This is a genomic window from Paenibacillus sp. FA6 (genome assembly GCF_051550225.1).
Taxonomy (GTDB): Bacteria; Bacillota; Bacilli; order Paenibacillales; family Paenibacillaceae; genus Paenibacillus_AQ.
Genome location: NZ_CP188820.1, coordinates 4786725 through 4902067, shown reverse-complemented (window position 1 = coordinate 4902067; position 115343 = coordinate 4786725). Strand labels below are relative to the sequence as shown.

Genomic DNA, 115343 nt, shown 5'->3' with positions numbered 1-115343 from the left:
ACCAATGGTAGGACATGTACTTGATACCGTTAAGCAGGTTAACAGTGAGCGAGTAATCGTGATCGTTGGCCATGGTGCAAAAGCCGTACAAGCTTTTCTTGGGGACGCTGCAGAATATGTGCTTCAAGAGCAACAGTTAGGAACAGGGCATGCCGTTAAGCAGGCTGCACCGTTATTAAGTCATGAGACAGGCTCTACGATAGTCATTTGCGGAGATACACCCTTAGTTACGCCAGAGACGCTAGAAGGCCTTATGCAGTTGCATGAGAGCAACCAAGCAGCGGCCACGGTATTAACTGCCCAAATGGATAATCCCAAGGGGTATGGACGTGTCATTCGTGGAGAAGATGGTAAAGTACTGCGGATTGTGGAGCAAAAGGATTGTTCGCCCCAAGAAGATGCGGTACATGAGATTAATACAGGTACGTATTGTTTTGACAATGGCAAATTGTTCGCAGCACTTGAGAAGGTGACGAATCAGAATACACAGCAGGAATACTATTTGACAGATGTGATTGGTATTCTGGTGAACGCTAACGAAACGGTTCTTGGCTATGTCACAGATGATGCTTCGGAATCTATTGGTGTAAATGATCGTCTAGCTCTTTCTGAAGCAGAACAATTCATGAGAGAAAGAATTGCGAAACGTCATATGTTGAATGGTGTAACTATTATTGATCCATCTTCGACGGTCATTGGTGCAGATGTAACCATTGGTTCGGACACAATTCTGTTTCCAGGAACCATCATTAAAGGATATACTGTTATAGGTGAAGATTGCGTCATTGGTCCTAACAGTGATATTGATTCTTCGATGATTGCTAATAGCGTAATCATTAAGCATTCCGTTCTTGATCATGCTGAAGTTGGCTCGCGAACAACGGTGGGTCCTTTTGCTTATTTGCGACCGGGATCTAAGCTTGGTGAGGATGTTAAGATTGGCGACTTCGTCGAGGTGAAGAACTCTGTTATTAGTAATGGCTCCAAAGTATCCCATTTAAGTTATATTGGAGATGCTATGATAGGGAAGAATGTCAATGTTGGCTGTGGTGCGATAACGGTTAATTACGATGGGTACAATAAGTTTGTGACAGAGATTGAAGACGATGCCTTTATTGGCAGCAATGTTAATCTCGTTGCACCGGTCAAAGTTGGTAAAGGTGCCTTTATTGTAGCAGGTTCAACGATAACAGATTCCGTTGGTGAGAATGAAATGGCGATTGCTAGACAACGGCAGGTGAATAAACCTGGATATGCAGAGAAGCTTCGTAATAAGGCTAAAGATAAGAAGAATAAAGATGAATAACAGACAAGAATTCAATGAATCCGCACGGAGGGTTTTTACTTTATGACTTATTGTGATTCCAAACTTAAAATATTTACTTGTAACTCTAATCCCAAGCTTGCTAATCAAATTGCTGATTATATCGGCATTCCTATGGGGGATTCCCATACGACAAGCTTCAGTGATGGCGAAATTCAAGTCAAATTGAATGAGAGTGTTCGAGGCTGTCACGTCTATATTGTGCAGTCTACTTGTGGTCCGGTGAACGACAATCTAATGGAATTATTGGTTATGGTTGATGCATTGAAGCGTGCTTCTGCGAAGAGCATCAATGTAGTCATACCTTATTATGGGTATGCCCGCCAAGATCGTAAGGCTCGTTCTCGTGATCCTATTACTGCTAAACTGGTAGCTAATCTGATTGAGAAGGCTGGAGCTCATCGTGTCATTACGATGGATTTACATGCTATGCAGATACAAGGATTCTTCGATATCCCTGTAGATCATATGTTGGGAGTTCCGATTATAGCCCAATATTTCCGATCATTACAGATTGAGAATCCTGTTGTGGTCTCTCCAGATCATGGCGGCGTAGTTCGTGCAAGAAAATTGGCTGACTTCCTCAATGCACCGCTTGCTATTATTGATAAGCGTCGTCCTGAGCCTAATGTCAGTGAAGTCATGAACATTATCGGGCACATTGAAGGTAAGACAGCGATATTGATCGATGATATTATTGATACGGCAGGCACGATTGTACTTGGTGCAAACGCACTGATGAAGGGTGGAGTCAAGGAAGTCTATGCATGCTGTACACATCCTGTATTATCAGGACCAGCTATGGAACGACTTGAGAACTCTCCACTGAAGGAAGTTATCGTAACAGATACGATTCCGATCAAACATCTGAACCCAAGTAATAAAATTAGAGTGCTGTCAGTAGCTCCTCTGATGGGTGAAGCAATCATTCGTGTTCATGAAGAATTGTCGATTAGTAAACTGTTTGAGATTGAGTAACAATGCAGAACATAAACACAGGGTTATATCTCCTCGGTAGAGGAAATATAACCCTTATCGTGCATTGTGTTGCAGTATCAATAAAGTCTGATGGAGGATATATACCCAATGAAATGGATTGTAGGACTTGGAAATCCAGGTTCCGCTTATGACAAGACACGACATAACGTAGGATTTATGGCGCTAGATGCTTTAGCTGCGCGACATGGCATCACTTTTGGACCCAGTAAGTGTAAAGCGCTAATAGGTGAGGGTCACATTGGTGGCACGAAAGTGGTCCTTATTAAACCGTTAACCTTTATGAATCTGTCAGGGGAATCTGTCCATGCATTTATGAGTTATTATAAAGCAACACTGGAAGATCTCGTGGTTGTCTATGATGATTTAGATACGACAGTAGGCAAAATTCGGTTACGATATCAAGGTAGTGCCGGTGGACATAATGGTATTAAGTCGATTATCCAGCATACAGGAACTCAAACATTTAACCGAATTCGAATGGGGATATCCCGTCCGGATCCAGGTTTTGCGGTCGTAGATTATGTACTGTCTTCCTTTGCTAAAAAAGAGAAGGAATACGTGCTTCAGATGATTGATCATAGCTGTGATGCCGTTGAGTACAGCCTCAATCATTCTTTTGAACAGACGATGGCTAAGTATAATGGTTTGAAGGATTAATGCTTGAGAGGCTAAATGGGATCAATTCAGGGCATAATGAAGGTATAAAAGACCTTCAGGAGGCATAAAATGTCTATAAAGTACATCTGTCGACACTGTCAAACAGTGATTGGAACCATTGATTCAGCTATTGTAACTGAGTCGCAGCTTGGGTTTCATTCCTTGACCCCCGCAGAACGCCAAGATATAATAGCGTATGATTTAAGCGGCGACGTGACGGTTACAATCACTTGTGACTATTGCAATGATGCGCTCACAAGTCATCCCGAATTAAGCCTATTAAGTAGTCCGCTTCAGTAAAGTTAAGTAAAGGAAATATAGCCTAAGACTTACGTTTACCGTCTTGACGGCGAATTGATCGTCGTTACAGGGCCTTAGCAGTTTGCTGAGGCTTCTTTTGACGGTAAGAAAAGGGATGTAACGCTACACAATCTAGAGATAAAAAGTAAGAATAAGAGAGGTGCCACTTTTGTTACAAGCACTTATAGAATCCTTTTCTAAGGACCCTGATTTAAAATCCATCGTTTCTGGAATTTCGGTAGGTATGAAGGAACAGCTTGTCTCTGGACTATCTGGATCCGCAAGGCAGGTTATGATGGCCTCACTGTATACAGAGGTTAAACGCCCCATGTTAATTGTGACTCATAATATGTTCTCTGCACAAAAAATGGCCGATGACTTACAGGAAGCGCTTTCACCTGATCAAGTGTTGCTCTATTCTGCACATGAGTTAGTTGCAGCTGAGACCGCAGTATCTAGTCCCGAAACGCTAGCGCAGCGTATCGATGTATTGATGAAATGCGCACAAGGGTTCACGGGAATTGTCGTAGCCCCTTTTGCAGGTGTAAGAAGGCTTCTACCTGCTCCAGAAGTGATGGCTAATGCTCAGATCACAATCCAATGCGGAGGTTCGGTGCAGCTGGACACGTTGTTAATGCGAATGGTAGAGATGGGATATGAACGGGTTGAGCGCGTAGAGAATAAAGGTGAGATGAGTATTCGTGGTGGTATTATGGATTTCTATCCGATGACCTTGCCACTCGCGTATCGTGTAGAATTATTCGATGATGAGGTTGATTCTATCCGCACGTTCGATCCAATGGATCAGCGTTCTATTGATAAGGTTCATAAGGTTGTGATTACACCATGCAAGGAAATCATTGCAGATCATAGACGGCTGGATCAGGCAGCAGAGGCATTGGATCTCCTACTGACAGAACAGCTTGATAAAATGACGGATCGTCAGGCCAAGCTTCGCCTCCAAGAGGAAATGAAGCGTGAGATTGATATGTTGCGTGAGCATGTGTACTTTCCAGAAATATATAAGTATATATCTTTACTGTATCCAGAAAAGTGTCACTTATTTGATTATCTTCCGGATGATACGATTCTAATTCTTGACGAGCCTACTAGATTACTAGAAACCGCCAAACAGCTAGAACGAGATGAGTCTGAATGGAATTTACACTTAATGCAGAATGGTAAAATGCTACCTCAATTAGCGTTATCTATTGATAATGACGAAGTTATTTATAAACGCCGATTCCAGACGTTATTTCTCTCTATTTTTTTACGACAAGTACCACACACACAGCCTCAGAACATACTGAATATTACTAGTCGTGGAATGCAGGACTTCCATGGTCAGATGAATGTGCTTAAATCTGAAATGGAGCGTTGGCAGAAGACTGGCGTTCGCGTCATGATGCTAGCTAGCAATGAAGAGCGTATGGAGCGTATGCGTCGAGTGCTACTTGATTACGATATCAATGAGCCAACGATGCTTCAGGGGAACTTGCAGACTGGGTTTGAGTTACCTTCGATTCAATTAGCTGTCATTACAGAGGGGGAAATGTTCTCCCAGAAGCAACGCAAAGTCCGAAAGTTAAGTAAAAGTATTGATAACGCTGAGCGCATCAAAAGCTATACTGAGCTCAAAGTTGGCGATTACGTTGTACATCAGAATCACGGAATAGGTAAATACATGGGGATTGGCACCTTGGATATCAACGGTATTCACAAAGATTACTTACATATCCTGTATGCCGGAGGGGATAAGCTGTCCGTTCCTATTGAACAGGTTGATCTTATTCAGAAATATGTAGGCTCAGAAGACAAAGAACCGAAGATTTATAAGCTGGGCGGTAATGATTGGATTCGTGTCAAGAATAAGGTCCGTTCTACGGTACAAGATATTGCGGATGATCTGATTAAATTATATGCAGAGCGTCAATCCACGCAGGGTTATGCTTTTGAAAAGGATACACAAGAACAGCAAGAATTTGAAGAAATGTTCCCGTACGATGAGACTCGAGATCAAATGAGAGCGATTGAAGAGATCAAGAAAGACATGGAGCAGGCTCGACCTATGGATCGATTGCTCTGTGGAGATGTGGGATACGGCAAGACAGAAGTGGCTATCCGAGCAGCTTTCAAATCTGCGATCGAGGGCAAACAGGTTGCTGTGCTAGTCCCAACGACGATTCTAGCTCAGCAGCATTTCGAGACATTTAAGGAACGATTCTCAGGATATCCTCTTAATATTCAGGTGTTGAGCCGTTTTCGTTCTCGCAAGGAACAGAATGACGCGATCAAGGGAATTCGGCAGGGAACTGTGGATATCATTATCGGTACACACCGGTTGTTGTCACAGGATCTTATCTTTAAGGACTTGGGACTTGTCATTGTAGACGAGGAGCAACGATTCGGCGTTACGCACAAGGAGAAGCTGAAGAAGCTAAAGACGAATGTGGATGTACTGACATTGACTGCTACGCCAATTCCTAGAACACTCCATATGTCCATGCTTGGTGTTCGAGATTTATCCGTTATTGAGACACCGCCTGAGAATCGCTTCCCCGTACAGACCTATGTTGTGGAGCACAGCCATACGCTTGTTCGCGAAGCTGTAGAGCGGGAGCTCGCTCGCGGTGGGCAAGTGTATTATCTATACAATCGAGTGCAAGGGATACAAGAGATGGCAAGTCAGATCACGGCGCTAGTACCTGAAGCTAGAGTGGCCGTAGGACACGGCCAAATGAATGAGTCTGAGCTTGAGAAGACGATTCTTGATTTCTTGGATGGAGAATATGACGTATTGGTGAGTACGAGTATCATTGAGACAGGTGTAGACATACCTAATGTGAACACGTTAATTGTACATGATGCGGATAAAATGGGTCTATCCCAGCTCTATCAGCTACGGGGACGTGTAGGTCGTTCTAATCGTATTGCCTATGCTTATTTCACGTACCAACGCGATAAGGTATTAACAGAAGTTGCCGAGAAGAGACTGCAGTCTATTAAAGAATTCACGGAGCTAGGATCAGGATTTAAGATCGCTATGCGGGACTTGTCTATCCGTGGTGCAGGTAATTTGCTTGGAGCGGAGCAACATGGATTCATTGCTTCGGTCGGTTTCGATCTGTATTCGCAAATGCTTGCTGAAGAAATACAGAAACGAAAAGTGACGATGTTAGGAGAGGAACCTGCACCAGAGAAGGTGTGGAATACACTTATTGACATCGGTATAGATGCTTATTTGCCAGCTGATTATATTTACGATAGCATTCAAAAGATTGAGATTTATAAAAAGGTAGCCGCCACAGCTTCATTTGATGAGGTCTCAGAGCTTGAAGATGAGCTGATGGATCGATTCGGTGAATTGCCGGAAGCTGTCTTAAATCTGCTTGCGGTTGCAAGAATGAAATTATACGGTAAAATGCTGGGGATCGAATCGATCGTGAAGCGTGGAGATGACGTCACACTTAAATTTTATGCCGGTCAAGAGAAGGCGGTAAATCGATCCGAGCTTGTACGAATTGGAAATTCGTTCGAAAGACGTGTACAATTTGAACAAGAGTCTGTTATGACCATTCGGGTCAAGGGTAAGGGGCTTGAAGAAAAGCAGCTGCTGGAACTTCTAGAACGATTTCTTGAAGCCATCCGAGAGCCGTTTAAATTAAAGGGGGAGCTTCAAAATGCTGTTAAATAAAAAAACATGGAAGTTAGTGTCCATTACGCTAGTAGCGGTATTGGCACTATCTTTATTGTCCGCATGCGGTAAGGATAATAAAGATGTTGTAGTTTCTTATAAGGGCGGGGAAGTTACCTTAGCAGAATATAATGTTGGGATGAACGTCCTTACCTTTTTGTCACCAGAGTATGCACAACTTGTAGAAATGGAAGATTTCAAGACGTATCTTGTGAATCAACAAGTGGCATTTAAATATCTGAGTGCGAAGGCGAGTGAAGAAGCGAAGACGAAGGGTGGACAAACCGCTACGGATCAGCTAGCTAAAATGAAAGAAAGCGTTGGGGATGAAATCTTTACACAGATGTTGGAAGAGAAGAAGTTGACGGAAGCCGATTTGAAGGGCTATCTTGAACAAGTGATGATCTCTATGGAGGATATGACACTCAAGGTAAAAGATGAAGAGGTAAAGGCACAATATGATGCAACGAAACAAGATTATACAGTGGCTTCAGTTCGACATGTACTGATCTCAACAACCGATGCTGAAGGCAAGGAACGGACGATGGAAGCCGCTCTGAAGATTGCTAAGGATGTAAAGTCCAAACTGGATAAGGGAGCCGATTTCGCAACAATTGTGAAGGAATATTCCGAGGATCCAGGCTCCGTGGATAATGGCGGTTTGTATGAGGATACTGCTGTAGGCAAATGGGTACCAGAATTCAAGGAGAGTGCGTTGACACTTCCGCTCGATACGATTAGTGAACCAGTCGAGACGAGTTATGGATATCATGTGATGAAAGTAGAATCACGTACCGAGACGACGTTCGAGGAGCTAACACAAGAGCAGAAGGATTCTATTAAGAACCTACTTGGATCCAATAAAATTGATGAGTTCATGACGAAGGATTTACCAGGTCTAATTAAGAAGGTAAATTTGCCGGAATCACCTAAGGCTACGGAAGAAGTACCAACAGTGCCTGAAAATGGACAAGACTCCACGGGAACGGAAGAACCAACAACCCCCGATGCTAGTACAGGCAAAGAGGATGCACCAGTAACGGAAACAGGTAAGTAATTAATAATGTATGAATAAGGAAATGGAAATGGTTGAATACTATGGTCAGATATCACATTGATTCATGGGATTCACCTATTCCCCTTTGGAACAGTAGTTGAACTATCATCTTATGAAAGTGGGGCAACATGTGAAATGAAAGCTACTGGAATTGTACGTCGTATTGATGACCTAGGCAGAGTTGTTATTCCAAAAGAAATTAGACGCACACTGCGAATCCGTGAAGGAGATCCGCTTGAAATTTTTGTTGACCGTGATGGTGAAGTAATATTAAAGAAATACTCTCCCATTAGTGAACTTGGCAATTTTGCAAAGGAGTATGCTGAGTCATTGTTTGAAGGGACAGGTCATATTACGATTATCTCTGATCGGGATACGTTTATTACTGTAGCTGGAGGCTCGAAGAAGGAGTATCTAGATAAACAAATTGGGATACTTATTGAGAATTGTATGGATAATCGCAAGACATTACTGGAAACCAATCAAGGTAACTATGAAATCGGTAAGGACTACCAGGAGACACTTTCATCCTATGTCGTTGCACCGATTATATCCGGTGGTGATCCAATCGGGTCCGTCATTCTTATGAATAAAGATGAATCCGTGAAGATGGCACAGATGGAAGTTAAGATGGCTGAGACAGCTGCGTCTTTCTTAGGCAAACAAATGGAACAATAGAATATCTGAACCATCCAATTCCCGTTATCCTTCGTTCCTTTTTACGGAACAGAGATACGGGAGTTTTTGCGTATCGCTACTTTCAGTTATAATAGAGTAAATCATCTCCAAATAACGACATAAAGTAGGGAAGAACCGATGCGGGAAAGCAATACAGCTTCTAGAATTTTACACGGAGCGTTTATTCTAACGATAGCCAGCATTCTCTCGAAGCTAATTGGCACGTTGCAGAAGATTCCTTTACAGAATATAGGCGGGGATGCGGTGTTTGGTATTTATAACACCATTTACCCGTTCTATTCTCTAGTGATTACCATCGCTATGGCTGGATTCCCGATCGCTATTTCTAAATTCGTAGCAGAGAATGAAGCCGCTGGGAACGTTGGGGAAAGCAGGAGAGTGCTTCGTCTATCCTCATTACTGATTGGTTCGCTCGGTATTACACTCGGAATCTGTACATATATGGGTGCTCCTATGATTGCGCGCCTCATTGACAATTCTCATGTGGTTCTTGCTATTAGGTATGTTTCATTAGCTTTTTTGTTTGTACCCATGATGTCATTGTTACGAGGATTCTTTCAAGGGCATCAGGATATGGTTCCTACGGCCGTTTCACAGATTGTGGAACAGAGTGTACGTGTGAGTGTAATGATTCTGCTCCTACTGTATATGACTGCAAGTCAAGCAGGGCCAGAGACCATTGCGGCAGGGGCGCTATTTGGTTCGGCTGCAGGCGGGGCTGCGGGGTTTCTAGTCATGCTGGTATACTGGCGAAGGTATGTTACAAAGGCAAGGAAGACATCGTCTCTGGAAGTAGCGACGGCAACAGGAACGGTAGCAACAACAGCGACAGCAGCAGTGGAGCTCGCAGCAACAACAAAGTCGAGATCACGCATTATAGTTAGGGGGACAGCGCCTTCCCTGACATCTTTGAGGGTAGAAAGCTCTTGGAGCCTCCTGAAGAGAATGATAGTGTACGCTATTCCTATTTGCTTAGCTTCCTTGGCTATCCCATTAATGAACTTAGTCGATACATTTACGCTTCCCCGCCTACTCAAATCAGATGGATTTAGTGAGGCAGGAGCGATGGTTCAGTTCGGAGTCTACAATCGCGGTATTCCACTGGTCCAACTGGTGACGATGCTTGCGACCTCACTCTCTGTATTATTCATCCCAGCGCTAGCCGAGGCAAGATTTCGAGGGGATAGCATGCTTGTGAAGAATCAGATTCGCCTATCCCTTCGTTGGTTCTGGCTTATCGGGCTTGCGGCGTCCGTTGGTCTATGTGTGCTGGCCACACCGATCAATATGATGTTGTATCAGGATGCCGCGGGCACGGAAACCATGCGCTGGATCGCCTTTACGGCGGTCTTCAGCACGGTGAGCTTGATCTCTGCGGCGCTCCTGCAAGGCATCGGCGTCGTGAAGGCGCCTGCCGTTCATCTGCTCGTCGGCGCTGTAGCGAAGACGCTGCTCAATCTGCTGCTGGTGCCAAGCCTTGGCATTACTGGCGCCGCGATCGCTGGCGTGGCAGCGCACGCCCTGGCTGCAGCGCTTAATGTTGCGCTGCTTGCCCGGAGCACCGATTTGCGCCTTGGCGCCGGTGCTGTACTGGTTAAGCCGGCGATTGTGCTTGCCGGCCTAGCCAGCGCCGCAGGCAGCGCTCAGTGGGCGGCTGGTGCAACGCTGGCAACACTTGGGCTCCATTCGGGGCGGCTTGTTGCCACGATCGAAGGACTTAGCGGAGTCGTGGCAGGTGCAATCGTGTTCGTCGTGCTCATCGCGCTTACGAAGTTGATCAGCGAAGAAGAGCTTCGTATGCTACCGAAGATTGGTCATAGGCTAGCAAAGCTACTCAAACAACTACACATCATGCGTTAGGCAATGGAAGTTACAATAAATAATAAAATGATGATAGAGCGGGGGACGAGTGATGAGCTCCATATTAACGGTTGTAGGTTTAGGATCAGGAAACTCCGATAGGCTCACAGTAGGGATTATGAAAATATTACAGAATGCTTCCAGTGTATATGTGAGAACGAAGGAACATCCTGTCATCTCAGCGCTTGAAGAATGGAATGTGTCGCTTCAATCTTTTGATGAAGTATATGAAACCCATGATTCTTTTCCCGAGGTGTATGATACCATTGCCAATCGATTGATCGGCATGGCTCTTGAAGGTGAAGCAGGGACAGAGATCGTTTATGCCGTTCCAGGTCACCCTATGGTAGCAGAGTCTACAGTACAACTGCTTCGTGAACGTTGCCCCGAGCATGGAATTACGATCCAAGTGCTAGGTGGGGAGAGTTTCTTGGATGAAGCTTTTACAAGACTGGGTTTCGATCCGATTGAAGGCTTTCAGTTATTGGATGCTGTAGGACTCAACAGTATACTTATACAGCCGCAGTTACATACTTTAATTGGACAAGTCTATGATAGCTTTACGGCTTCTGAGGTGAAGCTAAGTCTCATGGAGGTCTATCCGGATGATTATATGGTCATCGTGGGTCATGCTCTAGGCGTAGAGGGACAGGAGAGCATTCTACATGTGCCGTTATATGAATTGGATCGCGTAGAAGGATTCGGTAATCTTTCTCTCGTGTATGTGCCTAAAAGTGATGAGGATCAGCTTCGACAACGTACATTTGAACGACTGCATGAAATTGTTGGTATCCTTCGAGGTCCGGGGGGATGCCCTTGGGATCAGGAGCAAACCCATGACTCCATACGCAAGAACCTTATTGAAGAGACCTATGAAGTGCTAGAGACCATTGATGAGGATGATCCGGAGCATATGCAAGAGGAGCTAGGGGACCTGCTGTTGCAAATCCTGCTTCATTCTCAAATGGAGGAGGAGAACGGAACCTTTAACGTGTATGATGTTATTCAGGGTATTAATGATAAGTTAATCTTCAGACACCCACATGTATTTGGAGATGTTATCGCACAAGATGCCGAATCCGCCCTGAACAATTGGGAAAAGATGAAAGCGGAGGAGAAGCTAAGCAAAGGATTAGAACCGGGGAAGGTATCTGTACTGGATGGAATACCACGTGATTTACCCGCTTTGATGAAGGCGTACAAGCTACAGAAAAAGGCAGCAAAAGTAGGCTTCGATTGGGATCACATTGACGGTGTCTTTGCCAAGATTGAAGAAGAGTTAGCCGAGTTACGAGAAGCTATTGAGCAGGGAAAAAGTCAAGAAGAGCAAGTACTGGAACTTGGTGATTTGTTGTTTGCTGTTTCGAATGCAGCTCGGTTTATTCACACGGATCCAGAGGCGGCGCTATCGAAGACCAATCAGAAATTCACGCAACGATTTCATTTTATCGAGGCATATTTACAAGAACAGGGAAGATCTATTGAAGACAGCACACTTGCAGAAATGGAAGAAATATGGGTTATGGCTAAGACACAAAACGTCAATAAGTTGCAAAATCCGAACTGAAAATATAAAAAACTACAGCGTTAAAGCAGGAATATGAGACTTAATCAAGAATACCCATATAGTGCAATTCCGAATGTGAGTACGGTTTTGTAGATGAATGACCCCAAACGGGTGTTTAACAAATTCTTTATGATATCTTTAGGAGGTAATGAATAATGAACAAGACTGACCTTATTAACAACATTTCTGACAAAAGCGGTTTAACTAAAAAAGATGTTGAATCCGTACTAAACAGCTTTTTAAGTGAGGTTACAGATGCATTAGCAGGTGGAGATAAAGTACAATTGATCGGGTTCGGAACATTTGAAACTCGCAAACGTGCAGGACGTACGGGACGTAATCCACAAACAGGTGTTGCGATTGAAATAGCGGAATCCACTGTTCCAGCATTCAAAGCAGGTAATAAACTTAAAGAAGCCGTAAAATAAGTATGAGAATTGATAAATTCCTGAAAGTTTCAAGGTTAATCAAACGGCGTACGGTAGCAAAGGATATTTCGGAACAAGGTCGGGTCCTCATCAATGGTCGGGAGTCTAAACCTAGCAGCGCGGTAAAAGTGGGCGATGAGATTACTGTCCAATTTGGCCAGAAGCTGGTCACGGTTCGAGTTGAAAGGCTTGCCGAGAGTACTCGTAAAGAAGAGGCTGCAACCCTCTACACCTTGATTAAGGAAGAACCAATTGCTAGAGATAACACTCTAGATTGGTAATAGATTTAAAAGTGATAACGGAGCGTTCTCTTCTTAAGTGAAGAGGGCGCTCTTTCTTATGATCCGAAGTTCTAATGCGATAACGCTTGCCATAAGCTATCTGTATAAGGAGGGGTACATGCTATGATTGAACAAGGTAAAGCTAAGGGTCATGATCTCCAAATGCAGAACCGTAGGCAGATTCATATGACAGGCGTTCAGAATGTGGAGAGTTTTGACAGCGAGCAGTTTATATTGCAGACCGAGCTGGGTCACTTGACGATTAAGGGTCAGAATTTACATATCAAGAATCTAAGCCTAGAGAATGGTTTGCTCTCCATCGATGGGCTCGTGCATTCCCTTGTGTACTTGGAACCCGGATCCCACCATAGTAAAAATAAAGGAATGCTAGGCAAACTATTTAAATGAATCCCTATGCTCAGTGGATAACAATGTTCTGGATGTTATTCTCAGGGGCAATGATGGGACTGGCCTATGACAGCTACCGGGTGTTGTCCAACCAGTTCCGCTTTCCCAAATGGATAATCCATGTATTGGATATAATATATTGGTGTGGGATGGCTGTCTTCGTTTTTCGAATGCTCCATATTAGCAACCAGGGAGAGCTACGTTTTTATGCGTTTATTGGGTTATTTCTAGGGATTTGGAGCTATTTTTTAATCTTAAGTGTTACAACACAGCGTTTTGTGGTAATGTTAATAAAGGTAATTCAGTTTGTATTGTATACACTGCAACGATTAATCATAGTCCTCGTATGGATACCCATCAGAACGATATATCGTATAGTCGTAACAATCTTGCGTGTGATAGGGACATTATTGATGTTCATTCTGGGCATTCTATTACGATGTTTATATCCATTCTGGAGACTGCTAAAGTGGGTGGCTTTACCTGTAATATCAAGGCTGAATAATCAACCTTGGATGAAGAAGGTAAAGGGGATATGTGTTAAATTATGGAGTCGTTGGTCATAAGGAGGGTTCATTCATGAGCAAATATGCCTCGCAGACATCAAGAAGTCAACAGTCAACTAAATATGCAGGCGGGCGCAGACGTTTGGTCATATGGATGTGCTTTATGATTTTTTTTCTGGGTTGGGCAGGCTATACTCTTATGAATCAGAGATCACAGATAGCTGATATTAATATGGAGTTGGTGAAGAAAGAACGCACTCAGGCCGAATCAGACCAGTCTGTATTACAATTAGAATATGAAGTTAATCGATTACAAGACCCTGAATATATCGGGCAACTGGCGCGTAAGGATTATGGTCTATATAGACCTGAAGAAACCCCGATTCGTCCGGATGTATCAAGCCCGTAATATAAGCGATAATGTAGGTCATTACTATATTGACCTTACTTTGCGCATTATGTATAATCAAATCACCACAGCCAAGATTTATAAATTTTGCTGTATATTTTTAAGGGAGGATCATTTTATTCTATGGCAATCGAAGTAGGCACTAAGTTAGAGGGAAAAGTGACAGGCATAACGCATTTTGGAGCATTTGTGGATCTGTCAGGAGGTGTCACGGGTCTCGTTCATATTTCAGAAATCGCTGACAATTACGTTAAAGACGTCAACGATCATTTGAAGATACATGATGTTGTGACCGTAAAGGTAATCAATGTCGACAAGGACGGTAAGATCGGACTATCCATCAAACAAACTGTTGACAAGCCAGTTGAATCTAGACCAGCAAGAAGTCCAAGACCTGAACGTAGCGGTAGTACTGGCGGCAGAGAAGGCGGCGGCGGTGGAGAACGATTTGGCGGTGGCGGCGGCAGAGAAGGTGGCGGTGGTTTCAATCGCGGTGGCGATCGCGATCGTGGCGGGCGTTCATTTAAGCCTCCAGTTAACAAAGCTACATTCGAGGATAAAGTGTCACGCTTCCTAAAGGATAGTGAAGAACGGGCATCGTCTATTAAGAAGAACACGGAATCCAAGCGTGGTGGACGTGGCGCTAAGCGCGTGTAATTGTAAATAATATAAGATAACCGTAGTAGGCCAAAGCCTCTACGGTTTTTTTGTCGCCTAGAATAAATTAGCGACATCTTCCAACTGATTTCCAGTAATCTCATGTTCTATCGCTAGTCTAAAATGGGGGTTTGCTCACTATTCGTAACCAGTTGAGGATGACTATGGCAGATTTAAAGCGCTATGCGCTAGGCGATTGAGGCATATCCCCGACATTCCGCGGGCAAGGCTTTTTTGTCGGAAATTTCTTAAAGGCCTGTCCGCTGTTCTGACAAACTTTCTCGTGAAGACCACTTTATAATGATATCAACAAACTTTATAAGGGTGGTGTCACAATTTTGGAAAAGAGAAACATAGTAAACTTTCCTGGTGTTCACGCGGCTGAAAGATCGAAGTCAGCTTATCAAGCCGAACCTTGGATGACACGGATGACACAGGGGCGTGTTATTCGACGACTGGGTTATTTTATTGCAACGAAGAAGTGGATGCTATTGCTGACACTCATGGGGTTCCTATTGGGAAAGGCGATGATATTGGACGAGCTCTCCCCTTTTGCATTAGCATTCTTTGCTGTCATTGCATTCATAAGGAGAGATTATCTTCCGATCGTTACAGTCGCAATCATTGCAGGTAGTTTATTCGCGCCATTTCCCGTACCGTTGTTGATTGCAGCAGAAATGTTCATTTTTTATCTTATTCATAAGGGACTTGAATCTTTTGAACATGCCGAATTATCGTATGCGCCTCTGATGGTATTTGTATGTACTTTCTGCGTTAATGTATTCTACGTTCTGTTAGGGCCATCGCTAACATGGTATACGCTACTCATGATGACATTGGATGCTGTATTGAGCTTCGTGCTCACGATGGTATTTATTCAAGCCATTCCGGTATTTACTTATCGCAATAAAAACTACCAGCTGAAAAATGAGGAAGTTCTCTGCTTAATTATTTTATTAGCATCTGTTATGACGGGAGCGGTAGGTTGGAGCATCTATTCATTATCGATCGAGCATATTCTTTCTCGTTATCTGATTCTGTTGTTTGCTTTCGTAGGTGGGGCATCGTTAGGGGCTTCTGTTGGTGTCATTACAGGTCTTATTCTCAGTTTGGCCGATGTTTCAGCCATTTATCAGATGAGCCTGCTCGCATTCTCCGGTATGCTTGCTGGTATGTTACGTGAAGGACATCGAGCTATGGTGGCTATTGGAATGCTATTAGGTTCATCCATTCTTTCGATTTATTTCATAGGACCAGAGAGTGTGATGACTTCTACCTGGGAGACTTGTGCAGCTATTATCCTCTTTATGATGACGCCCAAAATCGTTATTGGCATGATTTCTAAATATATACCTGGAACGCAGGATCATACGAAGTCCCAACATGAATATGCAAAGCGAGTACGTGATTTGACGGCAGACCGGGTTACACAATTCTCACAGGTGTTTAGACAGTTATCTCAAAGCTTTGGTCAGATTTCAGGTGCATCGGAAGTCAGCAAGCGTACAGAAGAGATGGATCATTTCATGAATGCTGTCTCAGAGGGAACGTGTGCGGGATGCTTTAAGAACCAACACTGTTGGGATACAAAGTTTTATCAGACGTATAAATATATGACAGATATGATGAGTGCAATAGAGGATCAACCCAATCTTTCTCCTGACAAGTTGCCATCTGAATGGAATCGGGTATGTCACAAGACGGGTGATGTTCTTGAAGTCATGAAGAAACAGTACCAGCTCTATCAAAATGATATGCAGTGGAAACGCCAAATATACGATAGCAGGCATCTAGTAGCAGAACAATTATCTGGTGTATCTCAGGTCATGGATGATCTGGCCCGAGAAATCAAGCGTGAAGGGCAAGCTATGTATAAGCAGGAAGAAGAAATTAGGGAAGCGCTGGAGAAGATGGGGTTGTCTATTCATGGGATCGATATTATCAATCTTGACTCAGGGCATGTGGAGATTGAGATTGTTCATGCCTATATGAGAGGGTATGACGAGTGTCGCAAAATCATTGCTCCGCTTCTCTCCAATATTCTAGATGAACATATTGCTGTAGTGCAGGAGACAGCCTCTACTACTCGCGATGGACTAGCGACAGTTGTATTCGGCTCAGCCAAAGCATTTGAAATAACAACCGGGGTTGCGGGCGCAGCCAAAGGTGGGGATGTATTCTCAGGGGACAGCTTTAGCACAGTGGAAATGGGCAATGGCACTTTTGCAGTCGCTTTAAGTGATGGCATGGGCAACGGAGAACGTGCGCGCCAAGAGAGTAGTTCAGCCCTTAATATATTGGAGCAGCTTCTGCAATCGGGAATGGATGAGAAGTTAGCGATCAAATCTGTTAATTCTATCTTACTACTTCGATCACCTGATGAAATATATGCTACGGTGGACATGGCATTGATTGATCAATTCACAGCGGAGACGACATTTATGAAGATTGGTTCAACTCCAAGTTTTATTAAAAGAGGGCAGGAGGTTATTCTTGTCTCTGCAAGTAATCTTCCAATTGGTATTATTCAGGAAATTGAAGTGGATCTAGTTACGATACAACTTCAAGCTGGCGATATTCTCATTATGATGACAGACGGTCTATATGATGCTCCGGGCTATGCGGTGAATAAGGAAATCTGGATGAAGAGAATTATTCAAGAGATTGAGAGCAATGACCCTCAATATATTGCAGAATGTTTGTTAGAGAAAGTGATTCGTTATCAGCAGAATCAAATTATGGATGACATGACCGTCGTTGTAGGTAAAGTAGAGCGCTATCAACCAGAGTGGGCAACACTACATGTTCCAGGATTGGAACGGCTGGAACGACCACGCACAGTAAGCTAGTTATGACGTAGTAGCCCAGAATAGTATCGCATCGCTTTGAAACCTTGGTTTGAAATCTCTCATTGTTGGAAATGATAGAGAGAAGGATATAACCATTGGGAGGGTGATGGATTATGAAACAAATTTTGCTAATTACAGATGGATGTTCAAATATGGGGGTAAGCCCTATTCTAGCGGCGGCACATGCTCTAGAAGATGGGATTACTGTAAATGTTGTAGGAGTCATAGATTACGGAACCATCGGGGAACTTGGTAGTCTGGAAATTTCGGAGATTGCCAAAGCGGGCGGAGGAATTAGTCGTATTGTTGGGACTCAGAAATTAGCTCAGACGATGCAAATGATGACTCGTAAGACGGTGGTACAGACGATTCAACAAGCAGTTAATAGAGAATTGAAACATATTCTAGGGGATTCAACGATTGAAGACTTACCGCCACAGCGTCGTTCACAGGTGGTTGAGGTCGTGGATGAACTGACAGAGACTACGGCACTTCAAGTAGCCTTACTTATTGATGCTAGTGCAAGCATGAAGCCGAAGCTATCCGCTGTGGAAGAAGCGATTCGAGATTTGATGTTGAGTTTACAGGCTAGGGAAGGAATTAGTGAGTTAGCTGTATTTCATTATCCGGGAAGGCACAGTGAAGAGGATGCTATTATGAATGTGAATTGGACAACAGATCATGCTAACCTAAAGTCATTGTTCAACCGAATTCAAATGAAGGGTGCTACACCTACGGGGCCTGCGATCATGAAGGTGATTGATTTCTTTCGATATGGTACACTAGACAAACATCAAACATGGCGGGAAAATTCCGATGAGGGAGAAGGGATACTCGGTGGCAAAGTCGTCTAATGCCGAATACTCACCCGGTACGATCATCGCGGGGAAATGGCGGAGTAGCCGCTTTGTAATCCAGCGTGTACTCGGAAGTGGCGCGAATGGAACCGTTTATCTGGTTCAAAAGGTAGGTCATCGGGAGTATTATGCGCTAAAGATGGGTAATGATACACTGGAGCTACAATCAGAAGTGAATGTTCTGACTTCATTGCAGGCAGAGCGGAAAAAGAAGGATAAAAAAGAGGGTATTGCACATCGTCCCTATTTACTAGAAGTGGATGATTATCCAGTGCAGAAACGCGACATTCCTTTTTATGTGATGCGATATGTAGAGGGAAGCCCCTTACATTGGTTTATACGAAAGCGCGGGAAAGAGTGGGTAGGAATAGTTGGTCTGAGGCTCTTAGCGAAGCTTCATGATCTACACCAATTAGGATTTGTGTTCGGAGACCTGAAACCTGAGAATGTGATGGTATCGGAGTATGGAGAAGTCGAGCTCATTGATTATGGTGGTGTAAGTTCCATAGGTCGTAGCGTGAAGCAATTTACGGAATGGTATGATCGGGGATACTGGAATGCCGGTACTCGAATTAGCGATGAAGGCTATGATCTATTTTCCTTTGCAGTTCTTTGCATTCATTTACTTCATGAGGACTCACTGAAGGCAACATCGTCACAGCATCTTCCACAGACTCGTAGCATGTCTGATCTATTGTCACTTGTTCAGCGTAGTCATAGGCTTAAGCCTTACGCGGCATGGTTGACGAAGGCTATTCGCGGCGAATTTGAAGGGTCCGATCAAGCTTGGAAATGTTGGAGGCAACAGATATATAAACCCGTCTCCCTTAGTAGCCCCATAATCAAGACACCACGCTGGTTAAGGATTGCATTTACCTTGTCGATCTTGTTGTTATGTGGTGTCGTTTATTTGGCGGTTTGGTTATAAAGTTATTATGGCAGAAAAGGAGCAACTGGACATGAGTATGCACATATTAGTAGAACATGTGCTTCAGACTGCGAAAGAACAGAGTCTATGGATCCCTGATGATACGATCATAGTCGCAGTCTCCGGTGGTCCGGATTCTGTGGCTCTTTTGCATGTTATGCACGAAATATCACAGAAGCATACTCCCCTAAAACTTATATGCGCCCATGTTCACCATGGCTTCCGGGTGGAATCCGATGATGAAGCTGTGATGGTGCAGGAAACGGCAGAAGGGCTTGGTATTCCATTTGTGATGGGGGCAGTCGATGTTCCTGCCTATATGACAGAGAGTGGTAAGGGATCCCAAGAAGCAGCGAGGGAAAAGCGATATGAGTTTCTAATGAAAGTGGCAGTGAAATATGGTGCACGATCTATCGCTCTGGCACATCACGCGGACGATCAAGCAGAAACGGTGCTGCTTCACCTACTGCGGGGAAGCGGGCCATCTGGTCTTGTTGGCATGAAGTTTAAAAGAATCATAAAAAACATGGAACTTATTCGCCCGCTTTTACGTATATACAAAACAGACCTGGTAGATGTCTGTGAAAGTGAAAAACTTCAATATGCCGTTGATCACAGTAACCTGCAAACCAAGTATAGACGGAATGCAATCCGTCTGGATATACTACCTCATTTAGGGCAATATAATGGGCAGATTACACAGTCATTGAATCAATTAGCAAGTATGATGACTGCTGAGGATGAATACATGGAGCTTGCTGCCGAGAAAGTGTTCCGCGAATTAGTGCAGACAAGCGACGGAAGGTTCACCTTTGGGGTACCTTCCTTTTTGAGCATACATGTCGCTTTACAACGGAGGATGATTAAACTAATATTAAATTACATGTCAGTGGACTCTGAACTTATCGATTATAACAAGATAGAGTCCCTTCGCGAAGCGATCATGAGTAATCTTTCCACCACTTGGAGCCGAGATCTAGGCGGGGGATTTGTATGCATACGCGAATATGATATTATTACATTTCAGCCTAAGTCACATATGCAACGATTAAGCTATACATATCAACTAAGTACAGCTGTTCCAGAACATATGGTGAGTGAGATTGGAAAGGTCTTGAGAATGTCAGTAGAGCCGAGAAATGGAATGTCATGGTCAAGAACAGAACTAGGTGAGCATGAAGCCGTGTTTGATGCAGATCAAATCGTATTCCCCTTGACTTTGCGCTGCAGGCTAGATGGCGATACCATGAGAGTGATGGGGTTAAACGGTAGTAAAAAGGTGAAGGATATTTTCATCGATGATAAGATCCCCCCATCCATACGCTCTCAAATACCTATGATTCTTGATGGAAATAACGACATCATTTGGATACCAGGCATACGACGCTCCATCCATGCGCCTATTAATCAGCAGACCATTTCTGTTCTTCATTTGTCTTTGGAAGATACAAATGCATTGGAATTGGGTTAATAGTAAGGGCATGTAGTCTTATAGTTAAACTTAGGGGGTTCAGTCAGTTGCAGAATGATATACTAGAAGTACTCATTAGCGAAGAAGACATTAGGGAGAAAGTTGCAGAACTCGGAGCCAAGTTAAGTGCCGAATATGCAGGACGCAATCCTCTGGTGATTTGCGTTTTGAAGGGTGCCTTTATTTTTATGGCAGATCTGGTTAAACAAATAACCGTGCCTTTAGAAATTGATTTCATGGCGGTGTCGAGCTATGGTGCATCCACCCAATCTTCAGGAGTAGTCAAAATCATTAAGGACCTAGACGTTTCAGTAGAGGGTCGGGATGTGCTGATCGTAGAAGATATTATCGACAGCGGACTTACACTCAGTTACTTAATTGAGTTGTTAAATAATCGGAATGCAAAATCAACGTGTGTCGTTACACTATTTGACAAACCCGTTGGTCGTACGGTAAATTTACAAGCAGATTATACTGGATTTAGACTACCTGACGCCTTTGTCGTTGGATATGGTTTGGACTATGCAGAGAAATACCGGAACTTGCCCTATGTTGGGGTACTAAAACCGGAGATTTATAGTCAGTAATCCTAAGGCATAGTCCTTGTATAACTTTGCCTCTATTTGAGATAGACTGATTGGTTATGGTAAAATAATTTAAGTGTCTTGAGAGGAGGTTCGGGATGAATCGGTTCATCCGTAATTCTGGTTTTTATTTGATTCTATTTTTAGTCGTGGTGGGCATCGTTCAATTTCTCAGTAATAGCCAGGAGGCTGCTGACGCCCCTAAATATAACGAGTTACGTCAGCAGATTAAACAAGATAATATTTCTGAAATGAAGGCTCAATTTGATGGTTATGCCTATCTCGTGACTGGTAAATATAAGGAGCCTGCAGCCGGTAAGTCTGAATCTTTCACGACTTATATTCCGGACAGTGAGTTTGCATTGGAGGAAGTTGTTCAATCCAGTGAGAAGTATGGCTTTAGTCTTCAAATGGAACCGATGAAGGGTCAGAGTATTTGGCTGACACTACTATCCTCGTTTATTCCTTTGATTCTTATGTTCGTGCTCTTCTTCTTTATCTTCAATCAATCTCAGGGCGGCGGCGGCGGCAAAGTCATGAACTTTGGCAAGAGCAAAGCCCGGTTATATAACGAGGAGAAGAAGAAGGTCTCATTCGAAGATGTTGCAGGTGCTGATGAAGAGAAACAAGAGCTCATTGAAATTGTTGACTTCTTGAAGGATCCTCGTAAATTCGCAGCTGTTGGCGCGCGTATTCCCAAAGGGGTGCTGTTAGTAGGTCCTCCGGGTACAGGTAAGACATTGTTAGCCCGTGCAGTTGCAGGGGAAGCCGGAGTGCCGTTCTTTAGTATCTCAGGTTCTGACTTTGTTGAAATGTTCGTTGGGGTAGGTGCTTCCCGTGTTCGTGATTTGTTCGAGAATGCGAAGAAGAATGCACCATGTATCATTTTTATTGATGAAATTGATGCTGTAGGTCGTCAACGTGGCGCTGGGCTTGGTGGCGGACATGACGAGCGTGAACAGACACTCAACCAATTGCTCGTAGAAATGGACGGATTTGGTGGTAACGAAGGTATTATTATGATTGCTGCAACAAACCGTGCTGATATATTAGACCCTGCATTGTTACGTCCAGGACGCTTTGACCGTCAAATTACGGTTGATCGACCAGATGTGAAGGGGCGCGAGGCTGTATTGAAAGTACATGCACGCAATAAGCCATTTACTGACGATGTTAGATTAGATGTTATTGCTAAGCGTACGACCGGATTTAGCGGCGCAGACTTGGAGAATTTACTTAACGAGGCTGCATTGATTGCGGCGCGTCGTAATCGTCGAGATATTTCTATGAGTGAAGTAGACGAAGCGATTGATCGTGTTATGGTAGGTACGGAGAAACGCAGTCGTGTCATTAGTGATCGCGAGAAACGAATCGTTGCCTATCATGAAGCAGGACATACCATTGCAGGCTATTTCTTGGAGCATGCCGATATGGTGCATAAGGTTACAATTATCCCACGCGGACGTGCAGGTGGATATGTTATCATGCTTCCCAAAGAAGATCGGATGCTCATGACTAAGAATGAGTTACTGGATAGAGTTACAGGACTCCTTGCTGGGCGGGTAGCAGAAGAAGTATTTATCGGAGAAATTGGTACAGGTGCCTATAGTGACTTCCAACAAGCCACAGGTATTGTGCGTAGCATGATCATGGAATACGGTATGAGTGAAAAGCTAGGACCTATGCAGTTCGGTTCTTCCCAGGGGCAAGTGTTCCTTGGTCGAGATATTGGACATGAGCAGAATTATAGTGATTCGATTGCCTATGAAATTGATCAGGAAATGCAGAATTTCACCAACTATTGTTACGAACGTTGTAAAGATTTGCTGATCAAGCACACGAAAGAAATGCATCTCATTGCCAATACCCTATTGGAAAGAGAAACTTTGGAGATTGATCAGATTAAGCAACTGATTGATGATGGTTTCCTTCCAGAGGATAAGACTCCTGAGATCGTACCTGTACCGACGGAAGTTCCATCGGAGGAAGAAGGTACACCAACCGTTGAAACAGTCGGTGATGTTACGGTTCGTATTCTTCCTAAGCGTGATGAGGATGATGTTGCTCCATTAGGAGACATTCCAAACACAACATCGACACCTAATGCACCTGAGGGAGATCCTAGCGATTCAGGTAATGAGGGCGGAACACCTCCTGAGAACAAATAAGGAGTAGGTTACGCGTATCGTTCATTTTTATCAAGAAGCCCGTATTACACAGTCGTGTAATACGGGCTTTTTTTTCATTATTGAGGGAGTATAAGTTACGGTCGCATTATTATTCTACTTGTGTGGATTAGCGGGTTGATTGACAGAGCGATGAACGTTGTGTAAATTAGTTGATAAACAACCATGGCTTCTTGTGTTGATTGGGTATAACATCATAGACAAGAGAATATCGTTAATAAGCCAAACGACGGTGATCATATAGAATACAGTTACATATAGAGGGGGAAACGATGGTGGAGGCTCTCGCATTAGAGCGTAAGGCGGAACAGAATAAGGAATTACGCGAAAGACTTATGCAACTAAAGAAGGAACGTAATGCTATCATTTTAGCTCATTATTATCAACGTGATGAGATACAAGAGGTGGCTGATTTTAGAGGGGACTCATTTCTGCTTGCTCAAAAGGCAGCTCAAACGGATGCGGAAGTGATTGTGTTCTGTGGTGTTCATTTCATGGGGGAAAGCGCAAAAATCCTTGCACCGAATAAGACGGTATTAATACCTGATGAACGGGCAGGCTGCCCAATGGCGGACATGGTCAATGTAGATGGTCTTCGTAAGCTAAAGGCGCAGCATCCCAACGCAAAGGTAGTTACCTATATTAACTCTTCTGCTGAGATCAAAGCTGAGACGGATATTTGTTGTACATCAGCGAATGCGGTCAGAGTTATTCAATCTGTAGATTCGGATGAGATCATCTGGGTTCCTGATAAGAACTTGGGTCATTATGTGCAACAACACACAGACAAGAAGCTCATTATTTGGGAAGGTTATTGTAATACACATGATATGTTAACGGTCAAAGATGTGTATGAAATGAAGGCTAAGTATCCGGATGCTCCATTTGTCGTTCATCCAGAATGTCGCCCTGAAGTGGTTGAATTGGGAGATTTTATCGGAAGTACAACGGCTATTCTAGAATATTGTAAAAAATCAGACGTGAAACAATTTATCGTGGGTACCGAGGACGGCACTGGATACCAGCTTCGTATGGATAGTCCCGATAAGACTTTTCACTTTGCCACTAAGTTTCTAGTATGCCCTAATATGAAGGTCAATAATCTTAAAAAGCTTGTGAAATGTTTGGAGACGATGAAGCCACAAATATATGTACCTCCAGCGGTTGCTGATAAAGCTAGAATTTCCCTAGAGCGCATGTTACAAGTTAAGTAGCATGCGCTACTCTTTCTCTTAAGACAGGTGAGCAACGTAATGATTCCACGGTATTTGGTAGATTTTGACTTAGAAACTCTTCCTATAGTAAAAACGGATGTTATCGTGATTGGATCAGGCATTGCCGGATTATTCACGGCCATTAAGGTAGCTAAGGATCGACAAGTGTTAATGATTACGAAGAGTGCTTTACAGGAGAGTAACACACGCTATGCACAGGGTGGAATTGCCGCTGTTATTTCAGAGGATGATTCACCAGCCTACCATCGTCAGGATACTCTGCTCGCTGGGGCTGGTCTTTGTTCTTCTACCGCGGTGGATATTCTTGTAAATGAGGGGCCTAATGGAGTTAAGGAGCTTATCCGATTAGGAACGACTTTTGATGAGGATAATGGGGAATTAGCACTCACCCAAGAAGGTGCGCATAGTCATAGACGTATTTTGCATGCCAATGGAGACGCAACGGGGTTTGAGATTGTTAGAGCATTATCTGAACAAGTGATTAAGAAGGATAATATTGAAGTTTGGGACAATCACTTTGTTCTAGATCTCATTACGGATGAAGGCGTATGTGTTGGGGTGCTAGTACAAGGGCCAAGAGGGGAACGTATTTTTGTTCAAGGGGATGCAACGATTCTATGCTCTGGAGGATCCGGGCAATTGTATCGGTATACGACGAACCCCGAGGTAGCAACAGCAGATGGGATCGCTATGGCGTACCGGGCTGGAGCTAAAATTCGTGATATGGAGTTTCTTCAATTTCATCCAACGGCGCTTTGTTACCCTGGTGCTCCTCGGTTCCTCATATCGGAAGCCGTACGTGGGGAAGGTGCGGTTCTGCGCAATATTAAAGGTGAACGGTTTATGCAGAAATATCATGAGATGCTTGAGCTCGCCCCGCGTGACATCGTAGCTCGCGCGATTGTTAGCGAAATGGAAGAAACGAAATCAACCTTTATATATTTGGATATTACGCATGAGACACCAGAGTTGATTAAACACCGATTCCCAACTATCGTTGAGACTTGTATACAATATGGCCTGGATATGACGAGTGATTGGATACCAGTTGCTCCCGCAGCTCATTATATGATGGGTGGGGTTCAGACGGATTTGAATGGTGAAAGTAATATATCTCGGTTGTTTGCATGTGGTGAATCATCCTCTACGGGTGTACATGGAGCGAATCGTTTGGCAAGTAATTCATTGTCAGAGGCCCTTGTGTTTGGTCGTAGGATTGTGAATCGTATACGGGAACTGCCACCGCTGAATTGGTCTCCAGGTTCACTCGTGGTAGACTATAAAAGGGTAGACGTTCCTATGCAGGCGATCGTAGAGCGGCGATTGAAGCTGCAAAAGGTTATGCTCCGAAATGCAGGTCTTCGTCGGAATGAAGAACTGTTGACGAAGGGGATTGAAGAACTAAGCCGACAGATGCCTATTTTTCAATCAGCACTATTTAAGAAAGAAGAATTCGAATTTGCAAACATGCTGACATGTTCGTTGCTTATTACCAGGGCTGCCTTGGCACGTAAAGAGAGTCGTGGTGCGCATTATCGGTTAGATTATCCGGAACGAGATGATCGGCTATGGCGGAAGCATCTATTACAGCAGCGTGACCATGAGATAGTGGAGGAACTCAGCGATGATGTTTAACGGATATAATGAGGATTTAGTGGAATCGATACGTCAATGGTTGCGGGAAGATGTAGGTTCAGGCGATATTACCTCTCTCTCAACAATAGCTGTAGGAGATGAGTCTAAAGGCATTATTCATGCCAAAGCAGATGGTATTGTAGCAGGAATTCCGTTAGCTGAACTAGTATTCAAAATTGTGGATCCATCACTTTCCTTTGTGTCCAATGTGAAGGAAGGGGAGCGGATTAATAGAGGAACGATACTTGCAGAAGTAGAGGGAAGTACACATAGCATTCTGACAGGTGAACGTCTTGCTCTTAATTTACTGCAACGTTTATCTGGTGTAGCTACAAAGACGCAAGCTTTCGTTAATGCTCTTCAAGGATTGCCTACTCGACTAGTCGATACACGCAAGACGACTCCTGGGCATCGTATGTTAGAGAAGTATGCTGTACGGGTAGGTGGCGGAGCCAATCACCGATTTGGTCTCTATGATGCTGTTATGATTAAAGACAACCATATCAAGGGTGCGGGTGGTATTGCGCAAGCAGTAAGTCGTGCGCGTGCCCATATTCCGCATACGATGACCATCGAAGTGGAGACGGAGAATATAGAGCAAGTGAATGAGGCAATTTCGGCCGGCGCTGATATCATTATGCTTGATAATATGAGTCACAGTCTCATGAAGGAGGCTGTAAAAGTCATCCGATCTAAGTCACCTCATGTCAAAATAGAGGCGTCTGGCAACGTATCCTTAGATACCATTCAAGGAATTGCTGCGTGTGGCATAGATATTATTTCGGTGGGGCAACTGACATATTCTTTTGATAATTTAGATATTAGTCTTGACCTCAATGCTAAGAAGGAGGCTCAGGATTTATGATTCTTGTAGTAGACATAGGGAACACTAACATCGTACTAGGGATCTACAAGGATCGTGAACTGGCACACCATTTTCGCCTAAGCACAGCACGCCAATCTACAGTCGATGAGTTCGGTGTATTGATCTATAACTTATTTCGAATGTCCGATATATCTATAAATGATATTGAAGGCGTCATTATTTCGTCTGTAGTTCCACCACTGGTCAATGTCTTTGAAGATATGTGTCAGAAATTCATTCATATCACACCGCTGGTAGTTGGACCAGGCATCAAGACTGGCTTGAATTTGCGTTATGAGAACCCAAGAGAAGTGGGTGCGGATCGTATCGTTACTGCCGTTGCCGCTGTGAGTAAATATAAGGCACCTCTAGTTGTTGTTGATTTTGGGACAGCGACCACGTTTGACTGTATTGATCGTGAAGGCAATTATCTTGGAGGGGCCATCGTCCCTGGTATAGGGATCGCAACAGAAGCGCTCTATCAACGGGCATCCAAATTACCGCGAATTGAGTTGGAGAAGCCTAAAAAGGTCATTGGTCGTAACACAATACATGCTATGCAGTCAGGTATTATTTTTGGATATGCCGGGCAAGTGGATGGTATTATTGAACGGATAAAGATCGAGATGGGAGAACCAACACTGAAAGTCATTGCTACAGGCGGAATGGCAGAGTTGGTTGCAAGTGAGACGAAGACTATTGATGTAGTTGAATCGATGCTTACGCTTGAAGGATTACGTTTAATTTATGAGAGAAACCAATAAGAATAAGATAGGATCATGATAGAGACAAAGGAGGCTGTGAGGACATGGACAACAGAAAAGACCGCTTAATCCGAGGAACAGCCATGAATGGTCATGTGCGCGCCTTTGTGGTACGGACCACAAAGCTTGTGGAGGAGCTTCGTCAAAGACATGATACGTGGCCTACAGCTACGGCTGCTATGGGGAGAACATTGAGTGCTGCCGCCATGATGGGTGCGATGCTTAAAGGGAAAGAAAAGATCAACGTTCAAATTAAGGGCGATGGACCGATTGGTCAAATCCATGCGGAAGCAAATGCGGTAGGGGATATCCGCGGATATGTGACACATCCACATGTTCATCTGCCAAGTAATAGTCTGGGTAAGCTCGATGTGGCAGGCGCTGTTGGACGAACTGGTTTTGTTCATGTGATCAAGGATCAGGGTTTAAAAGACTTCTATACAGGTAGTTCGCCGATTGTTTCAGGTGAGATCGCTGAAGATATCACGTATTATTTCGCGATATCAGAACAGACGCCTTCGGCTGTAGGCTTAGGCGTATTGGTAGGAACGGATAATGCGGTTATGGAAGCGGGAGGATTCATCATTCAGCTCATGCCAGGTCTAAGTGATGATGAGATTACTGCTATTGAGCAGGCAGTTGGCGCGTTTCCACCGATCACTTCCCTAATGGATCAAGGTATGGAGTTGGAAGAAATGCTTCATCGGTTGTTGCCTGATGCAGAAGTATTGGAGGAAATGGATCTCCGCTTCCAGTGTCAATGCTCGAAAGAACGCGTGGAAGGCACGCTTGTTAGTCTAGGGCAAAGTGAACTTGAAGAACTTATCGAAGAAGATGGTAAGGCCGAAGTCGTATGTCATTACTGCAATGAGGCGTTCTCTTTTGATAAAGTAGAACTTCAGCAAATTATGGAACAATCCGCGAAGTAGAGATAACCATATGATGAAGATCAAAAGAAAAGAAAGGGTACTATTGGCAGTCAATGTGATTTTGGTGATAAGCGTCCTATTCATGGGATGCTTGATTTTGTTTCGCGGACTTAAGCCCTCTACCCCCTCAATGGAAGGGACAAGAAATACAGTAGCCTTTTTCAAACAAGAATCGATTTCTGAGAGTGAATGGGTGAAAGAACTTAAGCGAATGCATGGACAGGAAGTGCTACTTCATATGTTGAACCGCAAGGCGGTGTATGAGGAAGCTAAAGAACGGGGTATTCATATCTCCTCCGATGAAGTGGCAAGAAAATTGAAGAGGGATATGAAGGGTTATGACTCTGAGGAAGCTTATTATCACGAGATGGAGACACAATTGGGTCTTTTACCTCAAGATGTAGAGACAGAGATGAACTACAGATTAACATTAGAGCAAATCGCTATATCAGATATAATCATTACCGATGAGCAAATTGATCGCTATCTTGTAGAGAATGAGGATCAATTCGAGGCCCGTAAACAATTTCAACTTTCGGTTATTAAAGTAACCAGTCGAATGAAATCTGAAGATATATTGAATCAGCTTGATGCAGGAGCAGATTTCACACAGATGGTAAGCGAACATTCAATAGATTTAAGTAGTCGTGACAAAGGTGGAAGAATCGGTGCAGTGGAATGGAATGATCCATTCCTACCTCAGGAGATGCTGAGTGCAGCAGATTCGCTACAGATTGACGACATCGCAGGCCCGTTTAAATGGGATGATGAATATGTCATTATTCAATTAACGGATATTATTGTGGAAGAGCAGGAAGACATGCGTTTGATCCGTGAATCTATCCGCAAACAGCTTGCTCTAAATGATGCCATACCCCTAATCCAGCTAGAAGATAACCTTAGGGAGAAATATGAGGCTAGGATGCTGGTATATATTCCTTCAACTTAAAACACGTTTGGAAGATCGAAGGATACTTTAACGTACGGTTTATGATGACTGTCAGTAAAGTATCTTTTTTTTATATACTGTGTTGACAAGGGACTAAATTTTTTGATAATATGATGGTACGAAATACCTACTGATTTAGTCGGATTAAATAAGAAACGTGAACTAATAACGAATTGCATTCATTATCTATTATCCTAGGGAGGGCTTAATCATGGCAAAAGTCGTCAACAATGTAACTGAATTAATTGGAGGAACACCGCTTGTTCGTTTGAACCGTTTAGTATCTGAAGATAGTGCAGAGATTTATCTTAAACTGGAGTACCAGAACCCAGGTGCAAGTGTTAAAGACCGCATTGCAATAAGCATTGTGGAAGAAGCGGAGAAAGATGGTAGTCTTAAACCAGGTGGTACCATTGTTGAAGCAACGAGTGGTAACACGGGAATTGGACTGGCTATGGTTGCAGCTGCCAAAGGATATAAATCGGTTATCGTTATGCCTGAGACAATGAGCATAGAGCGTCGTAATTTATTGCGCGCCTACGGTGCAGAGCTTATTCTAACTCCAGGATCGGAAGGTATGAATGGAGCCGTTACGAAGGCTGAAGCTATCGTGAAGGAGAACCCAGGATATTTCATGGCAGAGCAATTTAAGAACCAAGCCAATGTGAAAATTCACCGTGAAACGACGGGTCCAGAAATTGTGGAGGCGATTGAGTCCATCGGGGGCACGCTAGATGCATTTATTGCTGGAATCGGAACGGGTGGCACAATTACAGGTGCCGGTGAAGTGCTGAAGAAACAATATCCAGATATCAAGATCTATGCTGTAGAACCTGCGGCTTCGCCGATCTTGGCGGGTGGTAAACCAGGACCACATAAGATTCAAGGACTTGGAGCTAACTTCATCCCTGAAATTCTGAACCAAGATATATATGATGAGATCATTCACGTTGAGAATGAAGAGGCCTTTGAAGTTGCACGTCGTGTAGCTACAGAAGAAGGCATTTTGTCTGGTATTTCATCAGGTGCTGCTGTTTCTGCTGCACTTAAAGTGGCTAAACAATTAGGCAAAGGCAAACGTATTGTCGTTATTATTCCTAGTAATGGTGAACGTTACCTCAGCACACCGCTTTACAATTTCGAAGCATAGTATAACTTAATTATTGTTTATGTGCGAGTTCAAAAAGATGACTTTTTGAACAACCTCTATGTGGTGGATTATCATACCGAGTGCGTCAGGGCTTGACCATTCGCCATATAGAATCAGCTATGCCCCTATTGCGCTAGTACTGGCAATAGGGGTTTTCTATTGTTAATATGGGGAGATAAGATATAATGCTATAAAATAACTAAGCTTATGCTTCCGATGCGAGTTATTTTAAAATATAAGAAAGTATAAGTTTCACTTGATACTCTACTCCTTATATTTCCGCTGAAACGGGTGCCGTCTTTGAAAAAGGACGCCATAGCCGTTTCTACTTGCGAAGTATATCAGGAAGTAACGCTATAAAATAACTTTTAGGAGTAGATAAGGTGATTGAGAATGTATTAACTCCACTTGTGCAGTGGGAGCGGTGGTCAACTGAAGGGTGGAGCATGCTGCCTTATCTTGTGCGGATGAAGTCTGAGAACTTACCCTCAGCATGGACAAGCGCATGGGAGTCTGCATCACCGTATAGTGTCGTGTTAGAGAGTGGAAAGGGTGGGCGCTATACATATCTAGGGCTTAATCCTGTATCTGTCATCTCGGGCAAGGGAGACGAAGCCAGCATCATCCATCCTTATTCTGGAGAGAAGGAGACTGTATTGGGGGATCCACTCGAGCTTATAGAGCGATGGATGGCGCCTTATCATTCTCCTATAATGACTCATGAGGGTTGCCCGCCCTTCATAGGGGGCTGTGTCGGCTTTCTGGGGTATGATGTTGCTCGTTCTTTAGAGAGGCTCCCTTCATGGGCAGAGGATGAGCCAGTAGTTCCTGATTATATGTGGATGAGGATGGAAGAGATATGGATTTATGATCATGAAGATCAGGTTGTCTACTGTGCAGTTCATATTCCGCTGAGTAAGTGTGAAGAGGAAGACCGATCTAGCTCAGAGCAGGGAATGTATAAGTTGAGCGGATCTAACGATAGGAAGAGCGTTGTATTGGAGGCGCTGTATAAGGAAGCAGAGGAAAGAGCTGCTCGAATGATGGATTGTTGGCTTTCTTTTAGTAGAGCAACCTCTGATGAAGCTTCCGATGGAGAGACAGAGCGGAATCGCCGCTTGCAACAATTGGAGAAGTTCGAGGAGCGGGAAGAGATACAATCTCTAAGCATGTCCGCTCAGAAGCTATGGCCAGATATGACAGCAGGGTTCTCGCAAGAGTCATTTGAGAGTGCGGTGCTGCGGATTCAGGAATATATTCGGCAAGGAGATGTCTTCCAAGTCAATCTCTCGCTTCGGCAGGAGATGGAATTACACTCTTCACCTGAGCAAATATATGAGTGGCTTCGCTTATTGAATCCCTCACCATATATGGGGTTGCTTCGATCACCAGGGTTTTCCCTTGTTAGTGGTTCTCCTGAATTGCTAGTGAAGCTAGATGGGGACAAGGTGAGCGCACGCCCCATTGCTGGAACAAGGCGAAGAGGAAATACAACGAGTGAAGATGCGGCTATGGCCTCGGAGCTATTCTCGAATGAGAAGGAACGTGCTGAACATATTATGTTAGTTGATTTAGAACGCAATGATATCGGGCGTATAGCATCATACGGTTCGGTGCATGTTCCTGAGCTTATGACGATCGAATACTATTCTCATGTGATGCATCTCGTTTCCCAAGTAGAGGGCAGACTGGCGTCCGGGAAAGGTGCATATGAGGTTATTGCGGCTCTTTTTCCGGGAGGTACCATTACAGGTGCGCCTAAAATTCGCACGATGGAGATTATCGAAGAGCTTGAGCCTGTCCGTCGCGGTCCATATACGGGATCTATGGGGTGGATTGACTATAGTGGTAATATGGAATTAAATATTATTATACGAACTTTGGTCGTACAAGACGGCAAAGGATACATTCAAGCTGGAGCAGGCATCGTGGTAGACTCGGATCCTTATCGTGAATATCGTGAGTGTCATAGCAAAGCGAAAGCGATGATTAAGGCCGTGTTATGTAGTGAAGAGGAAACAGCTGTAAGCAATGTACAAGGGGGAAACAATCATGATATTAGTACTCGATAACTATGACTCTTTCACGTATAACTTGGTTCAATATTTAGGTGAATTAGGTGAGGAAGTAAAGGTGTACCGCAATGATGAGATCGATATCGCAGGCATCAAAGAGCTCGCGCCAGACCATATCTTGATCTCTCCGGGGCCATGTACACCGAATGAGGCAGGAATTAGTCTGGAGACGATTGAACATTTCAAAGGAATAATTCCGATTTTTGGCGTGTGTTTAGGTCATCAAGCGATAGGTCAAGCCTTTGGAGGAAAAGTCGTACGTGCAGAACGTCTAATGCATGGCAAAACATCACCGATTCATCATCATGGCACCTCCGTATTTGCAGGATTACCATCACCTTTTATAGCTACAAGATATCATTCACTACTTGTGGAGCGTGAGAGCTTGCCCGATTGCTTGGAGATTACAGCGGAGACGGCAGAGGGCGAAATTATGGGCCTGCGCCATAAGGAATATCATATCGAAGGTGTGCAATTCCATCCGGAATCAATCATTACAGACCATGGGCTTCAGATGCTTCGTAATTTTCTGCAACAGTCAACAGTAAAGAAAGCATGAGCTTTATAGGAATGAATTTCGGTATTGTTGAGGGTAGGGATGCACGAGTATCTGTGATGGATCACGGATTTCTGTATGGAATGGGGCTTTTTGAGACGTTTCGTACTTACGGTCGAGAACCCTTTTTATTAGATCGGCATTTAAAAAGAATTTCCGAGGGATGTCGCTATCTTGGCATTCCTTATGAAATTGATCTAGAAGCAACCTCTACATGGATTGCTGATGTGATGAAAGCCAACGAATTACACGAGGCCTATATTCGGTATACCATCAGTGCGGGCGAGGATATACTGGGCTTGCCTGCGGAAGACTATCATAGCCCGAATCATATACTTACGGTGAAAGAGCTTCCCAAGACCCCAACAGAACTTTACGTTCGTGGAAAAGGATTGCAAAGGCTTCATACTCGTCGGAATACACCGGAGGGTCCAGTACGTCTTAAATCACTGCATTATATGAATAATATATTAGCGAAGCGGGAGCTTATGACCTATCCTACGGCAACACGCTATCAAGCGGAAGGGCTCATGCTGAATGGACAAGATGTTGTAGCTGAGGGGATCGTCAGTAACTTATTTTTTGTGCGAGAAGGGTCTCTCTGTACCCCTCATCTGGATACGGGTATACTGCCGGGGATTACTAGGGAACTTGTGTTAGAGCTAGCTTTGGAACAAGGATTATATTGTGAGGAAGGCTGGTATTCATGGGTAGATTTAACGAATGCTGATGAGATATGGATGACTAGCTCCATTCAAGAGCTGGTGCCTGTGACGACACTTCTGCTGGAGGATGGCTCCTGCATTACGATTGGTAACGGCACAGCTGGTCCGATCACCACGAAGCTTCTTAAATTATATCGAGAGAAAGCAGGAATCCATCTATGAAGACAACGATCTATGAACGAACCTATACCTGCGGAGAAACAGAACTAAAGCTGGGTCAATCTACACTTGTGATGGGTATATTAAATGTTACGCCAGATTCATTCTCTGACGGTGGACATTATACGGATACAGAGCTCGCTGTTCAACATGCGCTACAAATGATGGAGGATGGAGCCGATCTGATTGATATAGGTGGGGAGTCCACTCAGCCTGGTTCTACTCAAGTTGGGTTGCAAGAGGAACTAGCACGGGTTATCCCTGTCATAGAAGCGATTCATCGAGTAGCTCCACACATCCCCTTATCGGTGGATACTTATAAAGCCGAAGTTGCTTGCCAAGCGATTCAAGCAGGAGCCCATATCATCAATGATATTTGGAGAGGTATAGGGGATCCCCAGATGTTATCGACGGCAGCAGAACTTGCTGTTCCTATCATACTGATGCATAACCGTCATGATCGGAATTACACGAACCTGCTGGAGGATGTTATTCAAGATTTGAAGGAGAGTATCCTCTTAGCCCTTCAGGCAGGTGTACACAAGGACAATATTATGATCGACCCAGGCATTGGTTTTGCCAAAGATTATACTGAGAATATGCGTGTTATGATGGGACTCGACGCCTTAGCGGAGCTTGGATATCCAGTGCTACTTGCTACATCTCGAAAGAAATTCATCCGTACCGCTCTAGATTTACCTGTAGATGATATTATTGAGGGGACAGCGGCAACGGTCGCCTTCGGCATCGCGCAGGGTTGCCAGATCGTAAGGGTACATGATGTGGCATCTATAAAACGTACTGTCCAAATGTGCGACGCCATGCTATATGGATCACTACATACACAACAATAAAGGGGCGATAGAATAAATGGATAAAATGGTTATGCATCGCATGGAGTATTATGGATATCACGGTGTTTTCGCAGAAGAGAGAAAGCTTGGACAGCGTTATTACATCGATTTAGAGCTGGAGCTGGATCTCCGTGAAGCGGGAGAACAGGATGATTTAACGAAAACCGTTAATTATGCTGAAGTTCATGAAACCGTGAAAAACATCGTTGAGAATAAATCTTTTCAATTAATCGAAGCTTTAGGAGAAGTTATTGCATCCTCGTTATTAGACACTTATACTAGTATCTATGCATTGACGGTCAAAGTGACCAAACCGCATCCTCCGTTTGACATTCACTTTCAAGGTGTAACGGTGGAGCTGTTCAGAACAAGAAAGTGAGAATCCATCATGAAGTCACATTTCACCTCTGAGCCATCAGAGGCTTATATTGCTTTAGGGGCGAATCTGGGAGACCGAGAGGGGACCTTAATGGAAGCCGTAGAGCGTCTCCACTCGCATCATCAGATTAACGTCCTTCGTTGCTCGCATTTATATGAAACGGAGCCTGTAGGTTATGTAGATCAGCCGTATTTCCTTAATATGGCCGTGGCCGTAGAGACTGATCTAGATCCTCATGCGCTCCTAAAAGTTATGCAAGATATTGAACGTGAACTGGGTCGTGTGCGTCATATTCATTGGGGACCACGGACCGTAGATTTGGACCTGCTATGGATGGAGGGATTGGTTGAAGCTACACCAGACCTCATTCTGCCTCATCCTCGGATGGAAGAACGCGCATTCGTACTTGTCCCATTGAATGATATTGCACCTTCTAAGGAAACCACCGGTCTGCACACCGTAATTAAGGCAGCGCTTGAGAGACTGGATGGAAAGGAAGGGATACAGCTTTGGAGAAGTCACAATTGGCAACCCGGATCCGGGCCTTCAGAAAGTTAAAAGGATACACACAACAAGAACTAGCATCTAAGATGAGAATATCTCTGGTCATTTTGGGTGAAATTGAGCGTGGCCATCGTCATGTGGAAGATCAAATTTTAAATAAAATTGCAGACTCCTTGGAGATTACGACCGAGGAACTGACGAATATTGTTTCTTAAGAAGTATGACTATTAAAATTTGAGGTGTTCATCACATGCTAAAGATCGGCGATATTGAAATGAAGAACCAAGTCGTGCTTGCTCCTATGGCGGGTGTATGTAACCCTGCTTTTCGCTTGATCGCTAAGGAGTTTGGCGCGGGATTGGTATGCGCGGAGATGGTCAGTGGTAAGGCTATCGTCCATGGTAACAAACGGACGAAAGAAATGCTGTTCGTTGATGAACGGGAGAAGCCGCTAAGCTTACAAATATTTGGCGGAGATCGCGAATCGCTTGTTGAAGCTGCCAAAGTGGTAGACCGGGAAACGAATGCTGATATTATTGATATTAATATGGGCTGTCCAGCTCCTAAAGTAACCAAAGTTGACGCAGGAGCTCGTTGGCTTCTAGATTCAAATAAAATATACGAAATGGTAGCTGCTGTTGTCGATGCCGTAGGTAAACCTGTAACTGTAAAGATGCGTACGGGTTGGGACAGTGAACATATATTTGCTGTGGAGAACGCTCAAGCTGTAGAACGTGCAGGCGGTAAAGGAGTTAGTATCCATGGTAGAACTAGGGAGCAGCTTTACACAGGTCATGCCAACTGGGACATTATCAGAGATGTGAAACAAGCTGTCTCCATCCCTGTTATTGGTAATGGAGACATTGTTACGCCTGAAGACGCTCGTCGAATGTTGGAGTTGACGGGTTGTGATGGCGTTATGATTGGTCGAGGAGCGCTTGGTAACCCTTGGATGCTCTATCGTACGATTCAGTATTTGCAGACTGGGGAGCTTGTCGCAGATCCATCGGCTGACGAGAAAATCAAAATAGCTATTCTTCATATGGACCGACTAATAGCTATGAGAGGTGAACATATAGCCGTTCGGGAAATGCGCAAACATTTAGCTTGGTATTTAAAGGGATTAAAAGGATCGGCTCGAATTAAAGATGAGATTATGGAAGAAACCAGACGAGACGAAATGGTGAAAATACTGGAGGATTATGTCGCATCGCTAAATCAACAAGATGAGAATGATGCGGGTTTATCAGCGGTAGTAGCATCAATTCAATAATAATTACTCCTAAATCGATGAAACTGCATTGACTTTTTGAAATGGTTACCATATACTTTTGCAATATAAATTCGACTCAAGCTTTAATCATGGCAGCAGAGGATGTTCTGCGTCCTCAGATTATGCATATAGTAACACTTATAAGTATAAGGAACATTTTATATTATTTAATTGACAGGAGAATCGGTTTAATGAGCGATAAAGAAGTCATTCTTACACAGGAAGGTCTTAAGAAGCTAGAGGATGAGCTAGAACAACTAAAATCCGTGAAACGTCGAGAGATTGCTGAACGGATAAAAGTTGCAATTGGTTATGGTGATATCAGTGAGAACTCGGAATACGAGGATGCCAAGAATGAACAGGCTTTTATTGAGGGAAGAGTTATTACTCTCGAGAAGATGCTACGCAACGCACGCATCATTAACAGTGATGACATTACTACGGATGTTGTAGGTGTTGGGGCTAAGGTCATTGTGAAAGATCTGGAATACGGAGACACGTTAGAGTATTTAATCGTGGGTACCGCTGAGTCTGATCCACTTAACAATAAAATATCGAACGAAAGTCCAGTCGGTAAAGCCATTCTTGGTAAACAAAAGGGTGCCGTTGTTGATGTAACAGTTCCAGCAGGTGTTGTGCAATATGAGATCATCGATATCAGGAAATAAGGTATACGAAAAAAAGGATTGTTTGAGAAGGCTTCCTATCATGGGGAGCTTTTTTTTAGAAATATAGGAAGAATTAAAGTGAATGGTGAGCGAAGATGAGGGAGATGAAGTTGCATGTCGGAGGAAATAGTAAATCAGGAGAACGAACTTAGTGAAATGCTACAGATTCGTCGCAACAAATTGGACGAGCTACGTGGAATGGGATTAGATCCATTTGGTAAGAAGTACAACAGAACGCATCACGCTGGCGAATTAGTAGCGAAATATGATCCGTTCACGAATGATGAACTAGAAGAAAAGGCAGTAGCTGTTAGTGTAGCGGGACGGATTATGGCTAAACGTGGCATGGGTAAGGCTATTTTTGCTCAAATCCAAGATCTAAGTGGGAAAATTCAAATATATGTGCGTCAAGACTCGATCCCTGAAGTGAAGTTCAATGCTTTCCGATTGTTTGATCTTGGAGACATCATAGGTGTTACTGGTCAGATGTTTAAAACAAAGACCGGTGAGACGACGATCAAGGTGGATGATGTAGAAATACTCTCTAAGTCCTTATATCCATTGCCTGATAAATATCATGGTCTAAAAGATGTAGAGCTTCGTTATCGTCAACGCTATGTCGACTTGATGATGAACCCCGAGGTACAGCAAACGTTCATTGCGCGCTCTCGCATCATTCAATCCATGCGTCGTTATTTGGATTCGCTCGGATATTTGGAAGTGGAAACACCAACATTGCATACCATTGCAGGGGGTGCAGCTGCGAAGCCTTTTACAACTCATCACAATGCGCTTGATTTGGATATGTATATGCGTATTGCGATAGAGCTTCATTTGAAGCGTCTTATCGTTGGTGGATTTGAAAAGGTATATGAAATTGGACGTGTATACCGTAACGAGGGAGTCTCTACACGCCATAATCCAGAATTTACGATGATTGAGCTTTACGAGGCCTATGCTGATTATCAAGATATTATGAATCTAACTGAAAGTATGGTTGCCCATATATCGCAGGAAGTATTGGGAACAACGGTCATTGACTATCAAGGTCAAGAAGTGGATTTAACACCAGGTTGGCGTCGAGTTTCTATGGTAGATGCTGTTAAAGAAGTAAAGGGTGTAGATTTCAGTGTTCACATGACGGATGAAGAAGCGCGTAATTTGGCAAAAGAACATAAAGTACCTGTTGAGGCGCATAGCAAGTTCGGTCATATCTTAAATGCCTTCTTTGAAGAGTTCGTTGAAGAGACATTGATTCAGCCAACGTTCATCATGGGTCATCCAGTCGAGATATCACCACTGGCTAAACGTAATGAAGAAGATCCACGGTTTACGGATCGTTTTGAATTATTCATTGTCGGAAGAGAGCATGCGAATGCATTCACGGAATTGAATGATCCCATTGATCAGCGCCAGCGCTTCGAATCTCAATTGTTGGAACGTGAACAAGGAAACGATGAAGCGCATGAGATGGATGATGACTTCATTCGTGCACTAGAGTATGGTATGCCTCCAACAGGTGGTCTTGGAATTGGGATTGATCGTCTTGTGATGCTTCTGACAAACTCAGCTTCTATTCGTGACGTTCTCTTATTCCCTCATATGCGTCCTTTAAAAGATCAGTAATTATGTACGAATGGATCGATCGCACCAAACACTGACTTTGCTCTCCTTATGGAGGGCGGGTTGGTATTCTTTATTCATAAAAAGTTATTTCAAAAAGGACTTGCTTTCAGCTTATATACATGATATATTATTAATCCGGTCATTTAAGCAGTATTTAAATGAAGTGGCAAGCAAATAATCGAATGAAACAAAACGAAAATAAAGCTTGCATAAACAAATCGGACATGTTATGATAGTTAAGTTGTCGCCGAGAGAGACTAGCGATTAACGAAAGAGAAATTGATCTTTGAAAACTGAACAACGAGTGAGTGGTTTTCACGAAAGTGAGAACAAACAAATGAGAAATCATTTGGATTGAGAATGAATAATTCTCGTCAGTATGTTTCAAAATGAGCATAATCGCTCTTTTCATTAACTTGGAGAGTTTGATCCTGGCTCAGGACGAACGCTGGCGGCGTGCCTAATACATGCAAGTCGAGCGGAGATTTTAGAAGTGCTTGCACTTCTAAAGTTTCAGCGGCGGACGGGTGAGTAACACGTAGGTAACCTGCCTGTAAGACTGGGATAACTATCGGAAACGGTAGCTAATACCGGATAACTTATTTCTTCACATGAAGAGATACTGAAAGGCGGAGTAATCTGCCACTTATAGATGGACCTGCGGCGCATTAGCTAGTTGGTGAGGTAATGGCTCACCAAGGCGACGATGCGTAGCCGACCTGAGAGGGTGAACGGCCACACTGGGACTGAGACACGGCCCAGACTCCTACGGGAGGCAGCAGTAGGGAATCTTCCGCAATGGACGAAAGTCTGACGGAGCAACGCCGCGTGAGTGATGAAGGTTTTCGGATCGTAAAGCTCTGTTGCCAGGGAAGAACACTTGGGAGAGTAACTGCTCTCAAGGTGACGGTACCTGAGAAGAAAGCCCCGGCTAACTACGTGCCAGCAGCCGCGGTAATACGTAGGGGGCAAGCGTTGTCCGGAATTATTGGGCGTAAAGCGCGCGCAGGCGGTCATTTAAGTTTGGTGTTTAATTCCAGGGCTCAACCCTGGGTCGCACTGAAAACTGGGTGACTTGAGTACAGAAGAGGAGAGTGGAATTCCACGTGTAGCGGTGAAATGCGTAGATATGTGGAGGAACACCAGTGGCGAAGGCGACTCTCTGGGCTGTAACTGACGCTGAGGCGCGAAAGCGTGGGTAGCAAACAGGATTAGATACCCTGGTAGTCCACGCCGTAAACGATGAGTGCTAGGTGTTAGGGGTTTCGATACCCTTGGTGCCGAAGTTAACACATTAAGCACTCCGCCTGGGGAGTACGGTCGCAAGACTGAAACTCAAAGGAATTGACGGGGACCCGCACAAGCAGTGGAGTATGTGGTTTAATTCGAAGCAACGCGAAGAACCTTACCAGGTCTTGACATCCCTCTGAATCTACTAGAGATAGTAGCGGCCTTCGGGACAGAGGAGACAGGTGGTGCATGGTTGTCGTCAGCTCGTGTCGTGAGATGTTGGGTTAAGTCCCGCAACGAGCGCAACCCTTATGCTTAGTTGCCAGCACATTATGGTGGGCACTCTAAGCAGACTGCCGGTGACAAACCGGAGGAAGGTGGGGATGACGTCAAATCATCATGCCCCTTATGACCTGGGCTACACACGTACTACAATGGCCGGTACAACGGGCTGCGAAATCGCGAGATGGAGCCAATCCCAACAAAGCCGGTCTCAGTTCGGATTGCAGGCTGCAACCCGCCTGCATGAAGTCGGAATTGCTAGTAATCGCGGATCAGCATGCCGCGGTGAATACGTTCCCGGGTCTTGTACACACCGCCCGTCACACCACGAGAGTTTACAACACCCGAAGTCGGTGGGGTAACCCGCAAGGGAGCCAGCCGCCGAAGGTGGGGTAGATGATTGGGGTGAAGTCGTAACAAGGTAGCCGTATCGGAAGGTGCGGCTGGATCACCTCCTTTCTATGGAGAATCGTTTCCTGAGACGGAAACATTCGAACACGGTGACTACGGTCACCGTAAGACTTTACAATGTAAAGTCGCACACTCACTCGTTGTCAGTTTTGAAAGAGCAATCTTTCAAACCGTTATTTCTCTTGTAGAAATGACTTTGATCCTTGAAAACTAGATAACGAACGAATTTGTAAGTTAGAATGAACATTCTTTTATATGTACGTTTTGTTAACTTGTTAACGAAACAAAGTGTAAAAGTAGCTAGCGAAGTATTCGATTTATCGAATACCAGCTAAAATGTACGTGCGAATTTGGTGTGATGATCGATCCTTTGGAAGTTTGTTTCAACCGTTTACGGGGGAAATAAGCGGACAACAGAGCGAGCAGCGCAACAAAAGAGTATCGTGGTTAAGCTACTAAGAGCACACGGAGGATGCCTAGGCACTAGGAGTCGATGAAGGACGTGGCGAACAACGAAACTGCCTCGGGGAGCTGTAAGCAAGCTTTGATCCGGGGGTGTCCGAATGGGGAAACCCGGCTGTGTTAATACGCAGTCACTCTTACCTGAATACATAGGGTAGGTAGAGACAGACCAGGGGAACTGAAACATCTAAGTACCCTGAGGAAGAGAAAACAATAGTGATTCCGTCAGTAGCGGCGAGCGAACGCGGATTAGCCCAAACCAAGGAGCTTGCTCCTTGGGGTTGTGGGACGTCTCACATGGAGTTACAAAGGAATATATTAAGTGAAGAGGTCTGGAAAGGCCCGGCATAGAAGGTAAAAGCCCTGTAGCTGAAAGTATATTCTCTCCGAGACGTATCCCGAGTAGTGCGGGGCACGTGAAACCCCGTATGAATCCAGCAGGACCATCTGCTAAGGCTAAATACTCCCTAGTGACCGATAGTGAAACAGTACCGTGAGGGAAAGGTGAAAAGCACCCCGGAAGGGGAGTGAAATAGAACCTGAAACCGTGTGCTTACAAAAAGTCAGAGCCCGTTCTATGGGTGATGGCGTGCCTTTTGTAGAATGAACCGGCGAGTTACGTTCCCGTGCAAGGTTAAGCTGAGAAGGCGGAGCCGCAGCGAAAGCGAGTCTGAATAGGGCGAATTTTAGTACGTGGACGTAGACCCGAAACCGAGTGATCTACCCCTGTCCAGGGTGAAGGTGCGGTAACACGCACTGGAGGCCCGAACCCACGCATGTTGAAAAATGCGGGGATGAGGTGGGGGTAGCGGAGAAATTCCAATCGAACTCGGAGATAGCTGGTTCTCCCCGAAATAGCTTTAGGGCTAGCCTCGGAATGAAGAGTCGTGGAGGTAGAGCACTGATTGGGTGCGGGGCCCGCAAGGGTTACCAAGCTCAGTCAAACTCCGAATGCCATGTACTTATATCCGGGAGTCAGACAGTGAGTGCTAAGATCCATTGTCGAAAGGGAAACAGCCCAGACCATCAGCTAAGGTCCCCAAGTGTGTGTTGAGTGGAAAAGGATGTGGAGTTGCACAGACAACCAGGATGTTGGCTTAGAAGCAGCCATCATTGAAAGAGTGCGTAATAGCTCACTGGTCGAGTGACTCTGCGCCGAAAATGTAACGGGGCTAAACACACCACCGAAGCTATGGCTTGATACATTAGTATCAGGGGTAGGGGAGCGTTGTATAGAGGTTGAAGGTGTACCGTGAGGAGCGCTGGACACTATACAAGTGAGAATGCCGGTATAAGTAACGAAAAGATCAGTGAGAATCTGATCCGCCGAAAGCCCAAGGTTTCCTGAGGAAGGCTCGTCCTCTCAGGGTAAGTCGGGACCTAACGCGAGGCCGAAAGGCGTAGTGGATGGACAACAGGTTGAAATTCCTGTACCACCGTAATCCGTTATGAGTAATGGGGTGACGCAGCAGGGTAGTGACGCGGACTGATGGAATAGTCCGTCTAAGCAGTGAGGCTTGTGTGTAGGCAAATCCGCACACTATAAGGCTGGGCTGTGATGGGGAGCGAAAATTATAGTAGCGAAGGTCATGATCTCACACTGCCAAGAAAAGCCTCTAACCAGGAGAAGGTGCCCGTACCGCAAACCGACACAGGTAGGCGAGAAGAGTATTCTAAGGCGCGCGGAAGAACTCTCGTTAAGGAACTCGGCAAAATGACCCCGTAACTTCGGGAGAAGGGGTGCCCCGGTAGTGTGAATAGCACGAGGGGGCCGCAGTGAAAAGGCCCAAGCGACTGTTTAGCAAAAACACAGGTCTGTGCGAAGCCGTAAGGCGAAGTATACGGGCTGACGCCTGCCCGGTGCTGGAAGGTTAAGGGGAGTGGTTAGGGGTAACCCGAAGCTATGAACCGAAGCCCCAGTAAACGGCGGCCGTAACTATAACGGTCCTAAGGTAGCGAAATTCCTTGTCAGGTAAATTCTGACCCGCACGAATGGCGTAACGATTTGGGCGCTGTCTCAACGAGAGATCCGGTGAAATTTTAATACCTGTGAAGATGCAGGTTACCCGCGACAAGACGGAAAGACCCCATGGAGCTTTACTGCAGCTTGATATTGGATTTGGGTACGATCTGTACAGGATAGGTGGGAGCCTGAGAAATAGGAGCGCAAGCTTCTATGGAGGCATCGTTGGGATACCACCCTGATCGTATCTAGGTTCTAACCTAGGACCGTAAACCGGTTCGGGGACAGTGTCTGGTGGGCAGTTTGACTGGGGCGGTCGCCTCCTAAAGAGTAACGGAGGCGCCCCAAGGTTCCCTCAGAATGGTTGGAAATCATTCGAAGAGTGCAAAGGCAGAAGGGAGCTTGACTGCGAGACCTACAAGTCGAGCAGGGACGAAAGTCGGGCTTAGTGATCCGGTGGTACCGCATGGAAGGGCCATCGCTCAACGGATAAAAGCTACCCTGGGGATAACAGGCTTATCTCCCCCAAGAGTCCACATCGACGGGGAGGTTTGGCACCTCGATGTCGGCTCATCGCATCCTGGGGCTGAAGTAGGTCCCAAGGGTTGGGCTGTTCGCCCATTAAAGCGGTACGCGAGCTGGGTTCAGAACGTCGTGAGACAGTTCGGTCCCTATCTGTCGTGGGCGCAGGAAATTTGAGAGGAGCTGTCCTTAGTACGAGAGGACCGGGATGGACGCACCTCTGGTGTACCAGTTGTTCCGCCAGGAGCATAGCTGGGTAGCTACGTGCGGACGGGATAAGCGCTGAAAGCATCTAAGCGTGAAGCCCCCCTCAAGATGAGATTTCCCAATTAGTAAGACCCCTTGAAGACTACGAGGTAGATAGGTTGGAGGTGGAAGCGCAGCAATGTGCGGAGCTGACCAATACTAATCGGTCGAGGGCTTATCCTAACAAATGTTTAAACGGTAGAAGTGTATACTTCATACTTTCTAACACAAATTCGTTCGTATCTAGTTTTCAGGTGATCAAACATCTGAATAACAGCATAAAGCTGAGGTTTTTTCTAGCGATTGATCTTGACTTGGATTTATTCAGGGAGAGTCAACGAGCAGAAGAATCACGTTTGGTGGCGATAGCGGAGGGGTTCCACACGTACCCATCTCGAACACGACCGTTAAGCCCTCCAGCGCCGATGGTACTTGGACCGCAGGGTCCTGGGAGAGTAGGACGTCGCCAAGCACAAGAACCACTGTTGATCTATATCAACAGTGGTTTTTTCTATACTTTTCTAAACAAGGTAATTGTAATTTAATGCAGTTTAATGTGAGTTGATGACGTTATATAGGGGGAAGTGTACTGATTTTCTTGACAGCCCTAACCCCCTTTGCTAAGATGGCAATAATATATTTTCAGAAAATGAATTTTCTGCTGTATTTATAAGGCTTTATTTAGTTGTTTGACGAAAAAGGGAGGTTCACATAAGGTGCGTGAAGATAAGTTTGGTAAAGAGGGATTAACTTTTGATGATGTACTACTGGTACCCCGCAAGTCAGAGGTATTGCCGAAGGAAGTGGACGTGTCCACAAGATTAAGTAAACATGTGAAATTAAATATTCCATTAATGAGTGCTGGTATGGATACGGTGACAGAAGCTGCCATGGCTATTGCTATTGCTAGAGAAGGTGGAATAGGCATTATTCACAAGAATATGTCGGTGGAACAACAAGCTGAGGAAGTGGATCGTGTTAAACGGTCTGAGAGTGGGGTAATTACCAATCCTTTTTCACTAACACCTGATCATTTAGTATCTGATGCTGAGGAAATAATGGGGAAATTCCGTATTTCTGGTGTTCCGATCGTGAATGAGAATAATAAGTTAGTCGGGATTTTGACGAATCGTGATTTGCGGTTTATACATGATTACACGATTAAGATCAGCGATGTGATGACCAAGGAGAATTTGGTTACTGCCCCAGTGGGAACAACGCTTCAGCAAGCAGAAGTAATATTGCAACAACATAAGATTGAGAAGCTACCGTTAGTTGATTCTAATAATATTCTTAAAGGTCTTATTACAATTAAGGACATTGAGAAGGTAATTCAGTTCCCTAACGCTGCTAAGGATGCACAAGGTCGTCTTTTGGTTGGTGCAGCGATTGGTATCTCCAAAGACACAATAGAACGTACAGAGGCTTTGGTTAAGGCTGGAGTAGATGTCATTACGATCGACTCTGCTCATGGACATCATATTAATATTATTGATGCTGTTCGTGATTTACGTGGGCGTTACCCAGAGCTTACTATCATTGCCGGTAATGTGGCGACAGGTGATGCAACGCGTGAATTGATTGAAGCTGGCGCATCCGTCGTTAAGGTGGGAATTGGTCCTGGTTCGATCTGTACAACACGAGTAATTGCTGGTATTGGGGTTCCACAGATTACAGCGATATATGATTGTGCGCTTGTTGCAGCGGAATATGGCATCCCAATTATCGCGGATGGTGGTATTAAGTATTCTGGTGAAATTGGGAAGGCTATTGCTGCTGGAGCACATGCAGTGATGTTAGGAAGTTTATTTGCGGGAACAGAAGAAAGTCCAGGTGAATCAGAAATTTATCAAGGACGTAAATATAAAGTGTATCGTGGCATGGGATCCATCAGTGCGATGAAGCAAGGAAGCAAAGATAGATATTTCCAAGATGATGATAAGAAGCTTGTACCTGAAGGTATTGAAGGACGCGTGGCATTTAAAGGGCCTTTATCAGATACGATTCTGCAACTTGTTGGCGGGTTACGCTCCGGAATGGGGTATTGTGGGACTCAAACGTTGGACGAGCTTCGTAATGATACGCAATTTATCAGAATAACGGGTGCTGGACTTCGTGAGAGCCATCCACATGATGTACAAATTACTAAGGAAGCTCCGAATTATTCGGTATAATATCGGAATTTCTAGCAATAATGACAATCTTCACACATAGACAGGGCGAATTTCGCTCTGTCTGTCTTTTTTTGATCAATACGCTGTGTTAGAATAGAACAAGTAAGCTATTTTCATAGATAGAGAGGAGTTTATATTCATTGAAGCATAAGAGAGTGAAATCAAGGAAACGTCAATGGGCCAAAAAGAGTATAGCTTCCGTTATACTATTAAATATGTTATTTATGTCGTCATTACCACTTGTAGTGTTGGCAGAAGGGGAGCCAGCAACAGATGCTGCAACCACTGAGGCTACAACGGCGAAGGTTACGGCTAAAGAGGTCAAGATACCCGATGTAGCCAGTATAGGATTACAAGTGAAGTCAGCTGTACTGATCGAACCAACTACAGGTGAAATATTGTTATCTGTGAATAGTGATCTCGCGCTACCACCTGCAAGTATGACAAAGATGATGACGGAGTATATCGTAGCGGAACAAGTGAAGCAGGGTAAGCTCGCATGGGATGATGTCGTTACGGTGGGGAAGAACGCAGCCGATACGACTGGATCACGAATCTTCTTGGCAGAAGGAGATCAGCATACTGTTAAGGAATTATACATAGCTATGGCTGTTGGATCTGCCAATGATGCTACGGTGACTTTAGCTGAACGGGTAGCTGGTTCTGAAGCAGCTTTTGTTCAAATGATGAATGAAACGGCAGAACGTATGGGAATGGATACTGCATTCTTTATCAACTCTACGGGGCTAAGTCGTGCAGATATGCCAGAAGCATTCAGACCAAGTGAGGATCGAGAGACGGTTATGTCAGCGATGGATGTAGCTATTCTTGCCAAGTATATTGTTCAAGATCATCCGGATTTCGCAGAGTTTACAGCTATTCAATCCTATCCATTTCGCGCACGGGATAAAGATCCGATAGTTAACTTAAACTGGATGTTAGAAGCGAACAAGGATATAACGAACTTTAAGGCTTATGCCTATCCAGGGTTAGATGGATTGAAAACAGGTCACACAATTGCTGCGGGGTACTGTTTCGCGGGTACAGCAGAAAGAGATGGCGTGCGATATATCAGTGTGGTTATGGGTGCTGAATCCAATAAAGCACGATTCGTGGAGACGAGGAAAGTGCTTGATTACGGATATGATAATTTCGAAATCAAGCAAGTGATTGCTCCAAAGACGACAGTAGAAGGTACTGAAACAGTCTCAGTTAAGAAAGGTGCGAAGACCACTGTTGCAGTGGTGACAGAATTAGATGTTAAGTTCATGGTCCCTAAAGGAACGCAAAATCCAACGGTTACTTCTGAAGTAACTCTTATGAGTGCAGATGAACTTGTGGCTCCACTAGCAAAAGGAACTAAGGTGGGAACCATTACTTATACTTATAAGATAGACGGCATGAGTAATGCTCAAGAGAAGACGGTTAATCTGGTTACAGCTGATGAAGTAGAGAAGGGCGGCTGGTTCCGCTTGTTATTCCGTGGTATTAAAGATTTATTCGTCGATTTGTTTGACGGAATTAAGAATCTTTTTTAATATCAATATAGAAGTGTCTCTATAGTTAACGGAGTTACCATCCATTCATTCATCATGCCAAGTAGGTATGATGAATGAATGGATTGAGCATATATATTTCAGGAGGCGTATAAATGGAAACGGGAACATCACGTGTAAAAAGAGGTATGGCGGAAATGCAAAAGGGCGGCGTCATTATGGACGTCATGAATGCTGAGCAAGCTAAAATTGCAGAAGCAGCAGGGGCAACAGCTGTTATGGCTTTGGAACGAGTTCCTTCTGATATTCGTGCAGCAGGTGGAGTCGCTCGGATGTCCGATCCTACCATTGTGGAGGAAATTATAAAGGTCGTATCTATTCCAGTTATGGCTAAAGCTCGTATTGGTCATTTTGTAGAAGCAAAGGTTTTGGAATCGCTTGGTGTGGATTACCTTGACGAGAGTGAAGTGCTGACACCAGCGGACGAAGTATATCATATTGATAAATGGGATTTCACAGTTCCTTTCGTATGTGGAGCTAAAGATCTTGGTGAAGCTTTACGTCGTATTGGCGAAGGTGCTTCCATGATCCGTACGAAAGGTGAGCCTGGAACAGGAAATATTGTCGAAGCTGTACGTCATATGCGTCAAATTAATGGTCAAATTCGTAGAGTTCAGAATATGTCGAAAGACGAGTTATATGCTGAAGCTAAAAATTTAGGTGTTTCCCATGACCTACTGGTTGAGGTTCAAAAATTAGGTAAATTGCCTGTCGTGAACTTTGCTGCAGGTGGTGTTGCAACGCCTTCTGACGCAGCTTTGATGATGCATCTAGGTGCGGATGGTGTATTTGTTGGATCTGGTATTTTTAAATCGGAGAATCCAGAGAAATTTGCACGTGCAATCGTAGAAGCTACAACTCATTTCCACGATTATAAATTAATTGCAGAAGTATCTAAAAACTTAGGTGCCGCAATGAAGGGTATCGAAATTTCATCTTTAACGCCGTCACAGCGTATGTCTGATCGTGGCTGGTAAGAGAGAAGGATAGAGACAGATGAAGGTAGGCATATTAGCATTACAGGGTGCTGTCACAGAACATATCCGGAGTATTGAACTTGCAGGTGCGAAAGGCGTGGCAGTGAAAAGAATAGAGGAACTTGACGACATTCAGGGGCTTATTATTCCTGGTGGGGAGAGTACGACGATCGGTAAACTGATGCGTAAATATGGGTTTATTGAAGCTATTCGGAAATTCTCAGCCGCAGGTAAACCTATATTTGGAACATGCGCAGGCCTGATTGTGCTCGCTGCAAGAATTGAGGGTCAAGATGAAGCTCATTTGGAGTTGATGGATATGACCGTTGTCCGCAATGCATTTGGTCGTCAACGCGAAAGCTTCGAGACAGACTTGGATATTAAAGGGATTGACGAGCGTGTTAGAGCGGTATTCATACGTGCTCCACTTATTCGTGATGTAGGTCATCAGGTGGAGATTCTAGCTACTCATCAGGATGAGATCGTTACGGCTAGACAAGGGAATCTGTTAGTGTCTTCGTTTCATCCAGAATTGACGGATGACTATCGTCTTCATCAGTTCTTTGTGAACATGGTCGAAGATAGCCAAGCATGATGGAGTTAAACTTACAAAGTGAAATAAGAACACCTTGACCTTATAAGGGTTGAGGTTGTTTTTCTTGAGGAGGGTATTCCGATGTTAGATGTAAAAATATTGCGTGGCGACTATGCAAGGGTGGAAGAAGCATTGAAGAGCCGAGGTAAATCACTCGATCTCATTGCAGACTTTCCTAGGCTAGATGGACGTCGCAGAGAACTGCTACAAGAAAGTGAAAATCTAAAGAGTCGCAGAAATAATGTGTCGGGTGAAGTTGCTAAGCGCAAGAAGAATGGTGAAGATGCACAATCATTAATTGAAGAAATGCGCGAGGTTTCAGATCAGATCAAATCCTTGGATGAGGAAGTTCGAGAGCTGGAAGTAAGTATTGCCGATTTGACGATGGCGATCCCTAATATTCCTCATGAATCTGTTCCGTTCGGGAAATCCGAAGCGGATAATGTTGAAGTACGCCGTTTCTCGGAACCAAAGGAGTTTCATTTCACTCCCAAGGCACATTGGGATATCGCGCAAGAACTTGGTATTCTTGATTTCGAGGCAGCTGCCAAGGTCACGGGTTCACGCTTCACTTTCTATAAGGGGTTAGGAGCACGTCTAGAGCGGGCACTCATCAACTTCATGATGGATCTGCACAGTGGTGAACATGGGTATGAAGAAATACTTCCACCGTATATCGTGAATGGGGATAGTCTACGTGGTACAGGACAGCTTCCGAAGTTTGAAGAGGATCTGTTCAAGCTTAAAGATACAGATTATTATCTCATTCCAACAGCTGAAGTACCGGTAACGAATTATTACCGTGATGAGATTATGGCTGCGGATGATTTGCCGAAGTACTTCGTGGCATATAGTTCATGCTTCCGTTCAGAGGCTGGTTCTGCAGGTAGAGATACTCGGGGGCTCATTCGTCAACACCAATTCAACAAAGTAGAACTGGTAAAGGTAGTACATCCAGATTCCTCCTATGAAGAGTTGGAGAAGATGACAGCCAATGCAGAAAAGGTTCTTCAGCTTCTAAACTTGCCATATCGTGTACTTGCTCTGAGTACTGGAGATATGGGCTTCTCAGCATCGAAGACGTATGACCTGGAAGTGTGGCTTCCTGAGAGTGGTATGTATCGTGAGATATCCTCATGCTCGAATACAGGGGACTTTCAAGCTCGTCGTGCCAACATTCGATTCCGACCAGAAACGAAGGGGAAGCCAGAATTTGTTCATACTTTGAATGGTTCTGCACTAGCGGTTGGACGTACTTTTGCTGCAATTCTAGAGAATTATCAGCAAGAAGATGGCAGTGTTATCGTCCCTGATGTGCTTCAACCTTATATGGGAAATATAAAAATAATTTCTTTCAAGTAGAAACGGATATACCGTCCTTTTTTAAAGGGTTATGCTTCCGATGCTAGCGATACTTCGTATCGCTTTAAGGTACCCGTTTCAGCGGAAATATAAGGAATAGAGTATCAAGTGAAACATATACTTTCTTATATTTGAAAAAATAGCTTGATTTTTGATGTTCAGTTGTGATAAGATAGTTTTTGTTGTTAAGGATTAATTATCTGTCGTTTGAAACAACTGAATATCATTTGGAGAGGTACCGAAGCGGTCATAACGGGGCGGTCTTGAAAACCGTTAGGGGGCAACTCCACGTGGGTTCGAATCCCACCCTCTCCGCCATTATTTTAAATTACTAACCATTCTCAGTTGATGAGAGTGGTTTTTTTGTATAAAAATTATTCTGTAGACACACCTTATAGGGAAGAGGAGGTGTTCTTTATGAATCAAGATTTCGAACTTAACCAAGGTCAACTTGTGGATGCATGGCAATCTAAACTGCCCGTGATTCTTAATCCATCGGACCAGAGCAAAGTATTCGCTGACGAGAGCGATTCGAACAGCATTCGAATCAACATAAGTACAGCAGGCAGACAAGCATACTCCTTTGATTTCCAATGTACGTATCAGGATACACGCGAAGTCAATGTGGCACTGGTCGATGTAGAGATGAATGGTCGTTCCGTAGATGAGCATACCGATGTTATTCAGGAACTGGCAGGAGATTATACACGCCATATCCATGAATGTGCCCAATCCTTACATGACGTAACGAATCCTTCTTGATGAACTGTAGATCATATGAATGGGGTGAACATCATGAGTAAACCAAAGACTATACCTGTTCCCGAAGCGCAGGATAATCAAGGAGGGCATCGAAGTAAGGATGACTCTCACGCGATGCAGGAGCCGCTCTCCGGATCTAAAAAGGTTAAGAATCGCAATCATGTGAGCCACTTGAACAAAGAGGGCTAAGAAGCATATCGGAGAGGGTCTACAAACACCATAAGAAGGTGCTTTTATAGGAGAGACTGTCCCAACAGTAGACTTATCTACTAAGGGAACAGTCTCTCTTTATGTGTATTTACAGGAATAAATAATAATAAAGAAACCAGAAAAAGGGTGTCGTATTATAGGATATTTATCCAAAAGGGGTTTCGTGATGAGGAAAATTAGGTTATGATTGTAAAAGTGACTATATTTATAGAAAAAAATAGGGGGAGAGAGCTAAATGAAGAAGTTGTCCATTATAGTGTTTACATTGCTCTTAACAATGGCCGTTGTATTAACGGGTTGTGGCAGTAAGCAGAGTCCGAAAGAAGCATTACAAAATGCTGCGGGAAACACAGCAAAGATGACATCCTATGAAATGAAAAGTAAGGTGATCATTGAAGATCTCAAATTTAATGCTCCAGAGCTAGTGGATGATGCAAGTGTGGGTATGGTTATGACTATGCTCAAAAATGCTGAATTGACGGTTGATGGTTATTATCAAGCGGATCCAATGCAAACGGAGTTAACTGTAGGGTTAAACCTTAAAGGTGATATGGCTATGAGTTTTACAATCCCAATGGTTGTGACCAAAGAAAAGGTATTTATTAAGATACCGAGTATTCCAATGCTTCCTTTGCCAGAGAGTATTGTGAATAAGTATTTAGAATTAGATCTGAAGGAACTTGCTGAACAAAGCGGAACAGAGTTAAATCTAGATACTCTAGATACTGAGAAATCTCAAAAGTTGGCGAGCGAGATCTCGGATGTTGTCTTCAAGGAGTATGAAGAGGCTAAGTATTTCAAGGATATCGCAGTGAAGGATGCCAATCTTCCAGAAGGCGTCGAAGCTAAACAAGTGGTACAATTCCAAGTTACGAACGATAACGTAGAAGAAGCGATTAAGATTCTTGTTAATAAGGCATTGCCGAATATTATCAGCGTTATTGATAAAGATGAATACCGTGAATTGTTGGGGTTGAAGGCAGAAGACGTGAAAGAGTTGAAGGATGAATTGGCTTCTTTAGATGAAGCTGAATTCAATCAGGGTCTTGAAGAAATGAAGAAATATTTGAAGATTAACACGTTTAACCTGAACACAGCAATTAATAAAAAAGACTTTACTACCTATCAAGATATCGTGATGGATATTGAAGTGAATGATCCTGAAACAAATCAAGAAATGAAACTTGCTCTAAAGGGCTATAATCAATACCTTAATATTAATGAAAAGCAAACGTTCAAGATAGGTATTCCTTCCGGGGATGAAGTTATTACTATGGAGCAATTTCAGAAAGAGTTCGGCGGCGGTTTCTAATATATCGCTGAGGCTCTTTTCTGTAAAAGAATGATATACAAAGAAATGGCAGGCCAAGGATCATCTTGGCCTGCCATTGTGTATGTCTAGACATTTATTTATTGCGTAACTTGCGGAAGAACTGGGTTAGCAATAGGGAGCACTCTTCTTGCAATACATTCGGAATGACTTCCGTTCTGTGGTTAAAGCGTGGCTCCTGTAGTAGATTCATTAATGTACCGGCACAGCCAGCCTTAGGGTCTGTTGTTCCGTAAATGACTTGTGGTATGCGGGACTGGACGATCGCTCCTGCGCACATTGGACAAGGCTCAAGCGTTACATATAGTCTGCATTCTAGAAGGCGCCAGGCATCAAGCTGTTGGCTAGCATCACGGATAGCAATCATTTCTGCGTGTGCGGTAGGATCCATCGTCTGCTCTCTTAGATTATATCCTCGTCCGAGCACGTCATCGCCCCTAACAATGATGGCTCCAATAGGAACTTCACCGAGTTTCTCAGCTTCCTGGGCTAAGAGAATGGCCTGACGCATCCAATACTCATGAACAGAGCGATCTATGGAGAATAATGTGGATTCATTTTGTGGACAACTCACTTTTTAATGCCCTCCTTAGATAAATAGTGCTTATTCAACGAACAAATATTCGGTTGTTAACATGTTGTGCACAAACATGTGCATAAGTATTGAAATATCAACAGAGTTATGCACATAATAAAATATTGATCTGTGAATATGTGTATAAGTATGATCTGATTCTTCTTAATTGATTGTAGATAATGACGAGGATAATATCAATGTCTTTTCAAAGATATTGGAAGATGTGGTATCCTTATCGGACAGCAAGTAGAATAATCGAGTGGAAAAATAAAACATAGAGGTGAAAGGCAATCATGCGAATTAATAAATTCATCAGCGAGACAGGCTTCTGCTCCCGCAGAGAAGCAGATAAGAGAGTAGAGAATGGCGAAGTAACGATTAATGGCGTATTAGCCGTACTTGGTAGTCAGGCCGAGGAAGGTGACGACGTACGCATAAATGGTCAACCATTGGCCTCTAAGAAGAACAATATCTATATTGCCCTTAATAAGCCGATAGGTATAACGTGTACAACAGAGCTGCATATCCATGGTAATATCATCGATTTCGTAGGCCATTCGGAGCGTATATTTCCTATAGGAAGATTGGATAAGGATTCAGAAGGTTTAATTCTCCTGACGAATGATGGGGATATCGTGAATAAGGTATTACGTTCAGAAGGTAAGCATGAAAAGGAGTACTTAGTAAGTGTGGATCGCCCAGTGACAGATTCCTTTGTAAGAGGGATGTCCTCTGGTGTGAGAATACTAGGTGAAATGACGCGACCTTGCGAAGTGACCATATTATCAGAGCGGAGATTTCGTATTGTCTTGACTGAAGGTAAGAATCGACAAATTCGCCGTATGTGTCAAGCCTTTGGGTATGGGGTGGAGGCGTTACAACGTGTTCGAATTATGAATATTCAACTTGGGAGTCACAAGGTTGGAAGTTGGCGGGATCTAACGATTGAAGAGAAATTGGAGCTTGGGAGCTTGCTTCATTATAAATTAGAATAAGTGATGGATAAAATAGTCTAGCGGAGATAGATAGGGTTCTAAAAAGACATTAAAAACGGCAGGTCGGGGATAATGATAATCCCTTGCCTGCCGTTTTTGTTTGGAAAGTGGAGTGTCTACACAGAAGCTTGAACTAATGATGAGACAGCCCGTTATTAGCTTTGGGCATCTGTGACATTCAGAACTTGATTATTATCTTGGTACTTACGAATGAGTGATACTTCCACGCGGCGATTCTTCGCTCGATTCAGGGCAGTATCATTATCGACTATCGGATGATATTCACCATAACCAACAGGAGTGAACTTCTTAGGATCGAGCTTACCATTAGTCAACAATATTTTCATAAACTGTATGGCTCGATCAGAGCTTAGATCCCAATTAGATTCATATTCATTGTTGGAGATAGGAATAGTATCCGTATGCCCTGAGACGACAATATCATAGTCAGGGAACTCCTGTAGCATACCTGATATAGCTGTAGCTAATTGTTTAGACTCAGGCTTCACCGTAGCCTTACCGGAGGCGAATAGTGCGGTATCGCTAATGGTGATCATTAGCTGGGATTGATTGAGCTTCGTCTCAAGCTGAGTTGTAAGTCCATTGTTATTAATATATTGATCTATTTGCTGTTTTAATTTCTCTAAGTCTATCTGCTCTTGTCTGATAAGTGAAGCCTGTTGACTTTTAGTGACCTTCTTGGAAGGTGTATCTTCAGGAGTTGCTTCCTTTAGGGAAGCATCAACCTTCGGAACAGCTGAGTTGTAGTCAAGAACACCAGTCCCAGAAGTGAAAGCAGCACTGAACGCATCGCTCATTTGCTCGAACTTCTGAGCATCTGCAGCACTCATTGAATAAAGAACGATAAATAGAGCTAGAAGTAGAGTAAGAAGGTCAGCATAAGGGAGAAGCCATGACTCGTCCGCATGTTCCTCTTCCTCATGACGTCTAGTCTTTTTGCTCACCTGAACCATCCTCCCTCTCTTTCAATTTTGCACGTTCGGAAGGGGTTAAGAATACGGATAGCTTCTGGTTGATAGCAATAGTAGATACACCTGATTGAATAGACAGGAGACCTTCAAGCATCATAAGTCTAAGTTCGATCTCAATCTTAGAGAGACGTTTCAGCTTGTTAGCGATCGGGTGACATATGACATAACCGGTAAAGATACCTAGCAGAGTCGCGATAAAGGCGGCACCAATCGCAAGAGCAAGTTCTGCCATATCCTCCATGTGTGATAAAGCGGCAATAAGACCAATAACAGCACCCAACACCCCGAGTGAAGGAGCGTACATACCAGCTTGGGAGAAAATGAGAGCCCCGGCCTTGTGTCGATCTTCTGTCGCATTAATATCTTCCATTAAGACATCACGAACGAAGTCCTGGTCATTACCGTCAATAATCATTCGCATTCCACCGCGTAAGAAGGCATCATCAATCTCTTCTACCTTCGATTCCAAAGCGAGTAATCCTTCGCGTCTTGTGATGGATGCCCACTCCATAAAGAGAGTGATCATTTCTTTTTTATCCATCAATTTCTGCTTTACAAAGACCATCTTAAGCAATTGTGGAATCTTCTTGAGCTCTGACATAGGGAAGCCGATGAAGAGGGTTGCTGCTAGACCTCCCAAAATAATGACATAAGCAGCCGGTACGAGAAGACTAGTCAATGGTGAGCCTTTGAGCACCATACCTACCACTACCGAGACAATACCTAGAATTAATCCAATAATCGTTGAAATTTCCATTGTACACCTCATCCATGAGAAATAGAATTGAATCCTTTCATGCCGCCAAATGAAAATAGAAAAGATGGACTGTCGCACAAGAGACGCATTATACTATATTATCGACATAAAGGGCTTTTTATTTAAGGTCTATTTTCCTGTATAATGAAATGAATTGTAAAAGTTTTGTTACAAACGAAATGGAGGGCTAAAAATTGGGTGTAAAACATGGTCGTGATTACGAAGTTATTTTCCAAGAGTTAACAGTTGCTGTAGGTAGAATTACAGATAGTTATTTATTCTTTGAGATGGAAGAAGAGGAATGGGTTCAGCTATCGGACGGGGATAAGCAAGAAGTCATGGAAGCTTTGGCGGAAGATTTATTCTATGGACTGGGAACAGAGCCATCTATAGCGGTTGGAAGTGGCGTGGTTATCCATGACCGAGAGAATCATCGAATTAATATACTGATTGGAGATAAGGAACTGGCCGTTGTGTCTTTAATCTAATAGAGAATGTTGCATGAAAGGCTATTTGAAAGAATACAATGATAAAAGTGCGTGTTCAAAATATACCTTTTTGGACTACCTCTACAAGGTACGGGGTTATCGTTAGATAACATGGGTATGGAAAGGTGGCAGCTTAAAGAGTGACGTATACAAAGGAAGAAGTGGACGTACATTTGAGTCAGCTTAAGGGCTGGGAGTTAGTTGAGGAGCGCTTTATAGAACGCAGATTCACTTTTTCAAGTTTTATGAAGGGAATTTCATTTGTAGATGAAGTAGCAACCATCTCTGAGGCCTTTAACCATCATCCTCTGATCACCATTGATTATCAGAATGTTATTCTCCGTCTCACTTCTTGGGATGAAGGATATCTAACTGCTGTAGACATGAAAGAGGCGAAGCAATATAATGAGGCCTTTGAAAAAATGTGTGCAAATGAGAGAAATCATGATGCAGGGATTGTGAAAAGTAGATAGAAAGTGAAGAGTAGCAAGATTTGACGCAGAACGGGTACCGTCCCAATAAGGAAGGTACCCGTTTTTGCATGTCAAAATATAAGAAAGTATAAGTTTCACTTGATACTCTAATTCTTATATTTCGGCAGAGACGGATACCGTCCTTCAAAAGGACAGCGTAGCCGTTTCAGCTTGTGTTATTTCTTTTGAGCTAACCACTGCGCGACATTAGCAATTTCTTCTTCTGCTAATGTATCTTTGAAGCCAGGCATAATTCCTTTACCTTTACTAACCAATGTGTATATTTCTTCAGGTGACATAGTGCTACCAATTGCTTGTAGGTTTGGACCTACTCCACCTTGTAGCTGATCACCGTGACAAGAAATACAACTTGCTTTAACTAGTATTTCGGCTGCTGAAGCATCCAATACAACTTCTGGCATACTAGGTTTTACAACCTTGTTTTCTTCCCCTTGACCAGGCAGTGTAAACATAAGCACGATGGCTAGAATACATGCAGTAAAGAAGAAACCACTCATGATATATTTCTTCATCTTGTTCACCCTTTCTTATGTAAGCTGATAATTTTATTATAACGGATGGGAAACGTACATCATACCTATTGTGCCAAAAAAGAAACGAAAAATCCAGTATATATTATATAAAGGGCGTTAAGGAGTGCTATTTATCATAGAAATCGGAAGGTTGTCTTAAAACCATGCAAAAAAAAGGCTTCATACCATCCGGAGTGAGTCGTTCATAAGTATCCGTAATTTCAAACCCTGCTTTGAGGTATACCTGGATGGCGCGCTTGTTCCAGGTTAGGACCTCTAAGTCAATTTCATCATGGGGGCTCCGACGTACTGCCTCACAAACAATGGATTGTACAACAACCTTTCCTAATCCCTGTCCGCATAAATCAGGTCGCATGCTGATACCAAGACGAGTTACGCCTTCTAACGGGAAGAACTGAGCAAATCCGCAGAGTTCCCCTTGTGCATTCGTCACAGAAGCATACTGTTCTTTACGAATGATGGGATCGCCAAATTCAATACCTAGTGCTTCCATTTGGTCCCATGGCATCCATCCGTAAATATCGTAGGGAGTGGGATAAGTCCATTCCGATATAGCGCGAGCATGGTCAATGTCCATGGGTGTGATGATCAAATCCGGGTGATTCATACATAGATTCCTTTCTGTAAGAGGTAGTTCAAACCTGACCTTTTGAACTACCACTATAATAGGGATGAAATGAAAGAGCCTGCAGTTGAGATTCTATTGAAATCTCAACTGCAGGCCCGTTAATAACAATTATTTAATTATCGAGTGCAGCAGATTCATATGTATTATCACTCATAATTCTTTTAGCGCCAACGTAACCGTTTGTATAATAGGCTTGGCTAAGTGAGTTAATAATGACACCTTTAGATGAAGACGCATGTGCAAACTTTCCATCACCTACGTATATTCCAACGTGCGATACAAGACCTTTTCCAGTAAAGTTAAAGAAGACAAGATCTCCTTCTCTTAAGTCCTTCTGTGCAATTGCTGTGCCCATACTAAATTGGGAACCTGATTGATGGGGTAATTCAACACCGAGCTTATCAAAAATATACATTGTAAATCCTGAGCAATCGAATCCATTGGTGCTTACTCCGCCACCTACATATTCAGTCCCGATCGTCGGATCGATAGCCTTGTCCAGCTTGGAATCTGCGAAAGCGCTTCCAGTTCCGAAGGACAACAATATTGTCATTCCTAGTGCTACTGATATTAATTTCTTCTTCAACAAGATAACTCCTTCCGGTGCCTGCGAGGTTAGCTTAAGGATTCGGTTGAAGGTTCCCTATGATCCCTCTGTTGCAAGATCAATTCACCCAAGACGGTTCCCCCACTTCCCGTTGTATCGGGAATTCGGCAGATATAGTTAACGTAAATGTTACAAAACTTATTACAAAGTTGTTACTATGTACTTACTTGAACTATTGTAGCAAAGGAATGGCGTTTTGGCAATTGTTTCTATCATATTTGAGGTATATTATTTAATTTTGTTGAAAAAGGAGACCTACGAAAGAGATGTCGACTCCTCGATAGGTCTTCCTAAGGTACTATTTATTGTATTGTTAATTGTAAGCAGCTGCTTGATATTTGGCAGTACTCATGACTCGTTTGGCACCAACATAGCGCTTGGCGTAGTAACTTTCGTTTAGAGAACTGATGATGACACCACGTGAAGTAGATGCATGAGCAAATTTTCCACTACCGACAAATACACCAACATGAGATACACCTTTTCCGGAAGTGTTGAAAAAGACTAGATCTCCAGGTCTCATCTCATTACGTGATACGGCTGTACCTGTTTTGAACTGTGCTGAAGACTGTCTTGGCAAGGTGATGCCTAATTTCGTGAAGACATACCGAGTGAAGCCAGAACAATCAAATCCGTTGGTGGATGTTCCACCAGTCTTATAACTAACTCCAATGGTACGGTCAATGACCGAATCCATGGTTGAGTCGGCGAATACGCTACCTGTTCCAATGGTAAATGCAAGAGCCATACTTAATACGCTAGCAGTTAACTTCTTGTTCAATTACGTTTTCCCCTTCCAATGCCTGCGAGGTTAGCTTAAGGATTCGGTTGAAGGTACCCTATGATCCCTCTGATTCAAGATCAATTCACCCATATAATTGGATCCCCCGCCCCCTGGTGCTTAGGAATTCGGCTGTATGATGCACCAATAAGTGACAATCGTCGATAACTAATAATATGAATAGGTTGTAAAGGTTACAAAGTTGTTACAAGTGATATCTTAACAGAGGATTTATACTTTGGCAAATTCCAATAACTCAATAAAGACAAGAAACCCCCGACCCTTTTGGTGAAAAGGACGGAGGCTTCTTATAACAAGCAATTATTAAGAGACATAAAGGAGAGTTATTATGACTTGTAAAATTTGGAGTGCCACAAATGATAATGAGAAGTGATATGCCACAATTTAAATAGACAAGCTATTAGTGGATAGGACTGTTGAAGTATGAGGGCGAGAAGCCCTGACCACACAAGTGAGAGACCAGTAAATAGGCAGAAGAGAAGTAAACTGAATACGCCCAAGATAAGGGATATGCCAATAACAGGAAGCGCATTGCGCAAACATATCAGGGCAGAGGAGAAGATGCCTGCTGACCCTATTTTTCCAAATTGCATGAAGAGGATGACCTGGTGTATGACATATCGGTATATGCCCCATCCCAGCACATAAGGAATAGCCTGAAGTAATATGGATGGTGACATAAAGCCGCTAATGGCTAACGTATAAAGCTTAGGGATTAACCAGTACGCGGGAAGAAGAACCAATAATGCCTCGCTCCAATAGAATAGCATCACTGGTTTGGCGTACAAAGCCATACCTTTGAAGAAGAAAAGCCCTGTCTCACCCTTTTGTTCTTGGTGAAGTCCATAGAATATGCCTGAATGAATGAAAGGGGTGAGAAGCATACGAAAGAGTAACATACCCAGTAGAATCCACATATAGTTGTGAACGGTTTGGCTATGTGTGAGATTCAATTGACCCTCAACATAGAATAAGATCTGACTTAATTCAGTGGGAGGTGGATCTGGGTAGCGCTGAAGTAAAGGAACTACGACTGAATTGACTAAACGGTACAGAAAGTAACTGAAGAGAAGTTGGTACAGAAATAGAATGATAACGACGTAGAATTGATTCTTGACACTGATCCAGCCATTGGCGATATTCGTCCTCACCGTTCTTCACCTCACCAGGACAGACTTCCAAGCCATACTTCAAGCAGCTTGGTCATGCTAATATTCCAGCGGGAGACCTTCTCGATATCTAGCTCCGCTGTTAAATAGTTATTGATATATTTATTCTCCAGTACAAGTGTGTAATCTGGATCAATGAGAGCCGAGGAAAGAGGCGATTTATATTGTAGCTTGAACTGGATAGTGTCTCCTGTTCCATTCCATACCTTGTGTAAGGTATGACCATCAGCGAAGGTAAACCGTATTGGGATATTGGAGTAGGTACCATCTAGTCGGCTTACAGTTACGTTCGATTCATATTGTGTCCCAGAGGCAACGTCTTTCTTCTGTACTGTGATGCTATCAACAGCAAAGTCGGTCATTTGTTTACCATAGACATATTGATCGAAAAAGGATTGCCACGATTTATGGGTGACCTGCTCCACAATCATTTGGAAATCACGGGTTGATGGGTGGGAAAAGCGGTACTTCTGAGTGTAGGCCGTCATAATCTTACTCATCTTCTGCTGACCTACCTGTCTCTCAATACTTTTTAACACTAACTTGCCACGGTAATAGACATTCTGAGCATAATGTTCCTGAGAGCCATATTTCCATGCCTCCTGTGTGAGTGAGGCGGGTGAAGGGATGATCGTGGCTTGGACGGGAAGGTTGGGGACGAGTCCGAATTCCTGCTCCATCAGCTGATCTTCTGCATATGAGGTGAAACCCTCATCTAGCCAGGCCTCTTCAAATTCATTACTTGCAATCATCCCATAGAAATATTGATGACCAATCTCATGAATAACCGTTCGCTCCAGTTCATAACCAGGTGAATCGTTCTTGGCACCGAAGGCTGTAATTAAGGTCGGATACTCCATACCGCCTGCGCCATTGCCTGCAGTAGGAGGGACAACGATCGACAAGGTGGAATAAGGATAGGGACCATACCACTTGCTGAAATATTTCAAGGCAACCTCAGCGGCATAGAAATAGCGATCTTTCATATCCTTATGAGCAGGGTCTAGATATAGCTTGATTCGTACACCAGGAACTTCAGGAGAAGAGAAGGGCTTCTCTGCTACAATGAAATCAGGAGATGCCGACCAAGCAAAGTCGTGAACATCATCTGCGTAGAACTGGTAGATCTTCTCACCCTTTAGGAACTGAGCTGTTTTAATAGGAAAGCCTGTAGAAGCAACAATGTAGTTCTCTGGAACATGGATACGCACATTGTAGATACCGAAATCCGAATAGAATTCAGAATTTCCGTGGTATTGATGAAGATTCCAGCCTTCTGAGGTTCTGTTTCTTAAACCAACAGGTTCATAGACGCTGATCTTGGGAAACCATTGTCCCGCCATAACAAATTTGTCCGCGACCCCCATACGGGCGAATATTTGAGGAAGCTTCACTTCAAACTTCATGTTAAGTGTAATACTCTCCCCACCCTTTACAGGTCGTGGAAGGCGTACTTTGACCAAGGTTGTGTCTTTGCTATTGCCATCATCTGGCTGTACGTACTGGATACGGTGCATCAGTGAGATGCCATCTTCTGTCTTGAGATCTGTGAGAGTCATGGAGCCGAAGCCATCTGAGGGCATGGTATCGTTACGGAGTCTCCCACCGGATTCTTTCATAAATGTTGTATCCATAGATGAGAACGCATTCGGGTAAAGGTGGAAATATAGCTCCGTAACGGTGTTCTTACCAGGATGGATCCAGGTGAGGTTCTGTACTCCTTTCAGTAAGTTAGCTTCTGGATCAAGAGAAACATCGATGTGGTACTCTACAATTCGTTTACTCAGTACTTCAGCTGTAGGCTGCTGAATGCTTTCCTTTTGAGTCTCTGGAGTAGTTGTACTTGTGGGCTTGGCCTGAATGGGCGCATAAACGGTCTTAGATTTGGGTGAATCCTTGAGAAGCATCCACCACCAGGTTCCACTGAGAAGAAATAGGGTAATGATCATAACGGCAATTTTTTTGGAGCGAGCTGGGGTCATACTTGAATACCTCCCGTTGACAAGCATCTACAGCATGTATATGTTTGCAATTCGTCAATTATTAGTTAAAATAATAGGAATCGCCGTAATAAATAACTGAAGGCAGAAATACGGGATTACATTTCTGTTTCATGGTAGGGGGATAATGAATAAATGGATAACAAAGAACCAAGTGGCAAGAAACAGATTGCCCTGAATATTGTGAGTAGTAAGAGGAGTAAACATACCGGATTTGGAGCGGGTTCCATTGACCTGAACAACGTATCGCCGGTCATCATTGACCAAGGTGAAGCTAAGGTGGATGTTGGGGCGATCCATGCTAAGAGTAAAGTGGAGAAGGGAATTAAGTTCTCTGCGAATCGTGAGGATGTACCGAATGGCCGTCTAGTATGGGTAGTGTGGGTCGCGGTGGATCGCACACCAGAAGGGCAACTTTATGGAGGTGCTACGGCTTGTGAGATGTGGATTGATACGGAAGCTCGTAGAGGTTATAAGGTTCTAGCGGATCACGTCAATAAGCTAGATGCAGCTTTGAAGCGTAAAATCATATTAGATGGATTGACTGATGAGGATAAGACTGCCCTTAAGGAGTTACTGGTGACTCGTAATGAAGAATGGTGGGAAGCTTCGTCTGAGGAATTGAAAAAGGCATTAGAAGTGTAATGGAAATATAGTGGGATAGACCTTTATACAGCTACGAAAGACTCGGGAGATCGTTCCCGAGTCTTTTTTGTGAACTATAGTAGAAAGTATAAACTCATTAAGAAAATTCCGGATGTCATCCAGTGGGGATGTTAGAGTGACGAACAATGCTTCGCATATGAAGGCAGTGAAGGTGCGGCTAGAGTAGATGTAAAAGGTACACTTAATAAGCAGGAAACGTTGAGGTCATAGGAGATAGGTGTAAAATCTACACTTAAAAATGGCGATAACGCTGAAAAGTGGAACTTCCAGTAATTTAGATGTAGGTTGTGCAATTAAAATTGGTTGAAGAGGGACATGGCTGAATTTAGATGTACATAATGCAACTGGGTGCCTAGCGAAGCTAGGTATATCTAACTGAGGAGGATTGGTCAGTGTAAGGACATCGAAAGGAGTCTCTTCTTAAAGGGGGTGCCCGGTTCAGCAGAAATATAGTTAGAATATCTAGTGAAATTTATACTTTCTTATTGTTCCATCAAGTGGTAAATGGTTCATTCTTTAACGTTATCAATCATCTTGATGTATTGCAGATCTCCTAATCCATACTGTGGAAAAAGGCGAAATAAATGTTCTAATAATTGATCCTGTGGTTGGTCTATATTTTCGTGGATATAGGCTGTGAGCCTATTATCATTCTGTAGATAATCTAGATACAATCGAATACCCTGATCCATGACAGGCATGAGTTTGGTTGCAGGGAGATGATGATCTAACAATACTTCTCGGTAGATTTCATGATAGTTATTTGGGTCAATCGCTGTTTCTTCAACATCATAGGTTAGCTCCTGAACCATGTGATAATAGACAGTTCCTTGAAAACTGATTTGTTCGAGATAAGCCAAAACCGTTAATAAATTCATTTGACAAAACATATCATCGCCAAACCATAGCACAATGCATCTATATTGCTTATCCAGCAAACACGCCAATGGTTTCATCGTTACATCTTCATATTCAGCTAAAGAAACGCGGTGTCCTTCAGCTCTCAATCGGTTAAATGCCGGACTGAAGATGTCAGCACAAGAGTCATTGTCGCACATCGCTTCATTGAAGGGGATGTAATCACCAATCTCCATTAATTGATATCTCGAGAAATGCTCATACATGGCTTGTCCATTTAAAATATGTAAAGTATCTTGAGCAAACTCCTTAGAAATGTTGGTTTGTAACGATTGAATCTTTAACTTTTGTGAAATATCCATGTGAGCACGCTCCTTTTCTTTCATTGTAGACCCGACTAGCCAAAGGTTCTCAATCAAATATCCAAGATTCCCTGAAAGGACCTGAAGATGAATATTGTTTATTATTTTAACTCCTCTATACCAAGCAGTTAATAATATATTATCTATTGTATAATCTACTCTGTAAACTACATTATCTCTATTACCCTGATTGGCAAAAGGGAGACCCTTTTTATCTTCTTTTTGGATATCTACAATTTCTCCGGATAGTCGTAATCTGCATAATAATCTTCAATATTAATATGAGTTCCTCTATGAGGGTCATAATCGACCGAATACTACCATTGACTTTGGACCTAAGTCACTACAATATCAAGAGCTAAATGTTTAGTTTGTTCGTATGATTTAAGTGTGGATTTAAGTGTTTTTTTCACTCTATTGCCCATATTACCCCCAAGTACGTCTTCTTCAATTTTGGATATTTCCAATAAATTCTTAGATTTGGATCTTTAAGAACAAACACACACAAAAAAAACCACACAGAATAACAATCTGTGTGGTTAGTCGGTTGATCCGTCATAAAAATCCCGATTCCTGTATTATGATTTGTCTTTTCCTAATAGAATCGACATGCCGAGCAGCGTAACGATAATCGTTGCACCCATATCGGATAATATGGCAATCCAGAGGGTGAGCCAGCCCGGAATGGTCAGTAGAAGTGCAATGGCCTTCAGTGTTAAGGAAATCCCAATGTTCCAGCCTATAATGCGATTCACCCGCCGTGCCATATGGATCGCACTCGGTAGCTTACCAAGATGATCTTGCATGAGTACAATATCAGCAGTCTCCATGGCGCTGTCTGTTCCTTTACCCATCGCTATTCCTAATTGGGCAGTAGCAATGGCAGGGGCGTCGTTAATACCATCACCGACCATGGCGACCTTCCAATGAGAGGCAAGGCTCTTAATTTGTTCAACTTTCTGTTCGGGTAGAAGCTTGGCATAATAACTAGAGACGCCCGCCTCTGCGGCAATCATTCGTGCCGATTGCTCATGGTCACCCGTAAGCATGACCGTCTGAGTGATGCCTGCTTGATGAAGCTGCTTAATGACATCTTTCGTCTCCGGTCGTATTGTATCTGCAAGTCCAAGTAGGCCAAGCACACCGTTCTCATCTGCCGTAATGATCAGTGTGAGACCTTGCTCCTTCAGACGATGTATATCATGCTTCACCGTATCCATATGCTCAGCATCGGCTGCTAACACATGCACTAATATATCTTCACTGCCCATCCAAAAGGTAGTTCCCTCTACCTCACCTTGAATGCCTGACCCTGGTAATGTAGTCAATTGAAGGGGCTCAGGGAAGAGGTTGGATTCTCGTTGACCCTTGATATGGCGAACGACCGCTTTAGCCAAGGGGTGGAGAGAGGATTGTTCCAAGGAACCCGCAACATCATAGAATCGCTCGGAATCATAAATGACTTCTTCGATAACAGAGGGTACACCTTGAGTTAGAGTACCGGTTTTGTCGAAGGCGATAACGTCTATTTTACCTAGCTGCTCAAGATGAATCCCACCTTTGATGAGAATGCCGTTACGTGCACTCCGTGTCATACCGCTTACCAGAGCAATTGGAGAGGAGAGCACGAGTGAACAAGGGCATCCTACAATGAGAATAGCGAGTCCTTGGTACAACCATTTCGTCCATGGTTGCCCGAATAGGAGAGGGGGTATAAGGATGACTAAGAGAGCAGCGATCATAATGGCAGGTGTATAATATTTGGCGAATTTATCGATAAATAACTCTGTAGGTGTTTTGCTATCCTGAGCTTCTTGTACTAAATGCATAATTTTAGCTAATGAAGAATCTTCGTAGGCCTTCTCAATCCGAATATCCAGTAATCCGTCTGCATTCACACTTCCGCCATAGACAGCATCCCCTTGTTTCTTGGTTACCGGTATGGATTCGCCTGTAATCGCGGCTTCGTTAACTGCGCTATTGCCCTCATATATAATGCCATCCGAAGGAATCTTCTCACCTGCTCTAACTCGCACAAGGTCCCCGACACGAAGATCGGAGATAGGAACGTGAATAACTTCCCCATTACGTAGAACTGCTGCTTCTTTAGGAGCATTGGCAAGTAGCGCCTCTATCGACTTGCGCGCACGGTTCATACCATAACCTTCGAGCCATTCGTTCACACCAAATAGAATCGCAACGAGTGTTGCTTCTTTCCATTCACCAATGGCAACAGCTCCCGTTAGTGCAACGGTCATTAATGTATCCATGTTGAATTTAAGGTGAATTAGATTGTTCAACCCACGCCAAAAGGTGGAGTAACCACTAAGGACAATAGCGATGATATATAAGGAAATGAGCAAGGGCTGTGGAAGGACACTATTTAAAACAAACGTGAGCAGATAGAGAATAACAGCTATTCCGAGCAGCCATTTGATTAGTTGGTTGCCGTCATGACTATGACCGTGGTGAGAGTCTGACCCATGTTCGTGATCATGTCCTTGTTCATGATTATGTTCCTTATTCCGTACAAGACGGGCTCCATCACTTTTCAGAACATGCTCAATGCGCGATATATCTACACTTGGATGTACCGTTAATTTACGATTAACGAAGCTTAGTCGGGCATCTGAACCATACTCCAATTTCTGAATAGCTTCCTGCATTTCTCGGGCACAGTTAGCACAAGTCAAGCCTTCGACAGGGTATTCAACATGAGGTGAATCAGGAGTTTTCGAGTTATTATTATTCATGCTCATCGTCGATCTTCTCCCTCTGATGTTCCAAAGTCATCTGAATAAGAGTTCGGATATGGTCATCTTTTAATGAATAGATGACGTTCTTGCCATCCTTGCGTGAAGTGGTAATATGCTTACTTTTCAAAGTACGTAAATGATGGGAGGTGGTTGCCATACTACTACCAAGAACAGCGGCTACATCACAAACACATAATTCATGCTCAAGATCTAACATAAATGCGATTTTCATGCGAGTTGGATCGGATAATGCTTTGAAAATATCTACCATCCCAACAATTTCATCCTCCTGTATTACAGTTTGAAGCTGTTGGATCCTCTCTGAATTGACGCAGGTGATTTCGCAAACATCTTCGGTAAGTATTGGGGGTACTTTTAATAGGTTCATCGGGGCGAATCATCCTCCTTCACCATAAATAAGTTTATTATTTATATTCAAATGGTGGTTTGATTGTTACTTTAATATACACCGTAATCATACAATAATCAAACGGATGTTTGAATGATGGCGGTTGGATCACGTCAAACAAGTAGAAACGGCAATGCCGTCCTTTTTCAAAGAGATTATGCTTCCGATGCTAGCGATACTTCGTATCACTTTAAGGTATCCGTTTCAGCGGGAATATAAGGTATAGAGTATCAAGTGAAAAGTATACTTTCTTATATTAAAAAAAACGCCTAACGGCGTCCTTGGTGAGGGAGTTCAAATGGTCGGTTACATCCACTTATGCCTCTCTTCATGAGTGAGGCATTCTTCTTGAGCGTAATGTCACTACTCTATATCTATTTCGATAAATGACATATGGAATTTGAAATATTGTTATTTGATTATTCGTTTTAAGGAAATAACGGTGTGAATAAAGATACTTACTCCATCCACCACCGCTTCAGGTTGGACCACCAGGATTCATCTTGAGTCTCCACCTTTAAAGGTGCTTGTTCGGGCTCACCACTGCCGTGTAGTGTACAGTATTCCGTGGGCTCTGTGCCCTGAATGAATACCTCAAGCGTCTTATTGGGGCAATCCGCTGTAGCTAATCGTCCTGACTCCGGATTAATGTAGACGCTAACGACACCTGCTGGAATGGGGAAAATTTTCGGTGGAACATTCTCAAGTGCTCTTTCTGTATACTGTGCAAAAATGGGTGCTGCTCGGCGTCCATCAGCATTCTCAATATTGCGTCCTTTATCGTATCCAACCCATACGGCTGTGGCTAACTCAGGTGTAAACCCTACAAGCCATGCATCTGTGTTGGTCGTTCCTGTCTTCCCTGCCACAGGTCTCTTCATGATGGACGATACCCGATTGCCTGTTCCGCCCGCCTCAAAGACACTTTCCATGAGATGGGTTAATACATAGGCGGCAGCGGCGTCTACAACTTGTTCACCTTGAATTGGTTCTGCTTCGTAAATGATCTCACCTGTGGAATCCGTTATTTTTAACACGGCAACAGGAGGCTTAAGTAGACCCGCATTACTGATTACGCCGAAGGCAGACGCCATTTCTAATGGGCTGATCGGAGAAGTTCCCAGTGCAAGTGACGGTACCGCTTGAAGCGGACTCTCAATACCCATCTTCCGTGCGGTCTCTACAACCTTTTCAGAACCTAAAGTCATAATGGTATTCACGGCGTAAATATTGTCACTTGCAGCAATCGCTTGTTGCATATCAATCTCGCCTAGATATTTATCACCGAAATTGCTGGGTTGATAGGTTTTACGGTTATTATCGTAATGAAATAGTGTTGGTTCGCTTTTGAAGATGCTGAGTGGATTCATTTGTAGTGAGGAAAGAGCACTCAAATACATAATGGGCTTGAAGGCTGATCCTGGTTGTCGCGTCGTAGCGAGCGTATGGTTATACTGGTTATTCTGATAATTCGTACCTCCAACCATAGCTTTGATATATCCTGTTCGTGGGTCCAAAGAGATGAGGGCTGTCTCAAGCTCGCTATCTGGGTCCATTTCCTTGGCTACGACCTCTTCGGCTACCTGTTGGGCATGACCATCTAAGGTAGTGTATATATTTAACCCACCATGATCCAACTGTTCCTCTGTAACCCCGAGCTCATTGATGACTAGCTGACGAACATAATCACGAAAATAGGGAGCAGTAACGATAGTCTTTTGTCCTCCCTGAGGTAGGAATACAAGCTTCTCACGTGCTGCAGTATTCGCTTCTTGTTTCGTTATATAACCAGTCTTGACCATGGTGGAGAGCACAATTTTTTGTCGTGTGAGCGCGTTGTCCATATGATTGTAAGGGGAGTAATAAGTTGGCCCCTTGGGAATACCTGCAAGCATGGCACTTTCTGCAAGGGTTAGATCGCTAGAAGATTTACCGAAATACATACGTGAAGCTGCTTCGATTCCGTATGCTCCGTGTCCATAGTATATTTCGTTAAGGTACATTTGAAAAATCTCTGTCTTGCTGTACTTCATTTCTAGTTGAACTGTATATAGGGCTTCCATTATTTTGCGTGACCAGGTTTTGGCATGGGATAGATACAAGTTCCGAGCAAGTTGCTGCGTAAGAGTGCTAGCACCCTGTGAACGATCCATTTTCTCTAAATTGACCAAGACGGCACGACCCATCCCTTTGATATCAAATCCCGAATGATCATAGAACTTCCGATCCTCTACCGATAGCGTGGCTTCCACAAGAGTGGATGAGATTTGATCTAAAGTCACGGGCTCATAACTACGTCCACTGGTTGAAAAGGTAGCCATAACTCGGTCTTGGTTGTCTAGAATACGGGAGTTCCGGTCTGTATCCGCTACGGGTAATCCCGTATTATATAAATATAGTAGCAGAACACCGCCAGCTAGAAGGACGATTATTGTCACGCCGAACAGCAGTTTGACGATGGTGCGTAACCGATTTTTGCGTTTAGGTGGTTTATGGGATGGTCGCGACATGACAGGTAGGCCTCCGTTATTTCCTTTTCTTCTCATTATGGGAATGGAATGGCTTAGATATTCACGATCAACCGAAACTCTTACGCAAAGGGGAGACATACCCGAATATGGTTGCATTTTCATGATGGTTTATTATAATTGTGAAATATGTTGATGATCTTATGAAGTAAAGGGGATATATGTAGAAGATGAAATTAGATCAAGCTTATTCAGGTAATGTATTTATTTGTAGTTCTGAAGATTACGAAGGTTCTAAAGCTGTCATATACGGAATGCCGATGGATTATACGGTTAGTTATCGTCCGGGTTCTCGCTTCGGCCCTTCCCATATACGTCAGGCATCGGTTGGATTAGAGGAATATAGCCCTTATCTTGATAAAAGTATTGAAGAAATGACCTATTTTGATGCTGGTGATCTTATGTTACCGTTCGGCAACGCAGGGCGTAGCCTTGAAGTTATTAGTGAATATGTAGGTAAGTTGCTAGCAGACGATAAATTTCCAATCGGTCTAGGTGGGGAGCATTTAGTTACGTGGCCTGTGATTCAGCAGGTATATGCGAAATATCCTGACCTGATCTTGATCCATATTGATGCACATGCCGATCTTCGGGAGCACTATGAGGGCGAACCACTCTCGCATTCTACACCTGTGCGTAAGGCTGCTGCTCTTATGGGAGGAAGTAATATTTATCAGTTTGGTATCCGTTCCGGATCACGTGAAGAGTTTCAATTCGGTCATAAGAACATTAACTTCTATCCATTTGATGTAGCTGCTCCTCTAAAAGAAGCCCTACCCAAGATGGGGAACCGCCCTGTTTATGTCACCATAGACATTGATGTGCTGGATCCTTCAGCAGCTCCAGGAACAGGGACAGCGGAAGCGGGAGGAATCACATCGAAGGAACTGCTTGAAGCAGTGCACCTTATTGCTAACTCTGAAGTCAATGTTGTAGGATGTGATCTGGTAGAAGTTGCACCTATCTACGACCCATCACAACAGACGCAGATTGTAGCCGCTAAGCTCATTCGTGAAATGCTGCTAGGGTTCGTGAAATAAAGACTAGACCATGAGTAGACACCGTTAGATAAGCCGCGAGAGTTGAGACTTTCGTAAGGCTTCTAAAGGTGTCTTTCTTCAAATATAAGGAATAGAGTATAAGTTTCACATGATACTCTATTCCTTATATTTCCGCTGAAACGGGTACCTTAAAGCGATACGAAGTATCGCTAGCATCGGAAGCATAATCTTTTTGAAGAAGGACGGCGAAGCCGTTTCTACTTGTTAAATTTATTTGAATTGAATGGGCGAACTGGATATAGTAGTACAATAGGAATGTACAGATTGGAGATTGTTCGACATATGTCACACAAAACACAAGCACTCATCAGACTTCAGAGTCGTTATGATGGGGAAGAAGTAGTGCAGGAGTTGTCTGCTGAAGTGATCGTGAAGGGCTCGGATATATATGTGCGTTACGAGGAACCCGAGAAAGGTCCACAGGGAGGCACCACCAGAACTACCATGAAGATGACAGAGAATAGAATCAAAATTATACGCCACGGTGAAGTACAATCAGAGCATTCTTTTCAACTTGGAGAGAGACTGCCTGGATTTTATCGCTCACCGTATACCACATTTAATCTTTCCACGCATACGACAGAGATGGATATGCAGCTCGAGGGAATATACGGGCATGTGAGTTGGGCATATGATTTATACGTTTATGAGGATCTCTCAGGACAATTTGCAATTCATTTACATATACAGGAGGAACTGAAATCATGATAATTAACCCCTTAGAGCAGATCAACCAGTTGGTATCGGAGGCGATTGCTGATGCTGTTGTGGCTGCTGGATTAGTCACTCGTGAGGAACTCCCAGCGGTTACGCTTGAGGTTCCAAAGGATAAGGCTCACGGAGATTTAGCTACGAATATTGCAATGCATTTGACGAAGATTGCGAAGAAGAACCCTCGGCAGATTGCAGAGGCGATCATAGGTCACATGGACTTGAAAAAGGCCAATATAGAGAAGACGGAAATTGCAGGGCCTGGGTTTATTAACTTCACCTTGCTGAAGAGCTACTTATATCCAGTGTTGCAACAGGTTCAGACTCAAGGTAGCGATTATGGTCGGAGTAACGTAGGTCAGGGGCAAAGAGTGCAGTTAGAGTTCGTTAGTGCTAACCCCACAGGAACCTTACATTTGGGACATGCTCGTGGAGCAGCGGTAGGAGACGCTTTGGGTAATGTGCTGGATTATGCTGGATACCAAGTCACTCGTGAATATTATATTAATGATGCGGGCAACCAGATCGTTAATCTATGTAAATCTATCGAGGCTCGATACCTTCAAGAGTTGGGTCAACCAGTAGAAATGCCTGAGGATGGTTATCACGGTGCAGATATTAAGGGATTTGCTAAAGATTTGGTAGCGGAGAAAGGGGATACGCTACTGTCGATGAATCCGGAGGAGCGCACAGCCTTTTTACGTACCTATGGTTTGGAGAAGGAATTGGCCAAAATCAAACGTGATCTTTCACGATTTAGAGTACATTTTGACGAATGGTTTAGCGAAACGTCACTGTATGAGAATGGACAAGTAGAGGTAGCCCTCTCCGAGTTGAAGGCAAGAGGAGAAGTCTATGAGTTGGATGAGGCGACTTGGCTACGTACAACGAATTATGGAGACGACAAGGACCGTGTATTGGTGAAGAATGACGGAACGTATACGTACCTGACGCCAGATATTGCCTACCATCGCAACAAATATAGCAGAGGGTTTGACCAGATGATCAACATTTGGGGTGCCGATCATCATGGATATATTCCACGTGTGAAGGCTGCTATGGATTCGTTAGGTTATGATTCTGGGAAATTGACCGTGTTGATTGCTCAAATGGTGAGCTTATTCCAAGACGGTGAAAAGGTGAAAATGTCTAAGCGCACAGGTAAGGCCGTTACGATGATAGATCTGATGGATGAAGTTGGTGTCGACGCCATTCGCTATTTCTTTACAATGCGCAGTATGGACTCTCACCTAGATTTCGACATGGATCTAGCTATTTCAACCTCTAATGAGAATCCTGTATTCTATGTTCAATATGCCCATGCTCGTATTTGTAGCATTTTCCGTCAGGCAGAAGAACAGGATATTACTTTGCTACCTTTATCGGATCTTGATTTGAGTGTGTTGAATACGGAGCGGGAGTATGATCTACTTCGCAAAATAGGTGAGCTACCAGAAGAGATCGCCACAGCTGCTGAGAACTATGCACCGCACCGTATGGTACGGTATGTATACGAACTCTCTTCCATGTTCCATAGTTATTACAAGGCAGAACGTGTGATCACTGAGGACGCGATGCAGACACAGGCTCGCCTTGTGTTGCTTGGTGCTGTTCGTACAGTCATTGGCAATGTACTACAAATGATTGGCGTAACTGCACCGCAAAAAATGTAAAATAATTTCACCCAAGTATGAAATATCGTTAGCATCCGAAGCAGAACCATCCTTGAAAAGGATGGTGTAGCCGTTTCTACTTGGGAGTGGAGGCTTTTCGTTGCTTGAGGCTGGCTGTTATAGGTGCTGATCCATTGGACGCACCCTTCATTCCTTCATGAAGTAGACGAAGTGCATTAACTTCGCCACCATTACGGTCAAGGCGTTGTCCTTTTCTTAAACGTAGAGGCGATGCTGTGCGCTGAAGTAGGAGCTTGATATCTAAAGGCTGCAGATTGCTATTCTGTGCAAGTAGGAGAGCGACGGCTCCGCTGACATGTGACGTAGCCATAGAGGTGCCGCTCATTTCATGATATTTACCCTGTGTCCAGGAAGATATAATTTTATCCCCAGGAGCATAGATATCAATGTACTGCCCTCGATTACTGAACGGGGCAATTCGCTTGTTGCGATCGGTTGCTCCAACAGATATCGTCTGTGAATACCGCGCAGGATAGTCAATTGATCGTCGTTTGCTGTCGTTTCCGGAAGAAGCAATAATGGGAATCCCTGCAAGGTATACTTTGTTGACCATTTCTTGCAGAGCACGACTGCGTGTTTTCATTCCGAAACTCATGTTAATGAGATGGACATGGTTACGAGCGCACCAATCAATGCCTAGAATAATATCAGACACATAGGCAGAACCATTATTGTCGAATGCTTTGACAGGATAGATGAGGGATCGAGGAGCAACCCCCATCATACCCTCTGTGCTGTTTGCGGCTGCGATCGTACCCGCAATATGCGTACCATGACCATTATCATCAAGGGGTAACATATTTCGGTTCAACAGATTAATGCCTCTGGCCAATGATTGTCGAAGGTCAGGGTGTTGGTAATCTACACCGGTATCGATGACTCCGATTTTGATGCGATATCCTGTAGAGGTTGACCAAGCTCGGTGAGCATGAATTTGCTTCACTCCATAAGGAATTCCTGGATTGACGTCGGTCTTGCTTTGAATAGCATGAATCTTTAAAGGCATATTCTGTTCGATGATCAGAGAATCCTTAAATCGATTCGCGATCTTGCTTCGACATGTTACGGGAGCAATGATCGATTTAATAAGATGGGATGATTGAATGAAGGGAATATGGACACCGTTAGCCTTTAACCTGCTTAACTCCCGTTGGCATGCATAGTAACTTTTAGGATTGAGAAAGGTCAGGATACGTTGCTCCTCGATTGGGGAGCGAGTATCCACTTCTTCAATTAACATCTGTATAAATCGAGAGTAATCCATGCTGAGTCGTCCCCCTCGTGATCAACCGTGCTGAGGTATTCTATGAACATAGAGCTCAACAGGAGTGGGAACTTGCCCTTAATTACGTAAAATAGGCACAGATTCGTTGTCAATAAGGAAGCTGTGTACATAATATAAAGAGAAGAGACCAGATATCTCTTACACACTCCCGCAAGGAGTTTCGTCCTCAGGGGAAGGATACAGTCAGAAGGCAGAGGGAGCTCTGCCTTTTTTAACATTTTTTGATGCAAGAAGTGATTGTCAAACATGGTCGTACTTGACATAGCAAACACTTGAATATAAAAACTTGCATTTTAATCCCAAATAGGTTTTACTTGATTGTGTTAACGGATATTTAGATAAATATTACGTGTATTATGCACATTGCGTGAGAGGAAGTGTTCATAAGTGAGTGCACCGCTCCTATTGAAACTTGATCCAGAAGTAATCAAAGAAATGCCGATGGTAGATTTGGCTTTTGTCATTTTAAAAACTGTTAATACGCCCTTCTATTATCTTGATCTAATGGCAGAGGTAGCGAAACAGCGTGGTCTGAATGAAAAGCAGATGAATGATCTGATTGCACAGTTATATACCGAGATCAATATTGATGGACGGTTTGCTTGTGTCGGAACTAATCTGTGGGGTTTGAAACGGTGGTATCCTGCGGATCGTTCTGAAGATCCGGTTGCTAATGCAAAGCGTCCGCGCATCATTAATGATGAAGATGATTTAGAAGACGACGACTTTGCCGAAGAAGAAGAAACATTTAGCGCTGAAGAGGCGGAAGACTTTGACAGAATTGATGAGGATCATGATGATGCTTATAGTGATTCTGAAGAAGAAGAAGAAGCTGAAGATGAAGATGTTGTAATAGAAGACGAGGATTTGGATGATGCTGACGAGGAATCTGATGAAGAATCTGATGATACCGAAGATGACGACAAATAAATGTTTAGTGAATTTATTCTCAGTTTGATGTTACAGTTGTGAATAATTTATTCCTCTCTTGACAGAGCACATGTCACGGAGTAAACTATTGCATGGGCTTATGATTGAACTTGAATAATATTTGAAATGATAAAAAGTGCCCCCGTACTACGGGTGTCACTTTTTTGTTTTTTTAGATGGGTTTGTGAATGATGTATTGCTATGTAACATCAGGAGTAAGGAATTGTATATAGGTTAGGATAAATATCATATGTCGCCTGAATTTCTGGACTTAAAATAGGAGGTTTTTTTACAGTGACAAAGTATATTTTTGTAACCGGTGGAGTTGTATCTTCCTTAGGTAAAGGGATTACCGCTGCATCACTAGGAAGATTGCTCAAGAATAGAGGATTAAAAGTAACGATTCAGAAATTTGACCCATATTTGAATATGGATCCTGGAACGATGAGTCCTTACCAGCATGGTGAAGTGTTTGTGACAGACGATGGAGCTGAGACGGATTTAGATCTTGGTCACTATGAAAGATTTATTGATATCAATTTATCTAAGAATAGTAACGTGACCACGGGTAAAATTTATTCCACGGTCATAAGCAAAGAACGTCGCGGTGAGTACTTAGGTGGAACGGTTCAAGTTATTCCTCATATTACGAATGAGATCAAAGAGCGTGTATATCGTGCAGGACGTGAGGCTGGATCTGATGTTGTCATTACTGAGATTGGTGGAACCGTAGGGGATATCGAAAGTCTTCCTTTTCTTGAAGCTATTCGCCAAATTAAGAGTGAAATCGGTCGCGAGAATGTAATGTATATTCACGTTACACTCATTCCATATATTAAGGCTGCTGGTGAAGTGAAGACGAAGCCTACTCAACATAGTGTCAAGGAATTACGTAGCATCGGTATTCAACCGAATGTGATTGTATGTCGTACGGAGCATGAACTTTCTGCAGATATGAAGGCGAAGATTGCGCTATTCTGTGATATTGATGAAGGTGCAGTCGTTGAATGCCGTGATGCAGCTACACTGTATGAAGTACCTCTTAATCTACGTGATGAAGGGCTTGACGAGATCGTTGTCAATCATTTGAAGTTGACTACCCCTTTGGCGGATATGACAGAGTGGGAAAGCCTTGTGGAGCGAATCCAGAAGCTGGATAAGACTGTTGAGATTGCTATTGTAGGTAAATACGTGGCGTTACACGATGCTTATTTGAGCGTTGTAGAATCTTTATCTCATGCAGGTTTTGATGCAAATGTTGAAGTGAAGGTCCGTTGGGTCAATGCAGAAGAAATCACAGAGAACAATGTGAACGAGATACTTCATGGTATAAGCGGTATTCTCGTACCAGGCGGATTTGGGGATCGCGGTATCGAGGGTAAGATTACGGCTATTCGATATGTTCGTGAGAACAATATTCCTTTCTTTGGAATTTGCCTTGGTATGCAAGTGGGCGTTATTGAGTACGCTCGTTCTGTTATGGGTCTTGAAGGTGCGAATAGTACAGAGATTAATCCATCAACGGAGTACCCTGTCATTGATTTGTTGCCAGAACAGAAAGATATTGAAGATCTAGGTGGTACAATGCGCTTAGGGCTATATCCTTGTAAATTGCAACCTGGATCATTAGCTATGAGCTGCTATAATGATGAATTGGTCTATGAAAGACACCGTCATCGCTACGAATTCAACAATGAATATCGTGAGGCGGTAGAACAAGCTGGGCTAGTTATATCAGGGACTTCTCCTGATGGACGTCTAGTCGAAATTGTTGAGCTTCCCGGACACCCATGGTTCTTGGCAGTGCAATTCCATCCAGAATTCGTCTCTCGCCCGAACCGTCCTCAACCATTGTTTCGTGAATTTGTTAAAGCATCTGTTAAATATCAAGGATAATCCATCATATACGAGCCTCTTTAGGACATCATTGCAAAGCTTGGGTTTTACTAAGTAGCTTTCTGCAATGAGATGACTAGAGAGGCTTTTTTTTGTTAATTCCAATGATGTTGCAGGAATTTGGACAGTAGATAGAGAATAGCACAAATTGGTACTAATTGAGAATAGAGGAAGCTGTTTTGAGAAGTAAATAGAATGGACCTTCGGGAGGGTGTTAGCAGGTGGACAAGAAGAAGTTATTAATCGTAGATGACCAGAATGGTATTCGTATTCTATTGACGGAAGTGTTCAACAGCGAAGGATATAATACGTTTCAGGCAGCGAATGGCAAACTTGCATTAGAGCTTGTTCAGCGTGAGTCACCAGATCTAGTGCTACTGGATATGAAAATACCAGGGATGGATGGGCTTGAAATTCTGAAATACATCAAAGAAATCAATGTCGATATTAACGTCATCATGATGACAGCATACGGAGAACTAGATATGATTAAAGAAGCAACGGATCTAGGTGCACTGATGCATTTCACGAAGCCTTTTGATATTGATGAAATGAGAGTGGCTGTAAATACACAGTTAAATAAACCATTGGAGAATTACAACTGACCACATCAGATTAATTACATAGGTAAGCTTAATAGACGGCATCGTACCGTCTGGTTCAACATGTTTATAACGTGGGAAATGCATGTTTAGCATTTTGGATGCGATGTGGTATAATATAGCTTGTATGAGATGTCGGATTAATAATATAGACAAAACCAACATTTTTAGGAGGATTGAAACCATGCCATTAGTATCTATGACAGACATGTTAAACAAAGCACTAAAAGGAAAGTACGCAGTGGGTCAATACAACATCAATAACCTGGAGTGGACACAAGCGATTCTTGGTGCCGCAGAAGAAGAGAAGTCACCAGTAATCCTTGGAGTTTCCGAGGGAGCAGCACGCCACATGGGCGGATTCACTACTATTGTTAAGATGGTAGAAGGACTCTTGATAGATATGAAGATCACAGTTCCTGTAGCTATTCACCTTGACCATGGTTCGAGCTTCGAGAAATGTAAAGAAGCAATCGACGCTGGATTCCCATCCGTTATGATTGATGGCTCACATAGCCCAATCGACGAAAATATCGCAATGACGAAGAAAGTCGTTGAATATGCTCACTCCAAAGGTGTTTCTGTTGAAGCAGAAGTTGGAATGGTTGGCGGTCAAGAAGATGACGTTATCGGTGATGTAATGTATGCGAAGCTTGAAGATTGCATACGTATCGTTAATGAGACTGGTATTGATACACTAGCTCCAGCACTTGGTTCAGTTCATGGACCATACAAAGGTCAACCGAACCTAGGTTTTGCACAAATGGAAGAGATTTGCAATGCAATTAGCCTTCCGCTTGTTCTTCACGGTGGTACAGGTATCCCTACACATGATATTAAAAAAGCAATCTCGTTGGGTACTTCCAAGATCAACGTGAACACAGAGAACCAAATCGTATTCGCAAAAGCAGTTCGTGAAACACTTGCTGCGAAGCCAGATGCTTATGATCCTCGTACATTTATCGTACCAGGTCGTGAAGCGATCAAACAAACAGTTATTGGTAAAATGCGTGAGTTCGGTTCTAGTAACCAAGCGTAATAACTTTCTATAATGTGCAATCAGGGCAGATGAATGAACACTGTCCAGCTGAATAGTTTGATATGGAGAGCACACCGCTAAGACGGTGTCTTTCCATTTTCATATGATGGATTGTCAAGCAATTGCGTCATGGATGGTTAATCCAACATGACCCAAAAGCTGATAGCACTTGTTGTTACTGACTGCAAAACGCGTAGGGGGACATTTAAGCTTATGGAAAAATTGATGATCACTGGTGGGCGTCCACTGCAGGGCACGGTATCCATCAGCGGCGCCAAGAACAGCGCCATTGCCTTGATTCCTGCTGCTATATTGGCAGAATCTGAAGTTGTTCTGGACAACTTGCCTCTTCTTAGTGATGTTGCGGTATTTGCTGATATTCTGGAAGAATTAGGGGCGAAGGTAACACGGGAAGGCTCTCAGATGAGAATTGACCCAACCCAGATTAAGTCTATACCGATGCCAAATGGATCAGTTAAGAAATTACGAGCCTCCTATTATATGATGGGAGCACTTCTTGGGAAATTTAAAGAAGCTACGATTGGATTGCCAGGTGGTTGCAACTTTGAACCTCGTCCAATAGATCAACATATTAAAGGATTTGAAGCTTTAGGTGCGACGGTGACGAATGAACATGGTTCTATTCACCTGTACGCTAAAGAGCTTAGAGGAGCCAAGATTTATTTAGATGTTTCTAGCGTTGGAGCCACGATTAATATTATGCTGGCTGCATCTCGAGCTATAGGTTCCACTACCATTGAAAATGCGGCTAAAGAGCCTGAGATTATAGATGTAGCAACACTCCTCAATTCCATGGGAGCCGTAATCAAAGGCGCTGGTACGGAAACGATCCGTATCGAGGGTGTCTCTGAACTTCACGGTTGCCGACATTCCATTATTCCCGATCGAATTCAAGCTGGTACTTATATGATTGCAGCGGCTGCCACGCGTGGTGATGTCGTTATTGACAATGTGATTCCGAAACATATGGAAGCGATGACTGCTAAATTGTTAGAGATGGGCGTGCGCATTGAAGAATTAGATGAGAGTATTCGCGTTATTGGTCATGCAAATTATGAATCAGTAGATGTGAAAGCTTTGGTGTACCCTGGGTTCCCCACAGATCTACAGTCACCTATGACAAGTCTTCTTACACAGGCAGATGGAGTTAGTGTACTTAGTGATTTCGTCTACAGTAGCCGATTCAAACATGTCCCTGAACTAGTTCGCATGGGAGCGAAGATTCGCGTTGAAGGACGTTCTGCTATTATTGAGGGAAGTCGTTTGAATGCTGCTAAGGTCACGGCGACCGATTTGCGTGCAGGAGCGGCACTTGTTATTGCTGGACTTACTGTTGAAGAAGGAATTACGGAAGTTAGCGGTGTGGAGTTTATTGATCGTGGATATGACTATTTGGTTGAGAACTTTCGCCGTTTAGGTGCAGAGATTTGGCGCGAAACGGAATAAAGAATAACTCCAAGAGTGAATTATAATCAACAACATATGGAATTAAAAAATTGAATAGGTGGTTATCAAATGGATCTGCAAATTTCCGATTTGGAAGAAATGAAGCTAACCGATCTGTACAAACTGGCGAAGCAATACCAGATACCGTACTATGGTCAGTTGAAGAAAAGAGAATTGATATTTGCTATTTTGCGTGAACAAGCGGAGCAAAGTGGATTGATGTTCATGGAAGGTGTACTGGAGATACTCTCAGAAGGGTATGGATTTCTTAGACCGATTAATTATCTTCCGAGTACTCAAGATATATACATTTCCGCCTCGCAAATTCGCAAGTTTGATTTACGGACAGGAGATTTAGTATCTGGTAAATGTAGAACCCCGAAAGAGAATGAACGATATTTTGGATTGCTTCAGGTTAACGCAGTAAATGGAGAGAATCCTCAGACCGCAGCAGAACGACTACATTTTCCAGCATTAACTCCTCTATATCCAGAAAAGAAAATTATACTTGAAACATCCCCAACTCATTTGTCCACACGCATTATGGATTTACTCGCACCTGTAGGTTTGGGACAACGGGGACTCATTGTAGCACCTCCAAAAGCAGGAAAAACGCTCCTCTTGAAAGAAATTGCCAACAGCATCTCAACAAACTACCCTGAAATTTCACTTTTTGTACTACTCATTGATGAGCGACCTGAAGAAGTGACGGATATGCAACGTTCTGTAAAAGGGGAAGTTATTGCTTCCACGTTTGATGAATTGCCAGAAAATCATATTAAAGTGGCAGAATTGGTCTTAGAACGTGCGTTACGGTTGGTTGAACATAAAAAGGATGTTGTCATTCTTATGGATAGTCTTACTCGGTTAGCTCGTGCATATAACTTAGTGGTTCCTCCATCTGGTCGTACACTCAGCGGAGGGATTGATCCCGCAGCATTTCATCGCCCCAAACGATTCTTTGGTGCAGCACGAAATGTGGAAGAGGGCGGTAGCTTGACCATCCTTGCAACAGCTTTGGTTGATACGGGTTCACGGATGGATGATATTATATATGAAGAATTTAAAGGTACGGGGAACATGGAACTGCATCTTGATCGTAAGTTGGCAGAACGTCGTATTTTCCCTGCAATTGATATTCGTCGTTCAGGCACACGTCGTGAGGAAGTCTTACTGAATAAGGAAGAATTAGATACAATCTGGGCTATTCGTAAGAATATGAATGATTCGATTGAATTTGTTGATGGATTCCTGAAGAAGCTACGTGACTGTAAGACAAATGACGAGTTTATTGCTTCTTTTGATGCTACATCTACAGTGAAACCGAGCAATAGTGGTGGTAGCAGTAATAGTAGTAACAGCGGTAACGGCAGTAACAGTAGCAGCAAGCCTAGCGCTGCACGTAGAACACCTCGCACGACCTCAACTTCTGTGACTTCATCGTCATAGGCTTTAACAACCCACCATGAATGGAATTTCATGTGATAAAATATAGTATTTTGTTTAGAAAAAGGAGAACATCATGTATCTGGTATATGCAGACGAACAAGGAAATGTATTTGATCATCCTACGCTCTATGGGCTTGCCCGAAGCGGCGATATGATCGTTGAAATGATGGAAGATGAGCTTATTCCATTGCCTGAGGGCGCTACATTAGTAGGGCTACCAAGTACCCGTGCCGTGGGAATGGATCCGGTAAGTGGCGAAATGATGTCCCTGCCAAACGATGCCCAGGCCGTTGGAGCGCTTCTACCGCAAGGGTATACAAGACTATGTCTTCCGGGCTATGTGAAGACGGATAAGGAGTACAAGCTACCTTTATTCGGTTATTCAGCTGTCGTATGGAAGGACGGTAAGTTCTTTGTTGCGGCCCATTTAACGGATGATCCTGAGAAATGGAATCCTTTAAATTGTGATACGGATGCTCTGAATGTCGGTGTGCAACGGTTAACTGAGAAATACCCGGATAATAGGTTGTATGCCCATTTATCAAATTGTGCTTTAGGGTATGAATGTCTCACATCGTCCAATACGTTTCTTAACCGTTGGGAAGGTGCGGTGCCCGTGTCGCACTCTTGTAATGCGGGATGCTTCGGTTGTATTTCCGAGCAACCGGATGATAGTGGCTTTGTGTCACCTCAGACCCGTATGGATTTCCGTCCGAGAGTCGATGAACTAGTAGAAGTTATGCTAGAGCACCTTAAGGCGCCTGATTCCATCGTTAGCTTCGGACAGGGCTGTGAGGGTGAACCATCAACACAAGCTAAGATTATTATCGATGCGATCCGTGAGGTTAGATCGATTACGGATATGGGTTATATCAATATTAATACGAATGCGGGACTTAGTGATCATATTCGCGGCATTGTGGATGCGGGTCTCGACCTTATGCGTGTCAGTACGATAAGCGCACTAGATGATCATTACAACGCCTACTATAAGCCGAGGGGATATAATTTGGCTAACGTAGAGAAGTCACTGCGCTATGCAACAGATCAAGGCGTCTACACTTCGATTAACTATTTGATTTTCCCTGGTGTAACAGATCGTGAAGAAGAGATCGAAGCTATGGTGGAATTCTGCCGACGTACAGGGCTGAAATTGATTCAAATGCGTAATTTGAACATTGATCCTGAAAGTTATCTGGAGATCATTCCTCCTGCACAAGGTGAGATATTAGGAATGAAACAGATGATCGATATATTTAAAGCGGAGTTACCGGATGTTGTGATCGGTTCCTTTACGCATGTTCCTCCAGCCGGTATGATCCGTCCCAAAGCAATCGTTATAAATAAATAATATATTGCACATGATAAGCTAACCTGCTAAAATGCTATTATGTGTCCTATAACTCTGTGTCCACATGAGACTCAGGGCGGAAAGAGGTGAAAGTCATGCAAGAATCAATCCAACCGAAATTTCACGTTACTACAGCAACTTGTGCTTGTGGTAATACATTTGAAGCGGGTTCTGTTAAAGAAAACCTTCGCGTAGAAATTTGCTCCAACTGCCATCCGTTCTATACTGGGAAACAAAAATTCCTGGATGCTGGTGGTCGCGTTGATAAATTTAAGAAGAAATACGGCATCTAATTTTGACGTATGCTTCTTAGCAGCTTAAGCAACCAAACATGCAAAATCCCCTACTCTTTACAGAGATAGGGGATTTTTTTTGATAGTATGCCTAGCATAGGAGTTATCTCTAGGATGAATTCTCCAAATAGTGAAGGTTAAGTAATCGCGACCCTATGGTATTCTTCCATGACATTATCGATAATTTGCTGCACAGACAAAATCTCTTTAATCTCATGCACTCTGGTCCCGGCAAAAATTAAACCATTCCGAATATCACCCCTAAGAGGGGCGAGTAAGGATTCCATGGTGCAGAATCGGTGTGAACAAACTTTAAGGCAACTATAGCATTTGGCTATTTTAAGTTTGGAATCACCACTTATCCGATCTGTAAATTCATTTCTAATCGCCCTTGCCTGTAATCCTACCGTGGTCTTAACCAAGACGGTATCTCCTTGTTGAGCGTTCACATATGTCTGTTTGAATGCCAGAGGAGCATCACATTCATTGCTGGCTACGAAACGGGTACCCATTTGAACACCAGCTGCACCGATCCGAATTGCTTTGGCAACATCTTCACCTGTCAAAATACCACCTGCGGCAATGACTGGAATAGTAACGGCTTCCACCACTTCTGGAAGAATATCAAACATGGATCTGTCTGTACCCAGATGCCCCCCGGCTTCACAACCTTCTACAACTACAGCTGAGGCGCCTAACTTTTCAGAAAGTCTAGCTAATTTGGCGGATGAAACAATAGAAATTACGGGTGTGCCATTCTCTTTTCCCCACGCATACATATCTCTAGAAATTCCAGCTCCTGAAATAATGAAATCCACTTTTTCTTCCAAAGCAGTTTTCATCTTTTCGGAAAAGTCCTTCACCGCAAATAATACGTTTACCCCGATAAATCCAATTCCTTTGGTTAGTTCCCTTGTTCTGCGAATATGCATTCTAAGTTCATCGGTGGAAATGCCTGTACCAGAAATAGTACCAATTCCACCTGCATTAGCTACGGCAGCGGCAAGCCCACTTAAGGAAATGCCAACGCCCATACCTCCTTGAATAATAGGAACTCTCGATTTAATATGCCCGAATTGGATTGTTGGTAAGTTCAATTGCACACCCCTGTTCACTGTTTTTATGAATCTTTAATAGAACTCGAAAGAGTAATATTTATAAAAAATACCACAGTTAAAAGGTTGCCGATGTGATACAACTCATGTTGGCTTAAATGCTTAGTGTAACTTAGTGTAAAAATCTAGGTCTCATTATCGGGTTGATTTTTGTACACTCATGATATATACTTGTTTTCACCGTGCTAGACGGGGAGGTAGCGGTGCCCTGTAACTCGCAATCCGCTGTAGCGAGGTTGAATTCCCGTTAGAGGTTTTGTTGATGTAAGGTCTTGGTCCCTGTGTGCTATGTTGACAGTTGGGTCCTTCGCAATGAGTGCTTGTGAACCTGGTCAGGTCCGGAAGGAAGCAGCCATAAGCAAGTTACTCTTGTGCCGAAGGGAAGCCTAGCTCGAGTAGCTACACAGGGTTGCCGCTTGGATCGCAATTATCAATAACGGGTGCACGGTCTTGTTATTCATATTAGAAATTTACTTGCATCTTTGCCACTCGGTGAAGGTGCTTTTTCAAAATATAAGAAAGTGTAAGTTTCACTTGATACTCTAGTTCTTATATTTCAGTGGAGACGGATACCATCCTTGAAAAAAGGACGGTATCCGTCTCCACTTGTTTATTTAAATATAAGTTCTGTGAATTGAAGTTTTGCAGAGGACGGGAATATAGTATACTAATGAAGCGACTAAGCGTCATGAAGTGGAAGTTGAAAGAGGGTAAAGCAAAGTGGAACATATAGCGCTGTATCGTGCTTGGCGGCCGCAGTCTTTTCAAGACATGGTGGGACAACAGCATATTATTCAAACGCTGCAGAACGCAATACGTGAACAGCGAGTTTCTCATGCCTACCTGTTCAGCGGGCCACGGGGGACTGGGAAGACAAGTGCGGCTAAAATTCTAGCAAAAGCGGTAAACTGCGAGCGAGGACCTGAGCCAGAACCTTGCAATGAGTGTGAATCCTGTCGTCGGATAACGGCTGGAGCGGTCATGGATGTTCAAGAGATTGATGCCGCATCCAACCGGGGTGTGGATGAAATCCGTGATTTGCGTGAGAAGGTTAAATATGCGCCTACGGAAGTTAGACAAAAGGTTTATATTATTGATGAAGTGCATATGCTGACGACGGAAGCCTTTAATGCTTTGTTGAAGACATTAGAGGAGCCACCTCCGCATGTGATGTTTATTCTGGCGACGACAGAACCGCATAAGCTACCGGCAACGATTATTTCGCGGTGTCAGCGTTTTGACTTCCGTAGAGTATCTCTTGATGAACAGACAGAGAGGTTGCGTCGTATTTGCGAAGAAGAAGGTATTAAGGCAGAAGATGATGCACTCCAATACATTGCCCGATTATCGGATGGTGGGATGCGGGATGCGCTTAGTATCCTGGATCAAATTGCATCCTTTACAGAGGACGTTGTATCCTATCAGCAGGTTCTGAATATGACGGGTGGCATTGCCTCTGAACAGTTCGGACTATTGGCTCAGGGACTAATTAATGGAGATATTGGCTTGGTGCTACAGATGGTAGAGGATTTCATGCAGGAGGGTAAGAGTGCAGATAAGTGCATGGAGAACCTGCTGTTCTATTTCCGAGATCTACTGATGATCAAGATGGTTCCACATGCGGATAAGTTGACGGATAGGGTGTTGAATCCGCAAGAGTATAAAGAAATGGCAGAGACGTTCTCTCGAGAGCAATTATTCCAAATGATTGATATTTTGAATCACTATCAAAGTGAGATGAAATATGCTTCACAACCGCAGATGCTATTTGAAGTGGCGCTTCTCAAGTTATGCAACATACCGCAGGGTGCTCAAGAGTTGGTTAAGATGGAGTTCTCCAATGAAAGACCGCACGCTTCCTTACCCGCGGATTCAGGAGAGATAGTCCTTCTGAAACAGCAGGTGGTCGCACTTGAGAAGAAGCTTGAACGTTTCATGCAATCAGGAGGGGCTCCTTCGGGTAGTGGTCGTGATTCTAGTGCCAGTGCGAGACCGTCTGGAGGGATGTCCCCATCACGGGTATCTTCGACCACGAAGCTTCCTCAACATTTGGATCAATACTTGGTTCATATGAATAGTGACCCGTTCACCGCCATTCAGAAACAGTGGGGCCATATTCTTCAAGGAGTTAAAGAGGAGAAAGTCACCGTCCATGCTTGGTTTATGGATGGAGAACCCGTGTCCATTCTTGACGATGCTATTCTGGTGGCCTTTAAGAATACGATCCACCGAGAGACAACTGAGAAACCGACGAACAGGCAGGTTATTGAGCATGTGATGGAGTCGAAGCTTGGGAAACCTTATCGCTTGGTTACGATTATGCAGCGAGACTGGATGAAAGAGATCGAAGGATCTACTCAGAAGGCCAAAGAAGAACTCAAGCTAGAGCATGAGCATGAAGAACCGAAATCAGAGCCATGGATTGACGAGGCTCTTCAATTATTTGGAGAAGACCTTGTAATCATAAAAGAATAGCACGAAGAAGTGCATCCAAAAAGGAGAGATACTCATGAATAATATGAATCAAATGATGAAACAAGTGAAGAAAATGCAAGAGCAAATGTTGAAAGCGCAAGAAGGGCTTGCTACGAAGATGGTGGAAGGTAGTTCTGGTGGAGGTGTAGTCACCGCGGAAGTGAATGGACATAAGAAATTGATATCCATTACAATTAAGCCGGAAGCGGTTGATCCGGAAGATGTTGAAATGCTGCAGGATCTGGTGATGACAGCGGTGAATGATGCCCTGACTAAAGCGGATGAGCTTGCCAACGACGATATGGGTAAATTCACAGGCGGAATGAAGATCCCAGGCCTGTTCTAATTTCACAGCAGAAGGAGATTTTTAGTTTTGTATTATCCCGAACCTATTGCAAGGCTGATCGAATCATTTACGCGGCTACCGGGTATTGGTCCAAAGACAGCAAGTCGGTTGGCATTTCATGTCATTACGATGAAGGAAGACGATGTGATTGATTTCGCTAAGGCGCTCGTTAGTGTAAAGAGGAACCTTCACTACTGTTCTATTTGCTGCAACATTACGGATACGGACCCTTGTCGTATATGTCAGGATAAGACACGTGATCCATCTGTCATCTGTGTCGTTCAAGATCACAAGGATGTCGTAGCCATGGAACGAACTAAGGAGTTTAATGGATATTATCATATTCTTCAAGGTGCAATATCTCCTATGGAGGGGATCGGTCCTGATGACATTCGTCTAAAGGAACTGTTGAATAGACTCAGTGATGAGCGAGTGACGGAACTTATTCTGGCCACGAATGCTAATATTGAGGGCGAAGCAACATCGATGTATGTTTCCAGGTTGATTCGCCCCTTTGGTATTAAAGTGACCCGTATTGCGCATGGGTTACCTGTAGGCGGAGATTTGGAATATGCGGATGAAGTGACCTTATCCAAGGCATTGGAAGGTCGGCGTGAGATACACTGATTCTAATATGAATGCTGAGAAGTCCTGTGAAGGGCTTCTTTTTTATATAGTAAGAAAGCATAAGTTTCACTTAATACTTTAATTCTTATATTTCCGCTGAAACGGGTGCCGTCCTTGAAAAAGGACAGCATAGCCGTTTCTACTTGGTTCTAAGATTGTCCTTTTCTCGATAAGTATGTAGTAGGAGATACGAGAGAGAAGGGGGATTTGCATTATGAAAGGGATGAAGAGGTATTGGGCTAGCGTGTTTAAAAAGGGTGAGTTCGCTAGGGATGAGGTACACGGTGAACTCTATAGGGATATTGCCGAGGCGCTCATTCGCTGGGAAGAGGCACGTATGTATTTTGAAGAAGCAGTGGGTAAAGATCAGGTGGACTATGCTATTTATATGTTAGAAGCGGCTGAGCTTAGATATCAAATACACTTGAAGAAAGCAAAAACTTTAGGGATAGATCGTAGACCTTTTTCAGTGGAGAAGCAAATGGTGGGTAGCATCGTAGATCATTCTGTATAAAGGTTATCAAGAAAGGAGAATAAATTTAGATGAAATGGATCGTAATAGGTATTCTTATCGTGTCTTTATGTGCTTTGACGTATATTGTGATTAAGAAGAAGTTGGGTTTCGGTTGGTTAACTGTATTTGGAACACATATGGTATTAGCTTCACTTGGAATATATCTAGTTAACTTCTCAGGATTGATGACGGCTGTATATATTCCTTTAAACCCGGTTACTATCGGAACTGTCACGATATTAGGGCTTCCTGGGGTGGCTCTTTTGTATGGTTTGAAAATATTTATAATGAAGAGTTGACGTCTGATGTGCTGATGTGTTACATTATAAATCGCCCCATTGAAAGGCAGACAAGCTTGCTGAAAGGCATAAATAATCGATTGAAAATATCGAAAAATAAAGCTTGACGAAATGCTGGGCAGCATGATATATTATAGAAGTTGTCGCTGAGAGAAACTGGCGATTAACGAAAGAGAAATTGATCTTTGAAAACTGAACAACGAGTGAGTGGTTTTCACGAAAGTGAGAACAAACAAATGAGAAATCATTTGGATTGAGAATGAATAATTCTCGTCAGTATGTTTCAAAATGAGCATAATCGCTCTTTTCATTAACTTGGAGAGTTTGATCCTGGCTCAGGACGAACGCTGGCGGCGTGCCTAATACATGCAAGTCGAGCGGAGATTTCAGAAGTGCTTGCACTTCTGGGATTTCAGCGGCGGACGGGTGAGTAACACGTAGGTAACCTGCCTGTAAGACTGGGATAACTATCGGAAACGGTAGCTAATACCGGATAACTTATTTCTTCACATGAAGAGATACTGAAAGGCGGAGTAATCTGCCACTTATAGATGGACCTGCGGCGCATTAGCTAGTTGGTGAGGTAATGGCTCACCAAGGCGACGATGCGTAGCCGACCTGAGAGGGTGAACGGCCACACTGGGACTGAGACACGGCCCAGACTCCTACGGGAGGCAGCAGTAGGGAATCTTCCGCAATGGACGAAAGTCTGACGGAGCAACGCCGCGTGAGTGATGAAGGTTTTCGGATCGTAAAGCTCTGTTGCCAGGGAAGAACACTTGGGAGAGTAACTGCTCTCAAGGTGACGGTACCTGAGAAGAAAGCCCCGGCTAACTACGTGCCAGCAGCCGCGGTAATACGTAGGGGGCAAGCGTTGTCCGGAATTATTGGGCGTAAAGCGCGCGCAGGCGGTCATTTAAGTTTGGTGTTTAATTCCAGGGCTCAACCCTGGGTCGCACTGAAAACTGGGTGACTTGAGTACAGAAGAGGAGAGTGGAATTCCACGTGTAGCGGTGAAATGCGTAGATATGTGGAGGAACACCAGTGGCGAAGGCGACTCTCTGGGCTGTAACTGACGCTGAGGCGCGAAAGCGTGGGTAGCAAACAGGATTAGATACCCTGGTAGTCCACGCCGTAAACGATGAGTGCTAGGTGTTAGGGGTTTCGATACCCTTGGTGCCGAAGTTAACACATTAAGCACTCCGCCTGGGGAGTACGGTCGCAAGACTGAAACTCAAAGGAATTGACGGGGACCCGCACAAGCAGTGGAGTATGTGGTTTAATTCGAAGCAACGCGAAGAACCTTACCAGGTCTTGACATCCCTCTGAATCCACTAGAGATAGTGGCGGCCTTCGGGACAGAGGAGACAGGTGGTGCATGGTTGTCGTCAGCTCGTGTCGTGAGATGTTGGGTTAAGTCCCGCAACGAGCGCAACCCTTATGCTTAGTTGCCAGCACATTATGGTGGGCACTCTAAGCAGACTGCCGGTGACAAACCGGAGGAAGGTGGGGATGACGTCAAATCATCATGCCCCTTATGACCTGGGCTACACACGTACTACAATGGCCGGTACAACGGGCTGCGAAATCGCGAGATGGAGCCAATCCCAACAAAGCCGGTCTCAGTTCGGATTGCAGGCTGCAACCCGCCTGCATGAAGTCGGAATTGCTAGTAATCGCGGATCAGCATGCCGCGGTGAATACGTTCCCGGGTCTTGTACACACCGCCCGTCACACCACGAGAGTTTACAACACCCGAAGTCGGTGGGGTAACCCGCAAGGGAGCCAGCCGCCGAAGGTGGGGTAGATGATTGGGGTGAAGTCGTAACAAGGTAGCCGTATCGGAAGGTGCGGCTGGATCACCTCCTTTCTATGGAGAATCGTTTCCTGAGACGGAAACATTCGAACACGGTGACTACGGTCACCGTAAGACTTTACAATGTAAAGTCGCACACTCACTCGTTGTCAGTTTTGAAAGAGCAATTATTCTTTCAGCATTGCGTTTGGTAGCGATAGCGGAAGGGTTCCACGCGTACCCATCCCGAACACGACCGTTAAGCCTTCCAGCGCCGATGGTACTTGGACCGCAGGGTCCTGGGAGAGTAGGACGCTGCCAAGCGCAACCCTTATGGGTATATCCCATAAGAGTTTTTTATTCTTAAGGGCCCTTAGCTCAGTTGGTTAGAGCGCACCTCTGATAAGGGTGAGGTCGGTGGTTCGAGTCCACCAGGGCCCACCATATGTTTTTTATAACTTTATACTGTGGGGCCTTAGCTCAGCTGGGAGAGCGCCTGCCTTGCAAGCAGGAGGTCAGCGGTTCGATCCCGCTAGGCTCCACCAAACTATTTAATTGTTCCTTGAAAACTAGATAACGAACGAATTTGTAAGTTAGAATGAACATTCTTTTTATCTACGTTTTGTTAACTTGTTAACGAAACAAAGTGTAAAAGTAGCTAGCGAGTATTCAGTTTACTGAATACGGACTAAAAATGTACGTGCGAATTTGGTGTGATGATCGATCCTTTGGAAGTTTGTTTCAACCGTTTACGGGGGAAATAAGCGGACAACAGAGCGAGCAGCGCAACAAAAGAGCAACGTGGTTAAGCTACTAAGAGCACACGGAGGATGCCTAGGCACTAGGAGTCGATGAAGGACGTGGCGAACAACGAAACTGCCTCGGGGAGCTGTAAGCAAGCTTTGATCCGGGGGTGTCCGAATGGGGAAACCCGGCTGTGTTAATACGCAGTCACTCCTACCTGAATACATAGGGTAGGTAGAGACAGACCAGGGGAACTGAAACATCTAAGTACCCTGAGGAAGAGAAAACAATAGTGATTCCGTCAGTAGCGGCGAGCGAACGCGGATTAGCCCAAACCAAGGAGCTTGCTCCTTGGGGTTGTGGGACGTCTCACACGGAGTTACAAAGGAATATATTAAGCGAAGAGGTCTGGAAAGGCCCGGCATAGAAGGTAAAAGCCCTGTAGCTGAAAGTATATTCTCTCCGAGACGTATCCCGAGTAGTGCGGGGCACGTGAAACCCCGTATGAATCCAGCAGGACCATCTGCTAAGGCTAAATACTCCCTAGTGACCGATAGTGAAACAGTACCGTGAGGGAAAGGTGAAAAGCACCCCGGAAGGGGAGTGAAATAGAACCTGAAACCGTGTGCTTACAAAAAGTCAGAGCCCGTTCTATGGGTGATGGCGTGCCTTTTGTAGAATGAACCGGCGAGTTACGTTCCCGTGCAAGGTTAAGCTGAGAAGGCGGAGCCGCAGCGAAAGCGAGTCTGAATAGGGCGAAATTTAGTACGTGGACGTAGACCCGAAACCGAGTGATCTACCCCTGTCCAGGGTGAAGGTGCGGTAACACGCACTGGAGGCCCGAACCCACGCATGTTGAAAAATGCGGGGATGAGGTGGGGGTAGCGGAGAAATTCCAATCGAACTCGGAGATAGCTGGTTCTCCCCGAAATAGCTTTAGGGCTAGCCTCGGAATGAAGAGTCGTGGAGGTAGAGCACTGATTGGGTGCGGGGCCCGCAAGGGTTACCAAGCTCAGTCAAACTCCGAATGCCATGTACTTATATCCGGGAGTCAGACAGTGAGTGCTAAGATCCATTGTCGAAAGGGAAACAGCCCAGACCATCAGCTAAGGTCCCCAAGTGTGTGTTGAGTGGAAAAGGATGTGGAGTTGCACAGACAACCAGGATGTTGGCTTAGAAGCAGCCATCATTGAAAGAGTGCGTAATAGCTCACTGGTCGAGTGACTCTGCGCCGAAAATGTAACGGGGCTAAACACACCACCGAAGCTATGGCTTGATACTATGTATCAGGGGTAGGGGAGCGTTGTATAGAGGTTGAAGGTGTACCGTGAGGAGCGCTGGACACTATACAAGTGAGAATGCCGGTATAAGTAACGAAAAGATCAGTGAGAATCTGATCCGCCGAAAGCCCAAGGTTTCCTGAGGAAGGCTCGTCCTCTCAGGGTAAGTCGGGACCTAACGCGAGGCCGAAAGGCGTAGTGGATGGACAACAGGTTGAAATTCCTGTACCACCGTAATCCGTTATGAGTAATGGGGTGACGCAGTAGGGTAGTGACGCGGACTGATGGAATAGTCCGTCTAAGCAGTGAGGCTTGTGTGTAGGCAAATCCGCACACTATAAGGCTAGGCTGTGATGGGGAGCGAAAATTATAGTAGCGAAGGTCATGATCTCAGACTGCCAAGAAAAGCCTCTAACCAGGAGAAGGTGCCCGTACCGCAAACCGACACAGGTAGGCGAGAAGAGTATTCTAAGGCGCGCGGAAGAACTCTCGTTAAGGAACTCGGCAAAATGACCCCGTAACTTCGGGAGAAGGGGTGCCCCGGTAGTGTGAATAGCACGAGGGGGCCGCAGTGAAAAGGCCCAAGCGACTGTTTAGCAAAAACACAGGTCTGTGCGAAGCCGTAAGGCGAAGTATACGGGCTGACGCCTGCCCGGTGCTGGAAGGTTAAGGGGAGTGGTTAGGGGTAACCCGAAGCTATGAACCGAAGCCCCAGTAAACGGCGGCCGTAACTATAACGGTCCTAAGGTAGCGAAATTCCTTGTCAGGTAAATTCTGACCCGCACGAATGGCGTAACGATTTGGGCGCTGTCTCAACGAGAGATCCGGTGAAATTTTAATACCTGTGAAGATGCAGGTTACCCGCGACAAGACGGAAAGACCCCATGGAGCTTTACTGCAGCTTGATATTGGATTTGGGTACGATCTGTACAGGATAGGTGGGAGCCTGAGAAATAGGAGCGCAAGCTTCTATGGAGGCATCGTTGGGATACCACCCTGATCGTATCTAGGTTCTAACCTAGGACCGTAAACCGGTTCGGGGACAGTGTCTGGTGGGCAGTTTGACTGGGGCGGTCGCCTCCTAAAGAGTAACGGAGGCGCCCCAAGGTTCCCTCAGAATGGTTGGAAATCATTCGAAGAGTGCAAAGGCAGAAGGGAGCTTGACTGCGAGACCTACAAGTCGAGCAGGGACGAAAGTCGGGCTTAGTGATCCGGTGGTACCGCATGGAAGGGCCATCGCTCAACGGATAAAAGCTACCCTGGGGATAACAGGCTTATCTCCCCCAAGAGTCCACATCGACGGGGAGGTTTGGCACCTCGATGTCGGCTCATCGCATCCTGGGGCTGAAGTAGGTCCCAAGGGTTGGGCTGTTCGCCCATTAAAGCGGTACGCGAGCTGGGTTCAGAACGTCGTGAGACAGTTCGGTCCCTATCTGTCGTGGGCGCAGGAAATTTGAGAGGAGCTGTCCTTAGTACGAGAGGACCGGGATGGACGCACCTCTGGTGTACCAGTTGTTCCGCCAGGAGCATAGCTGGGTAGCTACGTGCGGACGGGATAAGCGCTGAAAGCATCTAAGCGTGAAGCCCCCCTCAAGATGAGATTTCCCAATTAGTAAGACCCCTTGAAGACTACGAGGTAGATAGGTTGGAGGTGGAAGCGCAGCAATGTGCGGAGCTGACCAATACTAATCGGTCGAGGGCTTATCCTAACAAATGTTTAACGGTTGAAGTGTATACTTCATACTTTCTAACACAAATTCGTTCGTATCTAGTTTTCAGGGAATTATTCTCTGATTCATGATTTATTTGGAGAGATACCCAAGTGGCTATAAGGGGACCCTCTGCTAAGGGGTTAGACTGTGTAAACGGTGCGTGGGTTCGAATCCCACTCTCTCCGCCATTGATTTATCATGAATAGCAAGAAATATATATGTGGCGGTGTAGCTCAGCTGGCTAGAGCGTACGGTTCATACCCGTGAGGTCGGGGGTTCGATCCCCTTCGCCGCTACCATACATACCCAGGAGGCTTAGCTCAGCTGGGAGAGCATCTGCCTTACAAGCAGAGGGTCGGGGGTTCGATCCCCTCAGCCTCCACCATTATTTTTGATGGATGCATTCATAATATGGAATAATATTCTTGCCGTTGTAGCTCAACTGGTAGAGCAACTGACTTGTAATCAGTAGGTTGGGGGTTCAAGTCCTCTCGACGGCACCATTTTTTCTAAAAAGTGTGGAACCGTGGTGTAGTTGGCCTAACATGCCTGCCTGTCACGCAGGAGATCGCGGGTTCGAATCCCGTCGGTTCCGCCATTTTTTTGTTTAAATAATATTGATGTGGCTCGGTAGCTCAGTCGGTAGAGCAGAGGACTGAAAATCCTCGTGTCGGCGGTTCGATTCCGTTCCGAGCCACCTTTTTTCTGCGGAGGATTAGTGAAGTGGCTAAACACGGCAGACTGTAAATCTGCTCTCATTCGAGTTCGGTGGTTCGAATCCATCATCCTCCATTCTTAGTACGAGCCATTAGCTCAGTTGGTAGAGCACCTGACTTTTAATCAGGGTGTCGAAGGTTCGAATCCTTCATGGCTCATCTTCATAACATGATAAAGTCATCAACCTTTAGGGGTCGATGGCTTTTTGTTTACTCTTCTTTTTGGACTAGATATGTTAATATATGAAGAAATAGGTGAAGTGGTAGGTGGGTTAACTTGATAATGAAGATGGAATCATTACGGCAGAAGTTACAACAAATTGTAGGTATACCCCTCACGATTAAAGAACTAAATAAACAGGATTCGAACTCTTTCTTCAATTATAAAAACAGTACGCTGATGGATTCGGTTGTGAACGAGGGTGAAGTATGGTTTCCACTGTATAACAAGGATGGTAGAATGTCGGTTCTTGCAGGTGAATTAAATGCGTTAAGTTTAGAGGAAGTTCAATTCATGGAACTGATTTTGGCTAACATGAGAGATCAATCGCAAGTATCAATAACTCCCCAAGAAGAGGAGAAAAGAGATATTCAAAATCTGAGCTTGTGGATTCAAGGACAAATTGAATCAGGACAGCTAGACATGACTATTCCAGAACATCTTATAGTACAGAAACAAATGACATTGGGAATGGTACCCTTTGTGCTGAGTGGTGAGGGTACTCATTTGCCTGATATTTCATACATACAGTTAAAAAAGTTACTCGTTAGCTATTTCGATGGAGAGATCTTATTAATTCCACTAAAGAATCATGAATGGCTCATCTTAGCACGTCAGGAACTAATCTTGGGTAGCTTGGATGAGCGAGAGGACGAGCAAGAGGAGACGGGAGCAGAGATACTATCTGCATTTTGCCTTGGTCTACATGAGCTAGTGGCCAATGAGTGGGTAGGCGTATTTCACCTGTCGGTTGCACTTCCCGTAGATCCCAGGAACGGGCTTCCTGCTACGGTTGTGATGCTGAAGGAGACGATACATCTTGGAAAGACATTTCATATTACGGATTATATTCACCTTCCGTGGGAATTGGTGCTAGAACAACTTGTTTTTAGTATACCAGGAAGTCAACGGGCTCGTTTCTTAGAGCATGTGGGAGATCATTCGATTCTGCTAATGGATACAGAGACACTTTTGACAATGGAGACCTTTTTTCAATTAGATTGTAATGTTAGTGAGACAGCCAAGAGAATGTATATTCATAGGAATACACTTCTCTATCGGTTAGATAAGATCAAGAATGAAACAGGACTTGACGTTCGAAGCTTCGGAGATGCCGTTCTGATTAAACTCACAATGCTATTGTATAAAGTGACGAAAAGGAAATAGTTTTTTTGTGCAGTTTGTGGATAGCCAGTCTTGATGATGTTGGGTAGAATAAGAATATCAAATGGTTACGATTTCAAACATATCATTTAGGGGGAAAATATAATGGCTGGTGTACGCTTAGAGCATATCTACAAGAAATACGCGGGTACGGACAAAGCAACAGTAATCGATATCAATCTTGATATTAAAGATAAGGAATTTTTGGTTCTAGTTGGACCATCTGGTTGCGGTAAATCCACAACACTTCGGATGATCGCTGGTTTGGAAGAAATTTCAGAAGGTAAACTTTATATCGGTGATCGTGTTGTGAATGATGTAGCGCCTAAAGACCGTGATATCGCGATGGTATTCCAATCCTATGCCTTGTATCCTCATATGAACGTATACCAAAATATGGCTTTCGGTTTGAAATTGCGTAAAGTGAAGAAAGACGAGATCGAAAAGAAAGTACGTAACGCAGCAAAAATTCTAGATATCGAGCATTTGCTTGAACGTAAACCAAAAGCACTATCTGGTGGTCAACGTCAACGTGTTGCCTTGGGTCGCGCAATTGTACGGGATCCACAAGTCTTCTTGATGGATGAGCCTCTTTCCAACTTGGATGCGAAACTACGTGGTCAAATGCGTGCGGAAATCACTAAATTGGTTAAACGCCTTGAAACCACTTGTATCTATGTAACACATGACCAAACAGAAGCTATGACAATGGGTGATCGTATCGTTGTTATGCAAGATGGTATCATTCAACAAGCTGCAACACCGGAAGAGCTGTATAACAGCCCAACTAATCTTTTCGTAGCTGGTTTCATCGGATCACCTACAATGAACTTTATCACTGGTACACTTAGTGAATCCAATGGTAATGTCCGTTTCAAAGCTGCTGGATTGGATGTTGAAGTTCCTGGTGGTAAAGCTCAAATCTTGAAGAACAAAGGTTTGGTTGGTAAAGAAGTAATTATGGGTGTTCGTCCTGAAGATATTCATGAAGAGCCTGTATTCTTAGAAGCATCACCAAATACGATCTTTACATCTAATGTTGATGTTACTGAAAACCTTGGACATGAAATGTTGCTATATTTAAGTGGCTTGGGTGCTGATGTTGTTATTGCTCGTGTAGATGGACGTTCTACAACTCGTGATGGTAGTACTGTTCGCTTGGCAATTGATATGAACAAAGTTCATATCTTCGATAAGGAAACTCAACTTAATGCTCTAATTTCAGAATAATACAATATCATTAATGCATACAGAGACCGCCCGCAAGGGCGGTCTTTTTGAAAATATAAGAAAGTATACTTTCACTTGATACTCTAATCTTTATACTTCTGCTGAAACGGGTGCCGTCCTTGAAAAAGGACGGCACAGTTGTTTCTACTTGAATGGTGGGCATTGATTGCATTCAATAGCAATTTCATTTACGATGGATATAGTGAAAAGGGTTTAATTGTTTTGAAAATGAACTCAACTATTGTAGGTACATAGATAAACTTGATGAGAGGAAGATAAGACATGGCTAAACGTGTTAAAGTTTCAGAACTAGTTCAACAATTTCATATGGAAGTCATCGCCGGTGAAGATGGTCTCAAACGAACCATTACGGTAGATGATTTAAATCGACCGGGTCTTGAAATGGCAGGTTACTTTGAATATCATCCTCAAGAGCGCGTACAACTCCTTGGAAAAACGGAATTAGCGTTCTTCGAGATGTTGACTGATGAGGAGAAATTTGACCGTATGCAGAGAATCTGTACGGATGATACCCCCTGCATCATTGTTACTAGGTCTCTGGAAGTTCCACAAGAGCTAATTGATATTAGTAATGAGAGGAATCTGCCTGTGCTACGTAGTAGTATGGCTACAACGATTCTATCGAGTAAAATCACTGGCTTTCTGGAGAAAAAATTAGCCCCTACAACAACTATTCATGGTGTTTTGTGTGATGTCTACGGAGTAGGAATGCTTATTACAGGTTCCAGTGGTATTGGTAAAAGTGAGACTGCTTTAGAACTTGTCAAAAGAGGGCATCGCCTTGTAGCGGATGATGCGGTGGAAATTCGCCAAACATCGGACAACCAGCTTCATGGTTCAGCACCTGAGTTGATTAGACATTTACTTGAGATTCGTGGTGTAGGTATCATCAATGCGATGACTCTCTTTGGCGCTGGCGCTGTACGTAACAATAAACGTATCACGTTAGTCGTCAAGTTGGAGAATTGGCAGCAGGATAAACAATATGATCGACTGGGATTAGATGAGGAAACGACTCGGATTATTGACACGGATATTCCATTGGTGACGATTCCTGTGCGACCGGGACGGAACCTCGCTGTTATTATTGAAGTGGCTGCGATGAATTATCGACTGAAGCAAATGGGTCTGAATGCGGCTCTTCAATTCACAAATAAATTGACAGCAACGATTGCAGAAGAAAGCGATGATATGGATTAGGAGTGATCATATGGCAACGTTATTACTTAATCCAATTGCAATTTCGATTGGAGCATTGCAGGTTCACTGGTATGGCTTAATTCTTGGATTGGGTGCGTTGGCTGGGATTATGCTTGCCATTCGAGAAGGTCGGAGATTTGGCATTTCTTCAGAGTTTTTCATGGATCTATTGTTGATAGGCGTTCCCTCGGCACTTATTGGTGCGCGTATTTATTATGTTGCTTTTAAATGGGAAGATTATAAAGGAAACCTTTGGGATGTGTTCAAAATATGGAATGGTGGTATCGCAATCTATGGAGCTTTAATAGCTGCGATCATATTTGCCATCTTCTTTACACGTTATAAAGGATATAAATTTTGGAGAATCGTTGATATTTGCGCTCCTGGATTACTCATTGGACAAATCATTGGGCGATGGGGGAATTTCGTTAATCAAGAAGCCTATGGCGGACCGGTGGAACAGTCATTTTTGCAGAATAATTTACATTTACCGGATTTTATTGTGAATCAAATGAATGTTCAAGGAGTGTTTCACCATCCAACATTTCTATATGAATCGCTATGGAATCTTGTAGGCCTAGGGTTACTATTGATTCTACGTCGGCAGAAATTTCTGCGCGCAGCTGAATTGTTTCTGTCTTATTTCATCTGGTATTCGATTGGAAGATTCTTCATTGAAGGTTTCCGTACGGATAGTTTAGCTTTTCAAGGTCCAGAGTGGCTAGTATCTATGATAAATGGTCTATGGAGCCCTATGAAAGGGTTGGGATTCGATTATGGTCATCTGGATGTTGATTATGGAAATGTGAGAATATCACAGCTATTGCCGATCTTGATCATCATAGGTGCAGTTGCTTTTATTATCTATCGACGTGTAACAGGCAGAGCGGAAGAAAGGTATCTTGATCCTATTATATGTACGAAGATAACTGTGGACACCATGCCAGAAGCATCTTTGAACCACAAGCAACCGAAGAAGACACCACCTTCAGAACGTGTATCGCATGAAGAAGACGCTTCAAAGGATATTAAAAAGGAGTAACGACTACATGATTAACACCATTTTATTTGATCTAGATGGAACGATTATTGATACTAACGAGCATATTATTAATTCCTTCATACATGCATTAAAGGACGATGCCCCGGCCCCTTTCTCGAGAGAGCATATTATTCCTCGGATGGGGATGACATTAGAACAACAAATTGTTCATTTCACAGGAACGGAAGATGTTACTCCTTTCGTAAAGGGCTATAGAAGTTACTATGATAGTAATCATGATGGGAATGTAGCACCCTTTCCACAGGTGATGGAAGTGATTGAAGAACTACATGCACAGGGATTTGCTATGGGTGTTGTAACGACAAAGAATCGACCAGGTACTTTAAAGGTACTTGAGATGTTCGGACTTATGAAATATATGAGCTCGATTGTGACTGTTAACGATGTGGAGCATGCGAAGCCTCATCCAGAACCTGTCCTTAAGGCAGTGAATGAGCTTGGTTCGGATCCCAGTAAGACGCTAATGATTGGGGATAGTCCCGTTGATATTCAGGCTGCTCAAGCGGCAGGAGTGTTGTCTGCGGGTGTCTCTTGGTCGCTGAAGGGTGAGCAAGCACTTAGAGAGTACAATCCAGACTATATGTTGCATACTATGAAAGATTTATATCTTGTGTTAGAACAGGGGTAAGATGCAGTGAGAAAGGTTACCCGATATCCGGTGGAAGGTCCCAATGCGCTTTGGCAGATTTATCGAACGGTTAGTCCCTGGAAAGGGGTCAAAAACTTCATATGTATTCAAATCGCTCGTTACTGTCCAATCCTTCGAGTGAAGAACTGGATTTATCGAAATTTATTAGGAATGAAGGTAGGCAGCCATACAGCATTTGGATTGATGGTCATGGTTGACGTCTTTTTTCCAGAGAAAATATCTATCGGAGACAATACGATTATTGGCTACAATACAACGATCTTAGCTCATGAGTATTTGATTCAGGAATACCGGCTAGGTGATGTTACGATTGGCAGTCATGTCATGGTTGGTGCGAACACGACGATATTGCCTGGTGTAACGATCGGAGATGGAGCGGTTATTGCAGCGGGGTCTATTGTACATAAGGATGTAGCGGCGGGAGCTTTCGTAGGTGGCAATCCATTACGTGAATTGAAATCTAATGGGTAGGGACTTGTGGCTTGTAACAGAAGGGATCTGATGGTGATTACTCCGTTAGGTCCCTTCTGTTACATGTATACTTTAATCAAAAGGGGAATTCTTTTGAAAATAAAAAAAAATGAACGATTACCTCAACTCGACGTGTTTCGAGCGCTAGCTATATTAGCGGTTCTCAATGTTCACGCTTCCTCTTTTGCCGCGGGTGTACAGGCTTTGGACTCGCCAATTTATTATGTATATAACTTCATGAATATCTTTTTCAAATATGGGACGCCTTCATTTATCTTTCTAAGTGGTTTTGTGCTGTTCTATAATTATTATGAACGACCTGTAAACATCAGACTCGTTTCTAGTTTTTATCGACAAAGGTTGAAATATATAGTACTTCCATACACGATTGCTTCGTTCTGCTACTTTTTAGTGAACCAATACATAAATCAAAGACTAATTGGTGTTCCTTATAGTGAACTTGGGATAAGATTCGGGAATGCTTGGTTGACTGGGACAGCGCATACACATTTATACTTTGTGTTTATTAGCATCCAATTTTACATTCTATTTCCATTGATACTGAAACTGTTGCAATCGAAGCAGTGGATAGTGAAATGGGCTATACCGCTAGCTCTGGTGCTACAATGGGGTTTTGTATTCATTAATAAGTATAGTCTTCAGGTACCCAACAAGGGGAGTTACGCCATTACGTATTTAGTTTATTATATGATGGGTGCTTATATAGCTATTAATTTTAGCAGAATAAAGTCATGGTTATTGAATCCTTGGGATCTACTGACTCGGAGGCAGAAATATTGGACTGTGATGCTATGGAGTACTTGGCTTATGGCAGCATTTATTGAGATACAGCTATGGCATGATATGAGATCAACGGGGAATTCCGTCAATACCTTATGGTATGAACTCATATGGAATGTACATTCGATGTTATCTTCAATAGTCCTGTTGCATGCTGGTTTCCTCATTTACCGGAAAGCTTCCCGAAGAGTGGTCGCTTTTTTAACTAGAATGGGTGGGCTTTCTTTTGGTATATATCTTCTACACCCGATTATTCTCACCCTATATCGTCGATTCCGTTACAATATTGACCCAGAGTCAATAGGATATCTCTTATTTATCATCGGTAGCTTACTGGTTGCGCTATTTCTGAGTTGGGCCATAATACATGTTTGTTTCAAAAGAATACCTTGGTCGTGGGTGTTTCTTGGAAAAGATCCAGACACGGTATCACCCAAAGCTAAAAGTCCGGATATACATGGGGTGAACCAAAGGAATGGATTGGATTCTTAAGGTGGAGCCTTTCCGTTGACGATAATACTTTACTCATGCTATAATAGCAGAAATTCTTTATCTTGGTAGCACGGTATAACTTTAACGTGATAAAGTAATGAAATGTGAATCCACAGTAATGTCTAAGTAGAGGTGAATTTAAATGTTTAAGCCAAAAGGGTTTGAGAAACCGGCTGGCGTTCGGGATTATCTACCGTACGCCGTTAAGAAGTTACGTAAGATTGAGCGGAATGTACTAGATTGTATGGATCGATGGGGATATCAGCAGATTATGACACCTACAATGGAATATTATGATACCGTAGGCGTGGCGAGCTCTACATCTGATCAGAAATTATTTAAATTACTCAATAATCGGGGGACCACGTTGGTGCTTCGTTCTGATATGACGGCTCCTATTGCAAGGGTTGTATCTTCTTTGCTGAAGGAACAATCGCTACCTATTCGATTATCGTATCATGCGAATGTATTTCGTTCGATTGAAGAGGAAGCGGGTAGAGAGGCTGAGTTCTTCCAGACAGGTGTTGAGTTACTTGGTGACGACTCAGCTGAAGCTGATGCAGAGGTTGTCGCACTTGCGATTGAATCATTGAAATCGGCAGGGGTATCCTCTTTTAAAATTGCAATGGGTCATGTTGGGTTCTTGCATGGGTTGTTCGAAGAGGTTGTTCCGGATCGTGCGGATGCACAGGAGCTGCTTAAAGAAGGATTATTACTTCGTGATTATGTTGGATTCCGCAATACCATTACTCAGCTGGACTTGTCTGCTGCAGAAAGAAATGTACTGGATGGTATCGTTCGACTTCGTGGTGGTAAAGAGACCTGCGAGCAAGCGTTGCAATTAAGTGACCATCCACAAGCCAGAGCATCCATTGATCATTTGCTTAAGGTGTGGGAGGTGCTGGAAGCCTATGGCGTCTCCGAGCATGTACTGATTGATCTAACTATGATTGGTGATTTCTCGTATTACACGGGTATGACCTTTGAAGGTTATGCATCTGAGTTAGGGTTCCCTGTATGTAATGGTGGGCGTTATGACAATCTGCTGCAACAATTCGGCCGGCCGATTCCTGCAACGGGTTTTGCTCTCAAAACAAATCGAATCTTAGATGGTGTACATGGCTTTCAAGAACCAGAGATAGAACCCATCATCATTCAATATGAAGCATCTGGACGTCAAGAGGGGTTGCAGGAAGCTACTAGACTTCGCAATGCGGGACATACGGTAATTACGGAGTTAGTACAACCTGACCATCGCTCTGCAGATGAACCTAACATAGCTAACGATAAGGGGGGGATGAGCACGTGGGAGAAACGTTAAAAGTCGCGATGCCGAAAGGGCGTATCTATACGAAGGCTGCTGCCCTCTTTCGGCAAGCTGGGTTAGCTATTCCATTAGAAGTAGATGAATCACGTAGATTAGTAGTTCCACTTCCTGAGTTTGGAATGGAGTTTATTCTAGCGAAGCCAGTGGATGTGCCAACATATGTTGAATATGGAGTGGCCGATATTGGTATCGTAGGCAAGGATGTTCTGCTTGAAGACAGTAGAGATGTGTATGAGCTACTTGATCTGGGTATCGCACGTTGCCGGATGTCCGTCATTGGTCTACCGAATTGGCAACCAGGTATACAGCAACGTGTAGCTACGAAGTATCCTAATGTTGCTTCGCAATATTTCCGTGAACAGGGGCAGCAGGTTGAGGTCATTAAGTTGAATGGATCGATTGAGTTAGCACCTTTGATCGGACTGGCTGACCGAATCGTGGATATGGTAGAAACGGGGCAGACCTTAAAGGATAACGGACTGGTGGAGATGGTGAGTATTTTTGAAATTACGAGTCGTCTCATCGCTAACCGCGTGAGTTATCGGATGAAGAATACACAAATTCAAGCATTGTGCGATCTGCTTGAGAAAGTGATCCCTGTGCCAGAAATAAAGATAAAGTAAATGATGTGAGATGCGCAAAGCAAGGTTGAAGTAGTGTTGTGAAATGAATACATCGTGTGTTAGTGGTGGGGAGGAACGACTTGGGATGAGAATTGTACCGATTCAGGAGTTTAATTTAAAGCGGGAAGTAGATTACGGTACTCGAGAGCAGAACGAAGTAGTCAAGCAAATCGTGGGCGATATTAAGGCTGAAGGAGATGTCGCTCTCCTACGTTATACGGAGAAGCATGATCGGACCGTATTATCTGCCCAACAACTTCGAGTTACGCAAGAAGAGCTTACGGCAGCATATGAACGCGTGGAGCCGTCCTTTGTGCTAGCGATTGCAGCTGCGGCGGCGAATATCCGTGCCTTTCATATGAGAGAGAAGCGAAACTCATGGATGGATCTTCAACCAGATGGAAGCATATTGGGACAAATTATTCGTCCTCTCAAACGTGTAGGTGTCTATGTACCGGGTGGTAAGGCCGCTTATCCATCGTCTGTACTTATGAATGTTATTCCAGCTCAAGTGGCTGGTGTGCCAGAGATTGTTATGGTCACTCCACCAGGGACGAATGGTCAAGAGGGGATTGACCCTCATATCCTTGTTGCCGCCGCTGAAGCAGGTGTGAATGAGATTTATCGCGTAGGAGGGGCGCAAGCCATTGCTGCCTTAGCTTACGGAACTGAATCGATTGCTCCAGTTGATAAAATATGCGGGCCCGGCAATATATATGTTGCTCTTGCCAAGCGTGAAGTATATGGCGTAGTCGATATAGACAGCATCGCTGGACCAAGCGAGATCGTCGTATTAGCCGATGAGACGGCTGACCCTGTCTATGTTGCCGCTGACCTGTTATCGCAGGCAGAGCACGATGAGATGGCTTCAGCCATTCTTGTGACGCCATCTCAGGCATTCGCAGAAGCTACGTCAGCAGAAGTAACGCGGCAATTAGCTTTGTTGCCCCGTCGAGATATCGCAGGTGCATCGATTGAAAGCTATGGGGCAATTCTTGTGGTGGAATCTATAGAAGAGGGAATCTCTGTTGTGAATAAGCTGGCACCTGAACATTTGGAGATCGTTGTGCAGGATCCGATGTCTTATCTGGGTAGTATCGAGAATGCAGGGGCGATCTTTCTAGGACCTTACAGTTCGGAGCCAGTGGGTGACTATTTCGCGGGTCCTAACCATATTATACCGACGAATGGTACTGCCAGATTCTCATCTCCCGTAGATGTCGATGATTTCATTAAGAAATCAAGCATGATTTATTATAGTAAGGAAGCTTTATTAAAGAACGGTGCCATGATTATGGAACTTGCACGACATGAAGGGTTAGAAGGCCATGCGCGAGCGATCGAAGTACGGCTTGAGAAGGAAGGAAAGGTAGGGGTTAACGATCATGACGGACAATAATATGAATGAGAGCTTACGTAAGGCAAGTGTCAGCAGAACAACGAATGAGACGGATATCAAGCTTTCTTTCTCAGTAGATGGTAGTGGGGTTTCGGAGTTGGAGACGGATGTTCCGTTCTTGAATCATATGTTAGATTTATTCGCGAAGCACGGACAATTTGATCTCTCGGTGAAAGCGATGGGAGATATTGAGATTGATGATCACCACACCGTGGAGGATATTGGAATTTGCTTAGGTCAGACACTTCGGGAAGCTTTGGGTGATAAGCGCGGCATTAAGCGTTATGCTAGCGTCTTCGTACCGATGGATGAGGCTTTGGCACAAGTGATTATTGATATTAGCAATCGTCCCCACTTCGAATACCGTGCGGAGTATCCCTCGACACAGGTGGGTAGCTTCACGACAGAGTTAGTGCATGAATTTCTATGGAAGCTGGCGCTTGAAGCCCGCATCACCTTGCACGTGATTGTTCATTATGGACAGAATACGCATCATATGATTGAAGCGGTGTTTAAAGCGCTGGGACGTGCGCTTGATGAAGCGACGAGTATTGATCCGCGAGTAACGGGTGTACCTTCCACGAAGGGAGTGCTGTAATCCGTGGCCATCGCGATTGTGGATTACGGCATGGGTAACTTGCACAGTGTGAGCAAGGCTGTTGAGCGTCTCGGTTATGAGGCGCTCATTAGCAGTGATGAAGGCGAGATACTAGCCGCAGATGGCGTGATTCTACCTGGCGTCGGCGCCTTCGCTGACGCTATGGAGCATCTGCAGGAGAGCTCGCTCGATGCGACAGTGCAGAAGGTTGCAGCAAGTAAGCAACCTCTACTGGGCATCTGCCTGGGCATGCAGTTGCTGTTCAGCACAAGCGAAGAGCATGGCATCCACGAGGGTCTGGGTATTCTGCCTGGCTCTGTGGTGAGGTTCGTAGGGGGCGATTATAAAGTGCCGCATATGGGTTGGAATAAGCTTCAGTATAATGATCAGAATAATCCGCTATTCACGGGACTAGATGAAGGATATGTCTACTTCGTACATTCCTATCATGTTCTTCCGGAAGTGAAGAGTGATCTATTAGCGACAACCGATTATAATCAGTCAGTAACGGCTATTGTGGGTCGTGATTCGGTCTTTGGCATGCAGTTTCACCCAGAGAAGAGCGGTGATCTCGGAATGAACTTATTGCGGAATTTTCTTAAGATTACGGGGAGTTCCTTGAAGGAAGTTACTTTTTAACATATCAGAAGGTTAAGATTCACCAATATAGATTACAAAAGGAAAACGGGGGTCACGAAAGATGTCATCTTTTATTATTTATCCAGCGATTGATATACGTGATGGGAAATGTGTGAGACTGATACAAGGGGATTACAATCAAGAAACGGTCTATAATGATAGCCCGTTGAAGGTAGCCAAGGCATGGGAGGAGCAAGGCGGAACGTACATACATCTAGTGGATCTGGACGGAGCGAAGGCGGGTCATCCTGTAAATGACGCGATCATTGGGGCTATTGTCAAGGGAGCGAATGTACCCGTTCAAGTTGGAGGCGGATTACGTACGATTGATGACGTGAAAAGGCTGCTAGCGCTTGGAGTGAGTCGGGTCATTATCGGAACGGCAGCTATTGAGGATCGCCCTTTTACAGAAGCGGTTCTAGGTACGTACGGAGACAAAGTAGCCATCGGGATTGATGCGCGCAATGGGTATGTTGCTACTCGAGGCTGGTTAGAAACATCCGAAGTGAAAGCTGAGGAACTGGCTAAGGAGTTAGCGTCTAAAGGGGCAGAGACATTTATTTTTACAGACATTTCGCGGGATGGCATGATGCAGGGGCCAAATGTTGAAGCGATTCGCTCTTTAGCTGTGAGCAGCGGTCGTACAGTGATTGCTTCAGGTGGTGTGACGGTCTTGGATGATCTTCTTAGCTTAAGTGCCTACTATCATGAAGGAATTGGCGGAGCTATCGTAGGCAAAGCGCTTTACACGGGCAATATTGATCTAGAAGAAGCAGTACAAGCTATTAAGAAGCAGGGTTAGAGGGTACAGTCGTGGGTAGTAGTGAATTTATAGGTAGAGGGGAAGAAGAATATGCTAGCTAAACGTATCATTCCGTGTCTGGATGTGAAGGACGGTCGGGTAGTGAAGGGCGTTAACTTTGTCAACTTGCGTGATGCGGGTGATCCAGTGGAACTGGCGGCGTTGTATGACCGTGAGGGAGCGGACGAACTTGTATTCTTGGATATTTCAGCTTCAGTAGAAGGTCGCGCAACGATGATAGAAGTCGTTAGGCAGACTGCAGGTGAAATTTCAATTCCATTTACAGTAGGTGGAGGGATCTCGCATGTTGATGACATGAAGAGAATTCTTCGTGCCGGAGCGGATAAGATTGGAATTAATACGGCAGCGGTGCTCAATCCACAATTGATTTCTGAGGGGGCACGTCGCTTCGGTTCTCAGTGTATCGTTGTAGCGGTCGATGCCAAGTATAATGAGTCTTGGGGCGAATGGGAAGTATACACGCATGGTGGGCGTACACCTTCGGGTATTCGGGCTTTATCATGGGTTAAAGAAGTTGAGTCCTTGGGTGCAGGTGAGATACTGCTTACCAGTATGGATGCTGATGGCACAAAGGATGGATTCGATATTCCTCTCACGTCGGCTGTATCTGGAATTGTAGGAATTCCTGTGATTGCTTCAGGTGGAGCGGGTACGACGGATCACTTCTATGACGTATTTACTACGGGTAAAGCTGACGCAGGATTGGCTGCGACTATTTTTCATTATAAAGAAATGACGATTCATGACTTGAAAGTGGATTTAAAGCAAAAAGGGGTGGAGATTCGATGAGTAATAGCCTAAATTGGGAACAAATAAAGAATGAAATTCGCTTCGATGAAGCGGGTCTAGTGCCTGCTATTGTACAAGATGTAACGACCAAAGAAGTGTTAATGATGGCCTATATGAATCTTGAATCGCTTAAGATTTCGGTTGAAAGTGGAGAGACATGGTTCTGGAGTCGTTCTAGACAAGAACTATGGCATAAAGGTGCAACTTCAGGAAATACACAACGTATTGCCTCGTTAAGCTACGATTGTGATGGTGACACTTTGCTGATTTTAGTAAAACCTCAAGGCCCTGCTTGCCACACAGGTAAAGTGACTTGTTTCTTTAATGAAGTATCATTGGAGAAGAAGGAAGACCGTCCATCAACAAGTATCAATTTAGGGAATGAGCGTTTTGCTGTGCTGGCAGAGTTGGAACAGATTATTTCGGAGCGTGAGAAAGAACGTCCAGAGGGTGCATACACTACGTATTTATTTGAAAAGGGTATCGATAAAATCCTTAAAAAAGTAGGAGAAGAAACCGCTGAGGCCATCATTGCTGCGAAGAATAAAGATAACGATGAGCTACGGCTTGAAGTAAGTGATCTGATCTATCATCTTCTTGTACTTCTTGAAGAACGTAAGCTACCGTTAGATGACATCATGACCGAGCTTAGCTTGCGCCACGAGCGGCCAAGACGCGATTAAAGGAGGAATTCGATCATGTTGATCGATTACCATACACATCATGCTCGTTGTGGGCATGCGATCGGAGAACTGGAGGAATACGTTCTCAGTGGGATCAAGATGGGCTTATCTCAGCTTGGTCTATCCGATCATATGCCACTGATTCATGTTGACCCTGCAACATATTATCCAGAGATGGCAATGCCCATGGACGAACTTCCGCGTTACGTAGAGGAGTGTCTTTCTCTGAAGGAACGTTATAAGGATCAGATTGATATTCGCATCGGTATTGAGGGTGACTATATAGAAGGATATGAAGCGGAGATTGAACATATCATTACATCCTATCCATGGGATTATGTCATTGGTTCTGTCCATTTCCTTGGAGAGTGGGATATTAGTGATTATCGCCAAACCCATAACTGGGAAGGAAAGAATATCCTTACCGTCTATGAACAATATTATGATGCCGTAAAGAAAGCAGCGGCAACCGGACTATATGACATTATGGGGCATATTGATGTCATTAAACGATTCGGGTATCGACCTGCATCGGATAAGCACACAGAGGTAGAAGCACTGGAGAATTCGGCACTTACGGCAGTGTCGAAAAGTGGGATGGCTATGGAACTCAATGCCTCTGGATTATCCAAAGTTTGTAAGGAAATGTTCCCGAGTAAACGTATGGTAACCGAAGCCTTTAACCTAGGGATTCCGCTAACGATAGGTTCTGATGCACATGATCCGTTACGACTGGGAGAGCATCTTGATCAGGCCCGAGCTTTACTATGGCATGTGGGATATCGACACTTATCCGTGTTTAAAAAGAGGAGACGGACAGAGGTGCCTTTTGATATCTAGTATAATCCTGTATACTACATATACATATTGATTAACTCAAGTCAACGAATGGCTTGAAATCGGGAGGATACTATGCAGCATAAGATGCTTGTGTTTACTGGATCATCGAATCCGAAATTAGCGGAGGATATTTGTAGTAAGTTAGGCGTGGAATTGGGGAGTATCAAGCGTTCGCGCTTTCAAAGTGGTGAGATATATGTCAACTATGAGGAAAGTGTTCGTAACTGTGATGTATTCTTAGTCCAATCGCTTTCACATCCGATCAATGATATGTTCGTGGAGTTGCTTGTCATGATAGATGCAGCGAAGAGAGCCTCGGCTCGTACGATTAACATAATAATGCCTTATTACGGATATGCACGTCAGGAACGCAAATCGGCTCCGCGTGAACCCATATCTGCTAAGATGCTGGCGGATGTTCTAACAACAGTTGGAGCTAATCGAGTCATCACGATAGATTTACATGCTCCAGCCATTCAGGGATTCTTCAATATACCGGTAGATCATTTAACTGCACTAGATCTGATTAGTCAGTACTTGAGAACGAAGAATATCGTTAACCCGGTTATTGTATCTCCAGATGCTGGACGTGCTTCCATGGCAGAGAAATTGGCGAATCAACTTGATTCCCCGTTTGCTATTATGATTAAGAAGCGACCTTCACACAATGAATCAGTGATCACACATGTGATAGGTGATGTTAAGGGGAAAACACCGATCATTATAGAAGATTTAATTGATACAGGCTCAACGATTATTAATGTGGTAGAAGGATTGAAGGAACGTGGAGCAGAGGATGTGTATGTCTGTGCTACGCATGGTCTGTTCTCAGGTAATGCCCTAGAACGATTGAACCATCCTAATATCAGGGAGGTTGTCGTGACAGATTCCATCCCACTTCCGGAACAATACGCAGAGCAGATAAAGGTTCTATCTGTGGCACCGATGCTAGCTCAGGCGACTCGCATTATTATAGAAGGTGGATCCATTGCTACATTGTTTAAAGACTCCGGCATTTAAGTATGCGGCGTCTTTTCTGCGTTTCACGGAGAAACAATGGTTAAGATAAGAGGATTCATGAACTTATGATATAATATGATAGGTAACAGGTTAGAAGGAAAAGGAGGTGCCTTGGTTCAATGAATGAGGATAAACAACGGGCTAAAGTCCTGTACAATAAAATAATACCTGTCCATCTGGATGCGAACTTCTTCTTTGAAAGGGCTGTACGTTCGTTAGATCGCAATCATTATGACAAGGCATTGAGATATTTCGGAAAAGCAGTAGAGTATGAACCAGATAATCCAGTAAATCATTGCAACGTGGCCGGAGTGATGTCCGAAATGGGTGATTATGCGGGATCTAATATCGTATTATCACAAGTTATCGAGAATATTGATCCGAATATGACGGAATGCTACTTCTATATGGCCAACAACTTTGCCAACATGGAGAAGTTCGAAGAAGCCGAGAAAGCGATAGTTACTTATCTCGAGGAAGATGGTGTAGGTCAGTTTCTAGAAGAGGCAGAAGAAATGATGGATCTGCTTCTTTATGAATTAGATCGTCCTACTAAGTTGACTCGGATTAAGAGCCGTGAAGGAATGGTGGAGCATGAACATGCTCGTACTCTTCTGGAAGAAGGTAAGTTCGCTCAAGCTGTGGACTTATTAGAGAAAATAGTAGTGAGCAATTCAGATTTCCTCGCAGCTCGTAATAATTTAGCACTTGCCTATTATTATGTAGGTCTGTTTGAGAAAGCTAAGATAACGATCCAAGAAGTGTTAGAACAAGATCCAGGGAATTTACATGGGCTTTGTAATTTGGCGATTTTTTATCAGCATGAGAATGATATGACGCAGTTGCTTCCACTCTTGCATATGCTATCGGTCACGGTTCCGTTTCATCAGGAGCATTTGTTTAAATTGGCCACAACAATGGGTATATTAGGTCAACATGAGCAAGCCTATCGACACTTCCGTCGTTTGTTGAAGGATGAGGAATTGAACTGGGACCCAAGTCTGTATCATTACTCGGCTACAGCTGCCTTTAATTGTGGGAGATATGTGGATGCAGAAAGATATTGGAGATATGCAATAAAGATTGATCCTGAATCTAATGTCCCGAAGTATTATTTATCCCAGCTTCAACAGTTTCAAGAAGGATTAACGAAGCAACCCAAAATTAGTTACCATTATCATCTTCCTTTTGAGGAACAGCTTAAGCAGTGGGACCAGGACGATGAAGGAATAACGGATGAGATTATACAGAATCCATTGATTCGCTCTTCCTTCTTCTGGGCACTTCGACATGGCGACACAGCGACTAAACTGCAGGTTATTCAGTCTTTTGCTTTGATTGCTGATGAAGAGGTGAAGAAGGTACTGGAAGCTTTGTTGCAAGAGTCGGATGAAGACGAAGTGATTAAAGAAGCGGCCATGCTTGTTCTTCAAGGGATCAATGAAGAGGCTTTAATAGATGATTCTCTTAGTATGGGAGAAGGAATACCATCTTTACACATCGTAAGGGAGCCCTCATCTGAGGATTGGGATGACTCTTCAAGTACGGTTGTGGATAGAACGCTCGAAATGATGGATTATGCAGGGGATTTAGCTCAGCAGCAGGATGTTCAAAGCTTGTGGACGGAGTTCTTGCATAAAAGTTATCCAGATACGCCTGAGCTACGGCATACGGAGGCTTGGTCAGCGGCGCTTGAATATTGGGCATCCAAAATGATGGGCCAACCTACCACCTATCAGAAAGTAGCTGAACGTTATGGTCTTTCCGCATCCACCGTTAGTCGATATGCACGTCGTATGGATAGCGTTTGTCATATGAAAGATAGAAACGGATGATGGATGATCAAGCCCAGTGCGGTAGAGCCTGATCATTCGTTATATATTATATTTAGGAGGTCATACAAATGTATAAATCAATCGTGATTGGAACAGGACCTGCTGGGTTAACGGCAGCTATTTACCTCGCTCGAGCTAATATGAAACCATTGGTTATTGAAGGTATGCAACCAGGGGGACAATTAACAACAACAACTGATATTGAGAATTTCCCCGGATTTCCAGATGGAATTATGGGCCCTGAATTGATGGATAATATGCGTAAGCAAGCGGAGCGCTTCGGAG

Annotated in this window: 100 protein-coding genes, 11 tRNA genes, 6 rRNA genes, 1 other RNA gene and 2 riboswitches (2 of these 120 cut by a window edge); of the genes, 103 read left to right on the top strand and 15 right to left on the bottom strand. The window is 43.9% G+C overall.

Annotated elements, in window-relative coordinates; all coding sequences use genetic code 11:
- The 50 genes from glmU to ACP8HI_RS22035 all read left to right on the top strand — a co-directional run.
- Positions 1-1306, top strand: partial view of a bifunctional UDP-N-acetylglucosamine diphosphorylase/glucosamine-1-phosphate N-acetyltransferase GlmU gene (gene glmU / locus ACP8HI_RS22280; RefSeq protein ID WP_438348312.1) — the 3' portion only. 89 nt of this gene lie to the left of the window's left edge; the window shows 1306 of its 1395 coding nt (coding positions 90-1395); its start codon lies off the left edge, out of view; it ends in the stop codon at positions 1304-1306.
- 42 nt (positions 1307-1348) lie between these two features.
- Positions 1349-2302: a ribose-phosphate diphosphokinase gene (locus ACP8HI_RS22275; RefSeq protein ID WP_438348311.1), complete on the top strand. Its 954-nt coding sequence runs from the start codon at positions 1349-1351 to the stop codon at positions 2300-2302.
- A 108-nt stretch (positions 2303-2410) separates the two neighbouring features.
- Positions 2411-2980, top strand: coding sequence for an aminoacyl-tRNA hydrolase (pth, locus tag ACP8HI_RS22270; RefSeq protein WP_438348310.1), 570 nt, complete (start codon positions 2411-2413; stop codon positions 2978-2980).
- A gap of 69 nt (positions 2981-3049) precedes the next feature.
- Positions 3050-3280, top strand: coding sequence for an anti-sigma-F factor Fin (locus ACP8HI_RS22265; RefSeq protein ID WP_438348309.1), 231 nt, complete (start codon positions 3050-3052; stop codon positions 3278-3280).
- A 169-nt stretch (positions 3281-3449) separates the two neighbouring features.
- Positions 3450-6974, top strand: coding sequence for a transcription-repair coupling factor (gene mfd / locus ACP8HI_RS22260; protein WP_438348308.1), 3525 nt, complete (start codon positions 3450-3452; stop codon positions 6972-6974).
- Positions 6961-8031 carry a foldase protein PrsA gene (locus tag ACP8HI_RS22255; protein WP_438348307.1) on the top strand — a complete coding sequence of 357 codons (1071 nt, stop codon included), beginning with the start codon at positions 6961-6963 and terminating at the stop codon, positions 8029-8031. The genes mfd and ACP8HI_RS22255 overlap by 14 nt, the downstream gene beginning before the upstream one ends.
- Before the next feature lie 135 nt (positions 8032-8166).
- On the top strand, positions 8167-8709 hold the full coding sequence (gene spoVT, locus ACP8HI_RS22250) for a stage V sporulation protein T (protein WP_438351946.1): 543 nt from the start codon (positions 8167-8169) through the stop codon (positions 8707-8709).
- A gap of 138 nt (positions 8710-8847) precedes the next feature.
- A complete protein-coding gene (locus ACP8HI_RS22245; RefSeq protein ID WP_438348306.1) occupies positions 8848-10590 on the top strand; it encodes a putative polysaccharide biosynthesis protein in 1743 nt (580 codons plus the stop codon).
- 52 nt (positions 10591-10642) lie between these two features.
- A complete protein-coding gene (gene mazG / locus ACP8HI_RS22240; RefSeq protein WP_438348305.1) occupies positions 10643-12157 on the top strand; it encodes a nucleoside triphosphate pyrophosphohydrolase in 1515 nt (504 codons plus the stop codon).
- A gap of 155 nt (positions 12158-12312) precedes the next feature.
- Positions 12313-12585: an HU family DNA-binding protein gene (locus ACP8HI_RS22235; protein WP_438348304.1), complete on the top strand. Its 273-nt coding sequence runs from the start codon at positions 12313-12315 to the stop codon at positions 12583-12585.
- 2 nt (positions 12586-12587) lie between these two features.
- Entirely contained in the window at positions 12588-12866 is a 279-nt protein-coding gene (locus ACP8HI_RS22230) for an RNA-binding S4 domain-containing protein (protein ID WP_438348303.1), read from the top strand.
- Between the two features lie 123 nt (positions 12867-12989).
- A complete protein-coding gene (gene yabP, locus ACP8HI_RS22225) occupies positions 12990-13274 on the top strand; it encodes a sporulation protein YabP (protein WP_438348302.1) in 285 nt (94 codons plus the stop codon).
- Entirely contained in the window at positions 13271-13840 is a 570-nt protein-coding gene (gene yabQ / locus ACP8HI_RS22220; RefSeq protein ID WP_438348301.1) for a spore cortex biosynthesis protein YabQ, read from the top strand. Before yabP ends, yabQ begins: the two co-directional genes overlap by 4 nt.
- Positions 13841-13853: 13 nt before the next feature.
- The gene (locus ACP8HI_RS22215) at positions 13854-14189 is read left to right on the top strand and encodes an FtsB family cell division protein (protein WP_438348300.1); all 336 of its coding nucleotides are present in this window, start codon (positions 13854-13856) and stop codon (positions 14187-14189) included.
- A 123-nt stretch (positions 14190-14312) separates the two neighbouring features.
- On the top strand, positions 14313-14846 hold the full coding sequence (locus tag ACP8HI_RS22210; RefSeq protein ID WP_438348299.1) for a S1 domain-containing RNA-binding protein: 534 nt from the start codon (positions 14313-14315) through the stop codon (positions 14844-14846).
- Between the two features lie 335 nt (positions 14847-15181).
- Positions 15182-17695, top strand: coding sequence for a stage II sporulation protein E (spoIIE, locus tag ACP8HI_RS22205; protein ID WP_438351945.1), 2514 nt, complete (start codon positions 15182-15184; stop codon positions 17693-17695).
- Between the two features lie 113 nt (positions 17696-17808).
- Positions 17809-18549, top strand: coding sequence for a hypothetical protein (locus tag ACP8HI_RS22200; RefSeq protein ID WP_438348298.1), 741 nt, complete (start codon positions 17809-17811; stop codon positions 18547-18549).
- Complete coding sequence (locus ACP8HI_RS22195) at positions 18533-19480, top strand: serine/threonine protein kinase (RefSeq protein WP_438348297.1); 948 nt, start codon at positions 18533-18535, stop codon at positions 19478-19480. Before ACP8HI_RS22200 ends, ACP8HI_RS22195 begins: the two co-directional genes overlap by 17 nt.
- 31 nt (positions 19481-19511) lie before the next feature.
- A complete protein-coding gene (tilS, locus tag ACP8HI_RS22190; RefSeq protein WP_438348296.1) occupies positions 19512-20951 on the top strand; it encodes a tRNA lysidine(34) synthetase TilS in 1440 nt (479 codons plus the stop codon).
- Between the two features lie 47 nt (positions 20952-20998).
- Entirely contained in the window at positions 20999-21538 is a 540-nt protein-coding gene (gene hpt, locus ACP8HI_RS22185) for a hypoxanthine phosphoribosyltransferase (RefSeq protein ID WP_438348295.1), read from the top strand.
- 95 nt (positions 21539-21633) lie between these two features.
- Complete coding sequence (gene ftsH / locus ACP8HI_RS22180; RefSeq protein ID WP_438348294.1) at positions 21634-23703, top strand: ATP-dependent zinc metalloprotease FtsH; 2070 nt, start codon at positions 21634-21636, stop codon at positions 23701-23703.
- A 293-nt stretch (positions 23704-23996) separates the two neighbouring features.
- Positions 23997-24935 carry a quinolinate synthase NadA gene (nadA, locus tag ACP8HI_RS22175; protein WP_438351944.1) on the top strand — a complete coding sequence of 313 codons (939 nt, stop codon included), beginning with the start codon at positions 23997-23999 and terminating at the stop codon, positions 24933-24935.
- Positions 24936-24974: 39 nt separating this feature from the next.
- A complete protein-coding gene (nadB, locus tag ACP8HI_RS22170) occupies positions 24975-26591 on the top strand; it encodes an L-aspartate oxidase (RefSeq protein WP_438348293.1) in 1617 nt (538 codons plus the stop codon).
- Positions 26581-27456 carry a carboxylating nicotinate-nucleotide diphosphorylase gene (gene nadC / locus ACP8HI_RS22165; protein ID WP_438348292.1) on the top strand — a complete coding sequence of 292 codons (876 nt, stop codon included), beginning with the start codon at positions 26581-26583 and terminating at the stop codon, positions 27454-27456. The genes nadB and nadC overlap by 11 nt, the downstream gene beginning before the upstream one ends.
- Complete coding sequence (locus ACP8HI_RS22160; protein WP_438348291.1) at positions 27453-28220, top strand: type III pantothenate kinase; 768 nt, start codon at positions 27453-27455, stop codon at positions 28218-28220. Before nadC ends, ACP8HI_RS22160 begins: the two co-directional genes overlap by 4 nt.
- Positions 28221-28264: 44 nt before the next feature.
- On the top strand, positions 28265-29149 hold the full coding sequence (gene hslO / locus ACP8HI_RS22155) for an Hsp33 family molecular chaperone HslO (RefSeq protein ID WP_438348290.1): 885 nt from the start codon (positions 28265-28267) through the stop codon (positions 29147-29149).
- 10 nt (positions 29150-29159) lie between these two features.
- Positions 29160-30098 (top strand): peptidylprolyl isomerase, encoded by a 939-nt coding sequence (locus tag ACP8HI_RS22150; protein ID WP_438348289.1) that lies wholly within the window; start codon positions 29160-29162, stop codon positions 30096-30098.
- Positions 30099-30309: 211 nt separating this feature from the next.
- Positions 30310-31248 (top strand): cysteine synthase A, encoded by a 939-nt coding sequence (cysK, locus tag ACP8HI_RS22145; RefSeq protein ID WP_438348288.1) that lies wholly within the window; start codon positions 30310-30312, stop codon positions 31246-31248.
- Positions 31249-31694: 446 nt separating this feature from the next.
- Positions 31695-33320: an anthranilate synthase component I family protein gene (locus ACP8HI_RS22140; RefSeq protein WP_438351943.1), complete on the top strand. Its 1626-nt coding sequence runs from the start codon at positions 31695-31697 to the stop codon at positions 33318-33320.
- On the top strand, positions 33301-33882 hold the full coding sequence (gene pabA, locus ACP8HI_RS22135; protein WP_438348287.1) for an aminodeoxychorismate/anthranilate synthase component II: 582 nt from the start codon (positions 33301-33303) through the stop codon (positions 33880-33882). The genes ACP8HI_RS22140 and pabA overlap by 20 nt, the downstream gene beginning before the upstream one ends.
- Complete coding sequence (locus ACP8HI_RS22130) at positions 33879-34766, top strand: aminotransferase class IV (protein WP_438348286.1); 888 nt, start codon at positions 33879-33881, stop codon at positions 34764-34766. The genes pabA and ACP8HI_RS22130 overlap by 4 nt, the downstream gene beginning before the upstream one ends.
- Positions 34763-35617 carry a dihydropteroate synthase gene (gene folP / locus ACP8HI_RS22125; protein ID WP_438348285.1) on the top strand — a complete coding sequence of 285 codons (855 nt, stop codon included), beginning with the start codon at positions 34763-34765 and terminating at the stop codon, positions 35615-35617. The genes ACP8HI_RS22130 and folP overlap by 4 nt, the downstream gene beginning before the upstream one ends.
- Positions 35618-35633: 16 nt before the next feature.
- Positions 35634-35996, top strand: coding sequence for a dihydroneopterin aldolase (gene folB, locus ACP8HI_RS22120; RefSeq protein WP_438348284.1), 363 nt, complete (start codon positions 35634-35636; stop codon positions 35994-35996).
- Positions 35997-36005: 9 nt separating this feature from the next.
- Positions 36006-36554 (top strand): 2-amino-4-hydroxy-6-hydroxymethyldihydropteridine diphosphokinase, encoded by a 549-nt coding sequence (gene folK, locus ACP8HI_RS22115; protein WP_438348283.1) that lies wholly within the window; start codon positions 36006-36008, stop codon positions 36552-36554.
- A complete protein-coding gene (locus ACP8HI_RS22110) occupies positions 36506-36715 on the top strand; it encodes a helix-turn-helix domain-containing protein (RefSeq protein WP_438348282.1) in 210 nt (69 codons plus the stop codon). The genes folK and ACP8HI_RS22110 overlap by 49 nt, the downstream gene beginning before the upstream one ends.
- A gap of 35 nt (positions 36716-36750) precedes the next feature.
- Complete coding sequence (gene dusB / locus ACP8HI_RS22105) at positions 36751-37773, top strand: tRNA dihydrouridine synthase DusB (protein WP_438348281.1); 1023 nt, start codon at positions 36751-36753, stop codon at positions 37771-37773.
- Between the two features lie 191 nt (positions 37774-37964).
- Positions 37965-38441, top strand: a complete 477-nt coding sequence (gene greA / locus ACP8HI_RS22100) for a transcription elongation factor GreA (protein WP_438348280.1) — start codon at positions 37965-37967, stop codon at positions 38439-38441.
- 114 nt (positions 38442-38555) lie between these two features.
- Positions 38556-40067: a lysine--tRNA ligase gene (lysS, locus tag ACP8HI_RS22095; RefSeq protein ID WP_438348279.1), complete on the top strand. Its 1512-nt coding sequence runs from the start codon at positions 38556-38558 to the stop codon at positions 40065-40067.
- A 413-nt stretch (positions 40068-40480) separates the two neighbouring features.
- Positions 40481-42038: ribosomal RNA gene (locus ACP8HI_RS22090) — 16S ribosomal RNA — on the top strand.
- A 397-nt stretch (positions 42039-42435) separates the two neighbouring features.
- A 23S ribosomal RNA gene (locus ACP8HI_RS22085) occupies positions 42436-45366 on the top strand.
- Positions 45367-45538: 172 nt separating this feature from the next.
- Positions 45539-45655, top strand: a 5S ribosomal RNA gene (gene rrf, locus ACP8HI_RS22080).
- The 16S, 23S and 5S rRNA genes sit together here, the layout of an rRNA operon.
- A 244-nt stretch (positions 45656-45899) precedes the next feature.
- Positions 45900-47357, top strand: coding sequence for an IMP dehydrogenase (gene guaB, locus ACP8HI_RS22075; RefSeq protein ID WP_438348278.1), 1458 nt, complete (start codon positions 45900-45902; stop codon positions 47355-47357).
- Positions 47358-47497: 140 nt separating this feature from the next.
- Positions 47498-48895: a D-alanyl-D-alanine carboxypeptidase family protein gene (locus tag ACP8HI_RS22070; protein WP_438348277.1), complete on the top strand. Its 1398-nt coding sequence runs from the start codon at positions 47498-47500 to the stop codon at positions 48893-48895.
- A gap of 113 nt (positions 48896-49008) precedes the next feature.
- Positions 49009-49890, top strand: coding sequence for a pyridoxal 5'-phosphate synthase lyase subunit PdxS (pdxS, locus tag ACP8HI_RS22065; RefSeq protein WP_438348276.1), 882 nt, complete (start codon positions 49009-49011; stop codon positions 49888-49890).
- Positions 49891-49909: 19 nt separating this feature from the next.
- Positions 49910-50485: a pyridoxal 5'-phosphate synthase glutaminase subunit PdxT gene (gene pdxT, locus ACP8HI_RS22060; RefSeq protein ID WP_438348275.1), complete on the top strand. Its 576-nt coding sequence runs from the start codon at positions 49910-49912 to the stop codon at positions 50483-50485.
- An 81-nt stretch (positions 50486-50566) separates the two neighbouring features.
- Complete coding sequence (gene serS, locus ACP8HI_RS22055; RefSeq protein WP_438348274.1) at positions 50567-51847, top strand: serine--tRNA ligase; 1281 nt, start codon at positions 50567-50569, stop codon at positions 51845-51847.
- A gap of 229 nt (positions 51848-52076) precedes the next feature.
- A tRNA-Ser gene (locus ACP8HI_RS22050) sits at positions 52077-52165 on the top strand.
- A gap of 99 nt (positions 52166-52264) precedes the next feature.
- Positions 52265-52609: a hypothetical protein gene (locus ACP8HI_RS22045; RefSeq protein ID WP_438348273.1), complete on the top strand. Its 345-nt coding sequence runs from the start codon at positions 52265-52267 to the stop codon at positions 52607-52609.
- A 33-nt stretch (positions 52610-52642) separates the two neighbouring features.
- Positions 52643-52798 (top strand): small acid-soluble spore protein P, encoded by a 156-nt coding sequence (locus ACP8HI_RS22040; RefSeq protein WP_438348272.1) that lies wholly within the window; start codon positions 52643-52645, stop codon positions 52796-52798.
- 256 nt (positions 52799-53054) lie between these two features.
- Positions 53055-54131, top strand: coding sequence for a hypothetical protein (locus ACP8HI_RS22035; protein WP_438348271.1), 1077 nt, complete (start codon positions 53055-53057; stop codon positions 54129-54131).
- 94 nt (positions 54132-54225) lie between these two features.
- Here the strand turns inward: ACP8HI_RS22035 and tadA are convergent, their stop codons facing one another.
- On the bottom strand, positions 54226-54723 hold the full coding sequence (gene tadA / locus ACP8HI_RS22030) for a tRNA adenosine(34) deaminase TadA (RefSeq protein WP_438348270.1): 498 nt from the start codon (positions 54721-54723) through the stop codon (positions 54226-54228).
- Positions 54724-55019: 296 nt separating this feature from the next.
- Between tadA and ACP8HI_RS22025 the strand changes: the two genes are divergently transcribed.
- Positions 55020-55721, top strand: a complete 702-nt coding sequence (locus ACP8HI_RS22025; RefSeq protein ID WP_438348269.1) for a pseudouridine synthase — start codon at positions 55020-55022, stop codon at positions 55719-55721.
- Between the two features lie 155 nt (positions 55722-55876).
- Here the strand turns inward: ACP8HI_RS22025 and motB are convergent, their stop codons facing one another.
- The gene (motB, locus tag ACP8HI_RS22020; protein WP_438348268.1) at positions 55877-56686 is read right to left on the bottom strand and encodes a flagellar motor protein MotB; all 810 of its coding nucleotides are present in this window, start codon (positions 56684-56686) and stop codon (positions 55877-55879) included.
- A complete protein-coding gene (motA, locus tag ACP8HI_RS22015) occupies positions 56670-57470 on the bottom strand; it encodes a flagellar motor stator protein MotA (protein WP_438348267.1) in 801 nt (266 codons plus the stop codon). Before motA ends, motB begins: the two co-directional genes overlap by 17 nt.
- Before the next feature lie 194 nt (positions 57471-57664).
- Between motA and ACP8HI_RS22010 the strand changes: the two genes are divergently transcribed.
- Both ACP8HI_RS22010 and ACP8HI_RS22005 read left to right on the top strand, forming a co-directional pair.
- Positions 57665-57958, top strand: a complete 294-nt coding sequence (locus ACP8HI_RS22010; protein ID WP_438348266.1) for a hypothetical protein — start codon at positions 57665-57667, stop codon at positions 57956-57958.
- A 140-nt stretch (positions 57959-58098) separates the two neighbouring features.
- Positions 58099-58431 (top strand): 4a-hydroxytetrahydrobiopterin dehydratase, encoded by a 333-nt coding sequence (locus ACP8HI_RS22005; RefSeq protein WP_438348265.1) that lies wholly within the window; start codon positions 58099-58101, stop codon positions 58429-58431.
- A 176-nt stretch (positions 58432-58607) separates the two neighbouring features.
- Here ACP8HI_RS22005 and ACP8HI_RS22000 read toward each other — a convergent pair whose 3' ends face one another.
- The 6 genes from ACP8HI_RS22000 to ACP8HI_RS21975 form a co-directional block, all read right to left on the bottom strand.
- Positions 58608-58964 (bottom strand): c-type cytochrome, encoded by a 357-nt coding sequence (locus ACP8HI_RS22000; protein WP_438348264.1) that lies wholly within the window; start codon positions 58962-58964, stop codon positions 58608-58610.
- Between the two features lie 127 nt (positions 58965-59091).
- Positions 59092-59592, bottom strand: a complete 501-nt coding sequence (locus tag ACP8HI_RS21995) for a GNAT family N-acetyltransferase (protein ID WP_438348263.1) — start codon at positions 59590-59592, stop codon at positions 59092-59094.
- A gap of 133 nt (positions 59593-59725) precedes the next feature.
- Entirely contained in the window at positions 59726-60199 is a 474-nt protein-coding gene (locus tag ACP8HI_RS21990; RefSeq protein ID WP_438348262.1) for a C40 family peptidase, read from the bottom strand.
- 3 nt (positions 60200-60202) lie between these two features.
- Positions 60203-60340: riboswitch (cyclic di-AMP (ydaO/yuaA leader) on the bottom strand.
- Positions 60341-60533: 193 nt separating this feature from the next.
- A complete protein-coding gene (locus tag ACP8HI_RS21985; RefSeq protein ID WP_438348261.1) occupies positions 60534-61001 on the bottom strand; it encodes a C40 family peptidase in 468 nt (155 codons plus the stop codon).
- Positions 61002-61005: 4 nt separating this feature from the next.
- Positions 61006-61145: riboswitch (cyclic di-AMP (ydaO/yuaA leader) on the bottom strand.
- A gap of 203 nt (positions 61146-61348) precedes the next feature.
- Positions 61349-62173 carry a hypothetical protein gene (locus ACP8HI_RS21980; protein ID WP_438348260.1) on the bottom strand — a complete coding sequence of 275 codons (825 nt, stop codon included), beginning with the start codon at positions 62171-62173 and terminating at the stop codon, positions 61349-61351.
- An 11-nt stretch (positions 62174-62184) separates the two neighbouring features.
- On the bottom strand, positions 62185-64173 hold the full coding sequence (locus ACP8HI_RS21975) for a M1 family metallopeptidase (protein ID WP_438348259.1): 1989 nt from the start codon (positions 64171-64173) through the stop codon (positions 62185-62187).
- A 153-nt stretch (positions 64174-64326) separates the two neighbouring features.
- Here ACP8HI_RS21975 and ACP8HI_RS21970 point away from each other — a divergent pair, with 153 nt between their 5' ends.
- Positions 64327-64836: a YwhD family protein gene (locus tag ACP8HI_RS21970; protein ID WP_438348258.1), complete on the top strand. Its 510-nt coding sequence runs from the start codon at positions 64327-64329 to the stop codon at positions 64834-64836.
- A gap of 530 nt (positions 64837-65366) precedes the next feature.
- On the opposite strand, the gene ACP8HI_RS21965 is transcribed toward ACP8HI_RS21970, so the two are convergent.
- The 4 genes from ACP8HI_RS21965 to ACP8HI_RS21950 form a co-directional block, all read right to left on the bottom strand.
- A complete protein-coding gene (locus tag ACP8HI_RS21965) occupies positions 65367-66077 on the bottom strand; it encodes an AraC family transcriptional regulator (RefSeq protein ID WP_438348257.1) in 711 nt (236 codons plus the stop codon).
- A gap of 578 nt (positions 66078-66655) precedes the next feature.
- Positions 66656-68830 (bottom strand): heavy metal translocating P-type ATPase, encoded by a 2175-nt coding sequence (locus tag ACP8HI_RS21960; RefSeq protein ID WP_438351942.1) that lies wholly within the window; start codon positions 68828-68830, stop codon positions 66656-66658.
- A complete protein-coding gene (locus ACP8HI_RS21955; RefSeq protein ID WP_438348256.1) occupies positions 68823-69221 on the bottom strand; it encodes an ArsR/SmtB family transcription factor in 399 nt (132 codons plus the stop codon). The genes ACP8HI_RS21960 and ACP8HI_RS21955 overlap by 8 nt, the downstream gene beginning before the upstream one ends.
- A gap of 479 nt (positions 69222-69700) precedes the next feature.
- On the bottom strand, positions 69701-71752 hold the full coding sequence (locus ACP8HI_RS21950; protein ID WP_438348255.1) for a transglycosylase domain-containing protein: 2052 nt from the start codon (positions 71750-71752) through the stop codon (positions 69701-69703).
- Between the two features lie 188 nt (positions 71753-71940).
- Between ACP8HI_RS21950 and speB the strand changes: the two genes are divergently transcribed.
- The 3 genes from speB (at position 71941) to argS (ending at position 75215) form a co-directional block, all read left to right on the top strand.
- Positions 71941-72810, top strand: a complete 870-nt coding sequence (gene speB, locus ACP8HI_RS21945; RefSeq protein ID WP_438348254.1) for an agmatinase — start codon at positions 71941-71943, stop codon at positions 72808-72810.
- 303 nt (positions 72811-73113) lie between these two features.
- The gene (locus tag ACP8HI_RS21940; RefSeq protein ID WP_438348253.1) at positions 73114-73539 is read left to right on the top strand and encodes a DUF1934 domain-containing protein; all 426 of its coding nucleotides are present in this window, start codon (positions 73114-73116) and stop codon (positions 73537-73539) included.
- On the top strand, positions 73536-75215 hold the full coding sequence (argS, locus tag ACP8HI_RS21935; protein WP_438348252.1) for an arginine--tRNA ligase: 1680 nt from the start codon (positions 73536-73538) through the stop codon (positions 75213-75215). Before ACP8HI_RS21940 ends, argS begins: the two co-directional genes overlap by 4 nt.
- A gap of 76 nt (positions 75216-75291) precedes the next feature.
- On the opposite strand, the gene ACP8HI_RS21930 is transcribed toward argS, so the two are convergent.
- A complete protein-coding gene (locus tag ACP8HI_RS21930) occupies positions 75292-76500 on the bottom strand; it encodes a S8 family peptidase (protein WP_438348251.1) in 1209 nt (402 codons plus the stop codon).
- 408 nt (positions 76501-76908) lie between these two features.
- Here ACP8HI_RS21930 and rpoE point away from each other — a divergent pair, with 408 nt between their 5' ends.
- From rpoE to rpmE, 8 genes are all read left to right on the top strand, one after another.
- Positions 76909-77451, top strand: coding sequence for a DNA-directed RNA polymerase subunit delta (rpoE, locus tag ACP8HI_RS21925; protein ID WP_438348250.1), 543 nt, complete (start codon positions 76909-76911; stop codon positions 77449-77451).
- Positions 77452-77745: 294 nt separating this feature from the next.
- The gene (locus tag ACP8HI_RS21920; RefSeq protein WP_438348249.1) at positions 77746-79347 is read left to right on the top strand and encodes a CTP synthase; all 1602 of its coding nucleotides are present in this window, start codon (positions 77746-77748) and stop codon (positions 79345-79347) included.
- Between the two features lie 221 nt (positions 79348-79568).
- The gene (locus ACP8HI_RS21915; protein WP_438348248.1) at positions 79569-79952 is read left to right on the top strand and encodes a response regulator; all 384 of its coding nucleotides are present in this window, start codon (positions 79569-79571) and stop codon (positions 79950-79952) included.
- 181 nt (positions 79953-80133) lie between these two features.
- Positions 80134-80988 carry a class II fructose-1,6-bisphosphate aldolase gene (gene fba / locus ACP8HI_RS21910; protein ID WP_438348247.1) on the top strand — a complete coding sequence of 285 codons (855 nt, stop codon included), beginning with the start codon at positions 80134-80136 and terminating at the stop codon, positions 80986-80988.
- A gap of 213 nt (positions 80989-81201) precedes the next feature.
- Positions 81202-82455, top strand: a complete 1254-nt coding sequence (locus ACP8HI_RS21905; protein ID WP_438348246.1) for a UDP-N-acetylglucosamine 1-carboxyvinyltransferase — start codon at positions 81202-81204, stop codon at positions 82453-82455.
- Between the two features lie 69 nt (positions 82456-82524).
- The gene (gene rho, locus ACP8HI_RS21900; RefSeq protein ID WP_438348245.1) at positions 82525-83904 is read left to right on the top strand and encodes a transcription termination factor Rho; all 1380 of its coding nucleotides are present in this window, start codon (positions 82525-82527) and stop codon (positions 83902-83904) included.
- A gap of 73 nt (positions 83905-83977) precedes the next feature.
- Positions 83978-85255: a radical SAM protein gene (locus tag ACP8HI_RS21895; protein WP_438348244.1), complete on the top strand. Its 1278-nt coding sequence runs from the start codon at positions 83978-83980 to the stop codon at positions 85253-85255.
- 95 nt (positions 85256-85350) lie between these two features.
- Positions 85351-85548, top strand: a complete 198-nt coding sequence (rpmE, locus tag ACP8HI_RS21890) for a 50S ribosomal protein L31 (RefSeq protein ID WP_438348243.1) — start codon at positions 85351-85353, stop codon at positions 85546-85548.
- Positions 85549-85685: 137 nt separating this feature from the next.
- Here the strand turns inward: rpmE and ACP8HI_RS21885 are convergent, their stop codons facing one another.
- Positions 85686-86645: an NAD(P)H-dependent flavin oxidoreductase gene (locus tag ACP8HI_RS21885; RefSeq protein WP_438348242.1), complete on the bottom strand. Its 960-nt coding sequence runs from the start codon at positions 86643-86645 to the stop codon at positions 85686-85688.
- A 198-nt stretch (positions 86646-86843) separates the two neighbouring features.
- Between ACP8HI_RS21885 and ffs the strand changes: the two genes are divergently transcribed.
- The 38 genes from ffs to trxB form a co-directional block, all read left to right on the top strand.
- Positions 86844-87111: signal recognition particle sRNA large type (ffs, locus tag ACP8HI_RS21880), an RNA gene on the top strand.
- Between the two features lie 272 nt (positions 87112-87383).
- Positions 87384-89138 (top strand): DNA polymerase III subunit gamma/tau, encoded by a 1755-nt coding sequence (dnaX, locus tag ACP8HI_RS21875; RefSeq protein ID WP_438348241.1) that lies wholly within the window; start codon positions 87384-87386, stop codon positions 89136-89138.
- A 34-nt stretch (positions 89139-89172) separates the two neighbouring features.
- Positions 89173-89484, top strand: a complete 312-nt coding sequence (locus ACP8HI_RS21870; protein ID WP_438348240.1) for a YbaB/EbfC family nucleoid-associated protein — start codon at positions 89173-89175, stop codon at positions 89482-89484.
- A 27-nt stretch (positions 89485-89511) separates the two neighbouring features.
- Positions 89512-90111, top strand: coding sequence for a recombination mediator RecR (gene recR, locus ACP8HI_RS21865; RefSeq protein WP_438348239.1), 600 nt, complete (start codon positions 89512-89514; stop codon positions 90109-90111).
- Between the two features lie 214 nt (positions 90112-90325).
- Positions 90326-90625 (top strand): hypothetical protein, encoded by a 300-nt coding sequence (locus ACP8HI_RS21860; RefSeq protein WP_438348238.1) that lies wholly within the window; start codon positions 90326-90328, stop codon positions 90623-90625.
- A gap of 29 nt (positions 90626-90654) precedes the next feature.
- Positions 90655-90924 (top strand): pro-sigmaK processing inhibitor BofA family protein, encoded by a 270-nt coding sequence (locus ACP8HI_RS21855; RefSeq protein WP_438348237.1) that lies wholly within the window; start codon positions 90655-90657, stop codon positions 90922-90924.
- 312 nt (positions 90925-91236) lie between these two features.
- A 16S ribosomal RNA gene (locus tag ACP8HI_RS21850) occupies positions 91237-92794 on the top strand.
- Positions 92795-92926: 132 nt separating this feature from the next.
- Positions 92927-93043: ribosomal RNA gene (gene rrf, locus ACP8HI_RS21845) — 5S ribosomal RNA — on the top strand.
- Positions 93044-93086: 43 nt separating this feature from the next.
- Positions 93087-93163, top strand: a tRNA-Ile gene (locus ACP8HI_RS21840).
- A 25-nt stretch (positions 93164-93188) separates the two neighbouring features.
- Positions 93189-93264 (top strand) — tRNA-Ala (locus ACP8HI_RS21835).
- 258 nt (positions 93265-93522) lie between these two features.
- Positions 93523-96452 (top strand): 23S ribosomal RNA (locus ACP8HI_RS21830).
- Positions 96453-96551: 99 nt separating this feature from the next.
- Positions 96552-96643, top strand: a tRNA-Ser gene (locus ACP8HI_RS21825).
- A 34-nt stretch (positions 96644-96677) separates the two neighbouring features.
- Positions 96678-96754 (top strand) — tRNA-Met (locus ACP8HI_RS21820).
- A 10-nt stretch (positions 96755-96764) separates the two neighbouring features.
- Positions 96765-96840: transfer RNA gene (locus ACP8HI_RS21815), tRNA-Val, on the top strand.
- 42 nt (positions 96841-96882) lie between these two features.
- A tRNA-Thr gene (locus ACP8HI_RS21810) sits at positions 96883-96958 on the top strand.
- 17 nt (positions 96959-96975) lie between these two features.
- Positions 96976-97053 (top strand) — tRNA-Asp (locus tag ACP8HI_RS21805).
- A 26-nt stretch (positions 97054-97079) separates the two neighbouring features.
- Positions 97080-97152, top strand: a tRNA-Phe gene (locus ACP8HI_RS21800).
- Positions 97153-97164: 12 nt separating this feature from the next.
- Positions 97165-97247: transfer RNA gene (locus tag ACP8HI_RS21795), tRNA-Tyr, on the top strand.
- Between the two features lie 10 nt (positions 97248-97257).
- Positions 97258-97330, top strand: a tRNA-Lys gene (locus ACP8HI_RS21790).
- A gap of 124 nt (positions 97331-97454) precedes the next feature.
- Entirely contained in the window at positions 97455-98558 is a 1104-nt protein-coding gene (locus ACP8HI_RS21785; protein WP_438348236.1) for a PucR family transcriptional regulator, read from the top strand.
- A 102-nt stretch (positions 98559-98660) separates the two neighbouring features.
- On the top strand, positions 98661-99785 hold the full coding sequence (locus tag ACP8HI_RS21780; protein WP_438348235.1) for an ABC transporter ATP-binding protein: 1125 nt from the start codon (positions 98661-98663) through the stop codon (positions 99783-99785).
- A 282-nt stretch (positions 99786-100067) separates the two neighbouring features.
- Positions 100068-101006: an HPr(Ser) kinase/phosphatase gene (hprK, locus tag ACP8HI_RS21775; RefSeq protein WP_438348234.1), complete on the top strand. Its 939-nt coding sequence runs from the start codon at positions 100068-100070 to the stop codon at positions 101004-101006.
- 10 nt (positions 101007-101016) lie between these two features.
- Positions 101017-102048, top strand: a complete 1032-nt coding sequence (gene lgt, locus ACP8HI_RS21770) for a prolipoprotein diacylglyceryl transferase (RefSeq protein ID WP_438348233.1) — start codon at positions 101017-101019, stop codon at positions 102046-102048.
- Positions 102049-102055: 7 nt separating this feature from the next.
- Positions 102056-102697 (top strand): pyrophosphatase PpaX, encoded by a 642-nt coding sequence (gene ppaX / locus ACP8HI_RS21765; RefSeq protein WP_438348232.1) that lies wholly within the window; start codon positions 102056-102058, stop codon positions 102695-102697.
- Positions 102698-102703: 6 nt separating this feature from the next.
- On the top strand, positions 102704-103189 hold the full coding sequence (locus ACP8HI_RS21760; protein WP_438348231.1) for an acyltransferase: 486 nt from the start codon (positions 102704-102706) through the stop codon (positions 103187-103189).
- A gap of 93 nt (positions 103190-103282) precedes the next feature.
- Positions 103283-104482, top strand: a complete 1200-nt coding sequence (locus tag ACP8HI_RS21755; protein ID WP_438348230.1) for an acyltransferase — start codon at positions 103283-103285, stop codon at positions 104480-104482.
- A gap of 142 nt (positions 104483-104624) precedes the next feature.
- Entirely contained in the window at positions 104625-105803 is a 1179-nt protein-coding gene (locus tag ACP8HI_RS21750; RefSeq protein ID WP_438348229.1) for an ATP phosphoribosyltransferase regulatory subunit, read from the top strand.
- Positions 105788-106432: an ATP phosphoribosyltransferase gene (hisG, locus tag ACP8HI_RS21745; protein ID WP_438348228.1), complete on the top strand. Its 645-nt coding sequence runs from the start codon at positions 105788-105790 to the stop codon at positions 106430-106432. Before ACP8HI_RS21750 ends, hisG begins: the two co-directional genes overlap by 16 nt.
- Before the next feature lie 85 nt (positions 106433-106517).
- Positions 106518-107831, top strand: coding sequence for a histidinol dehydrogenase (hisD, locus tag ACP8HI_RS21740; RefSeq protein WP_438348227.1), 1314 nt, complete (start codon positions 106518-106520; stop codon positions 107829-107831).
- Complete coding sequence (gene hisB, locus ACP8HI_RS21735; RefSeq protein WP_438348226.1) at positions 107818-108429, top strand: imidazoleglycerol-phosphate dehydratase HisB; 612 nt, start codon at positions 107818-107820, stop codon at positions 108427-108429. The genes hisD and hisB overlap by 14 nt, the downstream gene beginning before the upstream one ends.
- Positions 108430-108432: 3 nt before the next feature.
- Complete coding sequence (hisH, locus tag ACP8HI_RS21730) at positions 108433-109068, top strand: imidazole glycerol phosphate synthase subunit HisH (RefSeq protein WP_438348225.1); 636 nt, start codon at positions 108433-108435, stop codon at positions 109066-109068.
- A gap of 61 nt (positions 109069-109129) precedes the next feature.
- Positions 109130-109870 (top strand): 1-(5-phosphoribosyl)-5-[(5-phosphoribosylamino)methylideneamino]imidazole-4-carboxamide isomerase, encoded by a 741-nt coding sequence (gene hisA, locus ACP8HI_RS21725; RefSeq protein WP_438348224.1) that lies wholly within the window; start codon positions 109130-109132, stop codon positions 109868-109870.
- A gap of 51 nt (positions 109871-109921) precedes the next feature.
- Entirely contained in the window at positions 109922-110680 is a 759-nt protein-coding gene (gene hisF / locus ACP8HI_RS21720; protein WP_438348223.1) for an imidazole glycerol phosphate synthase subunit HisF, read from the top strand.
- A complete protein-coding gene (gene hisIE, locus ACP8HI_RS21715) occupies positions 110677-111363 on the top strand; it encodes a bifunctional phosphoribosyl-AMP cyclohydrolase/phosphoribosyl-ATP diphosphatase HisIE (RefSeq protein WP_438348222.1) in 687 nt (228 codons plus the stop codon). The genes hisF and hisIE overlap by 4 nt, the downstream gene beginning before the upstream one ends.
- A gap of 15 nt (positions 111364-111378) precedes the next feature.
- On the top strand, positions 111379-112203 hold the full coding sequence (hisJ, locus tag ACP8HI_RS21710; RefSeq protein ID WP_438348221.1) for a histidinol-phosphatase HisJ: 825 nt from the start codon (positions 111379-111381) through the stop codon (positions 112201-112203).
- A gap of 72 nt (positions 112204-112275) precedes the next feature.
- On the top strand, positions 112276-113223 hold the full coding sequence (locus ACP8HI_RS21705) for a ribose-phosphate diphosphokinase (RefSeq protein WP_438348220.1): 948 nt from the start codon (positions 112276-112278) through the stop codon (positions 113221-113223).
- A 119-nt stretch (positions 113224-113342) separates the two neighbouring features.
- Positions 113343-115058, top strand: a complete 1716-nt coding sequence (locus ACP8HI_RS21700; RefSeq protein ID WP_438348219.1) for a tetratricopeptide repeat protein — start codon at positions 113343-113345, stop codon at positions 115056-115058.
- Between the two features lie 68 nt (positions 115059-115126).
- Positions 115127-115343, top strand: the 5' portion of a protein-coding gene (trxB, locus tag ACP8HI_RS21695; RefSeq protein WP_438348218.1) for a thioredoxin-disulfide reductase. The gene runs 737 nt beyond the window's last position; the window shows 217 of its 954 coding nt (coding positions 1-217); it begins with the start codon at positions 115127-115129; the stop codon falls past the right edge of the window.

Bases quoted from the DNA above. Each gene is read 5' to 3' on its own strand.
- ACP8HI_RS22275 (WP_438348311.1), top strand. From the start codon at position 1,349: ATGACTTATTGTGATTCCAAACTTAAAATATTTACTTGTAACTCTAAT.
- pth (WP_438348310.1), top strand. From the start codon at position 2,411: ATGAAATGGATTGTAGGACTTGGAAATCCAGGTTCCGCTTATGACAAG.
- ACP8HI_RS22265 (WP_438348309.1), top strand. From the start codon at position 3,050: ATGTCTATAAAGTACATCTGTCGACACTGTCAAACAGTGATTGGAACC.
- ACP8HI_RS22255 (WP_438348307.1), top strand. From the start codon at position 6,961: ATGCTGTTAAATAAAAAAACATGGAAGTTAGTGTCCATTACGCTAGTA.
- spoVT (WP_438351946.1), top strand. From the start codon at position 8,167: ATGAAAGCTACTGGAATTGTACGTCGTATTGATGACCTAGGCAGAGTT.
- ACP8HI_RS22245 (WP_438348306.1), top strand. From the start codon at position 8,848: ATGCGGGAAAGCAATACAGCTTCTAGAATTTTACACGGAGCGTTTATT.
- mazG (WP_438348305.1), top strand. From the start codon at position 10,643: ATGAGCTCCATATTAACGGTTGTAGGTTTAGGATCAGGAAACTCCGAT.
- ACP8HI_RS22235 (WP_438348304.1), top strand. From the start codon at position 12,313: ATGAACAAGACTGACCTTATTAACAACATTTCTGACAAAAGCGGTTTA.
- ACP8HI_RS22230 (WP_438348303.1), top strand. From the start codon at position 12,588: ATGAGAATTGATAAATTCCTGAAAGTTTCAAGGTTAATCAAACGGCGT.
- yabP (WP_438348302.1), top strand. From the start codon at position 12,990: ATGATTGAACAAGGTAAAGCTAAGGGTCATGATCTCCAAATGCAGAAC.
- yabQ (WP_438348301.1), top strand. From the start codon at position 13,271: ATGAATCCCTATGCTCAGTGGATAACAATGTTCTGGATGTTATTCTCA.
- ACP8HI_RS22215 (WP_438348300.1), top strand. From the start codon at position 13,854: ATGAGCAAATATGCCTCGCAGACATCAAGAAGTCAACAGTCAACTAAA.
- ACP8HI_RS22210 (WP_438348299.1), top strand. From the start codon at position 14,313: ATGGCAATCGAAGTAGGCACTAAGTTAGAGGGAAAAGTGACAGGCATA.
- ACP8HI_RS22200 (WP_438348298.1), top strand. From the start codon at position 17,809: ATGAAACAAATTTTGCTAATTACAGATGGATGTTCAAATATGGGGGTA.
- tilS (WP_438348296.1), top strand. From the start codon at position 19,512: ATGAGTATGCACATATTAGTAGAACATGTGCTTCAGACTGCGAAAGAA.
- ftsH (WP_438348294.1), top strand. From the start codon at position 21,634: ATGAATCGGTTCATCCGTAATTCTGGTTTTTATTTGATTCTATTTTTA.
- nadB (WP_438348293.1), top strand. From the start codon at position 24,975: ATGATTCCACGGTATTTGGTAGATTTTGACTTAGAAACTCTTCCTATA.
- nadC (WP_438348292.1), top strand. From the start codon at position 26,581: ATGATGTTTAACGGATATAATGAGGATTTAGTGGAATCGATACGTCAA.
- ACP8HI_RS22160 (WP_438348291.1), top strand. From the start codon at position 27,453: ATGATTCTTGTAGTAGACATAGGGAACACTAACATCGTACTAGGGATC.
- hslO (WP_438348290.1), top strand. From the start codon at position 28,265: ATGGACAACAGAAAAGACCGCTTAATCCGAGGAACAGCCATGAATGGT.
- ACP8HI_RS22150 (WP_438348289.1), top strand. From the start codon at position 29,160: ATGATGAAGATCAAAAGAAAAGAAAGGGTACTATTGGCAGTCAATGTG.
- cysK (WP_438348288.1), top strand. From the start codon at position 30,310: ATGGCAAAAGTCGTCAACAATGTAACTGAATTAATTGGAGGAACACCG.
- ACP8HI_RS22140 (WP_438351943.1), top strand. From the start codon at position 31,695: ATGCTGCCTTATCTTGTGCGGATGAAGTCTGAGAACTTACCCTCAGCA.
- pabA (WP_438348287.1), top strand. From the start codon at position 33,301: ATGATATTAGTACTCGATAACTATGACTCTTTCACGTATAACTTGGTT.
- ACP8HI_RS22130 (WP_438348286.1), top strand. From the start codon at position 33,879: ATGAGCTTTATAGGAATGAATTTCGGTATTGTTGAGGGTAGGGATGCA.
- folP (WP_438348285.1), top strand. From the start codon at position 34,763: ATGAAGACAACGATCTATGAACGAACCTATACCTGCGGAGAAACAGAA.
- folB (WP_438348284.1), top strand. From the start codon at position 35,634: ATGGATAAAATGGTTATGCATCGCATGGAGTATTATGGATATCACGGT.
- folK (WP_438348283.1), top strand. From the start codon at position 36,006: ATGAAGTCACATTTCACCTCTGAGCCATCAGAGGCTTATATTGCTTTA.
- dusB (WP_438348281.1), top strand. From the start codon at position 36,751: ATGCTAAAGATCGGCGATATTGAAATGAAGAACCAAGTCGTGCTTGCT.
- greA (WP_438348280.1), top strand. From the start codon at position 37,965: ATGAGCGATAAAGAAGTCATTCTTACACAGGAAGGTCTTAAGAAGCTA.
- lysS (WP_438348279.1), top strand. From the start codon at position 38,556: ATGTCGGAGGAAATAGTAAATCAGGAGAACGAACTTAGTGAAATGCTA.
- pdxS (WP_438348276.1), top strand. From the start codon at position 49,009: ATGGAAACGGGAACATCACGTGTAAAAAGAGGTATGGCGGAAATGCAA.
- pdxT (WP_438348275.1), top strand. From the start codon at position 49,910: ATGAAGGTAGGCATATTAGCATTACAGGGTGCTGTCACAGAACATATC.
- serS (WP_438348274.1), top strand. From the start codon at position 50,567: ATGTTAGATGTAAAAATATTGCGTGGCGACTATGCAAGGGTGGAAGAA.
- ACP8HI_RS22045 (WP_438348273.1), top strand. From the start codon at position 52,265: ATGAATCAAGATTTCGAACTTAACCAAGGTCAACTTGTGGATGCATGG.
- ACP8HI_RS22040 (WP_438348272.1), top strand. From the start codon at position 52,643: ATGAGTAAACCAAAGACTATACCTGTTCCCGAAGCGCAGGATAATCAA.
- ACP8HI_RS22035 (WP_438348271.1), top strand. From the start codon at position 53,055: ATGAAGAAGTTGTCCATTATAGTGTTTACATTGCTCTTAACAATGGCC.
- ACP8HI_RS22025 (WP_438348269.1), top strand. From the start codon at position 55,020: ATGCGAATTAATAAATTCATCAGCGAGACAGGCTTCTGCTCCCGCAGA.
- motA (WP_438348267.1), bottom strand. From the start codon at position 57,470: ATGGAAATTTCAACGATTATTGGATTAATTCTAGGTATTGTCTCGGTA.
- ACP8HI_RS22000 (WP_438348264.1), bottom strand. From the start codon at position 58,964: ATGAAGAAATATATCATGAGTGGTTTCTTCTTTACTGCATGTATTCTA.
- ACP8HI_RS21995 (WP_438348263.1), bottom strand. From the start codon at position 59,592: ATGAATCACCCGGATTTGATCATCACACCCATGGACATTGACCATGCT.
- ACP8HI_RS21975 (WP_438348259.1), bottom strand. From the start codon at position 64,173: ATGACCCCAGCTCGCTCCAAAAAAATTGCCGTTATGATCATTACCCTA.
- ACP8HI_RS21970 (WP_438348258.1), top strand. From the start codon at position 64,327: ATGGATAACAAAGAACCAAGTGGCAAGAAACAGATTGCCCTGAATATT.
- ACP8HI_RS21965 (WP_438348257.1), bottom strand. From the start codon at position 66,077: ATGGATATTTCACAAAAGTTAAAGATTCAATCGTTACAAACCAACATT.
- ACP8HI_RS21960 (WP_438351942.1), bottom strand. From the start codon at position 68,830: ATGAATAATAATAACTCGAAAACTCCTGATTCACCTCATGTTGAATAC.
- ACP8HI_RS21955 (WP_438348256.1), bottom strand. From the start codon at position 69,221: ATGAACCTATTAAAAGTACCCCCAATACTTACCGAAGATGTTTGCGAA.
- ACP8HI_RS21950 (WP_438348255.1), bottom strand. From the start codon at position 71,752: ATGTCGCGACCATCCCATAAACCACCTAAACGCAAAAATCGGTTACGC.
- speB (WP_438348254.1), top strand. From the start codon at position 71,941: ATGAAATTAGATCAAGCTTATTCAGGTAATGTATTTATTTGTAGTTCT.
- ACP8HI_RS21940 (WP_438348253.1), top strand. From the start codon at position 73,114: ATGTCACACAAAACACAAGCACTCATCAGACTTCAGAGTCGTTATGAT.
- argS (WP_438348252.1), top strand. From the start codon at position 73,536: ATGATAATTAACCCCTTAGAGCAGATCAACCAGTTGGTATCGGAGGCG.
- ACP8HI_RS21930 (WP_438348251.1), bottom strand. From the start codon at position 76,500: ATGGATTACTCTCGATTTATACAGATGTTAATTGAAGAAGTGGATACT.
- fba (WP_438348247.1), top strand. From the start codon at position 80,134: ATGCCATTAGTATCTATGACAGACATGTTAAACAAAGCACTAAAAGGA.
- ACP8HI_RS21905 (WP_438348246.1), top strand. From the start codon at position 81,202: ATGGAAAAATTGATGATCACTGGTGGGCGTCCACTGCAGGGCACGGTA.
- rho (WP_438348245.1), top strand. From the start codon at position 82,525: ATGGATCTGCAAATTTCCGATTTGGAAGAAATGAAGCTAACCGATCTG.
- ACP8HI_RS21895 (WP_438348244.1), top strand. From the start codon at position 83,978: ATGTATCTGGTATATGCAGACGAACAAGGAAATGTATTTGATCATCCT.
- rpmE (WP_438348243.1), top strand. From the start codon at position 85,351: ATGCAAGAATCAATCCAACCGAAATTTCACGTTACTACAGCAACTTGT.
- ACP8HI_RS21870 (WP_438348240.1), top strand. From the start codon at position 89,173: ATGAATAATATGAATCAAATGATGAAACAAGTGAAGAAAATGCAAGAG.
- ACP8HI_RS21860 (WP_438348238.1), top strand. From the start codon at position 90,326: ATGAAAGGGATGAAGAGGTATTGGGCTAGCGTGTTTAAAAAGGGTGAG.
- ACP8HI_RS21855 (WP_438348237.1), top strand. From the start codon at position 90,655: ATGAAATGGATCGTAATAGGTATTCTTATCGTGTCTTTATGTGCTTTG.
- ACP8HI_RS21785 (WP_438348236.1), top strand. From the start codon at position 97,455: ATGAAGATGGAATCATTACGGCAGAAGTTACAACAAATTGTAGGTATA.
- ACP8HI_RS21780 (WP_438348235.1), top strand. From the start codon at position 98,661: ATGGCTGGTGTACGCTTAGAGCATATCTACAAGAAATACGCGGGTACG.
- hprK (WP_438348234.1), top strand. From the start codon at position 100,068: ATGGCTAAACGTGTTAAAGTTTCAGAACTAGTTCAACAATTTCATATG.
- lgt (WP_438348233.1), top strand. From the start codon at position 101,017: ATGGCAACGTTATTACTTAATCCAATTGCAATTTCGATTGGAGCATTG.
- ppaX (WP_438348232.1), top strand. From the start codon at position 102,056: ATGATTAACACCATTTTATTTGATCTAGATGGAACGATTATTGATACT.
- ACP8HI_RS21750 (WP_438348229.1), top strand. From the start codon at position 104,625: ATGTTTAAGCCAAAAGGGTTTGAGAAACCGGCTGGCGTTCGGGATTAT.
- hisD (WP_438348227.1), top strand. From the start codon at position 106,518: ATGAGAATTGTACCGATTCAGGAGTTTAATTTAAAGCGGGAAGTAGAT.
- hisB (WP_438348226.1), top strand. From the start codon at position 107,818: ATGACGGACAATAATATGAATGAGAGCTTACGTAAGGCAAGTGTCAGC.
- hisA (WP_438348224.1), top strand. From the start codon at position 109,130: ATGTCATCTTTTATTATTTATCCAGCGATTGATATACGTGATGGGAAA.
- hisF (WP_438348223.1), top strand. From the start codon at position 109,922: ATGCTAGCTAAACGTATCATTCCGTGTCTGGATGTGAAGGACGGTCGG.
- hisIE (WP_438348222.1), top strand. From the start codon at position 110,677: ATGAGTAATAGCCTAAATTGGGAACAAATAAAGAATGAAATTCGCTTC.
- hisJ (WP_438348221.1), top strand. From the start codon at position 111,379: ATGTTGATCGATTACCATACACATCATGCTCGTTGTGGGCATGCGATC.
- ACP8HI_RS21705 (WP_438348220.1), top strand. From the start codon at position 112,276: ATGCAGCATAAGATGCTTGTGTTTACTGGATCATCGAATCCGAAATTA.
- ACP8HI_RS21700 (WP_438348219.1), top strand. From the start codon at position 113,343: ATGAATGAGGATAAACAACGGGCTAAAGTCCTGTACAATAAAATAATA.